We start from the raw sequence: 115343 nt of genomic DNA, 5'->3' as shown, positions 1-115343 counted from the left end.
CACGAATCAAAACGAAACGATTGCGGAGGCGACGTACACACAAACAGCGCCTCAGCAGCCGGTCTTCTCTCAAGCAGAACGCAAGGCCAAATACGCGACTTGGCGAGGACGCATAGGCTTAACGGTCTACCTTATATTGTTACTGATGCCGATTTATTGGCTCATCAATATGTCCTTTAAAACGAACACTGAGATTTTGAGTGGTTTATCGTTTTTCCCGCAGGATTTTACCCTAGAGAATTACGCAAAAATATTTGGTGACGCGACGTGGTACATGGGTTACGTCAACTCCATGATTTACGTATCCATGAATATGGTGATCAGCTTAATTGTCGCACTTCCCGCGGCGTATGCGTTCAGTCGCTACAAGTTTGTCGGTGACAAGCATATGTTTTTCTGGCTGCTGTCTAACCGAATGGCGCCACCAGCAGTGTTTTTGCTACCGTTTTTTCAACTGTATTCCTCCGTAGGCTTATTCGATACGCACATTGCGGTAGCGCTGGCCCACTGTCTTTTCAACGTGCCGTTAGCGGTATGGATCTTAGAAGGCTTTATGAGTGGCGTGCCACGTGAAATTGATGAAACAGCCTACATTGACGGTTACTCATTCCCGAAATTCTTTGTGAAGATTTTTATCCCATTGATTCGTTCAGGGATCGGTGTGACGGCCTTCTTCTGTTTCATGTTTTCGTGGGTTGAACTGTTGCTTGCACGCACACTGACATCCGTAGATGCCAAACCGATCGGCGCGATTATGACCCGAACCGTATCGGCGTCAGGAATGGACTGGGGACTACTGGCTGCTGCGGGGGTGTTAACCATCATCCCTGGCATTTTAGTGGTGTATTTTGTTCGAAATCATGTAGCTAAGGGCTTCGCCCTAGGCCGAGTGTAGGAGAAAAATCATGGCTTGGATGTCTTGGACATTACCCACGGCGGCCTTTTTTGCCGGCATTGCACTGATACTCGTCGCTATGACGACTTGGCAAGTGATCTCCCCTAGCGTCGAACGTCGAGGCTTTCTGCCTCTCGATACCACCCGCGGAGATCGCTTGTTCATAGGCCTGTTAACCAGTGCCTTTATTCACCTAGGTTTTGTGGCATTGAGTGATGTTTCACTCTATGTCGCAACTGCGCTCTGCGTCGTTTGGATGATTATCCTAATGCGCTGGGGCTAGTCAGCGTGAGAGACCAAGGACGATCTAGTACGGAAGCTAACTAACTAAAAATCAACTGTTGAGGTAAAACATGTACAACAATAAAAAGAAGCTCGTTTTAGCTGCCATCCCATTTGCTGTTGCGTTAAATTCCGCATCACTATGGGCTGACCAGTATTCTGATGCGGCACAGAAATGGGTCGACAATGAATTCACAGTTTCAACCCTATCGGAAGCTGAGCAGCTTAAGGAACTCGCGTGGTTTACAAAAGCGGCCGAGCGTTTCCGTGGCATGGAGATCAATGTCGCATCGGAAACACTGACAACGCACAAATACGAGTCCCAAGTATTAGCCAAAGCGTTTGAGGAAATCACCGGTATCAAAGTCAACCATGACTTGATTCAAGAAGGTGATGTGGTTGAAAAACTGCAAACTCAAATGCAATCTGGTCGAAATATTTATGATGCGTACGTCAACGATTCGGATCTTATCGGTACCCATTTCCGCTACGGTAAAGTCGTTCCGATTACCGACATGATGGAAGAAGAGCCTTCTTTGAAATCCCCGACGTTGGATTTAGCGGATTTCATTGGCTTGAACTTCACTTCTGGACCAGACGGTAAGCTTTACCAACTGCCAACGCAGCAGTTCGCAAACCTTTATTGGTTCCGCTATGACTGGTACCAACGCCCTGAGCTGAAAAAGCAATTTAAAGAAATCTATGGCTATGAACTGGGTGTACCGGTTAACTGGTCAGCGTACGAAGACATTGCCGAGTTCTTCACGGTTCATGTTGGCGAGATTGACGGTGAAAAAGTCTATGGCCACATGGATTACGGTAAAAAAGACCCTTCTCTAGGCTGGCGTTTCACGGACGCATGGTTCTCTATGGCGGGTGCGGGTGATAAAGGCTTGCCAAACGGTTTGCCAGTAGACGAATGGGGTATCCGAGTAGAAGGCTGTAACCCTGTCGGCTCCAGTGTGTCCCGAGGCGGTGCAACGAATGGTCCAGCGGCCGTCTATGCGACCACTAAATACGTCGACTGGTTACGTCAATATGCGCCACCAGAAGCACAAGGCATGACATTCTCTGAGGCTGGCCCAGTACCAGCGCAAGGTAATGTGGCTCAGCAAATCTTCTGGTACACCGCATTTACCGCTGATATGACGCAAAAAGGTCTGCCTGTTGTGAATGAAGATGGTACGCCTAAATGGCGTATGGCACCGTCTCCACGTGGCCCATACTGGGAAGAAGGCATGAAGCTTGGCTACCAAGATGTGGGTGCGTGGACATTCATGAACTCAACGCCTGACGACCGCCGTAACGCTGCGTGGTTGTACGCACAGTTCACAACGGCAAAAACCGTTTCTTTGAAGAAAACATTGGTGGGTCTAACGCCAATTCGTGAGTCTGATATTAACTCACCTGAGATGCAAGAAGCCGCGCCTTACCTTGGCGGTCTTGTTGAATTCTACAAAGGCCCTGCACGTGAGCAATGGTCACCAACCGGTATTAACGTACCAGATTACCCAAAACTGGCTCAACTCTGGTGGCAATACATTTCTCAAGCAGCCAGCGGAGAAGCATCGCCACAAGAAGCGCTTGACGGCCTAGCCGCCGCACAAGACAAGGTTCTTAACCGTTTGGAGCGCGCTAACGTTCACGAAAACTGTGGTCCTAAACTAAACGAGCCAAAAGATCCGTCTTACTGGCTTAACCAACCGGGCGCACCAAAAGCCAAGCTTGCCAACGAAAAAGTACAGGGTAAAACCGTCGATTACGACGCCCTACTTCGCTCTTGGGAATAAGCTTTTCTTGATCACCACCTTATAAGTCTTGACCGGCCATTGTGCCGGTCTTTTTTATGCAAAAAAAAGCCGCCCTAATTAAGGCGACTTTCTTATACAAAAACAGTTCAAAATGTGTGATTGCCGATCTCATCATATGTTTTGATGGAAATTAGCTTACCTAAAGTACTCATGCGTATCACTTCTGGTGGGTTATCTGTTGACCAAAAATCACGCCATTCCTCTTTAGAATTCCAGCGTGCAATAGCAAGAAAATGACTTGGCTTGTTATCTTCTTCAAGTAAACAACTGCCATGGGCACCAGGATGTGTTTCACGTACGATTTGTGTTGTAGACTTCCAAGCGTCGCAGAATTCGGCAATGTTTTCTGGGCTAACGTGCCATTCGTATACCACTCGAATCATTTTTATCTTCCTTATTACACAAGCTATAAAAACTAATTTTAAATTTATAATATGACGCTTAAAGACGTGTATGAAAACAAACTATACGTGCTAAAAGAAGCATCAGATTTAATGTAGCTAGGGCAACCCTCATCTCGCCGTAAATGAAAAAGGGAGCATATGCTCCCTTTCTATATGATTTAAAACCGAATTTACAGTAAAACTTTAGAGACTAGAGCGCACACGTCGCACAGCGTCCAGCCAACCGTCGTAAAGAGTCTGTCGGTTGCCGTCGTCCATGTCTGGCGTAAAGCAATGCTCTGACTGCCACAGTTCACTGATTTGCTCTAAAGACTCATAAACACCAATTCTTAGACCCGCTAAATACGCCACACCAAGTGCAGTAGTTTCGGTTACTTTAGGACGCTCAACGGTAATACCCAAAAGGTCACTCAAAAATTGCACCACTAGATCGTTCACGACCATTCCGCCGTCTACTCGCAGGGTATCAAACTCCGCGCCATCTTGTGCCATGGCCCCCACAAGATCCTTTGTTTGATAGCACACAGAGCGTAAGCCAGCACTGATAATATCAGCGGCACTGGTGTCTCGGGTTAATCCAATCATAGCACCGCGCGCATCAGGGTCCCAATAAGGCGCACCTAAACCAGTGAACGCTGGAACTAAATACACCGTATCAGCATTTAAGGCTTGCTGAGCGAGGCTTTGTGTTTCCGATGCATCCGCAAATAGCTTCAACCCATCACGTAGCCATTGAATCGCCGCACCAGCAACAAAGATACTGCCTTCAAGAGCATAAGTGACTTTACCATTGATACGATAACCAACAGTGGTCAGCATTTTATGTTCCGATTTAAGCGCTTGCTCACCGGTATTAAGGATCATGAAACAGCCAGTACCATAGGTACTTTTCACCATTCCCGGTGTAAAGCAAGCTTGACCCACTAAAGCCGCTTGTTGATCACCGGCAATACCGTTCACGGGGATCTCCGCTCCTAACCACTGCTTATCGATGACGCCAAAGTCGTCACTCGAATCCATAACTTGTGGAAAGATCACATCGCCAATGCCTAGCAGTTCAATCAGTTCTTCATCCCATTGTTGCGTATGGATATTGAATGCCATAGTACGAGCCGCATTGGTGGCATCCGTTCTATGCTCACGACCAGAGGTTAAGTGCCACAATAAAAAGCTATCCACCGTACCAAAGGCAATATGACCTTCTTTAGCTCGCTCTTTAACACCCTCAACGTTTTCCAAGATCCAGCGAATCTTGGTGGCAGAAAAATAAGGATCGATTAACAAGCCAGTTTTGGCTTGAACAGTCTCACTGTGGCCTTGATCGACTAAAGATTGGCAGAACTCACTGGTGCGACGATCTTGCCAAACAATCGCGTTATAAACTGGCTTGCCCGTTTCGGTGTCCCATAATATGGTCGTTTCACGCTGATTAGTAATTCCAATGGAGGCTACCGCGTCAGCGGTGATGTCTGTATCCTTAAGAACATCACGACACACACTTAACGTTGATTGCCACAGATCATTGGGGTCATGCTCAACCCAACCATCGTTAGGAAAAATTTGCGGAAATTCTTGTTGTGCCTGACCGATGCGCACACCAGAAGTGTTGAATAGAATAGCGCGACTACTCGTCGTGCCTTGATCAATCGCAAGTAGATACTGGCTCATGGGAACATGTCTCTTTATCTGCGAGCCCATGACCATTTGCATTGGCTTGGTTATGGGCGTTTGTTATTTTTGTTATTCGAACACAAATGTTCAAAATCGAATATTTCTATTAAAACTGTAATTGATCACTTTAGCAAGATGTCATCAAGGAGTTTACGTCACGTATGGGCCAACAAACACGCCAAGATAGAATCGTTCAACTGGTACGCGAAAAAGGTTACACCTCTATCGACGAGCTGGCGGAACAGTTTAAGGTAACACCACAGACGATACGTCGAGATATCAACTCTCTTGCCGATCAAGATTTAATTCGACGTCACCATGGCGGTGCAAGTTACGATTCCTCCACAACAAATGTTGACTACAACACTCGACAAGCGCTTCATCAAGATGCCAAAAAAAGAATCGCCAAACACCTCGCCAAAGAGATCCCAAACGGTGCTTCGTTGTTTATCAATATTGGGACAACCACAGAAGAAGTGGCTAAGGCACTACTCAATCATAGTGCACTTAAAATAATCACCAACAACATCAATGTTGCATCGATCCTGCGTATAAAAGACGACTTCAATGTCATTGTGGCCGGCGGGTCGGTTCGCTCGAGAGACGGCGGTATCATTGGTGAAGCGACGGTCGACTTCATTAATCAATTCCGTGTGGATTACGGCATTATAGGCATTAGTGGCATTGATCAAGAGGATGGGTCGCTGCTTGATTATGACTACCAGGAAGTACGTGTTGCACAAAGTATTATTGCCAATTCACGCAATGTGTTCCTTGCGGCCGACGGCGCAAAGTTTGGTCGTAATGCTATGGTTCGCTTAGGTAATATCACTCAAGTAGACCAACTATTCACCGATACTCAGCCACCAAAGACGATCCTCTCATTGCTTAAAGAACACTCAGTGAAACTAGAAGTGTGTGACTGACCGCCCCTTCAAACTATTGTCAGCGCTAGAAGGCCAATTTCCCTAGCGCTTTATGGCGCAAAAAAGAATAACTTTGATGTTTATTTTCCTATCGTCTGCTTGAAAAACCACCTATACAGGTCTAATATCGAAACTGTATTTTCGTTTTTGAACATATAATTTTCGTTTTTCAAGAGGTAAGCCATGAATCAAACGCATTTCGATCTCTTCGTCGTCGGGGGAGGCATCAACGGCACCGGGATCGCAGCAGATGCTGCCGGGCGCGGTCTTACTGTCGCCCTATGTGAAATGAATGACCTCGCCAATGCGACGTCTTCAGCGAGCAGCAAACTCATTCATGGCGGTCTACGTTACTTGGAACATTACGAATTTCGTTTGGTACGAGAAGCCTTAAGTGAACGCGAGGTTCTGCTTAAAATAGCGCCGCATTTGGTCACCCCTATGCGTTTTCAAATGCCTCACCGACCTCACCTACGACCAGCATGGTTAATTCGCCTAGGTTTATTCCTCTATGACCACCTAGGTAAACGTGAGCAGCTACCTGGCTCTAAGGGCGTTAAATACGATGCTTCAAGCGCCCTAAAATCTGAGATAAGCCAAGGGTTTGAATACTCTGACTGCTGGGTGGATGACGCTAGGCTCGTTATCGCTAATGCACAAAGCGCGCAAGAGAGCGGAGCGTTGATCATGACCCGTACTCGCTGCGAGTCCGCTCATAGAGAAAATGGCAAATGGGTCATTGAAGTCAACAACACAGCCACAGGTGAACGTCAGCAATTTACCGCCAATGCTATTGTTAACGCGGCTGGTCCTTGGGTATCGAGCTTTATTGAGCAAAAGGTACAGCGCAAAGCACCTTATGGCATCCGTATGATTAAAGGCAGTCACATTGTTGTGCCTCGTTTATACGAACAAACCAATTCCTTTATCATGCAAAATGCAGACAAACGGATCGTTTTCGCTATTCCTTATCGTGATAAATACACTTTGATTGGTACGACCGATGAAGAATACAAAGGTGATCCAAAAGACGTTGCCATCAGTGACGAAGAGACACAGTACATTCTAAGTGTTGCCAATCAACACTTTAAAAAGCAACTGGCAAAAGAGGATATCGTCTGGACCTATTCCGGTGTGCGACCGCTGTTGAATGATGAATCTTCCGATGCATCCTCTGTTACTCGGGATTACACTTTGCACGTAGAAGACGACCATGGAAAAGCGCCTTTATTAAGTATTTTTGGTGGCAAGATTACGACGTATCGACAGCTGGCCTTGTCAGCTATGAGCGACCTGAAACAGTACTTCCCATCAATGGGAAAAGAATGGACACACGCCAAACCTCTTCCGGGTGGAGACATGAGTAATGACTACACCGTCATGATCAATAAACTGATGTCAGAATTTCCGTTTCTATCGCCTGAACTGGCCCGTCGATTCACAGGTAGCTATGGAACGCTTTCATACGTCCTGTTAGGGGATAGTCAATCTATTGGAGAATTAGGTACTTGCTTTGGCTCGGATTTATATCAGAAAGAAGTCGACTATCTTGTTGAACATGAATGGGCGGTCACTGCGGAAGATATTTTATGGCGCCGTACTAAACTAGGTTTGGAGCTAGATACACAAGAGGCGCAAGCCCTAAAAGATTATTTAGCCGATAAGCTTAACCGCCCTATCGACACCGAGTTAGTCGCCGCAACCGTTTAACCTGATTCTAACATGCCTCATAAAAGTTCTGCCGCGAGGCGCCGATAAACCCACCTCGCGAGCTAAACTATTTTAAATAGGGTTAGCTTACTTACTGTAATGCGATGGATCATCTTGGTTTGGGCGCGTTTTAAAGCGGCGATGCAGCCACATGTATTGCGCTTTATTTCGACTAATAAGATCTTCAATAATGTGATTTCCACGAATGGCATCGGCCAATTCGCTCTCACCTGGAAAGTCTTCCAGAGGTTCACTGATCTTAATTGAATAGCCTTTGTCGTCTGCGTTACGCTCTACGAAAAAAGGCAACACTTTTGCTTTGCCTAATTTTGCCAACATAGTGCCGCCCGTAATCGTCGCCGCTTCCTGCACCGCAAAAAACGGAATAAATACGGCGCTTGAACGGCCAAAGTCCTGATCGGCGGTATACCAAATCACATCAGGTGCACGCAGACTGCGGACCATTTGACGAACGTCGCGCTTTGGAATCAAAGCCTTATTAGAACGAAGACGACCCTTGACTTGAAGATATTCCATAACAGGGTTGTTGTGTGGTCGATAGACACCAATACCTGGATTAAACTGACCGAAAATACGCGCTCCCATTTCTAGCGGTAAACAATGCACCGCAAACAAGATCACACCTTGTCCATTCTCCAGCGTCCTTTGCACATGCTCTTGCCCGGTGATGTCCATATGACGCTGCACTCGACTATCGGACCACCACCAAGCACTGACCGTGTCAAAAATGGCCTTGCCAGTTTCTTCGAAGTTTCGTTCAAGCAACCGTTGATGCTCTTCTGCTGTCGCATCAGGAAAACACAATTCCAAGTTACGTCTAGCCGTATGAACTCGTCCTTTGGCAAGTTTCATCATCAAACGGCCAATGCCCTTGCCTATACCCATTTGCCAATTCAGTGGCAACATAGACACTAGGCGCCCTAGACCGACTCCCAGCCAAAGTACCCAATGTTTGGGATGAAGCAATGCTTTTGAAAATTGTGCTTGTTCTACCACGACGAAATTCACCAATAAAAAATTCGCAGGTATTCTAACGTAAAATGCATAAGAAATTGAGCATAGTGAAGCTTAAATGTTTTCTTGCTTTAGGACGGCCAATGCCATGGCGGTAAATCCAACATGCCCATGCTTGGGATTTGAGTTTCGCCAAAGTCTTTTTCTAAACGAATCGAGTGGCACAGCTCTGATTGTTCCAAAGCAGCAATCAGACGCGAGGCATGGGACACAACCCAGACTTGGCAGTGATCCGCAGCAAAGCTAATTAAGCGAGCTAAGGCTGGCAATAAATCAGGATGCAAACTCGTTTCCGGTTCATTCAACACCATTAATTCAGGTGGCCTGGGCGTTAATAACGCAGCCACCCACAGTACATACCGCAGCGTTCCATCGGATAACTCTGAAGCGTTTAACGGGCGCAATAAACCATGCTGATAAAACTGCAGCATGAAGCGCCCTTCGTCGGTGCGAACTACTTCAAGTCGCGCCCCCGGAAACGCGTAATCAATAGCCTCATGTAACGCCTCGGCATCGCCTACTTCAAGGATCGTTTGAATCGCCGCTGCCACATCACGCCCATCATGATTGAGCACGGGCGTAAACGTTCCTAGGTGATGCTGGCGTGCAGGTGCTGCCTGATCCGTGCGAAAATGATCGTAAAAGCGCCACTTCCGAATTCGGTCACGCATAAAAAACACTTCAGGGGCTTGTTGCGCATCGGCCGCCAGATCAAACATAGAGTCAAAACTGGATGCATGATACGACACAACTTCCCAACTTCGCCCAGCGCGGCGCTTTATGGCATTGTCCTGTCGATCTACTAATGCGCCTGCTGGTCGATAGTATTCTCCGTGCCAAATCGTCTCACGCATGATGCCGGGATCGAGCTTGAACAGCGTGGGGGTACTAGTGGGCATGGCCACGCCAAATTTGGGCAGCCCAAGCGCCACGGAATAACCGTAGTCTTCAGCTGCAAAGCCTAGCTTAAGCTGACGCTTAGTTTGCCTTGGGCCACCTTGCACCGGCACCTCACCTGAACGCATACGTTTGGTGATTTTCTCAGGCCCAGCCCAAAAAACCGACTCTAATCCACCGTCTTCGGCGAGTGATCGAACCAAACCACCTTCACCCACTTTAGCGAGTAAACGCAATGCTTTATATAAATTAGACTTACCACTGCCATTCTCTCCTGTTACAAGATTCAGACGTCCAAGCGGTATGGTTAAGTTGATAATCGAGCGATAGTTTTCAATGGCAATGGTTTTGATCATGAGGCATCCTTGTCCGTAAATAACGAAAGGCAACAGCCGTTTACAATAACATAAGCACAAAAAAACCTCTGGTTCTTAAAGCTAAACAGCCATGAGAACCAGAGGTTTAAGTGATGCTATCAAAGATATTAAGATCTAATTAAACGACGCTCACCAATCAGCGCTTTGATGATGCAGTAACACATCGCAAGCATCAACAAAGAGAATGGGATCGCGGTTGCGGTCACACCTGCTTGGAGTGCCGACAAACCACCACCAATCAATAGCACGATGGCAATGAGCCCTTCCACAATGGCCCAGAAAATACGTTGTGGACGCGGTGCATCAATTTTACCGCCAGAGGTAATAGTATCCACCACTAACGATCCTGAGTCAGACGACGTCACAAAGAACACCAAAGCCAGTACAATCGCTAAACACGACACCACACCGGAAAATGGGAAGTCATTCAACAAACCAAAGATCGACAACTCTGGACGGTAGCTGTCAATTACGTAGCTTTTAACCAAGCTGCTAGATGGGTCAGAATAGATTTGATCTAACGCCATGCCACCAAAAACGCCCATCCAAATAAAGATGAACAGACTCGGTACCACCAAGACACAGAAAATAAATTCACGCACGGTACGACCACGTGAGACACGCGCAATAAACATTCCGACAAATGGTGACCAGCTGATCCACCACGCCCAGTAGAAGACAGTCCAACCCTGACGGAAGGCATCATCCTCACGACCAATAGGAGCAGACAGCGGAATAAATTCCATAACGTAGGTTGATAAGCCTGACCAAATGCTTTCCAAGCCCACCATAGTCGGTCCAACCAATAGGACGAACAAGAAGAACAGTACGGCCATGATCATATTAAACTCAGACAGTTTCTTTAAACCGCCTTCCAATCCACGCCAGACTGACACCAATGCAACCGCTGTGACGGCCAAGATGACAATGACTTGAGTCATCGTGGTCACTTCTATGCCAAACACAAAATTTAATCCGGCATTTGCCTGCTGTGCGCCCAGTCCTAATGAAGTCGCCAAACCAAACAAGGTGGAAAAGACGGCCAAAATATCAATAATGTCGCCCCACCAACCCCAGACACGGTCGCCAAGGATGGGGAAAAACACAGAGCGAATCGAAAATGGTAGCCCTTTATTATAGGTAAACAATGCCAAGCCTAATGCCATGATCACATACACAGCCCAGCCATGAATGCCCCAATGCAAAAATGTTCCGGCCAATCCCATCGCTGACGCCTCAGCCACCGCATCAGGGTTTAGCTGACCATCCGCACCAAAAGGAGACGTAATGCCTAGCGGCAAGGAAACGTTAGCGTGGTAAACGGGCTCTAGAACGCCAAAAAACAACAGACCCACTCCAATACCAGCGGTAAACAGCAATGCAAACCAAGACAAGTAGCTGTGGTCTGGTTTCGCGTCTTTACCGCCTAATCGGACTTTGCCAAAAGAAGAAAATGCAAGGAACAAACAGAATAGTATGAAAAAATCGACAAGACCAAGAAAGTACCAATCCAGCGTTTCATTTGAAAAAGAGACGATAGATTGGAAAAGTGTCCCAGCTTTTTCAGGAAACACTAACGTAAGAATTATAAAAACTATTGCTGCAAGTGCAGAAATAATAAACACTCGGTTGTGGATATCGAAGCCTAACGGGCCTAATTTTCCGACAATATTATCTTGTCCTACAACATAATCTGTCTTCATATCACTGTGATTATGAGAGTGGGAAGACTTATGCATATCTGTCATAACCCCCTCCGTAGATACGTTAGATTACTTTTAATACGGTCGGTTTTATACCTCATCTGAGATCCTTTTTTCAGTTCGTAGTAGCAGCCATTTTTTAATGCTTTAAACATTGAGACCTTCTCCACCAAGGATTAGAACTCAATAAAAAAAGAAAATGAAATAACCTATTTAGAATTTACCGTTAGTTGCATCATCGACATCAGACAAATCGCTAACGCCCTATTTCTGACACACTAACATGAAAATATCATCCGTCATTATAACCCCTATAAGACTATCTTATATAATTTATGAACATTAAATTAGACCAATGACTGCTGACTACCAACACTGACTCTCCCTAATGATGCTCTTCGCCGATATCTTGCTGCTCTTTTGCTAACTGCATAAAACGCTTGTGGATACGTCGCGTAGCCCACCACACACCAGCGATAACCAAAGGCACTGACAAGCCAACTGCAAGGCTTTTATCAATCGGAGCACCGTTTTCATAAGCCGCTTCAATTAAATATTTGATCAAGCCCACACTGTAATAAGAAATCGCAGCAACCGATAAACCTTCTACCGTATGCTGCATGGCAAGCTGAATTTTTGATCGACGATCCATAGAGGCTAACAAATGCTGATTTTGTGATTGAATCGACATTTCGACGCGAGTCCGCATCATCTCTGAAACACGATCAATACGACGTGACAGATTTTCTAAATGCTCACCTGTCGCCTTACATGTTCGAACGGCAGGCGTTAATCGACGCGTCATAAACTCGGTAATGGTTAAATGCCCTGAAACCTCATCTTCACGCAGTTCGGCTAAGCGCTTTAGAACTAAATCATGATACGCAGCCGTGGCGCTGAAGCGAAAAGTGGTGCAAGCGCGTGCAGACTCAACCCAAGCGGCCATATCAATGATTTTACTCAGCACTTCCTGCTCATCCAAATCATGATGAGCATCCGACAGCTGGTTTGTGAGCTCGGCAAGTTTTTGATCCATTTGCGCTAGATGTTGGTTGTAATGTCGCGCCAAAGGCAAACCTAACAAGGCAATCAATCGATACGACTCTACTTCGATTAAACGCTGCACCATTCGGCCTAACTGACTGTTACTCATTTCACGGTTGTAAACTAAGATGCGCCCAAAACCATCACTGTGAATTCTAAAGGTGGTCCAAACTTGCGCTGCCCCAGCTTGGGGCTGGCTGCCCACTAGACGCATCCCTTCAAAATAAGATTTAACTTCGGCGAGTTCCGGCTCCGGTTTTTGTGTCGTATCCTCAATGGCGACATGGAAAGCTGAGACGACCGTACCACCTAACCTCACAAGCCACTCTTTTGGAAGTCGGCTCACCCCCGTATTGGCAAACGGGTCAGCAAGAAATGGCTGACCTTGATTAATCACGGTATAGGACACGAACTCAAGATGTGTTTCTCGACGAATACGCACATCACCAAAATCGGCTTCCAAGCACACAGAATCATGATTTGGCGGAATTTGATCAAAATAGGCGTACAGCTCACAAAAATGCTCAAAGTCGGCTTGCTTTCGAGACACATCGATCATTACAGCGAGGTAACTAATTCGTGCTGGGCTAGGAATGACATGAAAGGGACGCGAATGCAGTTCAGCGTAAAGCGCATCGCGCTGTTCATGCATAGTCAATCCGTAAGGGTTTGCGGCGGAGTTCACAGTTAAGTCTCTATTTTTGTTATCAGAATGCCTAAATCATTGGCTTTATTGCGTTTCATTGCAACTTAATGGGCTCACTATCAGCTGAAATTTTCTAATAGTTTGATACAGACTATTTGCGTCTTCGTCTTAATAACTTCACCTCCATGTCATATTTACTTGGCACACTGGCCCATCAATATGGAGAATGTTATGACCCTAAACCCGTTTCGCCGCTTTATGACACCGCGGGCACAGTCAATTAACCTTATCAAACTAGAGCAAGAGCATCCTATTCATGAGGTCGATCCTTGTTACTTATCCTTCTCCATCGACATATCACTGATTATTGGCGGACAGTGGTGGGAAGGCAGTAAAAGCTCAAGCCGAGGACTCGGCACTAATCGCGTGCCCCCTTTAGAACTTAACCACCCCAAGCTTAGCCAATACGTTGAGCATCTAAAGCCTGCCTACCTTCGCATTGGTGGCTCTGAAGCCGATACTATCCATTATTTTTGCTGTCAGCAGTTGCCCCACGACAAAGAACCCGAACTCAGCGAGGCCATTTGGAATCGTCTATTAAGCTTTATCAAACAACACGATCTCAAATTTATGTTTACGTTCAAATACGGTGCTTTTGAACGTAATCAGCATGGCAAATGGAATGGGGCAGACAGTGCGGCGCTGCTGCAATACACGCTTGATCACGGTGTCAACATTGATGTCTGCGAATTGGGTAACGAGTTAAACGCTTATTGGGCCTTTCACGGCTTAACTGCTCAACCTAGAGCAAAGCAACTGGTGCTCGATTATCAGCGTTTTATTAATCAGGTCAGACTCATCAATCCAAACAGTCGCATTGCTGGACCAGGCAGTGCTTTTTGGCCTTACTTGGGTGAGACCATTAAATATCTATCGAACATTACGCCTAGGTTTCTGGAACAACTTGAAGGACAACTCGACATAGTCGACTGGCATTACTATCCGTTCCAAAGCCAGCGCTCCCCCGTTAGAACACGTACAGCACGAATTGAAAAGCTGCTCGATCAGCGATCTTTACTGGATTTTGAAGCTTTCTCAAATCAATTAGACGCTTATCGTCAAAAGCATCAACCCCAAGCAGAGCTCTGGACTGGGGAATCAGGCTCAGCTCAATGCGGTGGACAACCTAAGCTCTCGGATCGCTTTGCCTCTTGCTTTTGGTGGGCAGATCAGCTTGGCCGAGGCGCCAAATTGGGTCAAAAAGTCATGATTCGCCAATCCCTTATTGGCGGAGACTACGGCTTAATTCAACGCAAGAGCTTAAAACCTAACCCTGACTTTTGGGTGAGCTGGCTATGGAAACGTTTGATGGGACAACAGGTCTATCAAGTGAGCTGCCAAAATCCTGATTTGATTGTTTATTGCCACGGTGGCCACAAACAAGACCGTATGACCTTGTTGATCATTAACATGACTGGACGTGTTCACCGACTACGCTTCCAGTCTTTTGGCTCGCCAAAGAAACGCTATGAAATCACGGCGGACTCACTCACCAGCAAAAAGGTTTTAATTAATGGTGTTAACCCTCGGTTCCGAAAGGGGAAAGTACGCTTAAAGGACTTCCCCAAACTCCCGAAGCTGGATTTGGTCGCCCCCTACAGCATTAATTTCTGGACCTTCGCCGACTTAGAGAACGAGAAAGAAGCCATCTTTGGTGAAGATGTTTTCTAATTACACACCACCTCCCTTATCAAGGATAACTAAACTGCTTCGACAGGCAGCGGTCTCCTTCCTCACGCAAGTGATCTAAAAAAGCTTGCATGACAGGTGTCGGTTGCTTGCTGCTTGGATACACCGCACACCAGCTACGCTTCAAGGGGAAACCTTTGATCGTTGGCATCACCAAGGTGCCCAACCGCAACTCGGCAATCACATTAGCAAGCGGCAGTAACGCAACGCCTAACCCCGCTAATACGCCATGCTTAATCGATTCATTTGAGCCTAACTCCATAATAGGCTTCAGCTGAAGACGATTATCTTTGCAAAATCCTTCTATAGCCGCGCGAGATCCTGATCCTTTTTCTCGTTGCAAAAAACCTATATCAAAAAACTGCTGCGCAGACATCGTTTGACTCTGAAGGATGGCGTGATCTTGACGCACAACAGGCACCAATAAGTTATCAAAGAAAGGCTGCCGATTAAGCAGTCGAGTGTCCGGCACAATACCGGTAATCGCCATATCGTCTTGGTTTTGCAACAACCGTTCAGTGGCGTTGGTTCGATTGAGTACCGTCAAACGCGCTTCTACTTGCGGATATTTTTCTAAAAAACCTTTCAGTAAATATGGCACAACAATCTCTGCAGAGCTCACCACACACAAACGTAGCTCCCCCCTGAGTTGACCTTCTAATTGATAAAGATCCATTTGTAGCGTTTCTAAATCACTGAAAATTTCTCGCACCACTCGTTCTAGCTGGGCACCTGCAGGGGTGACATAGAGCTGCTTACCGACGTAATCGAACATGGATTGACCAAGTGCCGCTTCTAATTGTTTCATCTGCGCGCTCACCGCAGGTTGTGTTAAACCCAGCTCCTCAGCCGCTCTGGAATAGCTAAGCTTATGAAACACCACCTGAAACACCTGCAATTGACGAAATGTCAGTCTATTTAAAAGCTGACCAAGCGTGTAAACCATATCTTAAGCCTATGAATTATATAATATTTAAATAAAGTATAAGCTATTACTTATGGTATACCAAAAAAATATCAATTATTTATTTTTGTAACTTTAGAATACTGTAAGTCCATGCTTGATTTGAGCGCATGGAGAGAATAATGCTGAAGAAAATATTGATTGCTAACCGTGGAGAGATTGCCGTTCGTATCGTACGCGCATGTGCCGAAATGGGCATTCGCTCGGTGGCAATTTTCACTGAGCCAGATCGCCACGCACTTCACGTAAAGCGTGCTGACGAAGCTTACAGCATGGGTGAAGACCCACTTGCAGGCTACCTTGATGCACGACGTATCGTTAACCTTGCCGTTGAGACAGGCTGTGATGCCATTCATCCAGGCTATGGTTTTTTGTCGGAAAATGCTGAATTTGCTCAAATCTGTCAAGATCGCGGCATCACCTTTATCGGCCCTAAAGCCGAGGTGATCTCGAAGATGGGCGACAAAACCCAAGCCCGTAAGAGCATGATCTCTGCAGGCGTGCCGGTGACGCCAGGTTCTGAAGACAACCTTGCCGACATTGAAGAAGCTATTACGCTGGCGAATAGTATCGGTTACCCGGTAATGCTTAAAGCAACGTCAGGCGGCGGTGGCCGTGGTATTCGTCGCTGTGATAGCGAACAAGAATTGCGTGACCAGTACCCGCGTGTCATCTCGGAAGCGACAAAAGCCTTTGGTTCTGCGGAAGTTTTCCTTGAGAAATGCATCGTTGATCCAAAACACATCGAAGTTCAGATTTTAGCGGACAGTCAAGGGGAAGCGATTCACCTATACGAACGTGATTGTTCGATTCAGCGCCGCAACCAAAAGCTGATTGAGATTGCGCCAAGCCCTCAATTAACACCAGAACAGCGCTCGTACGTGGGTGAGCTAGCTGTCAAAGCCGCCAAAGCAGTGGGCTATGAAAACGCGGGGACCGTGGAGTTTCTGGTAACCGGCAATGACATTTTCTTCATGGAAATGAACACTCGTGTTCAAGTAGAGCACACCATTACCGAACAAATTACCGGTGTTGACATTGTTCGTGAACAGATTCGTGTTGCCTCTGGTTTGCCTTTGAGCTACCGCCAAGAAGACATTTCGTTTCGTGGTTATGCGCTGCAGTTCCGTATCAATGCGGAAGACCCAAAGAACAACTTTTTACCAAGCTTCGGCCGTATTACGCGCTACTACGCACCTGGCGGACCAGGCGTACGAACCGATACCGCCATTTACACAGGTTACACCATTCCACCGTACTTCGACTCCATGTGTCTGAAGTTGGTTGTCTGGGCATTAAGTTGGGAAGATGTATTGGATCGTGGTGCTCGTGCGCTCGCTGACATGCGCTTGCAAGGGGTTAAAACCACTGCCAATTACTACCAAGAAATACTGAAAAACGATGAATTTAGAAGCGGCTTTTTTAATACCAGCTTCGTACCAAATCACCCTGAGCTATTGAATTACTCGGACAAGCGCGCCCCAAGTGAAATTGCCTTGGCAATCGCTGCAGCCATCGCTGCGCACTCAGCGGTCTAAGAAGAGAACAAGGAGAATACCTAATGAGCAAAGTACAGGTTACAGACGTCATCTTAAGGGATGCACACCAGTCTTTGATTGCGACACGCATGCGCACCGAAGATATGCTTCCTATCTGCGACAAGCTTGACGCGGTTGGCTTCTGGTCTCTTGAAGTTTGGGGTGGCGCAACGTTTGACGCATGCGTACGCTTCTTAAAAGAAGACCCATGGGAACGCCTTCGCGAGCTACGCAAAGCGCTGCCTAATACGCGCTTACAAATGCTTTTGCGCGGTCAAAACCTACTGGGGTATCGCCACTACGCTGACGACGTTGTTGAAGCATTTGTTGCCAAAGCCGCTGAAAATGGCATCGACGTATTCCGTGTATTTGATGCTTTGAATGATCTACGCAACCTTGAAACGGCGATCAAAGCGGTCAAGAAAGCAGGCAAGCATGCTCAAGCGACCATCTGTTACACCACCAGTCCAGTGCACACTTTAGAGCTGTTTGTGGAACAAGCGCAAGCGCTAAAAGATATGGGCGCTGACTCCATTGCTATCAAAGACATGGCAGGCTTGCTAACGCCTTACGCGACTTACGATTTAGTGAAAGCGATCAAAGACAATGTGGATTTACCATTGTTTGTACACAGTCATTCTACGGCGGGTCTAGCGCCACTGTGTCAGCTAAAAGCGATCGAAGCCGGTGCCGAGCACATTGATACAGCGATTTCATCGTTTGCATCAGGCACCAGCCACCCAGCAACAGAGTCTCAAGTCGCCGCACTTAAAGGCACTAAATGGGACACGGGCTTAGACCTAGAACTGCTGACAGAAATCGCGGACTACTTCAAAGAAGTGCGTAAAAAATACCACCAATTTGAAAGCGAATTCACGAAAGAAGACGTATCAGTACAGATCAACCAAGTTCCTGGCGGCATGATGTCGAACCTTGCGAATCAGCTGAAAGAGCAGCAAGCATTAGACCGAATCCGTGAAGTGTTCGCAGAAATTCCACGCGTACGCGAGGATTTAGGCTTCCCTCCTCTGGTGACGCCGACGTCACAAATCGTAGGGACTCAAGCGGTTATGAACGTGCTGGCGGGCGAACGCTACAAAACCATCACCAACGAAGTAAAACGCTACTTACAGGGTGGTTACGGTCATCCGCCAGCAGCGGTTAACCCTGAGGTTCGTACCAAAGCGATTGGCTCTGAACTGCCAATAGAGGGCCGACCTGCAGACGCTTTAGGCGCTGAAATGGACCGCCTACGTAAAGACATCGGTGATTTAGCCAAAAGCGAAGAAGATGTGCTGACTTACGCCATGTTCCAGGACATTGGCAAGCAATTCCTAGAACAACGCGCAGCTGGCACTTTAGTTCCTGAAGTACTAGAGCCCATTGCTAACGCTGGAGCGACTAAAGCATCAGCGCCCGTTTCAACGGAATTTAAAATTGATGTGCATGGTGAAACTTACCAAGTTGAAATCACCGGCATTGGCGGCGACTCTTCTGGTAAACGCCATGTTTACTTAACGCTTGATGGTATGCCTGAAGAAGTTCTGTTTGAGTCACTCAACGAATACGACGGTGGCGCAATCACTGGTAGCAAACGTGGCAAAGCAACAGGACCGGGTGACATTACGACCAATATGCCAGGCAACATTGTCGATGTATTAGTCAATGTTGGCGATGATGTTAAAGCTGGCCAATCGGTTTTAATTACTGAAGCCATGAAGATGGAAACTGAAATCCAAGCGCCTATCGCCGGTAAAGTGGCGGGGGTTCATGTAATCAAAGGGGATCGCGTTACACCAGGCGAAACCTTAGTCGAGATAGTTCCGCACTAACTTATAGTGTGTTGTTCTTTACAGGAGGCCTTTGGCCTCCTTTTTTTTGGCAAGTTGTTTGCTTGTTAACTATGCTAAAGCACGCATATAAAACAATATGTGCTACCTGCGTCATGGCGAAGGTTTAGTGGCTATGAGAACATCGGTGGAACTTGATAATGATCAGGCTCGACAGGAGAAATCGAATGAACTGGCGTAAAGGAAGCATAAGCCCATTTTTAACTTACTCTATTATTCTATTTTTTATCTTTGATGGTACAGCACTGGGCTTAAACATATGGCTAACACAACGCATCCAAAGCCAAACCATTGAACTCAACCTTGCTGGCCGCCAACGTATGCTGTCACAAAAAATGGTGAAAGAGTTTCTCTACGCACCACCCAGCGCTACGAACCAGACACAACTCACAACACTGAAAGAAAGCGTTAGTTTATTTGATCGTACATTAAGCGCTTTTCGTAATGGCGGCACGACCATCAACACGGACAATACATTAGTCACCATTGAGTCATTTCAACACCGCCCTTACTACCCTCTTGTTGAACAAGGCTGGAATAATTGGCTGCCGCTTAGGACGCAAGTGCTGAGCTACATCAAAACGCCATCCCCAAGCCTTTATGTCGCTCTCAACCAAGCGTTTGCGGAGCAAAACAATCTCCTGTTAAACAATATGAATGCGCTAGCACTGGCCATAGAGCAACAAGCTCGTTATGAAACAGGAAAGATACGCTTCCTCCAAGCGATTGCACTCTTATTAAGTATGATCAACTTTGTTACTGCGTACTGGCTCTATCGCAACCGTATAAACGCACTAGAACATGAAAAGACATTGATTGAAGCACTTTTGCAAGACATGCCTTCAGCGGTGGCCGTTACCGATGATGACGGCCTTATTGTCCAAGCAAACCGAAAATTTATGACGCTTCTGGCTATAGATTCTGACGCCCTAAACCGACAAAAAATACACGACCTCATCGTTCCTTTAGTCGATCAGTCTAACTTGTATCAGCTATCAAATCTGGCATTTAAACACGCCATCTTGAAAGTGGAGAAATCCAGTGCTTTTGATAATGGTCGACACATGGCTATCTGGCAAATCGAAGATGTTAGCCATGATATGGCTGAACGTGAACATCTTACGAGCCTTGCCTATAAAGATCCTTTAACCAGTCTAGAGAATCGCGTAGCGTTTGAAGACCACCTCAAAGCACTTAATCAAACATCTGGTAATGATGCATTGCATGCCATCATGTTTTTAGATTTAAACAATTTCAAACACGTAAACGATAACTTTGGTCATAACAGAGGCGACATCATTTTGCGTGAGGTTGGACTGCGCCTTAAACAGTTTATCAGCCCTGGTATTAAAATCGCTCGACATGGCGGCGATGAATTCACCATTCTGTTACAGAACATAGAAGACGAAGAGCATGCTATTTGTTGTGCAAAAGAAATCATTGAAGCCCTCAAGACGCCTTATTACGTTGGACTTGAAACACTGCACATCAACGCAAGCATTGGCATCACTTCTTTTAAAGGCCAGCAAGAAGACCCATCGCATCTCATTACAAACGCCGATAGAGCTATGTATCAGGCTAAACTAAAGCCAGATACACCCAACATTCACTGTGCCCCCTTTAATGGTTAAGGCGATAGCCAATACCAGGGGCATTACTAATCAAAGTTGGCGCTGACGGCATTTTTTCGATTTTTTGTCTCAGCTGGGCAATATGTACGCGAATTTTCTCTGTGCTCCCCGTAAACTGGTTGCCCCATACGTCTCGCCCTATCTGGCTGTACGTTAAAACTTTATTAGGTTGTTTTAAGAAGAGTTCGAGTAGCCGAAATTCAATCGGTGTCAGATGGATAGCGTCATCAACACCGTCTAAATAAACGGTTCGCGCATCAAGATTTACGTTTAAGTGCTGAACTTGAAAGGTCGAGGGAGTTGCTTCATTCTCTTGTACTAAACGCCTCAAAGACACGCGAATACGAGCTAACAGCTCCCCTGAACTGAATGGTTTAGCCACATAGTCATCCGCCCCCAAATCCAATGCTGTGATTTTATCAAAATCCGTATCCCTAGCAGAGATGACTATAATCGGAGCTGTCATCTGTGGTTTAAACGCACGAATAAAATCATGACCACTACCATCAGGTAACCCAAGATCTAGCAAACAAAGATCAACCAATAGAGCCCCTGACATGACGGCCGACGCTTGTTCGATAGTATTGGCAAGAGATACTTTAAAGCCTGCTGACTCGCATAATGTTTTCAAAAAACTTTGCATGGACGCATCATCTTCAATTACTAATATGTGCTGCATTACTGCTCCTCCCAACAAATTCGAGCACTGACTTGATTCGACTGTTTCTGAAAAAGAAACTCTCCACCATGCAGCTTCGCAATGGCATCACATATCAAAAATCCCAAGCCGTTACCCGAGTCTGTTTGAGGTGTATTTTGTTCACCCAGTCCATTGATCACCTCAAGGCAGTAAGCCGTTTGAATACGACTAAATTGGATTTTGCATGGCGCGCTCCCATGGCGACTCGCATTATCAATCAAGTTGGCTAATGCAATCTCTAACAACGCACTGTCGCCTTTCACCGAATCCACCCCATAGTCCACCGAAAAACCGTCAATTTGGCTCGCTTTGATACGAACAAAAGCCGAGCTAACTAAATCCACACATGGCAACGTGAGCCAGTCATTGGTTGTTTGCAAATCACGGATACGACTGAGTTCCAACATTTTATCGATCTGATTTTTTAGAATTAAACTTTGTTGATATATATTAGATATTTGCTCTTGCTGCTGCGACTTAGATAACACAATCGAATCTTCCATTAGCAAACTGGACGCCCCCATAACAGTTCCCAGAGGCGTACGAAGATCATGCCCTATCGAGCGAAGTAAATTTGCTCGAATCTCTTCTCGTTCTTTTAAGCGCATAGTGGCTTGCTTTTCAAGTTCAACTATTTGATTGCGTTGAGCAAGTTGTGCGATGAACACCCCCACCGCGAGCATCACACCAAAACTCACAAAATAATCAAAATTATGGACCGCCAAGGTGTAGTATGGATCTACAAACAATACATCCACAAACAGTACGCTGGTCACACTTGCAACTATTGCTTCACTCTTACCGAAACGAAAGCCAATAAACGTTACACAAGCCACTCCCAGCAACATAACATCACTCACTGTTACGTACTGTCGAAGGGGCAACGCCAGCAAAATAATGCCAGCAGGAACCCCCGCTGACACAATATATTGCATCCATGGTTTAGTGAATTTATTCAAAACAAGCTCCCAAAGGTATTGGCGCTACGCACGCCATAAGTAAGGCGTAAAGATAGCAATGACAGTGAAGTACTCTAAGCGCCCCAAAATCATCGTGAACGACAACAACCATGTGGCGACATCCGTAAGCGGCGAAAAGTTATTTCCCAACTCACCAAAACCTGGCCCCAACACATTTAAACACGCAGCAACACCACTCAACGCGCTAAAAAAATCCACGCCAGTTAGCATTAATAACAAAGTAAGCAAGATTGTTGTTAATGCCGCTAAACACATAAAAGCCATCACACTGTGCCGTATCTGTTCATTCACTGGCCGCCCCTGATAGCGCATGGTAAACACAGCACAGGGATGAATCAGTTGCTTTACCTCAAGCAGTATGGCTTTAAATGAAATAATATTTCGCACCACCTTATTGCCACCTGCGGTAGAACCTGCACACCCACCAATATAACCAACAACCAGTAATAAAATAATCGATGCACCCTGCCACTGCGTAAAATCGCCAGCGCCGTACCCCGTACTGGTCATAAACGACAATACGTGAAATGTTGCTTGAGTTAGGGCTTTTAAAACATGTGTTTCATCTGAAAATTGCAGTAGCTGCTGCATTACCAATAACGAAAAGAATAGTGCAAGGAGTAAAAACCAACGACACTCTTCGTCTTTCCAATACAGCGCAAGGCGTTTTCCCGCGACAACTCTATAATGTAACGAGAAACTAATCGCCCCAAGCGCCATAAAAATACAGCTCACCCATAGAATTAAACTGCTTTCAAAATAACCCATACTGGCATCATGGGTTGAAAAACCACCTGTAGAGACAGTTGTTAAACTGTGAGCAATGGCATCATAAACACTCATTCCTGCCAGCCAATAGCTCATTGCACAGGCTACGGTAATCAATAAGTACACATACCAAAGATAATGTGCGGTATTCTTTACTCTTGGCGTCAGCTTTACATCTTTTACGGGGCCAACTGTCTCAGCTTTAAGCAGTCGCATACCACCAATGTTGAGCATTGGCAGTACTGCGACAACAAAAATCACAACTCCCAGTCCTCCCATCCATTGTAGGAACTGACGGTACATTAAAAAACTTTTAGGCATACTATCTAAGCCACTTAAAATAGTTGCGCCTGTCGTCGTTAATGCGCTTATCGACTCAAACACTGCATCCGTCCAGCTTACTTGCGTAATACTATAAATAGGAACAGCGCCAAGTAGACCAACAGATATCCAGGTAAGCACAGCAAACAGAATCGCTTCCTTAGTATTCACGGAAGAGAAGCGATATTTTCGTGCCCCAAACAATACCATTAAAGAGCATACAATGGTTATTAAGGCACTTGTAAGAAACCCCTTAGTCACACCATCTTGAAAGAGGTAATGTGACAACTCCGCAAATATTAGCTGGATGACGCCCATCCACAACATAGGCAGGGAGAGTAAGCGGGACATTAGAATGAAACGAATCATAAAGCCTCATAATACAAAGTAATGAGGCTATTCTAGTAATTGACTTATTAATTAGGTGTAAAGCTTTTAGCCAACCTATTAAGAAACTATAAAGTTTGGCTTACATCACTAATAAACTGACCAGCCTATATGCTTAGTCATGGACTCTAATGCCGCAACACCCGCAGTGGAGTTCCCTACTTTATTCAAGGCTGGCGACCATACGCACACCGAAAAACGATTTGGTACAATCGCGACGATGCCACCTCCGACACCACTTTTCCCAGGAAGTCCGACTTGAAAGGCGAAACTGCCTGCTTCATCGTACATACCACTGGTGGCCATTAACGCATTCACTTGTCGTGCCTCTTGCTCCGAAAGCACCTGTTCATTACTGATGGAACAAAATCCTTTGTTCGCTAAAAAGTTAAACGCTTTCGCCAGATCAACACAGCTCATTCTCAATGCGCAATTAGCAAAATAGCTTTTCAGCACCTCTTCAACTTCATTCTCAAAATTACCGTTAGACTTCATTAAGTGAGCCATCGCCGCATTTCTATGACGAAACTCATACTCTGAGTCTGCAACTTTCAAGTCTGTTTTGAGTTCTGGATTGCCTGATATCCGGCGTACGAACTCACTCATTGCGTAATGTGGCGAAGCAAATCGTGACTGGTTCATGTCACTTATCACAAGCGCCCCAGCATTAATAAATGGGTTACGAGGTACACCGTTTTCATATTCAAGCTGAACCAATGAGTTAAATGGCAAACCTGATGGCTCGCGGCCAACACGCTGCCACATCCCCTCTCCATAATGCTTGATTGCCAATGTTAAACTGAATACTTTAGAAATACTCTGAATGGAAAACGGCACCTCAGCATCGCCGATTTGATAAAGCTCACTTTTATTACTAAAGATGGCTATGCCGAATTGATTAGGGTCGACGCTTGCTAATGCTGGAATGTAGTCAGCCACTTTGCCCTGTCCAACAAGAGGTTTTACATCGTCATAAATCGTGCGCAGTAAGGATTGCATAAAGAGCCTTAGTTCTTGGGGGATTAGTCTTATAATTTTGGCCACAGATTGTGCCAGAACTGCTTCAAAAGCAGAACGAAAAATTATGTCCACCATGACGCAGAATCTTGTTTTCCTAATCAGTTACTATTGTGCAACAGTGTGTTTCATTGCTTTTAAGCAGTCGCTAATATAAATTGATATCCATTCTCAATTAGAACCGAACTATGAGGTTACTGTTGTGTCAAAGCCAACATCGCGTTTATTAAAGGTCATTCGTAAAGAGTACGTTACCGCCAATATGCTCAGGGTTACGCTTGGTGGTAAAGCGCTCGCAGGTTTCCCTGAAGGTCAAGAAGGTGGCTACATTAAGTTTATATTTCCTACTACGGATGGTAGCCGCTTGATGCGGACTTACACTATCCGTCAACAACGCCAACATGAACTTGATGTCGACTTTGCACTGCATGGGGACTCTGGTGTGGCATGTCTCTGGGCATTACATACGCAAACAGGAGACCAGATTCAAGTGGGTGGCCCTGGGCCCAAAAAACGTATTTCAGAATCTGCAGACTGGATGATTTTTGTCGGCGACATGACGTCTTTACCCGCTATCAGCGTTAATTTAGCCAACTTACCTAGCGAGTCTAAAGGCTATGCCATTCTGGAAGTGCAAACCGAGGCTGATATCCAAACACTGCAAAAACCAGACGACATTGAACTCAAATGGATCATAAACCCTAATCCTGGACAAGACAGTCAATCGCTATTAGAACATCTGAAGACACTTAAATGGTTAGATGGCAACGTTGCAATTTGGGCCGCATGCGAATTCAGCTCTATGCGTGCGTTACGTGCGTTCTTTAAAGAACGTAGTGACGTTGAGAAAGGTAATTTATACATCTCAAGTTACTGGAAGCACGGTCTCAACGAAGATCAACACAAAATTGAAAAGCGCGAAGACCTAGATAAAAATGACGCTGTGTAATACAACCGAAACACATAAACCAGAGCACTTTTCCATCTAGTTTAAGTCTAGAAAAAATCAGGAATTGCATAACACTGTGCAAGTAACACTAAGTGGATTGCCAAGCTAGATCGAACTAAATATTCTCAAACGGTTAGATCTTTCTAGGGGGACTACCTGATGAAACTTATTATACGTAAAAAACAGCTTGGCTCATTATCATCCATCTTGGTGTTGTCTTTATTTCAGCCTTCTGCAAGCGCTGATGAGGCGCTCTCTACCTCCACGTCGTCGGGCTATGAAACATACCTTGAAGAGCGTCCGATCGAGGCTTCTGATTATAAGGCCCTACCGTCAGCTTATCGCGTACACAGCCGTCTCACTCGCGATGCATCAGATTCAAGCCATTACGCTTACAAGGCCAATATTAGCCAAGTATTTGATGACTATTACCAGGCTCTGGAAAAATTAGAGGAGCATTATCAAGACAACATTGATGATGTCTTAGATCACTATGAGTCCGAGCTTCGTATGGCTAAATTAGAGCCAAACTATGAATTACACCAAACTTCTGAAGCGAAGCAACGTGCGCGCGCAAACCTTAAATCGCTCAAACAAAAGCACTTCTTAAAACGAGCAGAGCTGGAGAAGAAATTTCATATCAGCTAGATATCCTGCCCTGTAAATTCGTCAACAACACGATTACGGCCATGTTTTTTAGCGACATAAAGCAGCTCATCCACTTTCATGATCAATTCTTCAGCCGTGTAGTCACGCTGCTCTAACATATACACACCAACGCTGACTGTTAACATTCCTGTGTCGCTGTTCGGGTTTTCTATGTTCAAGTTTTGTACTGCTGATAATATTCGATCCGCTAGCGCAACCACTTCTGAGTGCTCAGTTTCTCGGTTTACGATAAAAAACTCTTCTCCTCCAAATCGGTAATGGTTTGAAGGGTTGGGTAATAGTTTATTAACTGTACTAGCGACTTGGCGCAATGCCTGATCCCCTGCTACATGCCCAAACGAATCATTAAATTGCTTGAAATGATCAATATCGTAAAACACTAAGCCAACAGACTCATTGGCCACAGGCCATTGCTTGACTAATGACTCGAGGGCTTCATGCAGCGCCATACGATTATACGTAGACGTTAAATGATCGGTCATCGCTCTACTTTGCCATGCCTCTTTTTCTGTCTCACTCTTATGTCCGCGGCGGTGTTGAATTTCAAGCAAAAGCCACAGCATGATAGCGAGCGCAAATACCGAGATGACCCCCACGTTCATCCAAAACTGGTTCGCCCTAGAATCAATTAGCGCGCGCTCAATTAAATTGGCTTTTAGCTCATCTTGGCTTCTACCCACGTCATCATAACACGTTAAAATTTCAGCCCATATTTGGTATCTAAAAGCACGTTTCGCACCTTTTTCTACGTCATCACGCAGTGTCAAGATATCATCCAACGCAGGTTGAACACATTCGTAACGCTCTAAATAGCGGCCAATATTTAAATAGGCATAAGCAAGATCAAATTGCGCCAATGCTTCTTCGCGAACAAGTGAGTTCTCTTCTGCTGCATCGTTAAGGGTCTCTATCAATGGAAGGACGTTCAAAAGATACTTTTTTGAGCGATCGACCATAGCATGGTCATAAATACCATGGTCACGATTAAACAGTGCGCGTAACGAACCATCAAACCTTACAGTATTCACCAACACCAGAGTAATGACGACCGTAATGGACAATAAACCGACACCTAAAATACTCAGTGTTCTCGAAGGTTTAGTCATCAATGACCTCAATCTTCTTAATCATCCAAACCCAGTCATCGAATAAAGAGATATTGCGAACATCTCTGCCACCTAGATCTGTTTCAATAATTCTAGACGGACCATGCTCTCGGATGGATAAAGGCTTGCTGTCTTCTTTTACCACAAGCATCAAAGGCCGCGAGTCGATGTTTTTCAAGGTCATTTTGTAACCATCAATGGCATCTATGACGACAGTGTTTGCGTTAACGTTTAGATTCTGTTGCAGGAATAAAGAAAGGTCATAACCTTCATAAACGACCTCTTGTCTTCGAAAAGGGCCATACATTTTGTGGGTAAAGTTGCGGTTTTCAATAAGCTCTTGCTGAGAAAAGACGACTACTTTGTTTTGGTATTGCAGGGTCAAAGCTAACGCTGGCTGGCTAACCGCTAGAAGAGCAATACTCAGAAGTGTAATAACAGCGTTCATATCGTTGTAATCCTTAACAGAATTAAAGCAGAAAAAACTTACGCTCTTTCTGCTTTATTCATTCCAAAAAGCATTACAACTTATTCGTACATGCGGATTTAAACGCGTTCAAAAATCGTTGCAATACCTTGCCCCATACCAATACACATGGTCGCTAAACCAAACTGAGCATCACGCGCCTGCATCTGATGCAAAAGTGTCGTCGATATACGTGCTCCTGAACAACCAAGTGGATGACCAAGCGCAATCGCTCCGCCATTTAAGTTGACTTTATCGTCCATCTGGTCAAGAACCTTTAGATCTTTTAACACAGGAATGGATTGCGCCGCAAACGCTTCATTGACTTCGATCAAATCCATGTCGGTAACAGTGAGTCCAGCGCGCTTAAACGCCTTCTTAGTGGCTGGCACTGGACCATACCCCATTATCGCCGGATCACAACCTGCTACCGCCATGCTTCTCACTTTCGCAATCGGCGTAAGACCGAGCTCTTGAGCTTTAGCGGCAGACATCATCAACAATGCTGACGCGCCGTCGGATAAAGCCGAAGACGATCCGGCTGTAACCGTTCCACCTTTGGGCATAAAGACTGTTGGCAAGCTCGCCAAGCCTTCCATTGATGTTTCTGGGCGAATCACCTCATCCACTTCCACTAGCACTTTATTGCCTGCGCCATCATGTCCTTCAATAGGAATGATTTCGTTTGTAAAACGTCCATTCAGTGTTGCCTCATAAGCCTTCTGGTGAGATCGAACGGCAAACTCATCTTGCGCTTCACGACTGATACCATGCATTTTACCTAACATCTCTGCAGTAACGCCCATCATCATAGAAGCTTTCGCCATGTGCTTGGACAACCCCGGATTAACATCTACCCCATGCATCATAGGCACATGCCCCATGTGCTCTACACCACCGACGACAAAAATATCCCCTTGCCCTGTCATGATCGCTTGAGCGGCTGTATGAATGGCAGACATCGAAGAACCACATAAACGGTTTACGGTTTGCGCTGCAGTCGTCACGGGCATACCAGCTAACAGCGCCACAGCACGCGCCATATTAAAACCTTGTTCAAGCGTTTGATTCACACATCCCCAAATTAAGTCCTCAATCTCAGCAGGATTGACCGCAGAGTTACGCGCTAGTAAGGCTTTTACCAACTCAGCTGATAAGTTTTCTGAGCGAACATTACGGAACACACCGTTTTTGGACTTCCCCATCGGAGAGCGAACTGCGTCGACAATAACGACATCGTTTGGATTTAATTTCATGATTAAGCTCCTATCTTCCTATGGGTATTAGTACTGATGGTAATGTTTTTGTTGAGCCGCCATATCTCGCATCGTAGCAGTAGGCTCATACAATTTACCTAGGTGTTGGTACTGATCGGCCAACTCACAGAAAGCCGCTAACCCCATTTCATCCATATAGTGCAGCGCACCGCCTAAATATGGAGGAAAACCAATACCGTATACCAATCCCATGTCCGCTTCGGCGGCAGACGCAACGATGTTATCTTCTAGGCAGCGTGCGGTTTCAATGCACAAAGGAATCATCATACGTGCAATGATATCGCTGTCTTCAAATGCCTTCGTTTCACCACTTAGATCTTGCAATATACTTTCGGCTTCAGCAGATTTAAGCTTTTTCGGTTTACCTTTACGGTCTTGTTCGTATTGATAAAAACCACTACCCGATTTCTGGCCAAAGCGACCTAATGAGAAGAAACGATCAATCGCATTTTCACCGTCATGACCCATACGGTCAGGGAAACCTTCTGCCATAACTTGATCGGCATGGTAAGCCGTATCAATGCCAACCACGTCCAGTAAGTAAGCTGGCCCCATTGGCCAACCAAAGCGTTCCATCACTTTATCAACCGCTTGGTAATCTGCACCATCTCGCAGCAAGGCCGAAAAGCCTGCAAAATATGGGAACAACACACGGTTTACTAAAAAGCCTGGACAGTCATTAACAACAATCGGGGTTTTGCCAAGCGCTTGAGCAAAAGCAACGGTCTTGGCAATCGTGGCATCAGAGGTTTTTTCACCACGAATGACTTCGACTAGCGGCATGCGGTGCACAGGGTTAAAGAAATGCATACCACAGAAATTCTCTGGGCGTTTCAGAGCTTGTGCCAGTAAGTTGATGGAAATCGTTGAGGTATTTGATGCCAAGATTGCATCGTCACGCAGATGAGACTCTGTTTCCGCCAATACTGATTGTTTAATTTTTGGATTTTCGACCACCGCCTCAACCACTAAGTCTACATTCTCCACCTCGCCATAAGTAAGCACTGGCGTAATTTTGCTTAATCCCTGCATGGCCTTATCAGTAGTTAACTTACCGCGCTCGACTTGTTTGCCAAATAACTTACTCGCCTCGTTCATACCCAGTTCAAGAGCATCTTGGCGAATGTCTTTCATTACAATCGGTGTGCCTTTGGAAGCAGACTGATATGCCACCCCACCGCCCATGATACCTGCACCGAGCACCGCCGCGTGCGTCACACGTTCGGTATTTTTAGTGTAACCGGATGCCACTTTTTTAACATGCTGATCATTTAAGAACAAACCAACCAAAGATCGCGCAACGGGTGACTTGGCCATTTTCACAAAGCCTTTGATTTCAGTGTCAACGGCTTTATCAATCGATTGAAAAATGCCTTTTTCGACAGATTTAATCGCTTCCATCGGCGCTGGATAATGCTTTCCGGCTTTGGCACCAACGACGGCACGTACGGTCTCAAAAATCATCATTTTTTCGATTGGCGAAAATTGCATAGGCTGTTGCAGAGCATTACGACGCGCTTGGTAATCTAATTTACCGTCTAGTATCTGTTGCATAAGGTGTTCTGCGGATGCCACAACCTGATCTGCGGCAACGACGGCATCAACCGCTCCTTCTTTCATAGCATCATCACTGCGCTTCTGCTGACCGCCACAAATCCACTCGCAGGCGTTATCCACACCAATCAAGCGAGGTAAACGAACGGTTCCACCCCAACCAGGGTAAATACCCAACTGAGTTTCTGGCAAGCCGACTTTGGCTGAGTCTGCCATCACTCGATAATCACACGCTAGGCAGAGCTCAAAGCCGCCCCCTAATGCAAGCCCATTAATGGCCACTACGGATGGTATGGGTAAGTTTGAAAGCTTGGTGAAGATATAGTGTGTTTGTTTTAGCTTTTGTGTCAGTTGCTCATCATCAAGCTGGAACCAACCCATGAATTCGGTGATATCTGCCCCCACAACAAAGGCGTCTTTAGCACTGCTAATAATTAAACCTCGTGCAGTGCTGCCTTGCTCTAATTGGGTGACTACGTCCGCCAATTCTGCAAGCGCTTGAGCACCGAATTTATTGACAGAACTGTCTTTAAGATCCAACGTCAGGGTCGCAATCCCTGACTCGTTCGTTACCACTCGAAGCGTTTTTCCTTCGAACTTCATACTCGCCTCCACCTTTTATTTTTATGGCCTTAGAGCGCTTTTGCGCACTTGGGCGCAGTCTTAACATTTCATTCATTAAGCTTAGAGAGATGGTATCTTTCCTCAATAACAAAAAAGACTCTGTTTAGTGACATTTTGTACCAAGATTTAAGCGGATTGGGCTAGGATTGATACGTAATATTTTCCAGAACGTAGCGCAAATAAAAACGCCCTAATCAAACATTATCGATTAGGGCGCAAATTTATGGTGGCGAAACCAGTAGGATGTTAAGAGCTTTTTCACTCAAAACTGTTATTTAACTATAGTTAAGTTTTGTAATTCAGCCAGTTTTCATCACTCTTTTTTTAAGAAGCGCTTAAACTGAACCTGCGCTTCGTCAGACAGTAAACGATCCTTAAAAATGCGGCCTTCGCGCATGAGTGCCATTTGGATATCATCTATTGTGCGGCACTTTAGTAAATCTTTAGACAACATCACTGCTTCGGTTGGTAACTTGGTTAACCGTTCAGCATAATTCATGGCTAGATTTAATGCTTCTTTGGGCTCACACAAGTGATTGACCATTCCCAATTGATAAGCCATTTCTGCATTGATCGGTTCACCGAACATCAACATTTCAAATGCTCTCTGATGGCCAACAATACGGGGTAATAAAAAGCTTGAAGCGGCTTCAGGCACTAAGCCCAGCTGAACAAACGGAAACACAAATTGGGTATTCCGAGCAGTAAATACCATGTCACAATGCAACATCATGGTGGCTCCCACACCAACAGCCCAACCTTCCACACAACCAATCAGGGGCTTTTTGTAAGAGGTTAAAGTCTGTAAAAATGACATAATAGAGGCCATTTTCTCTGGAACATGAGCAATTTCAACAAAATCATGAATATCATTACCAGCAGAAAAATCCGGGCCTGTACCAGTAATGACGGTCACTTTAATGGTGTTATCCAACTCCGCTCGATGAAGCGCATCACTTAAGGCTTGATACATATCGACAGTAATGGCGTTTTTCTTTTCTGGACGATTTAACGACAGGATTTGGATGCCATGCTCAACCTGCTCACTGATATGATCCGACATTGCTATCTCCATCTATTATGATGCTGCCGACAAAGTTTAATCACCACCGCACACACTCGCAGCAGTGACCGGATTTCTTAATAGTTTTAAATTGAGTTTAGCCCAAAAAATGCCGTTACTAACAGCCACACAACTAATTTGCTTCGGGATTACGCAAAGCGCGACGCAGAATTTTACCCACATTGGTTTTCGGTAACTCTTGACGTACTTCGTACTGCTTGGGCACTTTATAAGCAGCTAAGTTTTCCCTGCAGAAGCTGTGCATAGCATCCTGATCCAATGTAGCGCCGTCTTTCAGCACTAGAAATGCTTTTACCGCTTCTCCCGTTTTCTCATCGTCAACACCAATCGCTGCTGCCTCTAAGACATCAGGATGCTGCGTGATCACATCTTCTACTTCTGTTGGATAAACGTTAAAACCTGACACGATGATTAAGTCTTTGGCACGATCAACAATCGTCAAATAACCATCCGACTGTTGTGTAGCAACATCGCCTGTGATTAAAAAGCCATCTGGTGTCATCACATCTTGGGTCGCCTGTTCGCGTAACCAATAGCCCCGCATTACTTGTGGGCCTTTTACGCATAACATGCCCGGTTCTCCGCCCTGAACTCTATCTCCATTATCGTCGATAATCTTAACGTCGGTACATTCAACGGCGAGGCCTATCGTACCGATCTGTTCTCGGCCGATAGGGTTAAATGCAACCACTGGCGATGTTTCCGTCAATCCATAGCCTTCGGATACCGTACACCCAGTCACCTCTTTCCAGCGATCAGCCGCAGCATGAGTGAGAGGCATACCACCAGAAGCCGTTAGTTTTAGCGCTGAAAAATCAACCTCTTTAAAGTCGTCCCGATTACATAACCCAGAAAATAAAGTATTTAAACCAATAAAACCGGTAAAGCGCCAGTTCTTGAGCTCTTTCACAAACGCGGGTAAATCCCTCGGATTAGGAATCAAAATCGAATGGGCGCCGTATTCGACTAACGTCATGGCATGAATTAAGAATGCATAGATATGGTAAAGAGGGAGTGGCGCGATGAAGGTTTCTTGCCCCTCTTTAAGCAAATAATCCAGTCGATTTTTCAGCTGGTGCATATTTGCAATAAGATTTGCATGGGTCAGCATGGCTCCCTTTGCGACTCCAGTTGTACCACCGGTGTATTGCAAAACGGCAAGATCCGTTCGCTTCAAATCAGCAATTTCAGGACGATACTTTGCGCCTAACGCTAACGCATCATTCAGACTTATTGCCTGAGACAACGAATAGGCGGGGACCATCTTTTTCACATACTTAACGACTGAGTTGATCAATAAACGTTTAATAGGACTGTGAAAGTCCGCGATTTCAGTCACAATAACGTGTTTAATCGCCGTTTTGGGTAAAATTTTCTCAACGTTAGCAGCCATGTTGGCGAACACGACAACGGCTTTTACACCCGCATCATTAAACTGATGCTCCAGCTCATGTGGAGTATACAGTGGGTTCGTATTTACAACGACCAAGCCTGCTTGCATTGCCCCAAAAACTACTACTGGAAATTGAATAACATTTGGTAGCTGTACAGCGATGCGATCCCCCGGCTTTAGATCGGTATGACGCTGTAAGTAGGTAGTGAAAGCGTCTACTTTTTGTTTCAGCTCATCATAGTGAAGAGTTCGACCAACACTGGTAAAAGCAGGTAAATCTTTAAAGCGTTCACAAGCCTCAGACAGTACATCAACGACCGAGTTAAACCCTTTTGGGTTTAACTGATCAGGAATATAACTACCGGGTTCTTTATCTTGGGGCATGTCTACATCGGTGTTCAGCATAAAGCGTCTCCGTTATTGTCGTTATATGGAGAAGTAAAATATATATACTTTGGGATGCTCATTACTGAGCAAAGTTCATTACGGCACAGGAAATATCTGAGTCAATTTTGTGGCAAGCATAATATCACCATCTGCCCTGATTTTGCCCTGCATAAATGCCTGCATGCCATCAAATTCGCCAGACATAACCTCGTCTAAAGTATCGGTGTCCATCGACAAGGTCACCGTCGCGTCATCATGCTCACCCTGTTCATAGACTGCTGAGCCTTCATCAATGGTGACAAAGTACGGGTCTGCATCATCTAATTCAAACTGAAATATAGCATTTAAGCCAGAAGCGGCGTCACTATCAAAGCGCGTTAACATGGTGTCAAAGATCTCTTTTGCATTACTCATCATTGTCTCCCTATTACTTTTTGGTCATTATTAACGTAAAAAGAACTGCTCTTCTTCCATTGCCATCAAGCTACTTGAACCCGCCAATATCATTTCAGCATGTGCCTTGGTGCGTGGCAGAATACGCTCAAAGTAGAAATTAGCCGTTTGTAGCTTGGCTTTGTAAAATGCTTCTTCATCTGTCCCTTGCGTAAGCTTATCTTGGGCTGTCTTCGCCATACGAGCCCAGAAATACGCTAAAGTAACGTAACCTGAATACATACAATAATCGACTGACGCCGCACCAACCTCATCACGATTTTTCATCGCTTTCATGCCCACTTTCAGTGTTATCTCGCCCCACTCTTTATTCAAAGCCGCCAGAGGTTTTACTAAATGCTTGATGCCCTTATCACTGTCATTCGCTTTACAGAATTTATGAATAATTTTAGTAAACGCTTTAAGCGTATCGCCCTGAGTCATCAGAACTTTACGGCCGAGTAAATCCAGTGCTTGAATACCTGTTGTACCTTCATACAGCATTGCAATACGACAGTCTCGTACGTTTTGCTCCATGCCCCAGTCGGCAATATAGCCATGCCCACCAAATATTTGTAACCCGTGGTTAGCAGATTCAAAACCGGTTTCAGTAAGAAAGGCTTTGGCTATTGGCGTCAATAATGACAACTGCGTCTCGGCTTGATCTTTTTCTTGCTGAGACCCTGCCTTCACGGTATCGACCAGCATTGAGCAGTAATGAATTAACGCACGACCGCCTTCAGAAAACGCCTTTTGCGTCAGTAGCATTCGACGAACATCAGGGTGAACAATGATTGGGTCAGCTGATTTTTCAGGCGCTTTAGGCCCTGTTAAGGAACGCATTTGCAAACGATCTTTAGCGTACGCTAAAGAGTTTTGGTAAGCCCATTCCGCATGCGCTAAACCTTGCAGTGCTGTGCCTAAGCGAGCGGTGTTCATAAAGGTAAACATACAGTTAAGACCTTTATGAGGCGGGCCAATCAAGAAACCTTTAGCATCATCGAAGTTCATTACACAGGTCGCATTGCCATGGATCCCCATCTTATGTTCGATGGAACCACAGCTGACGGTATTACGCGTGCCGATTTCACCAGCATCAGTCACATTAAACTTTGGAACGATGAATAACGAAATGCCTTTGGTACCTGCTGGAGCGTCTGGTAGACGAGCTAGTACGATATGGATGATATTGCCTGCCATATCATGCTCACCAGCTGAGATGAAGATCTTCGTGCCAGACAGGCTGTAACTGCCATCGTCGTTTGGCATTGCTTTGGTTTTAAGCATGCCCAGATCTGTACCACAATGCGGCTCGGTCAAACACATAGTGCCGGTCCACTCACCGGTAACCAGTTTCGTTAGGTAGGCTTGTTTTTGCTCTTCGGTACCGTGCTGCTCAAGCGTGTTCATGGCGCCATGACTTAACCCAGGATACATGCTCCATGCCCAGTTAGCCGTTGAGACAAACTCTGACACCATCATGCCCAGCGACTCAGGCAATCCTTGACCGCCAACTTCAACATCATGAGAGAGTGATGGCCAGCCGCTTTCTACGTATTGCTGATACGCCTCTTTAAATCCATCTGGAGTGGTTACTTCGCCATTCTCAAATCGGCATCCTTGTTGATCACCAATTTGGTTCAGAGGGGCTAGCACGCGCTCTGAGAACTTCGCCCCTTCTTCGATAATGGCATTGACCATATCAGGTGTTGCTTCCTCTGCACCCGCTAGCGCGGCGTAATGCTGATGAATCCCCAATACTTCGTCAGTGATAAATTTCAGATCACGCAATGGCGCTTTGTAGTCAGGCATGGTACTCACCTCAATATTATTTTTATAAAAAAAGATTGTTTAACAACATGCCCTTAAGCGTTGTCGAAAAGCGTTCTTCTCTCAATAACATATCAAAGCAAGTTAAATAACAAAAACGCGCCAGTGACATTCTATGCCATGCCACGTGCCAGAAAAATAAAGCCTTAAAAACGTCTTAGAAGAGGATTTTATGAAGCACATTTAAATGTTTTTCATAACCATCAGTTATCGAAAAAATACATTCAAATCTTGAGGTTAGCACCTCATCGGTTGCTCTTCTCTGCATTTCTGTTTGGGTCATATTGATCTGTTCAAATTGATCATCAACACGAATAATACCTTTGAAGCGCCAAAAGTTAGAGGCTTCAGATAAATACGCCAAAAACTGTTCAAACCGCTCAGACGTGATAAACCAATTCGAATCTGCAACCCAACCAATACTGGCCATATCCAGATCTCGTTTTTGATAACACATTACTCCAGCACTAGGTTGGCTAGTAACGACATCGTGGTCGTGGTCGTGGTCGTGGTCGTGGTCGTGGTCGTGGTCGTGGTCGTGGTCGTGGTCGTGGTCGTGGTCGTGGTGACTATGCTGCTGCGCCCTAGCCACATCCAACCATGATTGATCAAAACGACCATGCTCGCTCAAGGCAATGACTGACTTGGCGGGTTCAAATTGCTTAGCAAACTGTAAAAAACGTAACTCATCATCGCTGCTGTACAGATCGGCTTTACTGGCAATAAGTATGTCTGCATCATCAATCTGATCAAAAAAGGCTGGCTGCCCCAAATAACGTGGATCAGACAAATTGCGCACATCCATTAAGCAAATCGTCCCACAAACCTCTAAGACACCATAATAAGGCTTGGAACAGAGCTGCTCTACAATTTGATGAGGATGACCAATACCGGTTGGTTCAATCAATATGCGGTCAGGTTTAGCCGTTTTAATTAGCTCATTCAGCCCCACACTGAATGCGGCGGACGAAACACAGCATAAACATCCACCAGGGACTTGTTTGATGGCAATATCGCCGACTTTAAGCAACTCACCATCGATGCCTACTTCACCAAATTCGTTGACTAACACGGCCCAACGTTCTCCCTCAGGCACTTGTTCTAACAACTGTTTAATCAAGGTCGTTTTACCTGACCCAAGAAAGCCAGTGATGACGTTTACCTTGATACCTTTGTATTGCATAGTAAAACCTTAAACTGTAGTAAGAAAATGGAACGGGGCATCTCGAAAGAGGTTATTTGGGACGAACAGAGTCTGTAATGTTGTCTTCATTTACTTCGGTGACGTTGCTAAGTGCTTCAATCTGACTTTTCGCATCATCGACAATGGTATCGTATATTTTCAGAACCTTTGGATCAAAACCTGGCGTGTCTTCTGCCTTCATTTTAACAAACAGCATTTGATTCAAAAGATTATTTAAAACGTGATGCGTAGACGCTACCATCGCACGATAGATTTTTAATTTTTCGCTGTTTAACTGATTCGTTTTACTACGACGAACCAAGTCAATGACGAAAAACACCATGAAAATCAATGCAGGAATGATCAGCTCATCTATTTCAAGGTGCTCTAACTCATTAAGCCAAAAGATCAATTTTTCAAATAATTCCACGTCTAACAGAACGGTGAGTAAAAAAACGACACCCGCAAGGATTGCTCCTAATACGGTATATTTATACTGTTTCATAATGTGCCTTTGCCAAACTAATCAATTAATAACTGACGCAGCTCTCTCTCTGTCTCAGGACGTATAACGCGAGCCACTTCTTTACCTCTGCGAACTAAAATAAGAGTTGGCCATAGCTTCACCTGAAACTGACGCCCTAAGCGCTTACCTTTGCCATCTAACACTTTGACATGGGCAACATCTGTAAAGTCATTCATAACTGGCTCTAGAACCTTTTGAGCACGTTTACAGTGACCACACCAAGGCGTACCAAACTCAAGCAGAACGTCTTCCTCAATCGCTTCTAATTCCGACAGTTCAATCATTTCATCACTGTGAGTTGCGTTAAAGCCCATTACAATATTCATAATGCGTTACCTATGGCTAATTAAGCAGTTATAACACTAAGATGGCTGTATTCAGTTTAATACAAAGTACAAAAATTTTGCGGCACTAGAAACAAAAAAGCCACGCATATGCGTGGCTTTTTGAGATTACGAAGCGAACTATTACGCTACGAACTCACCATGTGGGTCCATAACGAATTTCTTCGCAGCGCCGCCATCAAAGTCAGCGTAACCTTGAGGAGCTTGATCAAGAGAGATCATTTGTACGTTTACAGCGTCAGCAATCTTAACTTTATCGAAAAGAATCGCTTGCATTAGGGCACGGTGGTACTTCATTACTGGACACTGACCAGTGTGAAGAGAGTGAGACTTAGCCCAACCCAAACCGAAGCGCATGCTTAGTGCACCTACTTTCGCTTCTTCGTCTTCTGCACCTGGATCATCAGTCACGTAAAGACCAGGGATACCAATTTGGCCACCCGCACGAGTGATTGTCATTGCAGAGTTAAGTACTGTCGCTGGTGCTTCTTTACCAGCGTTACAGCCACAACCGTGTGCTTCAAAACCTACACAGTCAACAAATGCATCCACTTCACGCTCACCTAGAATGACTTCTAGTTTGTCTTCCATGTCGCCTTCTTCACGTAGGTCGATTGTTTCACAACCAAAGCTACGTGCTTGAGCTAGACGATCTTCGATCATGTCACCAACGATGACACACGCTGCACCTAGAAGCTGAGCAGAAACCGCTGCTGCTAGACCTACTGGGCCTGCACCTGCGATGTATACAGTAGAACCTGGGCCAACACCTGCTGTTACACAGCCGTGGAAACCAGTAGGGAAGATATCAGACAATAGTGTAAGGTCTTGGATCTTCTCTTTTGCTTGGTCAGCATCAGGGAATTTCAATAGGTTGAAGTCTGCGTAAGGAACCATTACGTAGTCAGACTGACCGCCGACCCAGCCGCCCATATCTACGTAACCGTAAGCAGCACCAGCGCGGTCGCCGTTTACATTAAGACAGATACCAGTCATGCCAGCTTTACAGTTGCGGCAACGACCACAAGCGATGTTAAATGGTACAGATACGATGTCACCTACGTTTAGGAATTCAACATCGCCACCTTTTTCAAGGACAATACCCGTGATTTCGTGGCCAAGAACCAAACCTTCTTGAGCAGTAGTACGACCACGAACCATGTGCTGGTCACTACCACAAATGTTAGTTGTAAGAACTTTCAGGATAACACCGTGGTTACATTTACGATCACCAAGCGCTAGCTCTGGGAAAGGGATAGACTCTACAGCGACTTTGCCTGGGCCTTTGTATACGACGCCACGGTTAGACGGTTGAGACATAAAGTACTCCTTAACTGAATGTGGTTATTATTCTATGAATTGCACCAGAGAAAGTAGCCCTATGACCGAAAAAACAGATGCCGAATACCGCCGTTAAGCTGCGCATTTACGACATCTGTATCTTTTTTAACCACTTTCGTCCCGATAGACTAGCTAAAACTCTTACTGATCGCCACTAATTCGGCTTCCAACAGCAGAGTTTTGCCCACGGTACTTAGCATTATCACGTTTATTGTAGGGACGATCTGCTGGGCCAGACATGGTTTCAAAATTGATCGCACCAATGGTCATACCAGGTCGCAACGCAATAGGTAATTTACCACCATTGAGGAATTCTAGAACGATACCACCACTCCAGCCTGGATCAATCCGGTGCGCAGTAACATGAACCATTAGCCCTAATCGCGCCAAAGAAGAACGGCCATCTAACCAACCTACTAAGTGATCAGGTAAAGTGACCGATTCCATTGTCACTCCCAACGCCAACTCACCAGGATGAATAAAGAAAGGTTTGTCTGCATCGACAATAATTTCTTCACTCATTACCGACTCAATCGCGGCATTTAAATCTGCTTTTGGGCCACTTAGATCTAAGAAAGGCGCAGGATGCCCTTGAAATACTCGAAATGAGTTTCCTAGGCGCAAATCACAAGATACACCACTAATAACACTGTTATCAGGGCGGGGCTCAATGGAAATGACACCATCGTCTAGTGCTTGGATAATGTCACGGTCACACAATCGCATGGTTTACCTCAATCATCACTCATGCCAATTGTCGGCATTGAGAACTGTTCAGAACGGGCCGCAAGAGTAGCACCAACCTTGCGCGCAATCGACTGATAAATCATCGCAGTATCAGAATCAGGCTCACTCAACACTGTAGGCTTACCGGCATCAGCCAGCTTGCGAATCGACAAGCTTAGCGGCAATTTCCCCAGCTCTTCTACGCCGTATTCTGCCGCCAACGCTTTACCACCTTCTTCGCCAAAAATTGCTTCTGCATGGCCACAGTTTGAACAAATGTGTGTCGACATATTTTCAACAACACCCAGTACAGGGATATTCACCTTGTTAAACATCTCGATACCACGACGAGCATCCAGCAAAGCAATATCCTGCGGTGTCGTCACCACAACAGAGCCAGCAACAGGCACTTTTTGCGACAGCGTTAGCTGAATATCACCCGTACCCGGTGGCATATCCACGAACAAGTAGTCTAAATTGTCCCACTCAGTTTGCGTTAGAATTTGCATCAACGCGCCCGTTGCCATAGGACCACGCCATGCCATGGGTGTTTCGCTGGTCGTCAGAAACGCCATCGACATGACTTGAAGGCCATGCGCCATGGGCGGTACAAAAAACTTTTCATCGCGCACACCTGGACGGGTATCACCCGCAAAGCCTAACAACAGGCCTTGACTCGGGCCGTAAATGTCCGCATCTAAAATTCCGACTTTTGCGCCTTCACGGGCCATCGCCAATGCTAGGTTTACCGTGGTCGTTGATTTACCAACCCCCCCTTTTCCTGACGCAACGGCAATAATGTTCTTAACACCTTTCATGCTCGCGGCAGCGCCTTGCGTAGACGCAGCTTTTACATCTTGCTGAAGCACCAAGGTCACACTTTGCTCCAACGCCTCTTCAATACGCTGCTGCAACGCATCGCGTTCCGTTTGTGCAGGGTAAGGTAACGTAGCAATAACCGCCAAACCGGATGCATTTTCTTCCACTTGCCAAACATCGCCATAAGGCTTGTTCGTGTTAAGGTCGACTAACGCTGACAGTTGCGCTAACACCTGAGGTGATACAGACATGTTTTCTCCTAGGAATAGACTTTTAAGCGTCTACTTATTCATATGTTCTTTCTATGAAGCCGATTGTGGGGGCAAAATGCGGAAAAGCAAGCCTGATGCTTGCACGTTAAGCACGTCCACTTATAATGTCGCGCTTATATTAGTACATACAATTCGCTCCGTTTAACTTTCAACGACACGGAGCGTCGTTTATTCGCTTACACTTTATTTCCAGCAGGCTTATTCATAATGGCTCAATCGCAACGAAAAATTCTAGTTACCAGTGCCCTTCCCTATGCCAACGGCTCTATTCACTTGGGTCATATGCTGGAGCACATTCAAACTGACATTTGGGTTCGCTTCCAAAAGCTTCGCGGCAATCTATGTACGGCCGTCTGTGCCGACGATGCACACGGCACTGCGATTATGATCAAGGCCGATCAAAATGGCATCACGCCCGAAGAGTTGATTGAAGGCGTGCGCCAAGAACACATGGCCGATTTTAAAGATTTCGGCATTGGCTATGACAATTATTACTCGACTCACTCTCCAGAAAATCGTGAGTTCTCTGAAGCCATCTATAAAGCATGTCGCGATAATGGCAAAATTTCTGTGCGCTCAATTACTCAAGCGTATGACCCAGAAAAAGAAATGTTCTTAGCGGATCGTTTTATTAAAGGCACCTGCCCTAAATGTAAGGCCGAAGATCAGTACGGCGATAACTGTGAAGTCTGTTCTGCAACGTACACGCCGATGGAAATGATCAACCCGCGTTCGGTTTACTCTGGTGCAACACCGGTTGAAAAAGAATCTGAGCATTATTTTTTCAAACTGCCTGAGTACCAAGCCTTCTTACAAAAATGGACGCGCAGCGGCACACTCCAAGACCAAGTCGCGAACAAACTAGCTGAATGGCTGGATTCTGAGCTGCACGAATGGGACATTAGCCGTGACGCACCTTACTTCGGTTTTGAAATTCCTGATGCACCGGGTAAATACTTCTACGTCTGGCTAGATGCGCCGATTGGTTACATGGCGAGCTTCAAAAATCTTTGTGATCGTACTGAAGGCTTAGAATTTGGCGACTACTGGAACAAAGATTCTGACGCAGAGCTATATCACTTCATCGGCAAAGACATCATTAACTTCCACGCTTTGTTCTGGCCTGCAATGTTAGATTGCGCGGGTTACCGAACTCCAACCGCAGTCAATGCGCATGGCTATGTCACCGTTGATGGTGAGAAAATGTCTAAGTCACGTGGCACATTTATCAAAGCACGTACTTACCTGAACCACTTAGACCCTCAGTACCTACGCTATTACTTTGCTGCCAAGCTAAACTCTCGTGTTGACGATATCGATCTTAGCCTTGGAGATTTTGTACAACGTGTGAACTCTGATGTGGTTGGCAAAGTCGTAAACATTGCCAGCCGTACGGCCAGCTTTATTAACAAGAAGTTTGATGGCCAACTGCAAGCAGCGCCAGCACAAGAAGCCATGATTCAAGAGTTCATCGATGCGGGTGATCTGATCGCTGATCTTTACGAAACGCGTGAATACGGTAAGGCAATGCGTGAAATCATGCGTCTTGCAGACATAGCTAACACCTACATTGCTGATGAAGAGCCTTGGGTAAAAGCGAAAAGCGAAGACACTTTGCCTCAGGTTCAAGAGATCTGTACTGTGTCACTCAATCTATTCGCTATTTTAGCCACCTACCTGAAACCGGTTATGCCAGACATGGTGGCAGATGCCGAAGGTTTCTTAAACAAAGAACTGACATGGGACAATCGTGTCGAGCTTCTTTTCGGCAAAACTGTAAACAAATTCAAAGCTTTGATGCCACGTATTGAAGCGGCACAAATTGATGCAATGATCGAAGAAGGCAAAGAAGAAGCGGCCAAAGAAACACCAGCCGCTGAATCTACGCCAGCTGAAGAAACTGAGCTAAGCAAAGAACCGATCGCAGCAGAAATTAATTTCGATGATTTCGCTAAAGTAGACATGCGTATTGCGAAAATCGCCAAAGCCGAACACGTTGAGAAAGCCAACAAGCTTTTGAAATTGACGTTAGACCTTGGTGGTGAAACGCGCACAGTGTTCTCCGGCATTAAGTCCGCCTACAAACCAGAAGACCTAGAAGGCAAGCTAACGATCATGGTGGCTAACTTAGCACCACGTAAAATGAAATTCGGCTTATCAGAAGGTATGGTTTTAGCAGCAGGACCTGGCGGCGAAGAGATCTATTTGCTTGAACCGCATGATGGAGCTAAGCCCGGCCAACGCGTCATGTAAGCGGCTTGATCATTCAGCACTGATAACACCGCTTACTCACCTGTGGGCGGTGTTATCACGTTAAGTGATTAAAAAAATTTATACTTGCTGAGTGCTATTCATATTCTAAAATAAACTAAATTAGGCAGCGCTTTAGTCTTGTTAGTTATAAGCAGCTTGGTATAGTTATGCTCAGCCGAACTATTTTTAGACGGCTGCTCTTTTTATCCATAAACACCCACTGTATTTATTGGACGCGAGATGACCGAATATCTCTTAATACTCGTCAGTACCATACTGGTAAACAACTTTGTATTGGTACAATTCCTTGGCCTCTGCCCCTTTATGGGCGTTTCTAGTAAGCTAGAAACCTCTATTGGCATGGCCATGGCGACAACGTTCGTGCTGACGCTATCGAGCTTATGCAGTTACCTTACGTTCGAATTTATTCTTGAGCCTTTTGGTCTCGAATATTTGAAAACAATTTCTTTCATTCTGGTAATAGCCGTCGTGGTGCAATTCACAGAAATGGTCGTACACAAAACCAGCCCGCTACTTTATCGCGTACTCGGTATTTTTCTGCCTTTGATTACGACCAACTGTGCTGTATTGGGTGTCGCGCTGCAAAACACCTCGAAACAGAATGGCTTTGTTGAATCGATCCTTTATGGCTTCGGGGCAGCGGTTGGTTTCTCATTTGTATTGGTGCTGTTTTCTGCCATGCGTGAGCGTATTAACGTGGCTGATGTGCCCGTTGTCTTTAAAGGCTCTGCCATCGGTATGATTACCGCAGGCCTAATGGCACTGGCATTTATGGGCTTCACTGGTCTGGTACAAATCTAGGAGCCGCTTATGTTTACTGTATTACTCGCCATCGGCATTCTAGTTGCACTTGCTCTCGTGTTTGGTGCAATCCTTGGCTATGCCAACGTTCGTTTCCATGTGGAAGGGGACCCGATTGTTGACCAAATCGACGCCATTTTGCCACAAACTCAGTGCGGCCAATGTGGTCATCCTGGTTGCCGCCCTTATGCGGAAGCCATCTCTAATGGCGAAGCCATCAACCGTTGCCCTCCGGGTGGCCAAGCGACGGTTCAGGCGTTAGCTGATCTTCTCGATGTGGAAGCAATACCGTTAGATGGCGGTGAAGCAGAAGAGCCTATTAAGAAAGTAGCTGTTATTCGTGAAGACGAATGTATTGGCTGCACAAAATGTATTCAGGCGTGTCCTGTGGACGCTATTCTGGGCGCGGCAAAACAAATGCACACCGTTATTTCAGATGAATGTACGGGCTGTGACCTATGTGTCGAGCCTTGTCCTGTAGATTGTATTGATATGGTTGAAGTTGGCGTGACATCACGTACTTGGTCGTGGGAAAAACCACAAGGTGTGGGCATCGCACCTGCACAAATCATTGCCTCAGATCGTCAAACGGAGGTTACTCACTAATGGCTAAGCAGTCTAATCCTCCCGTATATGCATTTCATGGTGGCATTCATCCACCAGAAAATAAAGCGCAATCACTGGCATTGCCGTTAGGCAAACCAAGCTTGCCAAGTGAGCTTGTTCTGCCTCTTGGTCAACACATCGGTCAAGCATCACGCCCGTTAATCAATGTTGGCGATCGCGTTCAAAAAGGCCAAGCGATTGCCATTAATAATGGCTTCTTATCGAGCTTTCTACACGCCCCTACTTCAGGTCAAATCAGTGCGATTGAATCTCGACCTGTCGCCCATCCATCTGGGCTAAGCGACATGTGTATCATTCTGACGCCAGACCAAGCGGATGAGTGGATTGAGCTGGAGCCTCTTGAAAACTGGCGTGACATTAGCAAAACCGATGTACTTACCTTTTTAGCAGAGAAAGGCATCATCGGCATGGGCGGTGCTGGCTTTCCAACTCAAGTTAAGCTGCAAGGTGCGCACAAGCACCCATTAACCCACTTCATTATTAACGCCGCTGAGTGTGAACCCTACATTACCGCGGACGACATGCTGATCCGTGAGAAAACGCTTGAGCTGATACTTGGCATTGAGATTTTGCAACATTTGGTCGAAGCCAAACATGTTGTTATCGGTATTGAGGACAACAAGCCAACGGCCATTGCCGCCTTAGAAAAGCTTTTAAAAGAGCGCCAAAGCTCTATTCAAGTCGCGGTTGTACCGACCAAATATCCTTCTGGTGGCGAAAAGCAACTGATCCAATTACTGACTGAAAAAGAAGTACCGAGTGGACAATACCCTGCCGACATCGGCATTTTGTGTCAAAACGTTGGCACCTGTGTGGCCGTTTATGAAGCCATTAAACATGGTCGCCCTCTCATTACTCGTTTCACAACGCTCACAGGCGATGCGCTTAAAGCACCGCAAAACGTAGAAGTCTTGCTTGGCACACCGATCAGCCATTTGCTTGACTACGCGGACTTACAAGATAAAAAACTCACTCGCCTTGTCATGGGGGGGCCGATGATGGGCTTTACTCTAGACAGCAGTGACGTTCCTGTTGTCAAAACCACCAACTGCGTTTTGGCGGCAACCAAAAAAGAGCTACCTCAGCCAGCCCCTGAGCAAGCGTGCATCCGATGCGGCATGTGTGAACAAGCGTGTCCAGCTAGCCTGTTGCCACAACAGCTGCTGTGGTTTGCGAAAAGCCAAGAACATGAAAAAGCAGAACACTACAATCTGTTCGACTGTATTGAATGCGGTGCTTGTTCCTACGTCTGCCCTAGCAGCATTCCGTTGGTTCAGTACTACCGTCACAGCAAATCGGAAATCCGTGAAGCACGCGAAGCCGCTGTGAAGTCAGACATTGCGAAGCAACGCTTTGAGGCACGTAAAGCGCGTCAAGAAGCCGAAGCAGCTGAAAAAGAAGCCAAGCGTTTGGCTCGTCAGAGTGCCTCTGCTGCAAAACCTGCCGCGAAAAAGCCTGCTAAGCCAGCGCCAGAAACACCAACGCCTGCTGCGCCCGCGGTAGACGAAGCAGCTAAAAAAGCGAAGATAGATTTAGCCATTACCAAAGCGAAACTGAAAAAATTAGAAAAGGCGTTACTTGAAGCACAAGAAAAAGAGCACATGGAAGAAATCAGTGCACTGCAAACTCAAGTAGACGAAACCAAAAAAGACATTAGTGAACTGGAAACGAAAGTTGCTAGCGCTCCTGCTGCACCGACTAAAAAAGCCACGGCTCCTGTAATGAGTGATGAGGCTAAAAAAGCCAAAGTTGATGTCGCTCTCGCCAGCACCAAATTGAAAAAGGCAGAGAAGCAACTTGCAGAAGATCCAGATAACGCCGAACTTAAAGCCAAAGTTTCAGGCTTTTCAGCAGATCTAAAAATCGCCCAAGAAGCCTTTGAAAAACTAGGCGGTAACGACACAAAACCTGCAACAGTGGCGAAACCTGTGCTTAGCGATGAGGCAAAGAAAGCCAAAGTCGATGTCGCGCTTGCGAGCACTAAACTGAAGAAAGTCCAAAAGCAGCTTGCAGAGGATGCCGATAACGAAGAGCTAAAAACCAAAGCGGCCGATTTCGAGAAAGCCTTAAAAGAAGCTGAAGCTCGTTTATCATCACTCGATAACAATCCGGTACCTGAAACACCACCGGCTAAAAAGCCAGCCATGTCAGATGACTACAAAAAAGCTAAAGTGGATGTTGCGTTGGCCAGCACCAAACTTAAAAAGATTCAAAAGCAATTAGCAGAAGACCCGCAAAACAGTGAGCTTCAAGGTAAAGCGGTTGAATTTGAAAAAACACTCAAAGACGCCGAGGCGCAACTGGCCGCATTGGATGTGCCTGTGACAGCCGAACCTGCCAAAAGCAAAGCTCAAGCCACAGACGAAGATGCGACTCGTAAGCTTAAAATTGACGCAGCGATCGCCAAAGCGTCGCTCAAAAAAGCGGAAAAAGCGCTCTTAAAAGCCAAAGAACTGAACTCTGAAGACACCTCAAGTCTTGAGCAACAAGTTGAAAAAGCCAAAGCTCATGCTGATGAGCTGGAGCAAGCCCTTCAGAATGGCACTGCGAGCGCACAACCCGAAGCCCAAGCAAACGAGCAAAGCGCTGAGTTCAAAGAACGCCTGAAGAAACAAAAAGTGGCCGCGGCACTCGCCAAAGCACAGGTTAATAAACTAAAGCGACTGCTGGCAGCAGACCCTGAGGTTGAATCATTGCAACAGGAGTTAGCGGCTGCTGAAAAAACACAGCAAGACGAAGAAGCTAAACTCGAACAATTAACTAACACGCAAGAGAATCGCTAAATGTCATTATTGCGTATTACATCGCCCCATACTCACCGAGCAGGCCGTCGCACATCTTGGGTCATGCAAATGGTGATATTGGCTACCGTACCGGGCTTAATCACACAGACGTATCTATTTGGCTACGGTACTTTGATTAACCTTGTTATTGCCTGCTTGACGGCATTGCTCAGCGAAGCCTTTATTTTGAAACTGCGCAATCGCCCAATCGGCTTCTCTCTAAGTGATTGCAGTGCGTTATTAACCGCTGTCCTCTTAGCTCTGGCACTTCCGCCTACCGTACCTTGGTGGTTAACCGTGACTGCGGTGTCATTCTCGGTGATATTCGCGAAACAAGTTTACGGTGGTTTGGGCAACAACCCATTCAATCCAGCCATGGTGGGCTACGCGATTTGTCTGGTCTCCTTCCCTGTTCCGATGACACAGTGGATTGGCGCTTCTGAGATTATTCAAGCTGGCGCTGTACCAAGCTTTAGTGATAGCTTAGCGGCTATTTTTGGTAGTTTACCAACCATTGATTCATACACGATGGCAACGCCTCTGGACGCTTTTAAGCATAAAGATGGCCTGATGAGCTCCGAAGCCTACGCCTCTATTGCCGGCTTGCAATCTGCGAACCTAGTGAGCTGGATGTACGTCAACTTAGCCTACTTAGCCGGCGGCTTGCTATTGATCTGGCTACGTATTATTACTTGGCACACGCCCGTTGCAATGATCGCTGGACTGGGCTTGATGGCCAATGTTTTCTATGGACTCGATCCCGACAATGCGGCCTCGACGATTTTCCATCTAACGTCTGGTGCCGTGATGCTTGGCGCTTTCTTTATCGCCACAGACCCTGTTAGCTCTTGCACCAGTAACCGCGGTAAATTGGTATACGGTTTAGGCATCGGTATCTTGATTTATGTGATTCGCACATGGGGCGGCTACCCAGACGGTGTTGCGTTTGCAGTATTGTTGATGAACTTTGCGGCACCACTGATCGATTACTTTACTCAACCACGTACTTACGGTCATAAAAAAGCCAAAAAAGGCCTAACGATTGGAGGTGAAAAATAATGAACATCTTTACCTCAATTCGCCAAAACAGTGTTGGCTTAGGTCTTTTTGCGGTATTAACGGCAGGTCTGATTGCATTAACACATCAGCTAACCGAGCACACGATTGAAGATAATATCGTTCAAGCACAACTGTCTGCGTTTAATGAAATTTTGCCTGCAGACCGCTACGACAATAACCTTGCCGAAGCACAAGTGCTATTACCTGCTGATCCGTTATTAGGTTCATCTGAACCGGTGCCAGCCTTCATTGCTCGTAAAGATGGACAAGTGACCGCCATTATCTTTGAAACGATCGCACCTGGTGGTTACAACGGGAACTTAGATCTCTTGGTCGCGATCGACCGAAATGGCGTCGTTACGGGATCACGTGTGATCAGCCATAAAGAAACACCAGGACTGGGCGACAAAGTGGATTTACAGAAGTCTCAATGGATCTTATCCTTCGCTGGAAAATCCCTTGAGAACACACCTTTGAAGCAGTGGAATGTCAAAAAAGACGGTGGTACGTTCGACCAGTTTACCGGCGCAACCATCACTCCACGCGCTGTTGTGCGCGCGGTTAAGAATACATTACTTTATTTTAACGAGAACCAAGACGCGCTGTTGTCGCGTTAGGATTTGCTATGAGCGCTCAAGACACACTTGCACCTGATACACCCGTGGAAAATCCCGCGCCAGCGGGGCCTGATTATCAAGAAATCTTGTATAACGGCCTCTGGAAAAACAACCCAGCCCTAGTCCAATTACTTGGTTTATGTCCGCTTTTGGCAGTGACCAGTACGGTTGTTAACGCCATCGGCCTTGGCTTAGCGACTATTGTGGTGTTACTGGGTTCAAACATTGCCGTTTCATTGATCCGTAACTACGTCTCTGAAGCGGTTCGTTTACCTGCCTTCGTGATGATCATTGCCTCGTTTACCACTTGTATTGAGCTAATCATGCAGGCTTATACCTACGAGCTGTACCAAATTCTTGGCATTTTTATTCCTTTGATCGTGACTAACTGTGCCATTCTTGGTCGTGCCGATGCATTTGCGAGCCGTAACCCAGTATTACCTTCCGCGGTAGATGGCTTAATGATGGGGCTTGGCTTTATGTTTGTGTTGGTTGTCTTAGGCGGTATGCGTGAGCTAATCGGCCAAGCGACCTTATTTAGCGATATGCACTTATTGTTTGGTGACATAGCATTAGGTTGGAAGATTACGTTTTTCAGCGATTACCCAAATGTTCTATTCGCCATCTTGCCGCCAGGTGCCTTTATCGGCCTAGGTCTTCTAATCGCCATAAAGAACTACTATGACGAGAAAGAAAAACAACGCGTTGCTAAGGCACAAGAAGGCCAAGAAAAAGTCTCTCGTCGCGTACGTGTTACCGATTAGTCAGGTCTAGGAGGGGATTGTGAACAAAGCTAAGCGACATGAGATTTTTACACGATTACGTGCCGAAAATCCCAATCCAGTGACTGAACTTGAATACAACTCCCCTTTTGAACTATTGATAGCCGTGTTGTTGTCTGCTCAAGCGACGGATGTGAGTGTTAATAAAGCCACACGCAAACTTTTCCCTGTCGCGAATACGCCAGAGAGCATGTACGCACTGGGCGTTGATGGCCTTAAGCAATACATTAAAACCATTGGTTTGTTTAATGCCAAAGCAGAGAATGCAATCAAGACCTGTCAAATGTTGATTGAGAAACATAACAGTGAGGTACCACAAACTCGTGCTGAGTTAGAAGCGTTACCCGGCGTCGGCCGCAAAACCGCTAACGTCGTGCTGAATACGGCCTTTCGCCAAGTCGCCATGGCTGTAGATACACATATTTTTCGTGTTTCAAATCGCACTAAAATTGCACCCGGTAAAAACGTATTAGAAGTGGAAGACAAACTGATTCGCTTTTTACCAAAAGAATTTCTACTCGATGCTCATCACTGGCTCATTTTACATGGGCGTTATATCTGCACCGCAAGAAAGCCAAAGTGTGATGCCTGCATCATTGAAGACCTCTGCGAATTTAAAGAGAAAACGTCTTCCTAGGCTCAAATCAAGTGGATCTAAAATTTCGCTGTGATACCCGCTAGAAACCACTATAATGTCGCGTGATGTAATTTCTGACTCTAACGGATAATGCTGTGACTAAACACTCCTCACCTTATGTTCGCTGCTTCTGGACAGGCACGCTTTACCTTACCAACGGTAAGAGCACTGCCATTCACTGTACGCACATCTCACATAACTTAGTGGAAGTAGAATCCCCATTTGGCCTGATGGGCTCAAAAAAAGTAAAACTAGAGCTGAATGCGATACACGAAGGTAAGCAAGCAACCATCAAAGCGATCTGCATCCCCTCAGCAGATATTTTAAACGAGCACGATAAACACTATATTCAAATGCAGTTTCACTCCATTGCAGAGAAAGAGCGCGCCTTTATCGACACATTTGTAAAAGCACACAGCTAAAAAAGGCGCCGAGGCGCCTTTATAAGTTCGTATACCTTGCTTTAAACTGCGACCATCACGTCTTCAAACAACTTCAACATACGTTCGCCATCCACTTCCATGCAAACTTGAGTCATCGGGACACCATCCCAATGTGGTTCTGGATATTCCATGCCTTGTGGTGCAAAGATGGTCTGCCCTAACGCAATACCTTCACACGCTACACGAATGGCACCCAACTCAATACCAAAGATGCTTGGGTCTAATAGATAGGCAATGGTTGATGCATCATGGAAATAGCAGCCTTCCACACCAAAACGGTCACTGTAAAACTTAATATAAAATTGAGCGCAGTCGTAAAGGAAATTACCCTGCTCTGGGTTCTGGGCTTTGATTCGCTCTAGAATAGTATTGTCTAGCAATACTTGATGAGTCACATCCAGTCCCACCATGGTCACTTGCCAAGGTGCGCCAAACACTTTATCCGCTGCATGAGGGTCGTTGATGATGTTCGCTTCTGCCACAGGTGACACGTTGCCATACTCAACCGCCGTGCCGCCCATCAATACCACTTCATCAACTAAGTTAGCGATCTCTGGATCCAGCTCTAGCGCTTTAGCAAGGTTACCTAACGGCGCTAAGGCAACAATTGTGACTTCACCAGGGTACTTACGCACCTGCTCAACAATAAACTCGGCGGCTGTTTGATCCGAAGCTGTTTTCGTTGGTGCCGGATAATCAATGTTACCAAAGCCATCAGCACCGTGAACAAAGTCAGGGAACGGACGCGGTGCGATGACTGAAGGAATAGAGACACCACCGACAACCGGCACGTCCACACCAGCAATCTCGGTGAGTATCAGGGCATTTTTTGTCGCAATATCGACAGGGACGTTGCCATAAGTGGTTGTTAGACCCAGCACATCAAGCTCTTTTGCTTGAAAAGCAAAAAATATGGCCATTGCATCATCAATGCCAGGGTCCGTATCAATAATAATTTTACGTGTCATAGGTTCACTCTTATGTGTTCTGGTTCTAATTATGTTGAGCTAAAAAGTCGTTTACTTCATTCATCGTGGGAATGGAGGGTGCCGCTCCCATACGCGTCACACAAATGGCTGAGGCGGCACATGCTTTCGTCATCGCTTGTTTCATTGGTGTCCCTTGGCTTAACTCCGCCAAGCAGAAGCCTATAAACGTATCTCCTGCCGCAGTAGTATCTTTTGCTGACACCACAAAAGCAGGTACTTGAATGTCTTCTTGCGCCGAGAAATAACGCACGCCCTCTTTGCCCAGCGTCATCATGACCGCGATATCTGGGTAATCCTTAGGCAGTTTCTCAGCCGCCGCTTCAATCGTATCCACTTGAGCTAAGTCCATGGCCTCAACTTCATTAACGATTAACAGGTCAAGATAAGGTAATACCTTACGCGTCAATTCAGCGTCCATCGGTGCAGGATTAAACACCACCTTAGCGCCTGCCTCTTGAGCTGCTTGCAGCGCCTCCGCTACGAGATTGGTCTCATTTTGCAACAACACCCAATCGCCTTGCTGTAGATTGTCGAGCACACTCTTTATTTGGCGACTTGTCAGCGTATGGTTGGCCCCCGCATGCAGGATGATAGCGTTCTCAGCTTCACCTGTAAGCTGAATGATCGCATGACCTGTGGTTTCTTCTACCTTAGCGATCCATTCTGTATCAACACCATAGCTTTGTAGCTGCTCAATAATGTGAGTATCACTGTGGCAAATCGCTCCGACATGTTTAACCTTCGCGCCCGCTTTGGCGAGAGCAACCGATTGATTAGCGCCCTTACCTCCCAGTAATTGCTGATAACTGGACGAGCCCATGGTTTCACCTGGACGAACAAAATGGTCAACCTGATAGAGATGGTCAACATTTATTGAGCCGACATTAAATACGGTCATACAACACCTACATGAATTTAATTTTTTAACCAAACGGTCAATCAAAACATTTTTTCACTGCGATTAAAATAGCTGACTTTATGGCATAAAAAAACGCCCATCTTTTACAAGGTGGGCGTTTTTATTATCTGATGACTAGCACAGCGCTAATCACGCAATAGATTATTACTTACGGTCTAGGAATGTACGACCTTTTTGCGCTGCAATACGCATGCGCAAAGCATTTAGCTTGATAAAGCCCGCTGCATCTTTTTGATCGTAGGCACCTGCATCGTCTTCGAACGTAGCAATGGTGCTGTCGAATAGGCTGTATGGAGATTCACGACCTTCAACAATCACGTTACCTTTATACAGTTTCAAACGCACGGTACCCGTTACGAATTCTTGAGAAGCGTCAATCAGTGCTTGCAGCATACGACGCTCTTCAGACCACCAGAAGCCGTTGTAAATCACTTTCGCGTATTTCGGCATGATCTCATCTTTTAGGTGAGCCGCTTCACGGTCTAGCGTGATAGATTCCATCGCACGGTGTGCTTTCAGAAGGATGGTACCACCTGGTGTTTCGTAACAACCACGCGACTTCATACCTACGAAACGGTTTTCAACTAGGTCGTCACGACCGATACCGTTCGCGCCACCAACCTTGTTTAGTGTTTCAAGGATCGTCGCTGGAGACATTGCTTCACCGTTGATAGAAACTGCATCACCTTTTTCAAAGCCAAGCTCGATGATCGTTGCTTCATCTGGTGCTTGCTCTGGCGATACAGACCAACGCCACATATCTTCTTCAGCACCTACCCATGGATCTTCTAGTAAATCACCTTCGTATGAGATGTGCAGAAGGTTAGCATCCATTGAGTATGGTGATTTCTTCTTAGCATTAGAGAAATCTACTGGGATATCATGCTCTTTACAGTAAGCCATAAGCGTTTCACGAGACGTTAGGTCCCATTCACGCCATGGTGCAATCACTTGAACGCCTGGCTTAAGCGCGTAAGCACCTAGCTCGAAACGTACTTGGTCGTTGCCTTTACCTGTTGCGCCGTGAGAAATCGCATCCGCACCTGTTTCGTTAGCAATTTCAATCAAACGCTTAGCGATAAGTGGACGAGCGATAGACGTACCTAGAAGATACTCACCTTCGTATACTGTGTTCGCACGGAACATTGGGAATACGAAATCACGTACGAATTCTTCGCGAAGGTCTTCGATGTAGATTTCTTTAACGCCCAACGCTTGAGCTTTCGCGCGAGCTGGCTCTACTTCTTCGCCCTGACCCAAGTCAGCGGTAAAAGTTACCACTTCACACTGATACTCTTCTTGAAGCCACTTCACGATTACTGAAGTGTCTAGGCCGCCAGAGTAGGCTAGCACTACCTTCTTCACGTCAGACATTATATTCCTTCTCCTCAACGAGACTCAGCACAGCCTCTGAAACGGACTGCGCGCAGTTAAAATAAAATAGGCGGTAAGTGTAAAATTTCGCCCCTTGCTTAGCAAGAGGCGTTCCTGAAAATAGAAAGGATAGTTGCGCTAAACCCTAGTCTTTATGGGCTTGGTTCTGATAGTGACTGCGCATTATTGCTTGAACGCTCTAAACGAATGGTCACACGACGGTTTCGCTCACGTCCATCGTTCTTACGGTTATCCGCCGCGGGGTAGCGCTCACCATGATAACGGGACACAATTTTTTCAGGTGCGATGCCTTTTTTAAGTAGATACTCGGTCACCCTTTCTGCACGCTCTTTAGACAATTCGCGATTGTCTCGGCGCGAACCAATAATGTCGGTATGACCATCTATATAGATGTATTCAATGGTGGGGTCTGCATCGACATATAACGCGACCAAATCCAGTCGACGCTTAATTCGATCCGTTAACTCTACGCCGTTCGTTGGGAATAACGCGGCGGTACGTGCGATTTGCTCAAAATTAACTGGCAATAAGCTAGCCATGCAGCGCCGAAATTCATCGTAGGCAGGGTTAAAATTAATGTTGCTAAGTGCCACTTCAACACTTTCACGTCCATTCTCCCAAGCAGAACCTGTTACAACAGGGTGACGACCTCGATCAAGAGACGTCAACATTTGCTCGGCGACTTTACCACCCACTTCAACGGTCAATCCATAGCCTGGATAAGGCATGATCTCCAGCGTCTCAGGCGATATTCCCGGTATCCAACTTGGCGCTTGAGAAATAATATACACTTGTCCTGGCCCAATTTTTTCATTTTGCGGATGCAAAACAAACTTCATTGGTTCGCCAGCTTCTTTTATAAACTCACCAATTCCAAAGTGTGGAATGGGGTGAGCCAAAGTACATTCAAAAATATCACCGGACAGGGACCATCTTGACTCTTCTATATCAGATTCATATCGAGTCAACGCATGACTGTTCATAGCCGCTAAAGCGCTGGCCAATAAAAGCATGGTTTTGATTAAAGGTTTCACTATCACGGTTAAGAGTTCTCGTTCTAGACTTAGCATGTATGTTATCATCTTCCGCCAACTACTCATTAATTTTCTGAGCATACGGCAGAATTAAGGATTCTCTTTTGTCTAATCACGAAATCAAAGATCGATTCCGCGGCTTCCTACCTATTGTTATCGACGTCGAAACGGCTGGCTTTAATGCAAAAACAGACGCCCTCCTAGAATTGGCTGCCAGCATCCTGAGAATGGATGAAAATGGCGAGCTTTATATCTATGAAACCATGTCATTTCACATTAAACCCTTTGAAGGCGCTAACCTTGAAAAAGAGGCTTTAGAATTCACTGGGATCGATCCTTTTGCCCCTGATCGTGATGATCTTGCTGAAAAAGAAGCGTTAAGCCAAATGTTCTCAAATGTTCGAAAAGAACTGAAATCGACAGGTTGTAAACGTGCGATTCTAGTGGGACATAATTCTGCTTTTGATCATGGCTTCTTAAATGCGGCCATTGACCGCAACGAGATCAAGCGTAACCCATTTCACCCCTTCTCAAGCTTTGATACTGCGTCACTTTCTGGTTTAGCCTTTGGCCAAACCGTTTTGGCCAAAGCATGTCAAGTAGCAGGCATTGAATTCAGTAACTCTGAAGCCCACTCTGCTGCCTATGACACAGAAAAAACTGCAGAGCTTTTCTGTGAGATCGTCAATCGCTGGAAACGATTAGGAGGCTGGAGCCTTGTCGCTGACAGTGAAGGAGATACGATGGAGTCGTTATTCGGTGCAGCTAACTAGCCCGTACACTACTCACCATAGACGTTCAAATACCGGCCCTAAAGCCAGTGTTTGAACAGAATCTTGCGTGTCATGGCGGTACAGAGCCGTATTTTTCAACCAGTTGATGCTGAGCCATCTACATTAAGATAGAACTTTCGTATGACGGGTAAGCGAATTGCATTATTAATCTTTGGGTGGATGTCTCTCATTACAGGCATTGTTGGAATCTTTTTACCCTTGCTTCCAACCACGCCCTTAGTGTTACTTGCTGCGTGGTGCTTCTCAAAGTCATCTGAGCGCTTCCATGAATGGCTACTCAACCACAAATATTTTGGTCCGATTGTCTCGGACTGGCAATCAGACCAAGGAATCCCTAAAAAAGCCCGTAATCGAGCACTCATTTTTATGTGGGCAGGTATGACCCTATCAATGTTCATTGTCTGGCGATTCTGGGCCACCATTGGTCTATGTGTCATAGGTTTAGCTGTCAGCATTCACTTATTGCGCATGCCATTACGCAAAGAGACACCTCCACAATGACGTCAAACAGCCTATAATTGTTTGGCTATCTGAGTATTGTTCGACAATTCATCATTGCTTGCTAAATATTAGACTTACGATCAGATACGCATGCCAGTAGAATCGTTCAGATAGGCTAGCCCTATACACAAGTCAATCAGTAAGGAGTACTCATGACTAACTTGTTTACCTTCATGAAACCATGGCAGAAGAAGACCTTAATCATCTCAACGGCCACATTGGTTGTCTTGTGTAGCACTTGGGCCTTAATTCCATCGATCACAAAATGGGCCGCTAACAAATACCTATCCCAACATGACGCCAACCTAACTGCGGCTGAAATCAATCCCGACCTTTTCCCTATTGGACTGTCTCTTAGCGATGTTGCGATCACGGTTAAAGAGCAACAAACTTTATCCCTTAAGCACTTGAGCATAGGCTTAGACTTTTGGCCATTGTTTACTGGCGCTTTCAATGTAAACCATATCTCCATAGACGGTTTTTCCATGGATGTAGACCAAGTTGAAAATGGTTGGGTTATAGCGGGTATTCCTACAGCCTCGAACGACGCAAGTACACCAGTAGAAGAGCCAGAAAATAACCAAGACTCTGAAGACAACCCTATTGCGCCAACATTTTTTATCCGTAACGCATCTATCAATGATACCTCTATTCGTCTAAACACCTTGGCGGGTGATGATCGTTTTGCCATTACCAGCCTTAGCATTAGTGAGGTGTCACACGATATGTTTAATTGGCGCGGGGTATTTAATTTAGAAGCAACGATTAACGATGGTATCGCTAATATTGAAGGCGACATCTCCGCAGATAAAGAACAAGTAGACGCCAGCATTGATATTGGCAACATTCAATTATCCAGTTCTGATATCAATCACTTTTTACCTCAAAATATTGGCCTATTTTCCGCTTCTGACGTCAGTCTAGAAGGCCAAACTAACGCTACTTATTATTTTAACAACGCACCAAAACTATCTTTTACGTCACCTCTGGTCACGTTAGATACTAAGCAGTTTAGCTTCTCTGACAAGGATCAGAAGGCCTCATGGGCAACTCTTGAAACCAATTTATCCGACGTTTCACTTGAAATGCAAAGCGCATCAGAGCTTAAACTTGCAGCGAATACTGGAATTACATTTACTGGCTTAGCGTTATCGTCTGGCGAACAGTCTCTACAAGCCGATAATGTAGCGTTCTCAAATGATTTGGTGGCGACTAAAAAGGGAAACACTTTAAACATTGAAAAAGGTGACTCCCAACTTACACTGACAAAAGCGAGTGCTAAAAGCGGTGATAATCAAATCAATGTGGCGCAAGCATCTGCCAATCTTTCCAGCTTACTTGCGAAACTGTCGCTACCTGAAGCTACTGGGGATATCGCGGGAACAATCGACCTCAGTACAAACAACCTTTCTGGACAATTAGCAGACAACGGCAAAGCTAATTTAAAGGCATTCCAACTGTCAGCGCCTGTTAAAGTAAGTTTAGCTAAAGACAGTAAAACCGCTGCACTGCAAACCTTTAACCTTTCTATGGATGACGCTGCATTCGAACAAAATGATTTAAAAGCTCAACTGGCCTCCTTTGGCATCGAATTAGCGAACATGGCATTAAGCCAATCAGAAAAAGGCATTAGCATAAAAAGTGACCGTTCCGATCTCGACCTTAAACAAGCTACCGTTACAAGCAAGGACATCACGGGCTCTCTAGGCTCACTCGCTGTTAATTTGAATAACACCTCGGTCCAACAATCTGATGAAAGCTTAAATGTCATCAGTGACGCGGCTATTACTTCACAGACGTTAAATGCGACGCTTCGCAACTTACCTAACGCGCAGCCCGAAACGACCCTTAAATACGATACCTTTGGCTTTAAAAACCAAGTTTCGTGGCAGCAATCTGCCGACAAAAGTGCTCTAAATGCGAAACAAAATTCACTGAATGTGGCCAATCTTTCAGTGGATCAAAACAACACAATGAAAAGCTTGCTGGACAATATAGAGATCAATAATGATGGCGTAACCGTTTCGTTAAATCAGGGTCAAATGACGGATCTGAAAGCCAATAATAGCCAAGTAGCCTTAGGCAAGCTTAGCGCTAAGCTTCCTGACGGTGGCACTTTGCTTAGCTGGAAAGACATTCAAGTCAGCAGTTCACAAATCGATTTTGACAAGAATGGCCCAGTGGCTATGCTCGAATCGATCACCGTCAACAATTTCGTCGCATCGGAACCAAAGCAAGACTCAGGCTTACCACCACTTGGCAAGTTTGAAAAATTATCAGTTAATAACGTAGACTTTCGAACGCAAGGTGTTCAGGTCGACAGTGTAAAAATTGACAAGTTAATTGCAGGTATCGCCCTTTCAGAATCTCGCGGTGTCGCAAACTTGATACTACCAAGCTCGATGCAGCCAGCCAAAGATGAAACAGCAAACATCGACAGCAAGCCTGTTGAGGCCGAAGCAACGAACAGCAAAAATAGCACAGAAGCCGAAACGCCCTTTTATGTGGTTATCAACACTATAGAGGTATCGGCTGACTCACAGTTTAGCTTCTCTGATCAGGGCATCACACCTGCCTTAAGTCGTGTGTTAGATATTGAACAACTCACCGTAAAAAATCTAAATACGCGCTCAAAAGGTGAAAAGGCGCATATTTTATTAAAGGCTAAGAATGGTAATTACGCGACAATAGAAAGTGATGTGTCCATTGTGCCAACCGCTGAGCGCCTCACAATGACCGCCAAAGCAAAAATACGAGAAATTGAACTCCCCCCTGTCTCCCCCTATGTTGCGAACGCTTTAGGTTACCGAATTAATTCAGGTCAGTTAAATATGGACCTAGACTTAAAAGCGACCGAAGGTGAACTGGATGGTAATACACACATTGTGTTACGCCAATTTGACTTAGGTGGTCAAAAAAGCAGTAACGCCGTACTCAAGGTAGGCGTGATTCCATTGAACTTAGCCGTGGACACCTTAAAGAATCGTGATGACAACATTATCTTAGACTTACCAATGCGTGGTGACATTTCCAATCCAAGTTTCCAGTGGCAAAACTTTTTCCTTTTACCCATACGACAAGGACTGTATAAGGCCTCTAGTTCCTATTTAATGCAAACTTTTGTTCCATATGCCAACGTAATCACCCTAGTGCAATTTGCTGGTGAGCAAGCGCTTAGATTACGTGTCGAGCCCTTAAAGTTTGAGCATGGAGACAGTGATATTAACGAGTCACAACAAGCATTTTTAGATCAATTAGCCACACTCATGAAAGATCGAAATGGAGCACAACTAAGAGCCTGTGGGTTTGGCGTACCAAAGGACTTGGACGAAGAGACACCACCTGAGACTTTAGACAACGATGATCAGCAAGCACTGTTGAAGCTTGCCAATAAACGAGCCGAGAGCCTAAAAGCTTATTTAGTAGACGCGGATATTAAGTCGTCTCGAATTTTTCTTTGCTCGCCAGACATCGATTCCAGTAAAAAAGGTCAACCTCGAGTAGAACTCAATTTTTAGTGAACAATGAGCAAGCTCTGTACAAATTTGTACAGAGCTCGACAATAACAAGCAACCATCAAAGAACTGATCAAAATCAATTTACCTTGTGGTCAAGAAGCGTAGTCTAGAGTCAAAGAGAACAAACAAGGAGACTTAAAATGCCAATTGAAAACCACAGCTTAGTAAACGAGTTACCAGAGTTTAAAGAACAGATCCACGAGCTAAAATTGAATGATGCGCACTTCCGTCGTTTGTTTGAAGAGTACCATTTCTTAACTCATGAAATTGAAAACATTGAAAAGGAAATTGTGCTTGCTAGCACACTGGAAGAAGAAGAGTTTAAAAAGCGCCGTTTACTGCTCAAAGATACTTTAGCGGATATGTTACGTAAGGCTAAAGACGGGCAGATCACTGAAGCCTAATGTTTAACTAGCTCGATCATTGAAAAGGCCTGCTTTAAACGCAGGCCTTTTTATTGTCTACAGTGTCACATGCGTCGAATTTTGGTCTAACGCCGATTCAATGTGACTGACATATATTAAAAACTGAGGCCTGTATAACCCTCCCTCTAACGCGCCACAGACTCGATTAACGCTATCACTGTCTAATCCATCAAAGGGTTCATCTAAAATTAAGATAGGCGCTTTCCTAAGTAGAATTCTGGCTAAACATAAACGTCGTGCTTGCCCACCAGAAACATCCCGTCCTTGCCCACCGAGTAAAGTATCTAATCCACTAGGTAAAGCTTCTACCCAACCTTTCAACCCTAGCAATTGTAGTACATCGAACAGTTCAGCCTCCGTCGCATCAGGCTTTCCCAGTAGTAAATTAGCTCGTAGACTCTGTTGAAAAATAACAGACTGCTGGGGCAGATAGGCCACTTTCTCTCGCCAACATGAGTTATCGAATAGCGAAACAGTTGCGCTATTAAGCATCACCTCACCACGGTAATTTAAATCACCAGCCAAGGCCGCTAACGTCGTACTTTTACCAGCACCGCTGGCGCCAACGACTTTAATCTGTGCATTACCACTTATCGTAAAATTCACGCTTGGTAAGGCTGAAGATGCAACATCATTATGGCTACCTGCAAAGTTTCGAACAATCAATGACTCGATAGAAGGCAATGACTTAGACTTATCCGCTGCCTCCAATGCACTGCGCTGCAATTGATTTAAGCGCTTCAGGCCGACTTTAGATTGGCCTTGCGCGAGAAATGCGCTGGCAATAGGTTGCATCAGCTCATTTACTCCCAATGTCGCCAATACTAAGGCAACCAACCAAGTCGCTGATATGGTAGGTGTGATAACAAGGCTTTCATTTTCAACGCTAAGACACATGGCAAACATAACGCCAATCAACAAAAATGTTGTCGTTTGCCCTAGCAACTTAATAAGTGATGTTACACCTTGTAGCCGACCTTGAAGCTTGCGCTGTTTTTCATCCAGTAGCGTTAATCGCTCACTGTAATGTTGCCAATGGCCACGGATGGTCAAGGTAATCAACGCTGAAAACACCGACATAAAACGGCTACGACGGTGCACAGACAACGCCTGCATTCTGTAAACTGATGACATCGCTAAACGGTTCGCAAACCAAGGTAGACAAAGCAACTGCATAGCACTATAAATGATAATTGGCCACACTAGGGATGCTTCGACCCACGCGCCTAAAGCCAGCAGAGCAACACAACCCAACAAACCATAACCCCATGGCATAACCACAGCCAATGGCCACTTTATGATCTGATCCAAATCGCCAACTAAGCGCTGTAACAAGTCGCCTTTCGTTTGGCGGTGAACCTGATTTAACGGTGTATTAACACGCTGATCCCAAACCCATAATCGCAAACTACGTAGTAGACCTAATAAATGATCGTGAGAGAATACTTGTTCACCGTATCGACCAGCAGTTCGAAGGATAGCCATTAGGCGCACCAAAGCGCCCGGTGTGAAATAGTTAAACGTTAATGCGGTGCCCATTGCACTGGCGAGCCCAGCCGCTGATAAGAACCAACCGGAAACACCCAATAGAGCCACTGCGGCCAAACTGCCGACAATACCAATCAGCAGGGCGACTAATAAACCAAACGGGTTATCCAGTAATAACGATTTAAACGTAAGTAATTGGGGATTACGCTTCGACATACACTCCATCCTCCTTCATCAGCCATTTTTGGTCAGCCCAACTAACAGGATGCGTATCGTGACTAATAATTAAAACGGTTTTACCAAAGCTGACTTCATCCAACGTATTCAGCACTTGCTCTGCCGTATCTGAATCCAAGCCAGAACATGGCTCATCCAGCAGCCACACATCGGCTTGACTGAGCAGAGCCCGAGCAATGGATAAGCGCTGCATTTGCCCACCAGATAGCCCAGTACCCGCTTCATGAATTGGCGTATCCCAACCAAAACGCAAACCACCGACAAAGTCCCAGCACTGTGCTTTGATTAGTGCGTTACGCAGGTCTGCATCATGACACTTCCCAAGACCAAGCTCTAGGTTTTGACGAATCGTACCTTGTATCCATTCAGGCGTTTGTGGCAACCACGCTAAGCGGCGTCGCCATTCATCAAGCATTGATGAACTTAACAACTGACCTTTGATCAAAAGTCGCCCATCAAATTTCTGATCAAAGCCTAATAAGATTGACATTAGACTGGACTTTCCTGCACCCGACGCCCCTCTCAACCAGACACGTTCACCTTGTGAAATGGACGCAGATAAATCAGCAAGCCGCACTCGGCCAGAGGTAGACCAACTGACGTTCTCGAATTCAATCAGCGCACCATTTCCCTTTTTATCAGGCAGCTTGGAAGACGATGTAGCCATAAAGTCAGACGGTTCAGCAGCAAAAATTTCTTGTAGATCGGTCGCGGCCGCTTCTGCCTTTTGCTTAGCATGATAGTCACTGCCTAGCTGGCGTAACGGTAAGTAGAACTCTGGTGCCAGCAGCAACAGATAAAAGGCGGCAAATAAACTTACTGGCGCAATGCCCACTTGCCAAGGCAATTGCTCTAATAACCCCAACCCCAAATACAGGGCGACCATGGCAATGGCCACCGACGAGAACAACTCCAAGGTACCCGTTGAAAGGAAGGCCAAACGAAGAACCCCCATAGTTGTTTTTTGGTACTCACTCGCGGTCAAAGACAAACGTTCGCGAGCACGATCGGTTTGACCTAACCGTTTAAGCTCGGCCATTCCTTGGTTTAAATCCATAAACTGATTCGACAACAATGATAGTACTGTAAACTGCTTACGATTCGCATTGGCGGCTTTATGCCCAACCATCACCATAAAAAAAACGACCAGCGGTGCGGTCAAAGCAAAAATGAAAAAGGCGATCCAAGAAACAGGAATGACGGCAATTAAAATTGTCAATGGTATGAAAAGCACCAGAAAAACTTGTGGCACATAACGACTGAAATAATCGTCAAGTGCATCAATCTGCTCATATACTCTGGTAGAAAGGCCGGCATCTTCATCGATCTGTAAACGATTCGGACCAAGATGCGTAAGATGTTCCACCACACGTTTTCGTAAGGAAAAACGAATGGTTCGGCTTGCGGTGGCACAAATTTGCTCGCGCACATACTGCAAAACCGTTTTGAAAAGAAAGGCAGCACCTGCTAGCAAAGCAGCATTGAGGGGAAAACTCCCCTCAAGCACCAGTTCAGCGAATACCTTTGCCAGCCCTAAAGCTTGTATAACAATGGAAAAAGCGATTAAGACACCTAACCATTTCACCATTTGAAAGCGCTTTCTTTGCTGCTGTTGCAGATCAAATAGAAATTGCTGCTCTGATGACTTAACCCGTGTTCGCATGTTTAAACCTTACTAAAAGGCAATGTACCCTTTTATTAAAAACTTATTGTGAGTCCTCAGGAGACTCGCCATCGTAGCCATAAAACTCTAACCAAACCGCATTAATAATGCCGAATGAACATGCTAATAGCACGCCTAATACCCATGCAAAATACCACATAGTGACTCCTTATAGCGGGGCAGGTTACCCTGCCCCGCTTCAATCTTAGTAAAGTGAATGCGAGTTTTTAGCGATGTGCTCTTTAGTCAATCGACCAAACATCACAAAGTAACTCCATACGGTGTAGGACAATACAATCGGTACAAAAATACACGCCACGACAAACATGATCATCAGCGTCGTTTCACTTGATGTAGCATCCCACATAGTCAAACTCATACTCGGGAATGTCGAAGACGGCATTAAGAATGGGAACATTGAACCGCCCGCTGTCATAATAATGCCAGCGATACCTAATGAAGACAGAAGGAAAGCTAAGCCACCACGTCCAGCGGCCCCCATTATGCCGGCTAACAACATACCACCTAGACCGATCACAGGAGCCAAGATCAACCATGGCACAGCACTGTAATTCGCTAGCCACGCACCACTTTGTAGCTCTGCTGTTTTCATCAGAGGTGTCATAACTGAATTGCCATCGAATTCACTAGTAATCACGTAGCCATCAATACCAAATGCTAACCAAATGCCCGCCAGACCGAATAACACAGCGGTCAAAGCGCCGGTAATAAACGTTGACTTACGAACTCTTTCGTACAGATGGCCGTCTGTCTTCATAAGTAACCATGCGCCACCTTGTGTTGCCAACATAAGCAAACTCACCAAACCACACAAGATTGCAAATGGGTTCAGTAAAGCAAAGAAAGAACCTGTGTACGACACTCGAAGATATTCATCAAACTGGAACGGCACACCTTGCAACAGATTACCAAACGCCACACCGAAAATAATAGGCGGCACAGCTGAACCAAAGCCGATGCACCAATCCCAGTTTTTACGCCACTTAGTGCCTTCTAACTTAGAGCGGTAATCGAACCCGATCGGACGAAAGAACAACGCAGCCAGCGTCAAGATCATCGCCATATAAAAGCCTGAGAACGATGTGGCATAAACCACAGGCCAAGCCGCGAATAACGCACCGCCCGCCGTGATAAACCACACTTGGTTACCATCCCAATGAGGCGCAATGGAATTGATCATGATACGGCGTTCAGAATCGTCTTTGGTTATAACGTTCAACAAGCTACCGACACCCATATCAAAGCCGTCAGTAATCGCGAAGCCGATTAGCAGAACCCCCACTAACACCCACCAGATGACTTTTAAAAATTCGTAATCCATCTTACACCTCCCGCGCTTTAAGCTGGTCTGTTTCTTTTTCTAGCGCATAACGGCCAGTATGTAGACTCGATGGGCCCTGTTTCGCAAAACGAATCATTAGATACATTTCAGCGATCAAGAACACAGTATAAAGTGCTGTCATCAATCCCATTGAGAGCCAAATTTGACCCGTTGTAAGATCAGACACCGCCACATGAACAGGAAGAATTTCACCAATCGCCCATGGCTGACGACCATACTCTGCAACAAACCATCCGGTCTCCACGCCAATCCAAGGCAGTGGTAACGACAACATGACCAGCTTTAAGAAGGTACGGCTCTGGCCGATGCGACGACGAGCATTTTGATAAAATGCCACCGCAAACACCAAGAGCATCAACACGCCCGATGCCACCATTAGACGGAACGCGAAAAATAAAGGCGCAACTTTCGGGATTGAATAATCAACCGCCATTTGTAGCTGCTCTTCGGTAACATTATTAATGTCGTCTGCAAAAGCCGTCACGAGTAATCCATAACCCAAATCATCTTTCACTTTATCAAAGTTTTCTTTTACTAACGGATCTTCGTTTCCTTGACGCAGTTGCGCTAATAACTGATTGGCGTATATACCATTGATGATACGCTGACGGTGGTACTCTTTAAGTTCTTTAAGACCAATGACCTCTTCGTCTAAAGAGCGTGTAGCAATCAAGCCCATAAGACCTGGAATCTGAAGTGCATATTCAGTGACTTCTAATTCTTGGTTAGGAAAACCAATAACAGTAAATGGTGCAGGCGCTTCATGTGTTTCCCACTCAGCTTCAACGGCAGCCAGTTTCACACGTTGAACCTCACCCAACTCGTAACCTGATTCATCACCTAATAGAATGACGCTCAAGGTTGCAGCTAGGCCAAATGCTGATGCAATCGCAAAAGAGCGACGTGCAAACGCTAGATCACGGTTTTTAAGTAGGTAGTAACTCGATATAACTAAAACGAAGATCGCACCGGTCACGTAGCCTGCAGAAACCGTGTGTACGAATTTTACTTGAGCGACGGGATTCATCAGTAGCGCGCCAAAATCTACCAACTCCATACGCATTGTCTGATAATTGAATTCTGAACCAACTGGATTTTGCATCCAACCGTTGGCAATCAAAATCCACAGCGCCGATAAGTTTGAACCTAAAGCTACCAGCCAAGTCACCATCAAGTGCTTCACTTTGCTTAGACGATCCCAACCGAAGAAGAACAAACCAACCAAGGTTGATTCAAGGAAAAAGGCCATTAAGCCTTCAATCGCCAATGGCGCACCGAAGATATCGCCGACATAGTGCGAGAAGTACGACCAGTTAGTCCCGAATTGGAACTCCATCGTCAAACCGGTAGTCACACCTAGAGCAAAGTTGATACCAAACAATTTACCCCAAAAGCGCACCATATCTTTGTAAACCTGTTTGCCAGTAATGACATACACAGATTCCATAATTGCGAGTAAAAAAGAGAGGCCGAGGGTCAGAGGTACAAACAAAAAGTGGTACATAGCCGTTAGCGCAAACTGTAATCGCGAGAGCTCTACAACTGCTTCATTAATCATGATCTTAACCCATGTCTAACGTAATAGAACGGCGGCTTTTTTTCCTAGGCACTGTCCATGCTCTTATTTTGTTCGGTCGCCAACAAATGCCAATCATTCACAATATGTATGGTTGGCATACACGTGAATTATCGATTAGCGCTGCTTATGGGTCATTGCGATAGATCAATAAATGATACTAATAGCTTCACTCATATTAAACTTACACAATCCTTACTTTAATCAAAGATCGCTTATCGCCTTTCAACACAAAGCTGTATAACGCCCATAATGCATCGCACGGGCATATTAGATTCTCTTTATACAACAGAGTCAACGCAAAAAGTAATAAGCTTATATCTATTTCGAATTTACAGTTATTTCATATAACCTACGGCAATGAATACGCTAATCCCACTTTTGCTGACGTTGATTTTTAAGCTGTCCGCGCTGTTTTTTGCCATCCATACGCTTACGTTGTGAGCTTCTAGTGGGTTTGGTTGGTCGACGCACTTTGGCGGGGGTTTTGACTTGGTCGATTAATTCTAATAAACGCGCTAGAGCATCTTCTCGGTTGGCTTCTTGAGTACGAAATTGCTGAGCTTTAATTACCAGAACGCCATCTTTCGAAATTCGGCTGTCTTTCATTGCCAATAGAGGCTCTTTTATCCGGTCAGGCAAAGATGAGCTGACAATATCAAAGCGTAAATGGATAGCACTGGACACTTTGTTAACGTTTTGTCCTCCCGCCCCTTGTGCTCGAATGGCGGTCATTTCTATTTCATGATCCGGAATTTCAATCGTATTGGATATTGTTAAAGGCATACATTGACTCGTGCTGGTTAATCATTCGCAACAATTGTAACAGGACATGTCGATTGCATATTGCTACTTCGCATCTTTTGACAAGTTCGTTACAATCAGCCCCCTTTTGATTAAAAACTGGAGTCATCAGTGACACTATTCCGTCCGTGTATCGACCTACACCAAGGCAAAGTGAAACAAATTGTAGGCGGTAGCTTGAATGATACTGGCGCTAAAGAGAACTTTATTAGCGAATACGATGCCGCGTATTACGCTAATCTTTATCGTGAACACCAAATTAAAGGTGGTCATGTGATTGCGCTGGGTAAAGACAAACTGAATAAGCTAGAAGCGCTAAGCGCCTTACGCGCCTACCCTAATGGTTTACAGTATGGCGGCGGTGTTACTGTACGAAACGCGGCGGAGTATCTCAAAGCTGGTGCGTCTCATGTGATCGTGACATCTTACCTATTTGAAGATGGGGAATTCTCATGGGATCGTTTAGATCAAATCAAACGTGAAACAGGGACTGAACGCTTGGTTCTAGATTTAAGTTGTCGTCGTGTTGATAACAGTTGGTTTATCGCCACGGATCGCTGGCAGACCATTACTTCAACGGAAGTGAACCTTGAAAACCTTATTGAATTAGCGAATCACTGTGATGAGTTCCTGATTCATGCAGCAGACGTCGAAGGGCTTCAAGCTGGTATTGACGAAGATCTCGTCACACTACTCGGTCAAGGCTGCCCTATTGACGTCACCTACGCTGGCGGCGCACGCTCTCTTGAAGACCTCAAACGTGTACATGCATTATCGAAGGGTGAAGTCGATCTCACCATTGGTAGCGCATTGGATATATTTGGTGGAAAAGGCATTACACTGGACGATTGCATCCAGTGGAATTCGCAACAATAAGCCATCTTCGCAAAAGTCGAGGAAACTTTACGCTTACCTCGACTTGTTAGGCCTCTCGTCACTCGACATCACTCCCCCATTACCGCATACTTGTTAACTATAACTATCCCCATTTTCATCACTAGGAATCATTTCAACCATGAGGATCTTACGTACAGGTTTTGTACTTCTTCCGCTTTTGTTAGCCGCGTGTTCCTTACCGACAAAACCCACCTCCTCTGCCTCATTACCTAGCGAACCGGATACCATTGACAGTTCGCAAAACGTTAACGATGCAGAAGATGTAACCGAGCCGGTTGTCACGAAAGCACTTGAGACGACCCAGTTATCAAAAGAGGAATTGCTGGCCAAATATAAGTCATTACAGACATTAGCCATGCAAAACATCCAAGAACTGGAAACGCGTCTTGGTCATCCATTGAATGAAACAAGCCTTTCTATTCCTTCAACGGATGATGTAGCGATGCTAAAAAGTAAAGTCGCTGAGCTATCGTCTTATACGAATAATCTGACTAGTCAGATTGTCGAGCTTGATAAACGTGTTGAACAACGCCGTGAGTCACCAAGTAAAGGTGATTTACTGCAAGTTCACTTGTCTAATCTTGAAGTAACAGAACCGACTTCATTCAATGCCCAGCCTCTTGTTGGCAACTGGATTCGAGGAGAATCCAGGGTGGTTCGTTTAAAGGAAAATTTCCTAATGGAAAACTCAACATCTGAGCCTTTAAATATGACCTTTACGGAGACTTATCAGATTATTATTAATGATAAATTGATCGGTACATTTGGTCCAAATCGCAGTATATATGAGCTAGAGTTCGATGCTCCAACCGTTGATAATAACGGTAAAATTGTTGGCAGCCTGAAAATTCGCATCCCGCAATAAAACGATCTAGAAGACCGCTACTCTTGGCGGTCTTCTATTTTGTTTCTAGCTTTATCCAACTTAACTGGGACCATCACAGATAATGATTTAGGAATCATTTCAACGTGAAGCTCATCCGCCTCTCGATTTTCACCGTCTAATACATATGAAATCGTTTCGTCAGACGTCAACACCACTCGATAAGCCGTATCATGATGAATTCCTTCGTAATCGTGATCTTCCAGTCGACTGGTCAATCCATGCCCTACCAACTCTAACAAGTTGAGTATCTGTGGTCGATCTGGTGATAGCCATGTTAAGTCCATGACACCATCGGTAATATCAGGCGCACCACGACCTTGTGCTAGTAAAGTAGTAATCGGCGCGGCATTGGCAATGGTCAAACTGGGGGTATCCACCGTTATCACTGGTTGATCATCCAACTGTAGCTGATATTTTGTACTTTTATTATCTCCCACCGCTTCAGACAGGCCTTGCAGATACGCAAACTGCCCGCTGCTGTTCTTTTTTTCTCGGTCGGCTTTTTCAATCATTTGTTGCTCGAAACCAACCCCACACAGCATGAGCATCACCTCGTCGTTACAACGAGCCGTATCAATTCGGCTTTCAATGCCTTCAATTATCGCTAAGCAAGCTGTATTAACTGGGTTTAATTTGACCCCAACACCACATAACGCGTAACTAAGCGCATTAGCGGTACCCAATGGAATGATCCCGAGCTTTACAGGAGTATTCACCAATTCTTGCGCGACTTCGGCCACAGTGCCATCTCCGCCACAAGCGATGACTAAATCAGGTTTATTCACTACGGCTTTCTGTGCCCAGTAACTGCCGTTGTGCTCTTTTGAAGTGGTTCGAATGGTTAGGTCATAGTACGGAGAAAGAAGTTCGAGAATTTGATCTTTACTCTCCTGCCATTGACGCGTACCAGCAACAGGATTGGCAATCAACCAAGCACTGTTACGAACCACTAGCTGCTTCTGGTGGTGCATCTTAGTAATGACATGGAGTTGGCGTTTGTTCAAATGAGCACTTGGACGGATGCCTTTAATGTGTTTAATGATAGCCGCTGGGGTTTTATCGGGATGTTGACTTAATAAATAAGCCACTAACATGAAAACGGAGCGACCTCGACCTAATGCACAATGCACAACCACACTGCGGCCGTCCTTTCGGTGCGTATGAATCCAGTTAAGCGCTCGCTTTACCTGAATTTCAGTAGGGACTGAGTGATCAAGAATGGGCACATTTAAATAATCAATGTCTTCCCCTAATAACGTCCAATTCAATGAATCGAATTCCGCTGTTACGTCAAGCACCGCGCAAATATCATTACTTTTTAAAAAGTGAATATCGGAAGGAAATAAGCGACGGGCGAGGAATAGACCAGGCTCAATTTCTTGAATCGCAGGCACTTTATCTTGGCTTCGAGCAATAGCATTGTATAACTGTGTTGCCCACAAAAATGGCCATAATGTCCATCGTATGGCCATAGGTATCGTACCGTTTGCACGCTTTCGAAATATCGTTGGCTTGTTCAAAATGTACGCTAAGCTTACGACAAAAAACGACAACGCTGCCCATACCCATGCGCTACGAAAGTACAAATCTGCTGTCGTAGCACTTAACACGACAAAACCGAGCGCCAACAACAAATAGACATTTGTTTGTAACAACATATTTATTCTCCCTACCCACATAAACCTAAATGCTTGTTTATCACGCTTTTTTTGATGCTCCCTTAAGTTACATTAACGGTTACGCCTTAATAGGTAAATCTATGCAGAAGATATGCCCATTTTTATCCTTGAGATTGCACACTTAGAAAGCGTTAAAAACACTAAAAATACATTTGTACTGGTCAAACACTGTGCTAATCTCGAATTTGTTGGCTGTTTGTTACTGCACTATCTATAACCATAGCCAATTGCTCACGGGAAAAGCGACTTTTTGCATTCTAGTGGCTTTTCTTTATTTTGTACGTTGGTGCTTTTGCGCCTGGAGTTATCTTAATGGATGCATCGATCTCAATGTTTGATCTAGGATGGCAAACCTACTTCCAACAGCAATTGTCATTGGATGACCTTGAAACACATAACATTGCACGTGTTTGCCAAGTGGAACCCTCGCAATACAAATTGCTGTCCGAATGTGGACTGCTTACCTTGACCAAACAATCACACCAACCAGAAATGACCATTGGTGACTGGGTTGTTGTAAACAAGGAAAACCACTTTGTTCGCAAGCTCGACCGCAGCGCCCTGTTCAATCAAGGCGAACATTTAATCGCCTCTAACGTCGACACTGTATTAATCGTCAGTGCCTTAGACGACACGTTTAATTTGGATTTAATTAAGCGCTATTACGACTTAGTTCATGATGCCGAAGCAGATGCCATTGTGGTACTTACCAAAGCAGATTTGTGTGACTCTGTTGATGAAAAGCGCGACCTGGTTCAACGATTGAATCCACTTCTCATGATTGAAACCGTCAATACAAAATCAGCAGAGCCATTAGACGCTCTGAAAGGTTTTTTCAAGCCAGGTAAAACGATTGCGATTTTAGGCGCGCCTGGCGCAGGTAAATCACGTCTAGTCCGAAGCCTAGTTGATCTTGATGAGCCTGAAACTCAGTTTTCTGAGCCGCAAGAATCGCTCTTCAGACTGCCGAATGGTGCGGTATTACTTGACTCGCCAGCACTACGTGAATTGCAAGCCAATGCGGCAATGAGTGCAGAGTCTGATTTTGAACTGGTAGCTAAGATCGCTGAGAAGTGCCGCTTTAATGATTGCACTCATACGAATGAGCCTGGCTGCGCGATATTGCAAGCGGTCGAGCAAGGCAACTTAGAAGAGTATCGAGTAAAGGCTTATAAGCGCGCCACGTTCTCCTACACAGATGAAGTAACGACTAAGCAGAAAACTCAGCGTCATGCTCACTCTGACGCCCGAGCTAGAAAGCATAGCCTAGCGGACTAAAGTAAACTCAGATTCACTGTGGCTGCTTACCATAAAAAAACCGGCTTCATTTCGAAGCCGGTTTTTTTTGATTCTAAAGCTGTTACTACAAAAGATCTTTCGCGTCCATCATCTCTGTCCAAGAAGCGATTGCTTTATTGAACTCCGCTCGCTCATCTTTTGGAATAGCTTGCATCGTTGGGATTTTAGCCCGCATTGGGTTAACCGGGCGTTTATTTACATGCAGTTCATAATGTAAATGTGGTCCAGTAACTCGCCCTGTCGAGCCAGATAAAGCGATGACTTGTCCGCGCTTAACACGTTGCCCTTTACGCACTAATATCTTACTCAAATGTAAAAAACGCGTGCTGTATTTACCGATATTGTCTATGTCGATATAACGACCCGCATAACGATGATTTGCTGTTCGAGTCACTATGCCATCTCCAGTCGCTAACACCTTAGTACCACTTGGTGTCGCTAAATCAGTACCATTATGAGGCGACGCGCGCCCTGTTACTGGATGCTTACGATTCGGGTTAAAGCCAGAGCTGATCCGGTACTTCACTGCTGTTGGCCAACGTCGTAAGGCTGACGTTAGACTATTGCCCTCTTCATCATAAAAACGTCCGTCAGAGCTATTTAAGAAGGCTTGATAATATTGACCACGAACCTTGATACGAACGGCTTCAACCTGCTCACTACCAACTTCTTCACCGTCAACGTCACCTTGCTTCAGCACCACATCAAACGGATCACCTGCACGAATATCTCGACGAAAATCTAAGCGATTTTTGAGCAAATCACTGATGATCATAATGTTAGCATCAGAGAGGCCGGCACGTTTAGCGGACACATAAAACGTACCTTCAACATTGCCATGCTTGGCAAACTGACTCCAAGTGATTGGCTTGCGCTCTTCCTTGTAAACAAAGCCACCATTTTCATGTTTTACATAAGCAATGGTTCGGCTCGGGTCGATACGACGGGAGATTCGAACTAACTGATCTTGATCATTTGTCTGAAACCGTAAGCGGTCCCCTACTTGAAGGGGCTCTAATACCAAATATTCTTGATCCGCTTCTAAAACATCGTAAAGCGTACCAATGGTAAATCCATAGCGCTGAAAAATCCCTTCTAGCGTGTCTCCAGACTTGATTATATGTTCTACAAGACGCGGTTTAGGAAGTGACTGAGTCACTTGATCTACAACGGTCTGATCTTCATTCTGACGTACACCAATAGACTCAGGCGGAGCCAAAGAATCTAAGGATGGCGGCGGCGGAGCATTCGGCGTTTGTGTTTTTATCGGCGCTAACGAGATGCGACTATTAGGTAAGGCATCATAATTTTCAGCGCGTTGGTCATCCTCGACCATGGCCTCATAAATCATCAAAAGCAAGACAAAGACTGATACCAAGACCAGTGCCCATAAGCGAGGGCCACTTGGCAGCCAGCGGGGTTTCCTTTTCGGTTGAACCATAGAGAGTAAACTTCTTTCCGTGGCAGCTCTCTGCTGCCGTCTTAATATATAAAATGCCTAAAAATACAGGCATTCTATCAGTAGTTGTTAAAGGTCTGTGACATCTTGCCTGAGTCTAAAAAAAAATGACAGTCTCTGGCGTAATACAATCTTACGAAAACCTATCTATTACAGTATCTTGATACACAGTCAGTAAGTTAAATAGGCGCCTCCTTACCTCAATCTTCTTCTACAGCAGACCATAAGAACGGAGTAAGGCTAGAAAAATCACGATATAACATCATCATTTATGCAACAAAAGTCAGCTGACTGTCTGAAACAGACATGTCATAACCTGTTTATTTACGTTAAATTGGGCACAGGTCGTTTCCATCGGTTTAAGGCATTGAAGGCATTATGAACAAAAGTGGTACACAGCAATTACATTACACGAATGAACTAGGTCAACATCAAATAGATTTAGTCGAAGAAGTACCGATTGCCATCAGCGTCAATGACCTAAATTATGCCGTCATCTTAATAACGCCCGTCGATATTGAAGCCTTTGTCATTGGTTTTGCGCATTCAGAAGGTTTAATCGAACATACCAATGAAATCTTAGACATCGACATCGAAACAGATAGCGGTCAACAAGAAGGTGTACCCACCCACATAACGGCCAACCTGAAACTGACAGGACGAGCGCAGCACCGCTCATCAAGCATTATGCGTCAACGCAAAGGCGCTAGTGGCTGTGGTTTGTGTGGCATCGAAGCCATAGAACAAAGCTTTCCATGTTTAGCGCCTCTCAGCCCTGCCCCCACATTAACTGACGAGCAGTGGAATACCGCAAAAGAGCAGTTCTCAAACCATCAGCTTGTGGGCGGGATTTCAGGCGCGATTCACGGAGCCATGCTAATGGACCCGCAAGGCACGTTTTTATACTTTGCGGAAGATATCGGGCGCCACAATGCACTAGATAAGCTCATCGGAAAAGCGCTCAGCACGTCCAGTAACTTAAAAGGCTGCCATATTTTAATGAGCAGTCGCTGCAGTACTGAATTAATTCTAAAAGCAGTACGAGGCCAAGTTGCCAGCCTAGGTCACCTTGCCTCACCCAGCACTCTAGCCGTCGCCCAAGCAAAGCAATACGGCTTACATTTGATACACATCCCCAGACGCGCTGCGCCACGTCATTACAATTAAAAGCGACATAGCTGAATGTGCAGATCAACCATGCTCTACGACTTATGTCTCTGAGAATTTAACATAGACTTCACACGGTTACGTCCAGCGTTTTTGGCATCGTATAGAGCGGTATCCGCTTGTTTAATCGCCATGTCAATATCAGCCATATCGATGTCATTCTCTACGCAGCCAACACCAATCGAAACCGTAATGCGCTTTACCTTAGGCATGACAGTATTGGCTACATGTTCACACAACGATTCAGCGATACTTACAGCACTCTCACCGCTTGTATTCGGTAAGAAAATCAAGAACTCTTCACCTCCTACTCGACATACCATATCGCTGTCTTCGATGAAGTTTTGCATTGTCTTTGCCAACTCTTGGATAACCAAGTCTCCAGTGTCATGCCCGTAGCAATCATTCACTAACTTAAAGTGGTCAATATCCAAAGCTAATACTGAAAACTGTAGATGCTTTGCTTCAAAGTCATCTAATAGGCGCTGCATACCTCGGCGGTTATGGAGCTGCGTCAGTGGGTCTGTATGACTGTCAACATCGAGCTTATGGATCTTATCATTCAGTAATCCAATAGCATTTAGAACCGCTATTTTCAGCTGGGATGCCTCAAAGTACCAAGAACGTACCGAGACAATCTGCCGTTGCATGTCTACATCGTTTACATTCGCAGCACTGCGCGCTAACTGGCGAAGTGGTTTCGAAATTAGGTAAGCCAGCACCCAAATAACAATAAACGTAAGAAGCGCAATCGGTAAACTCGCCCATAATACGTTCAGCATTTGGTCATTAAGAGACTTCATTACTTTATCTTTAGGGCGCTGGACGACAACGCCCCAGTTTGCAGAAGGAACGGATGCATATCCAGCTACCATCTCGATACCTAAAGAGTTGATGGTTTCTTGACTGCCTTCCGCACTCCCCAACGCTTGCTTAATTAGAGGCAGTTGCGAGACATTTTCGCCAATTCGATTTGGATCGACATGAAACAATAATTCACCAAATTGATCGACAACATAGAGATAGGTTTGATCCGTGAAAAAGTGATCTTTCATTAAGCGAGATAACGAACCATTTTTATTAAGATAGATCGTGCCAGATATATAGCCTAAATAATGACCATGTTCACCCCAAATAGGGTGAGAGATACTAATCAGCGTATTGCCACTAACTGAATGGAAGGGGTTTGTAATGAGGGGTTTACGTTCGTAATAGGACTGGCGTGTATTCTCAGGCAACACAAAACCTTTCTGAAGAATCCCCTCTGGGTAGGTCGCAACGACTTCCGCTTCATTATTAACAATAATGGCTGAGTTAAAGACTTCGGATTGCTCTACAAGACGGTATATTTCTTCCTCAGGCTTGCCCGAGAAATGAAAATTACCCGCTAGCAACTCTGCACTAAAGGCCACTGAGTCTTGAGCAGACGTTAGTAGCATTTCTGCCGATTCGGCTACTTTTGCAGCATAGCGTTGATTCGCTTCTAGCGTATTATCGATAAGCAGTTTGCGCTGAACGTTATAAATAGCCTGATAACTATTACCAAAGGTGACCAGAACACACCCTATCGTTAATAGTAAAATTAGACGACGCAAGTCCGCGCGAAAAATATACCGAAAAACCTGCATCTAGCATCCGCCACATTATTTTCATAACTAAATTTTATAGAACAAAAACTGCTCTGGGTTGATAAAGCTCAATATACTGACTAGGAAATCGTTTTTCTACTGAAATAAGGTATGAGAACAGCTCGTCAGATAATACTTTCAATCGCTGCTGTATTAGCAGGTTTCTATATCTAAATAACCTTTAGTCTGCATCTCCATCATTCGGCTAAATGTACGCTGAAATTCAAATAACAAGATGCCATTGGTATACAGCTTATCTAACGGAACGTCGGCTTGAAACACCATGTTAATACGCTGGTCGTAACACTCATCAATTAAGCTGATAAACCGTCTCACTGCATCATCGTTTAAGCCATGGACTACTTCTCGCTCACCTGTAAAGCCAGATCCCATTGCACCATCTTCTGTCCCTCTGGCTTTAATATGCTCATAAGGAGTACTGCTGAGCTCTGGAATGCCGGATACAGCGATACGGTCATACTTTTGAGCTAAAGCAATGTAGTCATGCGCTGAACGCGGACTCTCGCATAAATCTTTAAAATCACACCATAGAGCGCATGTATTTTCAGCCAACACTGGCATTTTACGATAATTAATCGTTATTTCACTTCCTTGCTGTTCCGACATCAAAAATAGATCAGCCATCAATAGATTAAAGCGTTCCTTATCAGTGAAATAAATTGCCTGATCAATAGGAAGCCTAAACCGATGGTCAACATTTCCTGTCAAATGAAAGCTATGTAGATGTCGTTCAAGAGTTTCAATGGCTGGCGCAAAGCGGTCTTTTTGCAGTTGGTTTTGAAACAAGTCACCTACCGCTATATTAGACGTCGCCACGAGACTGCACCCCTCTTTGAATAGGGCTTGTATAAAGTTCCCCAGCAACATGGCATCGGCAATATCTGAGACAAAGAACTCATCAAAACAGATAACTTTTACTTCTTTCGCCATGCGAGCAGCAATTTGATCAAGCGGGTTGGAAACCCCAAAAGTCGTATTAAGCTCTCGATGTAACGCGGTCATAAAATGATGGAAATGTTGGCGCTTTGCCATACCTGTTGGCAAAGACTGAAAAAACAGGTTCATCAACATCGTTTTACCACGACCGACATTTCCCCATAGGTACACGCCTAAATGTCCATCAGAAATGTCTGCTTGACCGGTTAACTGATTCCACAATTGATCGAGAGCATTTAAGGCGTCTGCTTGAGAAGGGTCATCTGAGATTTTAGCTTGCTCAACAAGTTCGTGATACAAACCGCTGGGGGGAGTAAAGGGCTGATCATTCATGCATAGATTCTTTTGTGCGGAGAGAGCGACATTTGCGCCGTCTAATTTTCACTTTTAGGTGCAAGGCTTTCGATTAATGTCTCACCAATCTTATCAAGTGGCGCAACCGCATCAGCAGCACCAAGCTCAATGGCAGCACGTGGCATACCAAATACCACACAAGTACTTTCATCTTGGGCAACCGTGAAGCCTCCAGAGTCTTGTATCTTCTTAAGCCCTTGAGCGCCATCTTTTCCCATGCCAGTCAATAAAGTCGCCATGGCAAACTTACCTATTTCTGAAGCAACGGAATCAAAAAGAACATCAACAGAGGGTTTATGGCCACTTACTTTCTCTCCATCAAACACTTCTGTATAAAGTTCATTGCCTTTTCGTTTCACACGCATGTGGTATCCTCCAGGCGCCAAATAAGCATAACCAGGGCGGACCAACTCACCACCTTGAGCCTCGATAACGGTAAAACCCGTATTGCGAGTCAAACGGTCAGCATAGGTAGTCGTAAAACCTGCAGGCATATGCTGAGTCATCACCACAGCAAAATGACTCGCTGGCAATTGTTGTAGCACATGCGCAATGGCTTCAGTTCCGCCTGTCGATGCGCCAATGGCAATGACTCGATTAGTCCGAGACGCTAATTGAGCAGGTGCTTTGGGAGGTTTAGTAGCATGACCAACATGGCTTTTTGCAGCCATTTTAACTTTATTAATGACCGTACCAGAATAACGCTGGAACACAGCAATATCATCGACAATCGGCTTGGCTATGTAATCTACCGCCCCCAGTTCAAGCGCCCTCAACGTAATGTCGGCTTTCGAGCGGGTTAGTGTTGATATCATGATGACAGGCGTCGGCCTGACTTTCATTAACACTTCTAAAAAGCGAATGCCGTCCACCTCAGGCATTTCCACATCAAGAGTGATCACATCAGGTTGCAATTTATTAACGAGCGCTTTAGCCTCAAACGCATCTGCTGCCGCACCCACCACCACGATACCAGGATCAGAATTTAATATTTCAGTTAGCAGTCTTCGAATAATATCCGAATCATCGACCACTAATACTCGAATTGGAAGATGTTGCATGGATATCCCTTATTTAGAAAAGATCGATATCGCCAGAGTCAACCTGACTTTCAACCACTGCTTTTTGATAGCGCTGCTCGTTATCAATCAGTTCATCATCGTAATGATTTTTAAGCTTTCTCATCATCGCCTTTCCCGTTACGGGAAAGAAATTAACGCGCCTTGGGTAGATATCTAAAAGATCGGAAGCATCGACTGGGATACCTTCGTTTTGCAAATAGCCTTGAATAAACTCCGCATTATTCTGACCTACATTACTGTATACCATGCCCTTAATAACAGAGCCACCACCAAAGATTTTCGCTCTAAACCGGTCTCTTCGACCACCAATCTTCACTAAATGGTTAATCAGCATCTCCATGGCATAGACTCCATAACGGCCTGTGGCTGATAATAAGTCGTTTGGATCGCCTTCAGGCAATAGAAAATGGTTCATGCCTCCCACCCGAGAAATTGGGTCATATAGACAAACGGCAACACATGAGCCCAATAAGGTCGTAATCATCATATCATTGTCTGTCGCGAAGTATTCGCCAGGGAGAACCTTCATCGCATCGATATCAAACTGACGATCAAAGTAATGTTTTGTTGCCAAGTGCTCCTGCGCGGCATCTCTTAACGCCATAAAACCTCCTTCACACCTTTCTATATGCGGTTCGACCGACCGGTGTCATCAAATGCCCCAAATGATTGAAGTTTTCTGAATGACCTGCAATATACAACCCGCCAGGTCGCAGCTTCTCAAGCAGCTTCTCAAGAATCCGTACCTGTGTCTCTTTATCAAAATAAATCATAACGTTTCTACAGAAAATAACGTCCATTCCTGATTTGACAGGGTAATTGCTATCCAACAAGTTTACTTGTTTAAATTCGATTAAATTTCGTAACTCAGGGACAACACGAGCCATACCGGTATTGGGGCCTTTACCACGCAGAAAAAAATTCTTCTTATTGGCAATCGCTTCTATTTTGTCAATGGAATAAACGCCATTGCTGGCTTTATTTAAAACACTACTATCGATATCCGATGCCACTATTTTTATCGGAGCATCAAAGCGACCTAGCGACTTCACAACCGTCATCGCAATCGAATACGGCTCTTCACCTGTGCTCGACGCAGCGCACCAAATCTTTTCGCACTGCTCTCCTGATTGGATAAATTCATGCAATAGCTCGAAGTGATGCGGCTCGCGAAAAAAAGACGTTAGATTCGTCGTAAGAGCATTAATAAAACTCTCTTGCTCTGCAGGATGACTTTCTAAGTAGCTTAAATACTGCTTAACCGAATTTAAGCCTAACTTACGAACTCTAGGGGCCAAACGACTGTAAACTAGAGAGACTTTACTGTCGGCAAGGTTAATACCAGCAAACGCACGCAGCTCAGAGCGAACTTTTTTAAAATCTGCATCGGTGTAAGCAAATTCGCGATCCATAGAGAAAACCTTTACTAAGAATAGGAAGTTAATGCCCTTATGAATTGACAGCATCAAAGCTAGAACAAAACGAGTGCCATCCGCTGAAGCGCCTTCCATACATGCGGCACCACTAAACACACCACAGTCTAGAAGGATTGCCTAGAGGGCTGTTATACCGCCCTCCAAACAAACTATTAATTAAAACTCTTCCCAGCCGTCATCATCTTCTACTGTTGGCTTAGGCAATGGTTTACTTTTAACGGGCGCTTTAGCCGGTGCTGTTTTCTTAGGTGAAGGGATCGACTTTCTTGGCGCGGCAATCTCAGCACGCTTAGCAGGTGAAGCCAAAGCCGAACGACGCTGAGGTACGGAGCCAGAGTCATCAATAATAAATTGACTCATGTTAGACGCTAGTTGATCCGCTTGGCTCAACAGACTTTCCGATGCGGCCGCCGCTTCTTCTACTAACGCCGCATTTTGCTGAGTCATTTCATCCATTTGAGACACCGCTTTACCAATCTCATCAAGGCCCGAAGACTGCTCAACAGAGGCGGAAGAGATTTCTGACATGATGTTGCTCACTTTCTTAATCGCCGACACAATTTCTTTCATGGTATCGCCAGATTTGTTGACCAGCTCATTACCTGTAGAAATTTTCGCACCCGATTCCGAAATCAAACCTTTAATGTCTTTCGCTGCATTCGCGGAACGTTGTGCTAGCGTTCGAACTTCTGACGCCACCACAGCAAAACCTCGCCCCTGCTCGCCAGCGCGAGCGGCCTCAACAGCTGCGTTCAAGGCCAAAATATTGGTTTGGAAAGCGATGCCATCAATCATGCCGATGATATCGGAGATCTTTTGCGACGACTCATTAATAGAAGCCATCGTCACAACAACCTGATCAATTAACTCGCCACCTTCCATGGCAACTGTTTCGGCATTACTTGCTAGCCCCGTTGCTTCTTTAGCATTATTGGAGTTCTGACGTACCGTGCTGGTTATTTGCTCCATACTTGAAGCGGTCTCTTCAAGATTGGCGGCTTGCTGCTCAGTACGACGAGACAAGTCTGTGTTGCCATTAGAGATTTCACGCGCGCCAGTGTAGACTGCATCAGAAGCATCCTTAATCTGAGCAATAATGTCGGTCATAGACATCAGTAGCCCGTTCACACCTTGGCACAATCCCAATAAAGAACCGGTCTTGCCATCAAGCGGTACGCGCTTGGTAAGATCATTTGAAACAGCGGCTTCAATGGCATCATTCACTTCTTCTACCGCCAACTGTAGCTGCTGTTCAGCCTCAACTTGAGCAGTAATATCCGTCGCGTATTTCACTACTTTATAAATATTGCCTAATGCATCACGAATAGGGCTGTAGTTCGCTTGAATCCAGATAACATAGTTATCTTTACGCACTCGTGGAAAACGGCCAACAAAGTGTTCACCATTGTTTAACTTACGCCAAAAGTCTCGATATTCTTCAGATTGGCGATACTCGGTATCCACAAACATACTGTGATGTTTGCCAACTACTTCATCAAGCGAGTAACCCAATGCGGATAGGAAGTTACTGTTGGCCGTCAATATTTTGCCATCAAGATCAAAAGAGATGACCGCCTGCGCATTAGAAATGGCTTCAAGTTGGCTAGCAAAATCTGCAGACTCATTTTTCTTTTCCGTAATGTCGGAAGCGAACTTAACCACTTTAAACGGTTTACCCTCCGCATCAAGAATAGGGTTATAACTTGCTTCAATCCAGATACGTTTACCTTGCTTGGTGATACGACAAAACTCACCAGATTGAAATTCACCACGCCCTAAATTAGTCCAAAAGTCTCGGTATTCATGACTGTGTCGATAGGCGTCATCAACAAAAAGACTATGATGCTTACCCACAACTTCATCAAGGGAATAGCCTAAGGCATCCAAAAAGTTATCGTTAGCAAAAAGAATGTTACCTTTAAGATCAAACTCAATAACCGCTTGTGATTTTGATAGCGCTTCAAGCTGTCCTCTTAAATTGGTCAACTCTGCCTGAGAAGCAATGACTTGCCCCTCTTCTAATGGTTTTGCAAATAAGCCTTTAAACATAATATTCAGCCTTCCTACCCATATTTGTTGTCACCTAAGTTGCAGCTTTATCTGCCTTAGGCAAAAAGCACCAAGTGGTAAAGTTGTTACCTAACTAGGCCGTTTCAAAAATCCCTAACTCATCACTTGAGATAAGCGCCTCAATATCCACAATAATCACCATGTGATCTTCCAAGGCGGCAAGCCCATGCAGATACTGACTGTCAAACGCCACACCAAACTCTGGTGCAGGTCTGATGTCGTCTTCTTCTAAATTCATTACATCGGAGACACCATCCACCACAATCCCGACAATACGCTCGTGAATGTTTAGCATAATGACGATCGTCCACTCGTTATACGTTGCTTCACCGATGCCAAATTTAATACGTAAATCAATAATTGGAACAATGTCACCACGTAAATTAATAACGCCTTTAATAAAGCTCGGCGCGTTGGCAATTTTAGTCGTGGTCTCATAACCGCGAATTTCTTTGACGGTCATAATATCCAAAGCATAGGTTTCATCACCTAAGACAAAGGTTAAAAATTCACGAGTTGGCATAGAAGAAACATTACCCTGCTGCTCTGACGGCATATGATGCGCCTCCTGAATCTGAACTGATAAATTGAGTCAAAGAATCGACATCAAGAATAAGCGCCACACCGCCATCTCCCATAATTGTTGCGCCGGCGACGCCTTCAACACGGCGATAATGGCGTTCTAAGCTTTTTATAACGACTTGCTGTTGACCAACAAGTGTGTCAACCACCAAACCGAAGCGGCTCTTAGCCGTTTCAACGAGTACCACAATACTTTGCGTTAAATCGAGTGAGTTAATACTTTCTGCTCGACCGCCGAGCCGTTTGCCAATATCAACCAAGGGCCAATACTCTTCACGAGCCCATAAAATCTTGCTGCCTTTGATCACTCGTATCTGGTCGTTCATGGGTTGAATGCTTTCGACAATATTCACCAATGGAACGACAAAGATCTGCTCTTCAGCTTGAACACACATACCATCTAAGATCGCCAGTGTAAGAGGCAAACTGATTACAAACTCAGTACCTATTCCTTGCGACGAAGTGATTTCAACACGCCCGCCGAGAGACTCAATGTTTCTGCGCACAACATCCATGCCGACACCACGGCCAGAGATATCCGTGACTTCAGCCGCTGTAGAGAAGCCTGGAGCAAAAATAAGTTGCCAAACCGCTTCATCGGTTAACGGATCAGGTAAATCAATCCCCTTCTCTTCCGCTTTGGCAACGATTCTTTCTCGATTCAAGCCAGCCCCGTCATCCAAAATAGAGATAACGATTTCTCCCCCTTTTTGAACGGCAGACAGCCTAACAGTGCCTTTTTCAGACTTGCCACTAGCGGCTCGAATCTCAGGACTTTCTATACCATGGTCAACACTGTTGCGTATTAAGTGAGTCAGTGGATCAGAGATTTTTTCAACTAAGTTCTTATCTATCTCAGTGCTCGCACCTTCAATAACAAGCTCAATCTGCTTCTCCATTTTGACCGACAAATCACGCACTAAGCGAGGGAAGCGGTTAAATACGAAGGAGATGGGCAACATACGAACTGACATGACGGCTTCTTGGATTTCTCGAGTATTGCGCTCTAACTCAGCCAATGCCGTCATCATTTTTTCAGCCATCGCTTCATGCACGTCTTGGCCAATAAGATTGAGCATTGATTGAGTGATCACCAATTCACCTACTAAATTCACCAATTTATCAATTTTGACGGTTTCAACTCGAATGCTGGTGGCTTCTGTGCTTTTCGCTTCAGGCGCATTTTTAGTGGGTGTTTTAGACTTTGTTGCAAACTTCGAAGGCTTCTGAACAGAATTAGCCGCTTGCGCGTTGCCATCACCGTTGGAATAAATCCCATAGCCATTGGCGTCATCAACTTTGTCTTGCGCTTGACGGGCTTTCATCTTCTCATCAAAGAAACCGTAGCCTTCATCTGATGACTGAGTATTCTTAGATTCTGCCGAGTCATTACGTAAAGGTTGATCCGCTTCGTCTGTAGTCATGTCTACATTAAGCGCATCATCATCTTGTTCAAAAAAACCAAAACCTTCTATTTCTTCATCGCTCTGACTTACTTCAGATTCTGTATCTTCATCAAAAAAACTAAAACCTTGATCGTCCTCTGATTCTGACGAGATATTCTCATCAAAGAAGCCAAAACCGTCTTCTTCGCCCTCAGTTGAACTCAGCTGAGTTAAGGGTTCATCATCAAAAAAGCCAAAACCTTGATCTTCATCTGGCTCTGTAACAGTGTCTTCGAAAAAGCCAAAACCTTCTTCCGCTTCTGTCTCAGAGTTCGAGCCATCATTCGAAGGTGCTTCAGTGGCGTTACCGACCGGTAAATCATTCGCTACGTTGGCCAGTTCATTCTCTAAACGCTGTTTGCTAACTTCTACCGTATCCCAATCTATCTCTTCATCATTACGGTAGTTGTTGAGAATATCTTTAAGTACATCTACCGTTTCGAGTAAGACTGTAATCAGTTCATTTGTTAATTCCAGCTCTTCATTTCGAGCTAGATCCAACATATTCTCCATGACATGAGTTAACCCTGTCATGGCGGTAAAGCCAAAAATTGCACTGCCGCCTTTTATAGAATGAGCGGCACGGAATACACTGTTAAGCTCCTCAATATCTGGAGCAACCACATCATAATCCAGCAACAATGTTTCCATTGTTTCTAAGTGCTCTTGTGCCTCTTCAAAAAAGGCATCATTAAACTGACTTAAGTTATCCATCTTACTCTCCGAGTAGACCGTTCCCGGTTCATTTCGTTAGCGCAAAACCTTCGATACAACTTCTAGCAGTTTTTTCGGATCAAATGGTTTTACCATCCATCCCGTCGCACCAGCAGCTTTACCTTTTTGTTTCATTGCATCGCTTGCCTCTGTTGTTAGCACAATCAGTGGCGTGCGAGAGTAAGCAGGCATTGCTCGTAATGACTTAATCAAAGTAACGCCATCCATATTTGGCATGTTTTGGTCTGTTAATACAAAATCGAATCGCTCAGCCTTGCAAAAGTTCAACGCCTCTTGGCCGTCTTTTGCTGCTTTGACCGAGTACCCTGCCCCTTTTAAAGTCATTTCAACCATTTGACGAACAGATGGTGAATCATCAACGATCAGCAGTTTCTTGCTCATAAAGCCCTCTAATATTTCAAACTAACATGTGTAGTGTTTATTTCTTGATCGTAGAAAAACGTTTTGCACAAAGAGGTGATCAATTTGATTCCACGTCCATATGCCGCTGTGTCATCAGCTGTTTCAATATTTTCTACTTTATAACCTGCACCGCTATCACCTAAAGAGATAAATAAAGTGTGTTCAATTTCATCCCACTTAACCTCTATCATTACTTTATCTGAGGGTGACACGTTGGCTTTTTTTTGTTCTCTCATTGAGAGATAGGTAATAAAATCTTCTTCTTTTAAATTTGACGGTATATTAAAAATACCGTGATCCACTGCGTTTACCAATAGCTCTGTTACAACAGTAAACACTTTTTGACAAAACTCTTTATTAAAACCGTAGGTGCTCAACAAATCTGACAAACTAAACGCGAACTTTTCGTTATTTAAAGAACTACCGCGTAATTCAAACGAAAAATCAAAACTGCCTGGTATCTGTAAGTCTTCAGGTTCCTCTTCCCTTAGCTCTTCTTGTATAAGTTCTAGATCTAACACCGCAAGGGTCATATCGTCGTGGTCGCTACTTTCGCCTTCAAACAGCTCATATCCGTGCATCAACGATAATAAACCATGAGAGTCATCTAGGTTTTTAGCAATGATGTCATAACCTTCACTAAATGGGATATTACGACCATCGATGACTTTGTTTTCGATTAACCCATCACTGAACAAGGCTATTTTTTTAATGTCGCTTAATTCAAAAGACTCCATTTTCGTACTAATTAAATCTTCTGGCAAAATACCGATAGCAACGTTTTTCGACGTAACTTTAGTTAACTCACCTGCTTTATCAAACATTAATGCCGCAGGCATCCCACCGTTCCAAACCTTCAAGCTATTATCTTTTGGCGAAATTTCAAGCAAAATAGCGGCAACAAAGCGGTTCTGAGGAATCGACTGATTATGCTTTGAACTCAACTCCCTCAAGATCGCACCCAATGACAATCCTTTGCTTACCATGGCCGCAAATGTTGACACCATAGGATAGATCGTCAGTGCAGCGGCCATACCGTGCCCAGTCGCATCGGCTAACATCACGATCAAGCTACCATTGGGCGCTTTAGCCGAAAGCAACATATCACCACAAAAGCGGCCAGAAGATCGAATAGCAACGTCTAATCCAGCAATCTTAGTTGTGTGAACTTTAAGTATGTGATTGTAGACGTAATGCGCCAACGCCTCTTCTTGCTCTTTTTCATGCGCAATTCTTTGATACATTTCATTTGCTTCGAACAGCGCTTTTTCCGTCGCATAGCTTCTAATAAAACTGCTGACTCGACTTGCTAGCAAGATTGGATGAACGGGTTTATTAATAAAATCACGCACACCCAAATCAAAAAACTCTGAAACACGATTTTGCTCATAGTCCCCTGTCATAATAAGAATAGGAACAAGAGGATGAGTCTCTCTCAGTGTTGCCACTAAAGAGGTAGAATCGCCATCAGGTAAATGCACATCAAGCAAAAACAAACAAATGTCATGCTTTGGAATAAGTGCTTCTGCCTCGGCAATATTTGCAGCAACAATAGAGTTAATGCCTTGTACTGTTAGAGACTTCGAAACAATTAATCGAGTACTGATATCATCTTCTAAAATTAGAACACAGTTTTCAGATGGCATTTAGTCGACCTATTCAAACTCAAACAAAGTATTGAAATTCGCCATTTCAAGAATGTCTTTAGCCGTGCCAGAAGCATTGCGAATATACCCTTTACCACCGACACCACTCAGCTTTCTACGAAGTAACACCATCATTCCTAATGCAGAAGAATCAACATAAGAAACTCTCGAAAAATCTAATACGATTTGATTTGTATCATTCAAAGCTTTTTCATAAGCTTCTGTGAACCATTTATGAGTACTAAAATCGAATCGCTCTGGAATGCTGATTACCGCTGATTGAGACATAGCGTTTCCTAAATAAATTAAAATAAATCGATATCGCCACTGGCCACATCTTGCTGCGAAACGGGGTTGTGACGTTCTTTACTTCGAAGCTTGATCATTTCTAGTTTGTCTTTCAGTACATGTTCAAGATCTTCAAAAGAAGAGTGTTTGATACTTTCTAGATGCTCGGTAATAAACCTTAATGTATCAATGGTGTACTCAACATTCTGACGGTTAATATCATCAAACTGGAGACCACGCGTCGCCGAGAAAATCGCCTCATCAATACTAGTAGCTAACCCATCCAACTCACTCGTAACCAATGAATCACTGCTCGCTTTTTCTACAATATGCTCAAGCACTTGCTGCATGGTACGTTTGGACTCCATGATATAAGTCACATCATGTGCCGCTAATTTCTCCATTGATCGAGTTAATTCAGTTACCTGATTTTGGATCTTTTGCAATTGCCCTTGTATTGCGACACTAAACCCTGCTGATCGATTAGATAGACTTCGAACTTCATCAGCGACCACCGCAAAACCGCGACCCGCTTCACCTGCTCGCGCCGCTTCAATGGCCGCATTCAAGGCAAGTAGATTGGTTTGTTCCGCGATGTCATCAATGTCTTTAAGCGCCTTAGTGACAACAGGCATTTCTTCATGAATTTCACTGACTTTACTTAACAAATCCATCGATTCAGCAGACATTTCAACGGTAGTATTAATAAAGCGATCTAAAGTCTCAGCTGTTTGATCAGCAAACTCTTGCATCACTTCACTATGGCTACGAGATCCATCATGACCATCATTAATCAATGAACGAATACACTCCGCTTGTTGACCAATTAGGCGATGAGTATCGTCAAATGAACTGCTTAATACATCGATGGCGCTTCGCTGAGTCGTCAGCACATTTTCAAGATCATCATTACAGATGTCTAATAGCGGTATTAATTCATCGTGGAATAACTTGTGCGCTTCCGTGTGATCGGCAGCAGATACGGTAGTATGAACATCCAAATCGGAGTCAGGTACTTGAGCAGTATTAGGACGGGCTAAAAAAACGAGCAAGCATCCAGACAAAAATAGGACAAAGAGCGCGGGCCAAAAGAAACCAGATAAAGCTAAACTGATCGCGACAGCGACAGCAAAAATATGTGTCAAAGACAACTTCAGCATAAAACAATCCTTATTGATCATTCATAGTTGCTAGGGGCTTCGCGCTGTTAGCAATCATGTAATCAAGCCAAATGCACCCTTCTAAACAAGAGTGATTATAAGCCATTCCTAATTCATTTCACCTATGACTAACGAATCATTACAATTTGTAAGCCCTTATTTTCTTTGCACTTTCTATTAGAGCTTACAAATATTACACACTGATTAACATCCTTAAACAATAGTAATCCTACTATTGTTGGGGTCATAATCCCTTATTTAGTACTGCCATGAAAAAACTTCACACCACTTGCATTTAATAAGCACATACTAATAAACAGATATAGTGACTGATTCATGCAACATACAGCGCATACAACTTATCTGATCCTTGCAACTATAAACTCATAATAAAGAAACCTAAATAATAGCTTAGTCTAAATTATCGTTTTTTAGCTTAAAAAAGTGGATTATAAATTTTCCCTTACATAATCGGGTCAAAAAACAACCTAAAAATAACTACATTGGCTTTAACTATTACAAACACATATCGGCTTCTTACATACAATCTTGATAATCCATTAATTTATTTTTAGATGACTGTCCGGAAATTATCAAGCCACTCAACCATGAGTGGTGCACTTATTATCTGAATTTGCGAGCCCATAAACCGGCATTTCAACTGATCGCTTTGGCTCAGAGAGCTTAAGCCTTTCGTGCATCACAGAATTTCCAATTTGATGCATTCAAAATTGACCAAAGCTACGCTCTAAATATGCCCCCCCCTCAAGCCGCGTGTTCGGCGGTGAAGAGCGTAAGCAGCATTAGAGCCGCTAACAAAAATTTCTAAGCCGCCTGCTCGGCGGTGAAGTTAAACTCTCACGGCGTCTACTACGTCACCGATTTCTAAGCCGCCTGCTCGGCGGCAAACAATGGATCGGTACAGGTCGAATTGCTATTGATTTTCTAAGCCGCGTGCTCGGCGGCGAACTAAACAAAGCCGTTCAATTCGCGTCAGCGTAATTTCTAAGCCGCCTGTTCGGCGGTAAAGTGACTGTTGCATACTACTACGACCCACAAAATTTTCTAAGCCGCCTGTTCGGCGGTGAAGGAAGCCATCGTCGGTAAATACATTTCTCTACATTTCTAAGCCGCCTGTTCGGCGGTGAAGAGCATATCAGCCATGTTTGAACGGCTCTCACCTTTCTAAGCCGCCTGTTCGGCGGTGAAGCAGATGGCGGCGGTTTCGTTAATTTGTTTGGTTTTCTAAGCCGCCTGTTCGGCGGTGAAGGCCAATGCTGGCCGGTGTATCGGTTATCGCTATTTCTAAGCCGCCTGTTCGGCGGCGAACATAAAGCTACAGAAAAAGAAAAACAGGATTGATTTCTAAGCCGCGTGCTCGGCGGCGAACTTGTTGCCGTCTGTGTTGTCCTGCTTGCGCTGTTTCTAAGCCGCGTGCTCGGCGGCGAACTCATTGGTGATACCTGATACAGCCACTTCATTTTTCTAAGCCGCGTGCTCGGCGGCGAACAAATGGAACAACACTTAATACCGCAGACTGGGTTTCTAAGCCGCGTGCTCGGCGGCGAACGGGCTATCGTAGCTTTGGTGAATTTGGTGATTTTTCTAAGCCGCGTGCTCGGCGGCGAACTTCAGAGCGCAATCAACACAGCTAAATCAACTTTTCTAAGCCGCGTGCTCGGCGGCGAACGGTGCCTTTATGTATGTAATTTACACTCAATTTTTCTAAGCCGCGTGCTCGGCGGCGAACGGGGTGCCAGTATGCTAAAAGATGCGGGGACATTTCTAAGCCGCGTGCTCGGCGGCGAACGGCATGGCAGGCGCTGTGGTGTCTGGGTTGCTTTTCTAAGCCGCGTGCTCGGCGGCGAACCAGGTCAGACTGCTGCGACTATCGTTGTTGAGTTTCTAAGCCGCGTGCTCGGCGGCGAACTTTCAGCTCAATATCAAACGTGTTGCGTGCGATTTCTAAGCCGCGTGCTCGGCGGCGAACAAGAGTTGTCGCCCATGGTATACGATGAGAATTTTCTAAGCCGCGTGCTCGGCGGCGAACTGAACAGCGTTTTAACTAATGTACTTACACAGTTTCTAAGCCGCGTGCTCGGCGGCGAACCAGGTGGAGGCAACCTTCTAACGGGGGTATTTTTTCTAAGCCGCGTGCTCGGCGGCGAACAGCCTGCTGGCTAATAATCTGTGAATTTGTAGTTTCTAAGCCGCGTACTCGGCGGCGAACTCAGCTAACCTAGGCAGGCTGAATGCCGAAATTTTCTAAGCCGCGTGCTCGGCGGCGAACATTGATAATTTAGGCGGGTACATTGTCAGCAATTTCTAAGCCGCGTGCTCGGCGGCGAACCCTTTGATTCCGTCGGTAACATGGTGCCAACATTTCTAAGCCGCGTGCTCGGCGGCGAACAGCGCAATGAATACTTTGGGCGAGCGCTCCGATTTCTAAGCCGCGTGCTCGGCGGCGAACATGCTGGCGTACCACGCCACCCTGCTACACTTGTTTCTAAGCCGCGTGCTCGGCGGCGAACACGAATCAATTTTTATGCCGTTAACTCGGTAGTTTCTAAGCCGCGTGCTCGGCGGCGAACCGAGCCAGTATTTGTTTTTTGACTCATCAAGCTTTCTAAGCCGCGTGCTCGGCGGCGAACGCTCAACAGCACCTTGAATTAATTGCGCGTCGTTTCTAAGCCGCGTGCTCGGCGGCGAACAATCGGGGTGTTTGGTATCCACTGATTGCGCATTTCTAAGCCGCGTGCTCGGCGGCGAACCTCGCACAGTCTATCGATATCACAACTGAATCATTTCTAAGCCGCGTGCTCGGCGGCGAACTGATATTAAATACGTATAACCGTCTTTTGATGTTTCTAAGCCGCGTGCTCGGCGGCGAACTCAACGGTAGCGGTGGTTATTCGCTACAGAGCTTTCTAAGCCGCGTGCTCGGCGGCGAACTACAAATGCCTTACACATCGCTGTCATTCAGCTTTCTAAGCCGCGTGCTCGGCGGCGAACCCACTGAGTAGCCAAGTTGTTATACTGGTACATTTCTAAGCCGCGTGCTCGGCGGCGAACATTAGGTTCCCCCAGTGAATTTGAATTGAACATTTCTAAGCCGCGTGCTCGGCGGCGAACATGATTCAGATTGATATTGATACGGCTCAATTTTTCTAAGCCGCGTGCTCGGCGGCGAACTGGTCTGAAAATCCAGCGCACGCACGACGTTCTTTCTAAGCCGCGTGCTCGGCGGCGAACCGGCGTTATGTTGTTAGGCTTTATTTTGATGATTTCTAAGCCGCGTGCTCGGCGGCGAACTGCGGCCGTTATTACTGGCTTATCTCTAGCGTTTTCTAAGCCGCGTGCTCGGCGGCGAACAAAGACTACCATCAATTCTTTCTATGTAGTCCTTTCTAAGCCGCGTGCTCGGCGGCGAACGGCAGAAGCGCAAAAGCCAGAAAACGTAAACGTTTCTAAGCCGCGTGCTCGGCGGCGAACTTAGCTTTCTATCTCTAAGCTCTTCTTGCGTTTTTCTAAGCCGCGTGCTCGGCGGCGAACGACCACGATTTGGGGAGCGTGCAACGCCAAGCTTTCTAAGCCGCGTGCTCGGCGGCGAACGAAGCGGTGCGCATTAGTGAGACAGCGATAGATTTCTAAGCCGCGTGCTCGGCGGCGAACCTAGAAGCCCCCGCATTTTCACCAACAGTCACTTTCTAAGCCGCGTGCTCGGCGGCGAACGTATTAACATGAATTACGGACGTATTAAAAACTTTCTAAGCCGCGTGCTCGGCGGCGAACACGCCAGCGTGTGATATGCGCGAGGTTTTTGATTTCTAAGCCGCGTGCTCGGCGGCGAACCTTGCCTCATGCGCAAGACGACGCCGAATCATTTTCTAAGCCGCGTGCTCGGCGGCGAACGCGGTGTTTGTGTCGCCTAAGGTGGCTGGTAATTTCTAAGCCGCGTGCTCGGCGGCGAACCCTGATTTGGAACTTGGCAATGCGCGCGCAGATTTCTAAGCCGCGTGCTCGGCGGCGAACTTTGAGGAATTTCTTTAGTAACACTAATAACTTTTCTAAGCCGCGTGCTCGGCGGCGAACGTTGGATTGACGCATACAGTTAAAACGAAAGATTTCTAAGCCGCGTGCTCGGCGGCGAACCTCAGCGCTGAACTTGTCGCGTAACTCATAGATTTCTAAGCCGCGTGCTCGGCGGCGAACGATCATTTATGATGTCTTTAAGTTCGCCTTGTTTTCTAAGCCGCGTGCTCGGCGGCGAACCCCGGCTTCATAAACACGGCTTCTGTTGTAAATTTCTAAGCCGCGTGCTCGGCGGCGAACTCAGTGCTACAAAAAGCGGCAAATGAAGAGCTTTTCTAAGCCGCGTGCTCGGCGGCGAACGTGACGGAACCCATTACCCAGCCCGTTCAGACGTTTCTAAGCCGCGTGCTCGGCGGCGAACTACGGCTTGGAATATCCACATAAGCACCTGCTTTTCTAAGCCGCGTGCTCGGCGGCGAACAGCGTAAGCGGCATTGGAGCCGCTTACAAATATTTCTAAGCCGCGTGCTCGGCGGCGAACCTAACGTTTACGAAAACTTTTGTGGAACTAGATTTCTAAGCCGCGTGCTCGGCGGCGAACTCTGATGATGCGCGGCGCGCTTTGTCCAGATCTTTCTAAGCCGCGTGCTCGGCGGCGAACAGTCGTCACGATCGGTTGTGCCGTAGAACACATTTCTAAGCCGCGTGCTCGGCGGCGAACACCGAAGCAGTGGAGCGGCTACGTATCGGGACTTTCTAAGCCGCGTGCTCGGCGGCGAACCATAATGGAACGCTAATAATTTTTCAGGACTTTTTCTAAGCCGCGTGCTCGGCGGCGAACCTCAAGTGGTTTTAGACGATCCTTTATCGGATTTTCTAAGCCGCGTGCTCGGCGGCGAACGCCCCTATGTGTTGCCAACGGGCGGGACTGTGTTTCTAAGCCGCGTGCTCGGCGGCGAACTATAGTTTATTCGCAAAAAAATAAGTTACAACATGCAGTTAGGTCAAAATAAGCGTTTTTACCTATGTTTTTTCTGCATATTGTAACTTGCTGTTTTTAAAAGATATTTTTAAAGAGCTTTTTTCGTTGGTTAAAACTTAGGTAAAACACCTTCTGCACTGAGTCCGTAGGTATTGAACATGGCGCTATTGTTCGATGGTACGGCCTCATTTCGAATGATGCTCATACAAAACTCATTGTCGCTGTGTAGGCTTTTCATTCTGATAAAGGGTAGCTCTTTATCTTCTTTTGCCATGTTATAACCTTTAAAAAATTCTGCCGCTTGCTCCAATGTTTCGTTGTGGCGTTGCATGCGGCGTTTAATGTGCTTGTCAGGCGAGCCTGATTTACGACGACGATTAAACGACTCGTAGCCAAGCACGTCACTTGGAACGTCGGCGATGCTTTTCATGTGTACATAGTCTTCAAGACGATTTAGCCATTTCCCAAGATTCAAACGCTCAAGGTCGTTTTTATCATTCGCAAACAGTCTAAGCTTGTTGCCAACAAAACCGAGCGTTTCATTTCCACTTGTTTGATATTTGGGAAAGCTCACTGCAATAGGCACTTGCTGTTTGTCGTCTTGAATTTCGACGAGAGCAAGGTGCACTTGCATCATGAGCTTGGACCACAAAAAGTGAACGCCAATGTCGTCACTGGGTAGCAAGGTTATATCTATGTAGTGTTTCATAAACTGTTCCTACCTTAACTCTCACCTTCGCCAAAAACGCCACCACGAATAACCATAGCAACAACAAAATGCTTATCATCTTCAGAGACGTTTCCATCATTCAGCCATTTCAATAGAAGCGTTTTAAAATCATTTTTACTAGAGCGATAAGCTTCACCTCGTTGTGTCACCGACCCATATGCCTCAACAGCAATTGGGGCTATGGCTTCTGGATACCAATCATCAATAGTTCTTAAAGCATTGCCAATTTTTTCACAATGCATCGCGGCTTTACCATTTAAATTAAATAAATGGCGGCTTTTTTCTCCTTTAGGAGAATTCAAAACCATCTCTTGCGAGGGCCAGATTCTCTGCCCTTCACCGAGTCTCACATAAGCATTCATACTCAATAATGTATTTTCATTCCCAGCAAGCCCTGCTTTAATTAACTGAGCTAAGACATTAATCGAAGCATCATCCGCAGTGGTATCATTTAACGGGAAGTTATAAGCGTTAAACTCTAATGGCGTACTCAAGCTTGAATGCTTGACGATAATTTTTATATCTTGCGCACCAACACGGTTGCGCCATAAAAAACGCCCATTGGCGATGTTGTAAGCATAACGTTTGGCAAGTGCCTCAATGTTAGAGTTCGTATAGTCAGCAATTTTTTCACGAAACTTCCGTTCAAACTCAGCTTTATTACAAACAGAGGGTAAATCAAGTCCACCAACTACACGTAAGCTGAAACTGACTTTTAATGTATCATGTTCATGTGCTAACGTTGCGTCATCACCCCATGCTAGGTTGGCTTCTGCTACTTGTTTTTGAAGCTCTTCTTCGTTATCTAAAACCTCTTGTTTGAAATTACTTTTCACCGCACGATTTCTACGCTCAAAAAGCTCAATTGCCTGCCATTGAGTATCATCTTTTATTTTCTCCCAGTTGCCTGAATACATAAGTGCGTCAGAGGGTTCTAGTTTACGGTCAAAAGCTAATACACTTGGTAAAGTTAAATTTGTCATAGGTATTTTCCTTAAAATAAGTTTAGGGCGTCGTGAAAGTTGAGGGTTTGAGGTTGCTCTGTTTCAGGTATGTGTTGGTCAGTGGCTTCGCCAATTACCGCATTACTATGCTGTTTACATACATACCATTGTTCTCTGTGTTCATAACGCCAAATGGCGTTATTGATAGCATTAAGGTTATGAACGCCTTTCCATTCCCCAATTGAATGAACTGCCTCAACAAAACGGGATGGCGTTATCTCGTCGCGGGTATTTAGTACGACTCCTGCATCATATAGTTCACTAATAGCCTTATATCCCGTCATCAGTGGCACTAAATAACCCGAATTGGGCTTAGCAACATACTCCCAATTTGCTGATGTGTTTTCGTCAGGCTCGCTCTGATCTACACTGAGCTGTGGAACGGCTTTATATTTTAACGCTGCGAAGTCTAACCATGCGTCTAATAATTGGGGCTCATCTGAAGCACTCTTATTTGCTTTGTGGCGGTCTAACAATGATTTATAGTGATTTTCTAAATAATCACTTTGGTCTAATAGAACAAAACCAGGTATGGTTAAGCGTTTAATTTTTCTCAACATGTCAACATGCTGTTGCTGGGTGCTAGCAGATAAAAATTTGGCTTGTTTAATATTTAAAATCATACCTCCTGCTAAGCGCATTCGATAACACAACGTTAATACTTCATGTTCTAATTCTTTAAGTTGTTGTGTTGCTAAAGTAAGTGATTTATCCAACTCAATTACTAAGCTCACAGTCAAATTCATTTTTCCTTCTTCGATGATCGGCGGTGATGCATTCTTGTGCTTAGCCAATACGGGCGGATTTTTACTTTGTAAAAATTCGAAATCAGCATATTGCTTTGGTTGATAAACCTTATTCTCATAGGTATGAGATATTACTGCACACCCCGTTAACTCAATTTCGTTTTCTCCTTCATAGAAATTAGACAATTTTCTATTTAATGCGTGAGTAAAGCCTAAAAAGTGCGTTATTGCAGGAAAGCCCCATGTCAGTCCAGCAATAGAATTGGCATTCTGAATATCAATATGACTCAATACTAAATATTGGCTCATAGCACTATCTCCTGTGTTGCGACCATTTCTCGTAGGTCAAACAAAAAACAATCGCCCCATAGAGCTGCTTGAATGGACGTTAGCTTGAACTTACCTTTTTGTGAAAGTTGCTGATTCAGCCAACGTCCATAACTTTGACTGAGTGTTTTTTGCCATGCATTATCTATTTTTAATGCCTTTGCAACCTCATCTTGTCGCCAAGGTTCAAATGCAAGTTGATGCTCATCTGGCAACTTACTACTAAGCGTCCAACCTTTAATTGCCTCATTAACGTTAATTGTTTCCACGTAATTAAAAAATTGACTGCTGATGGCACGCAACTTATTCATTACCGCCGCATTACGTTTGGGTTCGCTAATACTGAGTGATTTATTTTTTATCAACAGTAAGTAGTTTCTTAGGTCATTGATTTCTTGTTTTAATTCAAATGCCAAGGTCTTATCAAATATAGAAGTTCGATTAATATAAGATGGTATATGAGACTTCCATTGTGGCGGTATAGTAGGAAGCAATGCAATTTTTCCTCCACGCTTACCATTAAGTGAGGAAGCATTCGAGTGATTTGACCCCGTTACGTGTAAACTGGCTTTATTAGGATAAATACAAGTTACTATGGCTGAATACTTTTTATTACTTTTTTGCTTACGTGCATTTTCTTGCTCTTCATCCCAGTATTTTTTATGTTCAAGATGAAGTGCATGCACTAAGGAGGAAGAAGTAAGAGGCATCAATAAATGATATTGCCTATCCTGGATTGGAAAATAGATTTGTTTTGAAAGGAAGTAGCTTTGTTTTTGCGAACTATCATATGACTGTTTTAATTGATCACACCATTCATCAATAAAATCAGCATCGTCTGTTATTTTTTCAAATAATGCATTCTCTTCTCTTTTTAAACAATCAAGTACACTGGTACCATTTACCGACAATTTTAAAACATCAGCAATCGGTAACGATGCCGCGTTTGAAGAAGCCGTATCAATTTCTACATTTATTAGTTGGTTTGTGGTTAAGTAGCGGTCATTTTTTTCAACTGTAGTATCAAGAACACTTGAACTCTTACTGCTCGAATGAGTTAACTTCCCTACATGAGTAGCAAAGCTAATATCACTCGCTTTACTAGCCCATCGATTTAACCAAGCTACCGCTTCATGTTCATTAGAATTAGCGATAATAAACTCTTGATATTCTTTCTTTAAATCAAATAGCTGTTGATCGACAACATCGTCATCCACCAAAGCGATCAAACTTTGATATTTATTTTTCTGAAACTCAAATGGAGGCTGCTCCTTAGACTTTTTAGATTTTTCAATATCTTTTATAGCGCCCTTCTCTTGACTAATATTTTTTACAACAACCAGCATACGCTCAATTATCGCGCCGTTGGTAACCACACCTTGTTTGTTTTTTGATGGTTTAGCTTTTAAAAATTGTTCCTCTTTATTATCACGACGCGTAGTCACATACGCGATAATTTCGTCAGCTAATGCTTGCGACATTTCATCGTCATTCATTATTGTATTCATCCTTCTTTAAAATTTTATATACACCAAGCATTGGATGGCATTGCCATTGTTCAGCAGAGTCTTCATCAATTTTTCTCAGTGATAAGTGGGTAAATTTTTCCAATACTCGCTCTTCACTATCGCTCAGAGCTTTAATAAGCTTCTCTACTTCATCCTTTAAATTAAACTCTCCCCAAACTACATTTCGTAATCCGGTAACTAACTGTTCAGCCCGCATGGCTATGTCGGTCGTATTTTCAAATTGGCGTGGGAAGGCATTAGACGTTTTCTTTTTCCAAACGGCTTTACCTGTTCGGGTAAATGTGAGCTTAAAGTCATCGTTGGCAGTAGATTGCCTAAAGGGTTGTAACCGTTGCAATTCACCACACCATGTTACCTCGTTATTCCACCACTGAGCAGCATGATTTGATTGATTGGCGCTGCCAACTAATCGTAATTTTTGCGAAAAATGTTCAAGCTCATTGAAACGTTTAAATTTAGGTGCCTCCCCAACTTTTGAATTTTCTAACTGTGGAAATTCCTCTAAGTTTTTAATTCTTAAGATGGCATTTATTTCATCAAGCTCGCCTTCTTCAATTAACTTACTTAAATCAGAATCGGAATAATATAATGGCTTGTTGAATAGGTTATTTGTTTCAAATCCTGGCTTTTCAAAACAAGGATTTTTACCTTTTAGGCCTTTAAAATTTTTAGATAAGATATGAATATTTTCACAAAAAGGAACTTGCTGACGATGACGCTGAACTCGACCAGCCAGCTGAATAATCGAGCGAATAGAACTTGGTTCAACAATTGCCCAATCATAATCATGATCTCGTCCAACTTCTGCAACGGCAGTTGCGAGTACTACAAAAATATGATTTTTCTCAACATGATTTTCTACGAGATTTTTAATGCCACTTTGCTCTAACCATTTAGCTTCATCATGCCGTGACAACGCTTCATCTAATTGATTTTCTATCTTTGAGCGTTGCAATAGCGGAAACTGGCTATGGTATATACAATAATGAATTAAAGTATCTTCAGGTGCACTCTGCACGAACAAAGATTTAGTCACCTGTATTAAAGGATCGATATTTGCCATGCGCACTAAACCTATCGTTACTTTTTTTCCAGCAACAGTTGTCGCATGTTGTAGATGAAGTGTCTCTATAGACTGCCTTATCACCGTAGCCATCCACTTAGTTGGCGTATAGTCTGAATGGGGTGTAATCGAGATAAGCTTTGCTTTTCGCAATGGGCTTGTTTTGTTTTTCAGTTTTTTAATACGCTCGCGTACAAAACCATTATGTATTTCTTCATATGAAGTGGAGTCTGCAATTAATGCTGATTTTGGCTTTTTAAATTCATCAAACCATGCACAACATACTTGATCCATTTCCCCATACTCACCATTGACTTGTGTATAATGCTTTCTACCTGCTTGATAAGCTAAATATAATGAACTAGCTAAAGCAGGTGAAATAGTAGCCGTAGATAATAATACGCGGCTGCCTAGCATACCTGCCCAGTTAACTAAGCGACATAAAGCAGGTAAATCTTCAAGACCAAAGTCATCAGGCTCATCAAGCACTAAATCCGAGGTTAATAATCGTAACATAGGAGCAATTTGACGCCCGCCACGAATTCCTTCATTAGCTGGCATTAAATAGTCTATGGTGCTTACTAAAACAGGTGCTTGTATCAACTTCAAGATTTTTGGATCATGCTTGAACCATTCAGCACAGCTTCCTTCATAATAAGGCAAATCTTCTATTAAAAAAATTTCATCTTTCAATAAAGACTCAGCCGATTCACTGCCCATTTTTTGTTGCTCTGTTTCTTCTGGCGAGTGTGATTGTTGATGAAGATCTTTAACAGCTTGAGAACCAATTAATACAGCAAGTTCATCATACTTAAGGTCTAGATCCTTTTTTAAAGCATCCCCTGTTTGTAATGTTAAAGTCCTAAGCCCTAATGCAACACTAAAACGGCATGTTTCCTCATCAGCTAAACCGTACATAATACGGGCATTGGCTCGGGTTTTGCCTTTACCAGTTGATGCCATGCAAACGCCAAAAAAACCATGCTTTTTGGTGTCGTCCTTAACAGATAGGGCTAAGTTGTAAGCGCTATCTTGCCAACCATAATTTTCATGATAATCACGAGGAACTTTGTCAGTGAAAGCTCGATTAGGTTTTAATGATGGTAATTCGTTTCTTAATTTAGGTAACGCCATAGCAATATCACATGCATTAATTCCAACGGCAATATTGTGCTCATCAAGCTTTTGCTTCAGATATTTATTGCCATTTTCGTCCTTATCTGTATTGGCATAAGCTTTATAATTTCTATCTTGCCATTCTGGCGTTGTTTCTTTTTTTGATGAGTAATAATGATCAGATAGCATAATAGATAAACGAGCTAAATGCGCTGTAAAATGCTGATCAAACCAATCTTGAAAAAACATACGCTCACAATGCAATATTTTTTTAGCGACAAGACTAGATTGTGTTTGCCAATGAGCACTTTTTAACGGTGTTCCGTAAGGAAAAAACCAGTTATTTTCAATGACACTTTTCTGCCAATCATCGTTTAAGCATTGCGGTGAATTCCAACACGCTTCAAAAACATTTAGCCATTCACTCATATTCTCAAATGTTGGTGGATTATCTGCGTTTTTTGGGTATTGCGGTAATTTATGATGGGATACAATCAACCAAGCCACTAGCTTTGCAACAGGTGGAAATATTTTAAAAGGGTTAATTGGATTTAAATCAATGCCATCTCTTAGTGATGCAAGATTTGCCATCATTTTATCTTCAGCAGAGTTATCAATATTGGCAAGATCTTCTAACCAATCCTTATCACCCCTTCCGTCTACAAAAGCCTGAAAAATTCGTAGTGAGACCCACTCATGGCGATACGGTTCAAAAGCTTTACCAGTAAATTCTGGTCTTAACTTTCCTTGGAATAATGCTATAGCCTTACCAACATCATGAAATAAGCCTGCTAAATGAGATAAAAGCGATATAACCTTTGTATTGAGGAAAAAATGCTCATCAGCATTCAACGATTTAGTCGTTGTATTAACTGGCACTATGCCTTGCTCATTAAACTTATTTTTATTCCCCACAACCCAAAGCAATTCGCTTCTAGCACGGGTTCTTATCCAGTGGCAACTCACTGCGGTGTTTTTGCTGGCGGTTTTACGCAGCATTTTTTTGACGGTGAGTAGCCCGTCCTCGGTAATCAGGGTTTGCCATGTGTTATCGCCAATGCGATTAGCAAAGGCATCTAAAACTCGACGTGTCTTTTTGAGAGAGTTTTTTTCGCATTGGCTGACAAAGGTCACCATCATAGTTCGGTATCCTCGTCGTTTTGTCGCTCTAAAGAACGACCTACAAGTGCCTCTTGTTCTTCGAGGTCATTTTGCTGAATTGATGAACCACCAAGATTTAATGCCATGTTTTTAACGGTATCAAACATAAAATCTAAGGCTTTATGATCGGTGAATTTTTGTAGGATCTGCTGGCGAAATTCTTGCTCTGTGGCGTTTTCTTTGGCACAAACAAATGCCCAAGGCAAGACAATGGCGTCTTTTATCAAGTCAGCCACATCAAATACCAAGGCCCCACGACGCGTTTTGCCATGCATAACGGCAAAACCATGAGGAATGCCGAGCACCCATAAACAGCAAGCGGCTAAACCGTAGGCAAGATAGTTACCATGATTTAGAAAGTCGTTGGCTTTATCACTCGAGTCATGCTGACGTTTAAAATCCTCAATACGCACAGCATTAGCGGCGTACTTGTAAAGGGATTTGGTCAATTGAGCTTCGGTAAGCAATAAATCGGATTGTTTCGTCGCGGCATCGGTTCGGTTATGAAAGGTCTCGAAAGACGATTGTAATACCGCATCTTGCAGGGCGAAGCCTTCGCCTTTTAAGTCTTTTGTCCAAATACGTTCAAGGTAATCAAGGCGCGCTTTTTGGAAGGTCTTTGCTGCATCAAGACGCTTGTCGTCATCAAACCAAAATTGCAGCCAACCATGAAGGTATTCGGTAGGTCGATATTCGCTTTGTGGAGTAAACCATTCGACTTCGCAAGCCATGTACAGAGGCGTACCGCCGCCGCCACAAAACCCAACTAACACGCCAGCTTGAGCAAGCATACGCATGGCGGCTTGCGTGATAGATGTACCATTACCAAGTAGAAGCACGGTTGTGTTTGCTATCGGGATATTAAAGTACTGGTTTTCCCCTGACTTTTTATTAGAGAGCGCTTCCGTGAGATACAAGACTCGACCATCTTTTTGCATCACGCGACAGTATTCTAGGTAGTACATATTGGCACGCTTGGAGTGCAATATGGTTTTCATGTCTGTTGGTGAAAACTGCTCCATCACTCAATTCCCTTAGTTGTTTCCCTTCACTGTATCCGGTTTCTCTGCGCCTACAACCCTGTAAATTTGCACACGTTAACTGACTTAACAGGTGTTTGCTCTAGGGCAAACTATTCAGTCATACAGCCACGGTTTTATGTCTGCGTAGTTAACACATATCAGTTGCTGGGCCTGTGGGTTGGCGTCGAGCATTTTGGTTTTGACCTGTAGGTCGTCGAGGGTATATTTCACGAGCGCGGCACGGGTGGGGAGGACAAGTTGGCCGTTGGTCATGCCGTAGTCGTGTTCGATGATGGCTTTTTGTTGACTGTTTAAACGCGAATCTGGGGCAAGCAGGATATCGACAAAGGTAGTCCAATAAACATCGTCTGTCTGGGTATAGTTGGCAGGTTTGCCATCGTATTCGACATTTTGAAAGCGACTTAGTACAAAATCTAAGAAGGTGTCACGCACTTCGCAGTAGGCTCGTACATGCCAGCGATTTGAGGCTTTAACGAATGTATGTGGATAAATCAAACGACCTTGTGGGTTACTGCTGGATATTGAAAGGTATTCGCAATCTACGGCAGTTTTTTGTTCGATCGCGGTGCATAAAGGTAAAATAATGGAGGAAGAAGCAAAACGATCTGGAGGAGAAATACGAGTAATGTAACCATTTTTGTCAACGGGCATAGTGGCACGATTGGGAAATAGCCCTAATTGACGCCAGTCAAAATATTCATCTATCGCACCACGAATGTAGTGCGGTTGCAAAGCGCCTTGAACATGATGAGCCTTATCTTTGGCGTCATAGATCAGCACATTACCCGTTTCATCTTGGTAAGCTTTGAGCCATTTTCCAGCAGTTTGGCGCGTTACATTGAACACGTCCATTATCGGCGCGGCATTAATACGCCCTTCCCAATGTAACAATAGTTCAATCAACCAATTTGGATGCGGAGTTCCCCACTGTCTTACGTCCATGTATATCTGCCTGTTGCTTGAGTTCTAACGAAATACGATCGCTTTTCTGCTAGAGAAGGTCAATTAAAACTGTCAGTTTTATGTCAACTACCTGCTCTTTGCTAACCCTTCTAACTTTGACTGTTCACAATTCACGCACTGTAAGCCATGTATTCATCATCCGTCACACCCCATAGCGCTCAATCTTTTTGATCAATCCTTGGCGTGATAAACCTAGCATTTTCGCGGCTTGAGTTTTGTTGCCAGCCGACTGTTTAAGCGCATGTTGGATTAAGCGGATTTCAAGCTTTTGCACTTGAACGTCTAACGATTCCTCTAGCGTAATGTCCTCACGGCTAATAGGTAAGCTTGTGTTGTGTGATGATTCGATTGACGTGGCGGGTGCGTCAAAATTCAAGAGGTTGATTTCTTCCAGTGTTATCTGCCCTGCAACACAAATAGCGGCGACGCTTTCAAGGGTGTTTTTCAGCTCTCGTACGTTGCCGGGCCACGATCGGTTTCTAAACCACTGCAGTGCGTCGGACGACAAAGCCAACGAGCGAGCGTGCTTGCGCTCCAAGTCGCTGATAAAGGTTTGCAGTAAAATAGGAATATCTTGTGGGCGTTTGTCTAACGCCTGCGTTTCAATCCCAACACCTTTAATGCGGTAATATAAGTCTTCTCGAAAGGCATTTTGACTGACTAACTCGACTAGGTCTGCGTTGGTTGCGGACACGATACGCACGTCAATGCTCTGCAATGTTCGGCCACCCACGGCATAGAAAGTGCCTTCCTGCAGCACACGTAATAACTTCACTTGCATGGGCGCTGGCATCTCACCAATCTCATCAAGGAACAAGGTCCCTTTGTCCGCTAACGTTAACAGCCCTTGCTTGTCTTTCTCCGCGCCAGTAAACGCACCTTTCACATGACCAAACAGTTCACTTTCCAGCAGCTCAGCCGGTATCGCGCCACAATGCACGGAGATAAAAGGCCCTTGCGCACGCGTACTTAAATCGTGCAGCGCCCTAGAAATCACCTCCTTGCCTGTCCCCGAAGGCCCTGTTACTAAGACGCGCACGTCGGTCGGCGCGATACGCTCAATCAGCGCACGAATCTTTTGAGCATTATCGGATAAACCAATATACACCTCCGCACCATGCTTTGGTGCGGTGTTTTGCAAGCGCTGCAGCTCTCGCTCTAAACGTGTTTTCGCTAACGCACGACGCACCACAACGGCCAACATATCGGGGTCAACAGGCTTGGCGATAAAGTCCCAAGCGCCTTGAGCGATCGCTTGTAGCGACAACTCTCGCTCAGCATGCCCTGTGATGATGATGATCGGACAGCCCTCAAATTCAGGCATTGCCAACAATGTTTTTTGCGGATCAAAGTGCGGTGGCAACGATAAATCCAGCAGCACTAAATCAGGCCTTCCATGAATCTGTTTTGCTTCTAATGCCTCTGAGACAGAACCGACACTTTTAACCCTGAAGCCTTGCTGGGATAACCAGCTACCCGCTAATTCACGAAAAGCAGGCTCATCATCCACTAATAAAATATAACTTTTATCAGACATCTATGGGTTCTCCTGAGGGTTGATGTACAGCATTGAGTGGCAAGCTAAATTCAAATGTCACCGGCCAACCACAGTCATTTCGATGGGCAATTTGCCCTGAATGGGCGTCTAAAATTCGTCTAACAATGGCCAACCCCAAACCACTGCCTCCGCTTCGTTTGGTAACAAAGGGGCGAAACAATTCACCACCGTGAAGCGATGCCTCCAACGCTGGGCCATTATTATGAATTCGACAAATGAATGATTGAGCATCGGTTTGAGCTTCAATACAGATCGAGCCATCTGTTTGATTGCGTACATACGCCAAAGCGTTGTCGATTAAATTGATAAACACTTGCTGTAAACGATGGGGATCGGCCTGCACCGTTACGTCATCTGCCAGTTGCAACGTCATTAAAACGTTTTCCGTATTAAGGGATGCAATCACGCTGTTGACCAACGGCTTGATTGAAACCGGTTGGTATTGCAGAGTTATCTTCCCAGAGTAGACCAGCATGTCACTTACCAGTCGATCGGCTCGCGTCAGTTGCTCTTGGATGTGTCGTCGAGTGTCCGCAGGCGCATTGTAGGAAGCCATGGAAATAATGTTCAAAGGATTACGAAGCTCATGCGCCATGGCCGCAGACAAGCTGCCCAATTCAACTAAATGCTGTTCATCAAGACGCTTACGCTCTGTTTCAGCTAACGCTAACGAGCGCTCTAAGGCGGCGCAACTGGTGGCAAATAACGAGCCAAACACCTCCAACGTTAAGCGCATACCGGGACTTAAGTCATCGCTGTTTTCACTGTGTGAAAACCAGCCGGACTCGGCTTTATCAAGTACTAGATAGTGGCCATCAGACTTGGCATGACCGGATAAACAGATACTAACTGGCAAACGCAATTGCTGCAGTAATAATGACTCCCCCTCTGTCACCAAGTCATGCCAAGATTTCGCCTGACCCAACTGACGACTCCAGTGTTCCAGTATCTGTTCATTGAGTACGGCGCCAGGAAACACCATCCGCTCGGACAATTGTCGTACCCATGGATAGACCACAGCCGCAATTAAGAGCACCACAAGAGAATACAACCAGAGCTGCCAGATCGGTACGTTGGTTAACGCAACCAGCCCGATGCGCCCAGAAAAAGTCCCCAAGACCGCAATCACACACAGGACGACCAGCATCATGACCAACACCAGCAGCGCTCGGTTAGCAAAGCGGTTCACCGCCAATATTTGATAGCGCACAACCCCGTAAACCAACAACAGCAAGTAACTGGGTAACAGCAACATTGGATACGGAAAAACGTTAATCCCCAAAGAAGGGAAAATAAAACTGGTGGCCAATAGTAAGCCCCATGCGCCTACCCCAAACATAGCGAGAATGGAGCGACGCTTATTCCCCGAATGCTGCTGCCACCCTAAAAGTAATACCCCGTGACCCGCGATACCCACCAACACCGTGTAACCTAAATTTATCGCGCCAAGTTGGTTAAAGATGAAAAATGGTCGCCCATCAATCAACGGAGTTGTATCCCCTGCCCCTACCCAAACGCTGTAAATCATCACCATCACACTGGTCAGATAGACACATGGCATATATCGAGAAAGAGCGTTTAACCAAGGGCGCTGAGCTGGGCCCTCATTGACAAAAAGCACCGCAAAATGCAGAAAGAAGGTCGGCATAAGAGGGTTAGCCAGTAACAGAAACATACCTATTGCATGCTGTTCATGAAAGAGCGCTAAGTGCCCAAAACACCACAGCGCCATCATCACAGCAAAGCCTGCTAAAGCCATTAAATCGCGCTGCTTATCGGCGCGCCATATCAACCAGCCTGCTACCAATACACCACATACACTGGTTACCCAGATAGAAAGCTCAAACACTGTCGACAACATCAAAACGTAAACCTCGTTTACACCTAAACCCCAACCTTAATCGTAAACATAGTTTACACTCTCTTCAAATGGTATTTTTTATACTTTAAATTCAACAACTTAAAACATATAACCACTTTGGCACATAGGTTGCTTTAACCAATTAAACATGACTTATCTCATAATCATAACGAAAAACGAGGCTACACCTATGGAACTTCAAACTTTACTGATCGATGGCATGGTACTTATCAGCATTATCTTGTTGGCCATTACACCTCTTGCCGTTAGGCGCTGGCAAGGCAGGCATTTAAAACAATCGATGCCATAAACGTGAATGCCACTCTATTCAGATTATATATTTCAACTTAAGACGGTCACCCTTCACGGTTTTTAAACGGATTCTCTTATGGAACTCGATACAGCGTTACTTTCTCGCCTACAATTTGCGTTTACGGTGAGCTTTCACATCATCTTCCCAAGCATCACTATTGGCTTAGCCACTTTGATTGCCATCTGGGAAGGTCTATGGCTTAAAACCCATGATCCACGCTACTTACAACTGGCCAAATTTTGGATCAAGCCATTTGCCATTACCTTTGGTATGGGGGTGGTGTCAGGAATCGTCCTGTCGTATGAGTTTGGCACCAACTTCTCGAAATTTTCCGATATTGTCGGCCCTGTATTAGGCCCCTTAATGGCCTATGAAGTATTGACTGCGTTTTTCTTAGAGGCGGGCTTTTTAGGTGTCATGCTGTTTGGCTGGCAGCGTGTCGGACGAAAACTGCACTTTTTCGCAACGGTCACAGTCGCCGTGGGGACTTGGATATCGGCCTTTTGGATCATCGTTGCAAACTCTTGGATGCAAACACCGCAAGGCTACACCATCGTAGACGGGCAGTTTCATGTCGCCAGTTGGTTTGAGGTGATTTTCAATCCATCAATGCCTTATCGCTTAAGCCATATGCTGTTGGCCTCTTTGATAACGGCGACCTTTGTCGTCGCAGGTGTGTGTGCTTATTACTTGCTTAAAAAACAACATGTGGCGTTCGCTAAAAAAGGACTGTCGATGACCATGTGGATTGCCTTAATCCTGACACCTCTGCAAGCTTACATTGGTGATCACCACGGCCTGAACGTTAAACAGTATCAACCCACGAAGTTGGCAGCAATGGAAGGTATCTGGCCCGCTGAAGAAGAGCGCGTCCCTCTGTTGTTGTTCGCTATGCCCAATTTGGAAACGGAATCCAATGACTTCGAACTGGGCATTCCCAGTTTGGGAAGTTTGATTCTTACCCACAGTTTTGACGGTGCTGTTCAAGGGCTAAAAGCGGTCCCGCCGGAAGACCGCCCCAATGTGCCATTGGTTTTCTGGTCCTTTAGGGTGATGGTTGGGCTTGGGGTCGGCATGATTGCGCTGGCATTCATTGCCCTATGGCTGAGAAAGCGCGGCACCCTGTTTGAAAACAAAGCTTTCCTAGCCGCTCTCGCCCTGTTTACGCCATCTGGTGTCATTTCGGTATTGGCGGGCTGGTATGTGGTCGAAGTAGGTCGTCAACCATGGCTGGTTTACAACTTAGTACGCACCAGCGATGTGGTCTCACCGCTTCCTGCTGAACGCGTGCTCTTCACGCTGATTGGGTTTGTTGTGATTTACACTTTGCTTCTGGGCGTTTATCTATACTTCATGCGCAAACTGATTAAGAAAGGGCCGCCAAGTATGGCGCATTTAGAACAGCAACTCATCGGTATGAAAGCACCTGGCTACGCGTTAGCGTGGGTAAAGAACTTAAAACATGAAGAAGGAGAAAAATAATGGACTTAATCTTGTTTTATTTTCTAATCCTAGGGTTTGCGGTATTGATGTACGTACTGCTCGATGGCTTTGATCTGGGCGTTGGGATTTTATATCCATGGTTTGATCGAGAAGGCGAACGCGATCATTTAATGCGATCGATTTCTCATGTGTGGGATGGCAATGAAACTTGGCTGGTGTTTGGCGGGGTTGTCCTGTTTGCCGCTTTTCCAGCGGCCTATGCGGGCATTCTTTCCACCTTTTACTTACCCATTATTTTGATGCTGTTTGCTTTAATATTTCGTGGCGTCGCCTTTGAGTATCGCTTTAAAGCGCACCGTTCTCGCCCATATTGGGATTTGGCGTTCAGCGCTGGCTCAGCGATCGCAGCGTTTTGCCAAGGATTGATTCTGGGCTCGATCGTCCAAGGTGTCAACGCGGATCAAATATCCGAAGCCAGTTGGTATTGGTTGTCTCCTTTTGCCATTTTAACCGGCTTTAGCGTGATGGCAGGTTATGCGTTACTGGGCGCCAGTTATCTTTATATGAAAAGTCGGTCTCGCATACAGCAACACGCGGCTCATCTGGCGAAACGCTTATTAGTCATTGTGATGCTGGCCATGTTGACCGTCAGCCTATGGACGGTTTTATCATCCGACGACATTCGTACTCGATGGTTTGATGGGTTGAACTTTTTGTACCTCAGCCCGCTACCTATTGTTTCATGCCTGCTTGCCTTTTTGGCTTGGCGCGGCTTTAACAATAACGCCCATGAAGTACGTCCGTTTTGGTTTGTTGCTGGTATTTTTGCACTGGGATTTGCAGGGCTAGTCGTCAGCTTATTTCCTTACCTAATACCCAATCAACTGACCATTTGGGATGCCGCTGCGCCCGATTCTAGTTTGAAATTCTTGCTGGTAGGCATTCTGGTTTTCATACCCCTTATTTTGGCTTATACGTTTTGGGGCTATCGTGTATTTGCCGGTAAGGTGGAAGACTATCAGGAGGGCTATTAATGAAACTCAAGTCTTGGCAGTGGTTCGCACTGCTCTATCTAATCGGCATCATCAGTGTGAGTGCATTGGCGTATGCCATGCGGCTGATTATTAATACAGCAGCGTAGTATCAAAAACGAGCTTGAGTTGTCATCCAAGCTCGTTTTCTTATTGGCCTCAAAAGAAATGGGACACTCTTTAAAACGATGCGAGAGAACTTTTACACGCTCACCTGAGACACGGTACACTAGCGATTCTATTTGAACTTATGAGCACCATTATGAAAGCTTTTTTCGTTGTTTTATTGACCATCATTATCAGTGGTTGTGCGACGCTGTCACAATTATCCACTTACACTGTATCTAATGCTGAACTGGAAAGCGTGCTCGACAGCCAGCTTGGAAAACTACAGAAGCAGTCAGAATTAGCTGGCATTCCTTTAGAGCTAGCGGTTGACGATATGACCGTGGATATCGGCCCGGATGGACGAGATGTTGTGCGTTTAGGTGCTTTAGCAACAGCCAGCATCAATGTATTTGGCTTTAAATACCCAGCCAAATTAAGCCTTGAAATGGAAGGCGCGCCTTACTATGACAGCGAAAAGAAAGCCATCTTTGTACGCTCGTTGTCTTTATTAGATAGCACCATTGATGCCGCCGGTTATAAGGGTAATTTAGCCCCTGTCAGTAAAGAAGTGATGATGCTGATTAATGGTTACCTAGCGTCTAACCCTGTTTACACATTAGACACGACAAACAACACGATTCGCTTGCTATCCAGTGTTCCATTAGATCTTTCAATTCAACAAGGTAAGCTAGCACTTAAACCTAAGCAGTAATCATCGTTTAAATGGATTTCAACTAGATCTTTGCTTGATGCAGCCAGCAGTAGATTCAAGCCTACTGCTGGTCGTAAACGCAGAATATGAAGTAACGCAGACAAAAATCAGACATAAAAAAGCCGAACACTGGGTTCGGCTTTTTTAAATTTTGGTAGGGCTAGGCAGATTCGAACTGCCGACCTCATCCATGTCAAGGATGCGCTCTAACCAACTGAGCTATAGTCCTAAAGTGGTGCTTATTATACGCAGAGAGCTTTCCAGATCAAGTGTTTAAACAAATTTTTTAAACACTTGTTTTCGCTCACTATTTACTCATCCTCAAGCGCCACGAGTAACTCGTGCCCAATGACTTCATCGATTAAATGATAAGGTACTTTGTACTGTTTTTCGCGAAACTTGACGACTACGTGCTCCAAGCACATCTTCAAGATAACGCAGTTTACAATTACCCCATTGTCGATCACACGAATGATATTTCTGGTATGTAGAGTCAACGCCATGTCTGATTCCTTAACTTATTCACCAACGTCTTTCAGTTTCTTCTGCAAGATACGTATTTGATCTCGGTAACCCGCTGCCAATTCAAACTGTAAGTTTTCTGACGCTGTCATCATCTCTTTTTGCAGCTCTATCATGGCTTTGCGCACTTCGGCTACGTCGTCCATCGTTTCGATTTCGTAGTCTTTTACTTTTTCTGCAACCTTACGAGTCTGCTTCGATTTGTTGCGACTGCCAGCGCCTGGGTTGTAGGCGCCTTCTAAAATGTCTTCAACCGATTTGGTAATACCTGTCGGAGTAATGCCATGCTCTTCGTTAAAGGCTTCTTGCTTAGCTCGACGACGAATGGTTTCGTCCATGGCACGTTGCATGGAGCCTGTTATGCGATCAGCATACAGTATCGCTTTACCTTTCACGTTACGGGCCGCACGACCAATGGTCTGGATGAGAGAGCGATCTGATCTTAAGAAGCCTTCTTTATCAGCGTCTAAAATCGCGACTAGGCTTACTTCCGGTATATCCAAACCTTCTCGCAGCAAGTTAATCCCAACCAGCACATCAAATTCACCCAGACGCAAATCTCGGATAATTTCAACGCGTTCGACAGTGTCGATGTCAGAGTGAAGATAACGCACACGAATACCGTGCTCATGCAGGTAGTCCGTTAAATCTTCTGCCATACGTTTTGTCAGTGTGGTGACGAGAACCCTCTCACCGGTTGGCAATCGTTTATTAATTTCAGACAACAAATCGTCGACTTGAGTCGTCACTGGACGAACTTCAATTTCCGGGTCAATCAGACCCGTCGGGCGGACAATCTGCTCAACGACCCAGTCTTGATGCTGCTCTTCATATTTACCCGGCGTTGCAGAGACAAAAATTGTCTGAGGCTTAATCTGTTCCCATTCTTCGAATTTCATCGGGCGATTGTCCAGTGCCGAAGGCAACCGAAAACCATATTCCACCAAATTTTCTTTGCGCGATCGGTCGCCTTTATACATCGCACCAATCTGCGGAACGGTCACATGAGATTCATCGATAATAAGCAATGCATTGTCAGGCAGGTAATCAAACAATGTAGGCGGTGGTGAGCCTTCTGGGCGACCAGATAAATAACGAGAGTAGTTTTCAACACCGGAGCAATAACCTAGCTCCTGCATCATTTCCAAATCGTAGTTCGTTCGCTGCTCTAAGCGCTGTAATTCAACCAATTTATTGAGCGATTTTAATTGCTCTAGGCGAACGTCCAGCTCTTTTTTGATTTTTTCAATTGCTTCGACGATGGTTTCACGAGGTGTGACGTAATGTGTTTTTGGGTAAATGGTGACACGCGGAACTTTACGAATCGTGCGATTGGTCAACGGATCAAATATCGCAAGGTTATCCACTTCGTCGTCAAACAACTCAATTCGAATCGCTTCGTCTTCGGAGTCAGCAGGAAAAACATCAATCACATCGCCACGTACACGGAAATTACCACGTTCAAAAACCATGTCATTACGCGTGTATTGTAATTCGGCTAAGCGACGCAATACGGAACGCTGGTCAATGTGATCGCCTCGATCCATGTGTAACATCATTTTCAAATAAGACTGCGGGTCGCCCAAGCCATAAATAGCGGACACAGTGGCGACAATAATAACGTCTTCGCGTTCTAATAAGGCTTTGGTCGCCGACAAACGCATTTGCTCGATGTGTTCATTTACCGAAGCGTCTTTTTCAATAAAAGTATCCGATGCGGCAACGTAGGCTTCCGGTTGGTAGTAGTCGTAATAGGAAACAAAGTATTCTACGGCATTGTTAGGAAAAAACTCTTTGAACTCACCATACAGTTGCGCCGCGAGCGTTTTGTTGTGAGCCATGACAATCGTCGGTCTTTTGACCTGCGAAATCACATTGGCCACGGTAAAAGTCTTACCTGAACCCGTCACCCCTAGTAACGTTTGATGAGCAAGCCCCGCATCAATGCCTTGCACCAATTTTTTGATGGCCCCAGGCTGATCACCAGCCGGCTGATATTGTGAAACTACTTGAAACTCTTGCGACACGTTTATGCCCTACCCTTTACATCAGCTAGACCTTAAAGACTAACAAATTTAGTGGTCTGAGTCCCAACAAGAACTTGGCATTAGAAAGAAAGTGTATAAAACCCCTTTGCACTAGTCTGAATCGCTCTATGTTCGACATTGCTAATATAACAAACAATATATAATATATAGGAATAACCTTATAACCTTAACAGAGGTAAGCAAAATGTCTGCTCAACCACACACTCAAGCATTCTTTGATGAAGCCACCTTTACGGTTTCTTATGTTGTCACTGACACATCGTCAAACCACTGCGTCATCATCGATTCCGTTTTAGATTATGACCACGCATCCGGTCGCACAAAAACCGACTCAGCTGATAATATTATTGAATACATTAAAAGCCGTGATTTAACCGTAAGCTGGATCCTTGAAACTCACGTCCATGCAGATCATTTATCTGCCGCACCGTATTTAAAGCAAGCGTTGGGCGGAAAAATTGTGATCGGCAACAACATCACGATCGTGCAAAATACATTTGGTACGCTATTGAATGTAGAGCCTCAATTTGCACGAGATGGCTCTCAGTTTGATCATCTTGTTGAAGAAGGCGACACGCTTGAGTTTGGCCATTCGACCGTGGAAGTGCTGCATACTCCCGGCCACACTCCAGCGTGTGTTACTTATGTTATTGGTGATGCAGCCTTTGTCGGCGACACTCTATTCATGCCCGATTACGGCACCGCTCGCTGCGATTTTCCTGGAGGGGATGCAGCCACTTTATATCGTTCTATTCAGAAAATTTTTGCTCTGCCTGAATCCACTCGCCTATTCATGTGTCACGACTATAAAGCTCCAGGACGGGAAGACTACCAATGGGAAACCAGTGTCGCGGAGCAAAAA

Annotated in this window: 92 protein-coding genes, 1 tRNA gene and 1 CRISPR repeat array (1 of these 94 only partly in view); of the genes, 32 read left to right on the top strand and 61 right to left on the bottom strand. The window is 45.0% G+C overall.

The window, feature by feature from the left end; all coding sequences use genetic code 11:
* The first annotated feature begins 145 nt into the window (after nucleotides 1-145).
* The 3 genes from AYW76_RS08305 (at nucleotide 146) to AYW76_RS08295 (ending at nucleotide 2967) form a co-directional block, all read left to right on the top strand.
* A complete protein-coding gene (locus tag AYW76_RS08305; RefSeq protein ID WP_197467788.1) occupies nucleotides 146-895 on the top strand; it encodes a carbohydrate ABC transporter permease in 750 nt (249 codons plus the stop codon).
* Nucleotides 896-905: 10 nt separating this feature from the next.
* Nucleotides 906-1178, top strand: coding sequence for a DUF2160 domain-containing protein (locus AYW76_RS08300; protein WP_067218390.1), 273 nt, complete (start codon nucleotides 906-908; stop codon nucleotides 1176-1178).
* Between the two features lie 70 nt (nucleotides 1179-1248).
* Nucleotides 1249-2967 (top strand): ABC transporter substrate-binding protein, encoded by a 1719-nt coding sequence (locus tag AYW76_RS08295; RefSeq protein WP_067036694.1) that lies wholly within the window; start codon nucleotides 1249-1251, stop codon nucleotides 2965-2967.
* A 107-nt stretch (nucleotides 2968-3074) separates the two neighbouring features.
* Here AYW76_RS08295 and AYW76_RS08290 read toward each other — a convergent pair whose 3' ends face one another.
* Together AYW76_RS08290 and glpK are read right to left on the bottom strand one after the other, a co-directional pair.
* Entirely contained in the window at nucleotides 3075-3371 is a 297-nt protein-coding gene (locus AYW76_RS08290; RefSeq protein ID WP_067036691.1) for an antibiotic biosynthesis monooxygenase family protein, read from the bottom strand.
* 204 nt (nucleotides 3372-3575) lie between these two features.
* On the bottom strand, nucleotides 3576-5060 hold the full coding sequence (glpK, locus tag AYW76_RS08285) for a glycerol kinase GlpK (RefSeq protein ID WP_067218386.1): 1485 nt from the start codon (nucleotides 5058-5060) through the stop codon (nucleotides 3576-3578).
* Between the two features lie 164 nt (nucleotides 5061-5224).
* Between glpK and AYW76_RS08280 the strand changes: the two genes are divergently transcribed.
* Both AYW76_RS08280 and glpD read left to right on the top strand, forming a co-directional pair.
* Nucleotides 5225-5989, top strand: a complete 765-nt coding sequence (locus tag AYW76_RS08280; protein WP_067218382.1) for a DeoR/GlpR family transcriptional regulator — start codon at nucleotides 5225-5227, stop codon at nucleotides 5987-5989.
* 183 nt (nucleotides 5990-6172) lie between these two features.
* Nucleotides 6173-7699 carry a glycerol-3-phosphate dehydrogenase gene (gene glpD / locus AYW76_RS08275; RefSeq protein WP_067218378.1) on the top strand — a complete coding sequence of 509 codons (1527 nt, stop codon included), beginning with the start codon at nucleotides 6173-6175 and terminating at the stop codon, nucleotides 7697-7699.
* An 87-nt stretch (nucleotides 7700-7786) separates the two neighbouring features.
* Here glpD and AYW76_RS08270 read toward each other — a convergent pair whose 3' ends face one another.
* From AYW76_RS08270 to AYW76_RS08255, 4 genes are all read right to left on the bottom strand, one after another.
* Nucleotides 7787-8716 carry an LpxL/LpxP family Kdo(2)-lipid IV(A) lauroyl/palmitoleoyl acyltransferase gene (locus AYW76_RS08270; RefSeq protein ID WP_067218375.1) on the bottom strand — a complete coding sequence of 310 codons (930 nt, stop codon included), beginning with the start codon at nucleotides 8714-8716 and terminating at the stop codon, nucleotides 7787-7789.
* A gap of 89 nt (nucleotides 8717-8805) precedes the next feature.
* Nucleotides 8806-9987 (bottom strand): AAA family ATPase, encoded by a 1182-nt coding sequence (locus AYW76_RS08265; protein WP_067218371.1) that lies wholly within the window; start codon nucleotides 9985-9987, stop codon nucleotides 8806-8808.
* A 128-nt stretch (nucleotides 9988-10115) separates the two neighbouring features.
* The gene (locus tag AYW76_RS08260; RefSeq protein ID WP_067218367.1) at nucleotides 10116-11756 is read right to left on the bottom strand and encodes a BCCT family transporter; all 1641 of its coding nucleotides are present in this window, start codon (nucleotides 11754-11756) and stop codon (nucleotides 10116-10118) included.
* A 340-nt stretch (nucleotides 11757-12096) separates the two neighbouring features.
* Complete coding sequence (locus AYW76_RS08255) at nucleotides 12097-13440, bottom strand: DUF3422 family protein (RefSeq protein ID WP_231872572.1); 1344 nt, start codon at nucleotides 13438-13440, stop codon at nucleotides 12097-12099.
* 192 nt (nucleotides 13441-13632) lie between these two features.
* On the opposite strand from AYW76_RS08255, the gene AYW76_RS08250 reads away from it, so the two are divergent.
* Nucleotides 13633-15132 carry a glycosyl hydrolase family 79 N-terminal domain-containing protein gene (locus AYW76_RS08250; RefSeq protein WP_082866160.1) on the top strand — a complete coding sequence of 500 codons (1500 nt, stop codon included), beginning with the start codon at nucleotides 13633-13635 and terminating at the stop codon, nucleotides 15130-15132.
* A 19-nt stretch (nucleotides 15133-15151) separates the two neighbouring features.
* Here AYW76_RS08250 and AYW76_RS08245 read toward each other — a convergent pair whose 3' ends face one another.
* Nucleotides 15152-16096, bottom strand: a complete 945-nt coding sequence (locus AYW76_RS08245) for a LysR family transcriptional regulator (protein WP_067218357.1) — start codon at nucleotides 16094-16096, stop codon at nucleotides 15152-15154.
* A gap of 140 nt (nucleotides 16097-16236) precedes the next feature.
* Between AYW76_RS08245 and AYW76_RS08240 the strand changes: the two genes are divergently transcribed.
* From AYW76_RS08240 to AYW76_RS08230, 3 genes are all read left to right on the top strand, one after another.
* Nucleotides 16237-17652 carry an acetyl-CoA carboxylase biotin carboxylase subunit gene (locus tag AYW76_RS08240; protein WP_067218354.1) on the top strand — a complete coding sequence of 472 codons (1416 nt, stop codon included), beginning with the start codon at nucleotides 16237-16239 and terminating at the stop codon, nucleotides 17650-17652.
* Nucleotides 17653-17675: 23 nt separating this feature from the next.
* The gene (oadA, locus tag AYW76_RS08235) at nucleotides 17676-19484 is read left to right on the top strand and encodes a sodium-extruding oxaloacetate decarboxylase subunit alpha (protein WP_067218350.1); all 1809 of its coding nucleotides are present in this window, start codon (nucleotides 17676-17678) and stop codon (nucleotides 19482-19484) included.
* Nucleotides 19485-19669: 185 nt separating this feature from the next.
* Entirely contained in the window at nucleotides 19670-21133 is a 1464-nt protein-coding gene (locus AYW76_RS08230; protein WP_067218347.1) for a diguanylate cyclase domain-containing protein, read from the top strand.
* Here AYW76_RS08230 and AYW76_RS08225 read toward each other — a convergent pair.
* From AYW76_RS08225 to glsB, 4 genes are all read right to left on the bottom strand, one after another.
* Entirely contained in the window at nucleotides 21123-21812 is a 690-nt protein-coding gene (locus tag AYW76_RS08225; RefSeq protein WP_067218343.1) for a response regulator, read from the bottom strand. The genes AYW76_RS08230 and AYW76_RS08225 overlap by 11 nt on opposite strands.
* Entirely contained in the window at nucleotides 21812-22792 is a 981-nt protein-coding gene (locus tag AYW76_RS08220) for a sensor histidine kinase (protein ID WP_156489045.1), read from the bottom strand. Before AYW76_RS08220 ends, AYW76_RS08225 begins: the two co-directional genes overlap by 1 nt.
* Before the next feature lie 24 nt (nucleotides 22793-22816).
* Nucleotides 22817-24271, bottom strand: a complete 1455-nt coding sequence (locus AYW76_RS08215; protein WP_067218338.1) for a TrkH family potassium uptake protein — start codon at nucleotides 24269-24271, stop codon at nucleotides 22817-22819.
* A 108-nt stretch (nucleotides 24272-24379) separates the two neighbouring features.
* Nucleotides 24380-25288, bottom strand: coding sequence for a glutaminase B (gene glsB / locus AYW76_RS08210; protein WP_067218424.1), 909 nt, complete (start codon nucleotides 25286-25288; stop codon nucleotides 24380-24382).
* Between the two features lie 220 nt (nucleotides 25289-25508).
* On the opposite strand from glsB, the gene AYW76_RS08205 reads away from it, so the two are divergent.
* Nucleotides 25509-26255 (top strand): siderophore-interacting protein, encoded by a 747-nt coding sequence (locus AYW76_RS08205; protein ID WP_067218336.1) that lies wholly within the window; start codon nucleotides 25509-25511, stop codon nucleotides 26253-26255.
* Nucleotides 26256-26414: 159 nt separating this feature from the next.
* Complete coding sequence (locus AYW76_RS08200) at nucleotides 26415-26903, top strand: hypothetical protein (protein ID WP_067218333.1); 489 nt, start codon at nucleotides 26415-26417, stop codon at nucleotides 26901-26903.
* Here AYW76_RS08200 and AYW76_RS08195 read toward each other — a convergent pair.
* From AYW76_RS08195 to apbC, 14 genes are all read right to left on the bottom strand, one after another.
* Entirely contained in the window at nucleotides 26900-28030 is a 1131-nt protein-coding gene (locus tag AYW76_RS08195) for a GGDEF domain-containing protein (RefSeq protein WP_067218331.1), read from the bottom strand. The two genes, AYW76_RS08200 and AYW76_RS08195, sit on opposite strands and share 4 nt — an antisense overlap.
* Complete coding sequence (locus AYW76_RS08190; protein ID WP_067218328.1) at nucleotides 28023-28478, bottom strand: hypothetical protein; 456 nt, start codon at nucleotides 28476-28478, stop codon at nucleotides 28023-28025. Before AYW76_RS08190 ends, AYW76_RS08195 begins: the two co-directional genes overlap by 8 nt.
* Before the next feature lie 98 nt (nucleotides 28479-28576).
* Entirely contained in the window at nucleotides 28577-29752 is a 1176-nt protein-coding gene (gene fadA / locus AYW76_RS08185; RefSeq protein WP_067218325.1) for an acetyl-CoA C-acyltransferase FadA, read from the bottom strand.
* 27 nt (nucleotides 29753-29779) lie between these two features.
* Nucleotides 29780-31930: a fatty acid oxidation complex subunit alpha FadB gene (gene fadB / locus AYW76_RS08180; protein WP_067218323.1), complete on the bottom strand. Its 2151-nt coding sequence runs from the start codon at nucleotides 31928-31930 to the stop codon at nucleotides 29780-29782.
* Between the two features lie 334 nt (nucleotides 31931-32264).
* Nucleotides 32265-33014: an enoyl-CoA hydratase-related protein gene (locus AYW76_RS08175; protein ID WP_067218320.1), complete on the bottom strand. Its 750-nt coding sequence runs from the start codon at nucleotides 33012-33014 to the stop codon at nucleotides 32265-32267.
* 133 nt (nucleotides 33015-33147) lie between these two features.
* The gene (locus AYW76_RS08170; RefSeq protein WP_269448096.1) at nucleotides 33148-34833 is read right to left on the bottom strand and encodes an AMP-binding protein; all 1686 of its coding nucleotides are present in this window, start codon (nucleotides 34831-34833) and stop codon (nucleotides 33148-33150) included.
* A gap of 78 nt (nucleotides 34834-34911) precedes the next feature.
* Entirely contained in the window at nucleotides 34912-35229 is a 318-nt protein-coding gene (locus tag AYW76_RS08165; protein WP_067218317.1) for an SCP2 sterol-binding domain-containing protein, read from the bottom strand.
* Between the two features lie 30 nt (nucleotides 35230-35259).
* The gene (locus AYW76_RS08160; RefSeq protein WP_067218314.1) at nucleotides 35260-37059 is read right to left on the bottom strand and encodes an acyl-CoA dehydrogenase C-terminal domain-containing protein; all 1800 of its coding nucleotides are present in this window, start codon (nucleotides 37057-37059) and stop codon (nucleotides 35260-35262) included.
* A 175-nt stretch (nucleotides 37060-37234) separates the two neighbouring features.
* The gene (locus tag AYW76_RS08155) at nucleotides 37235-38260 is read right to left on the bottom strand and encodes a CobW family GTP-binding protein (protein WP_067218310.1); all 1026 of its coding nucleotides are present in this window, start codon (nucleotides 38258-38260) and stop codon (nucleotides 37235-37237) included.
* A 52-nt stretch (nucleotides 38261-38312) separates the two neighbouring features.
* Entirely contained in the window at nucleotides 38313-38765 is a 453-nt protein-coding gene (locus AYW76_RS08150) for a hypothetical protein (protein ID WP_067218306.1), read from the bottom strand.
* 17 nt (nucleotides 38766-38782) lie between these two features.
* Nucleotides 38783-39112: a thioredoxin family protein gene (locus AYW76_RS08145; protein WP_156489044.1), complete on the bottom strand. Its 330-nt coding sequence runs from the start codon at nucleotides 39110-39112 to the stop codon at nucleotides 38783-38785.
* A gap of 141 nt (nucleotides 39113-39253) precedes the next feature.
* Complete coding sequence (gene fdhA, locus AYW76_RS08140) at nucleotides 39254-40450, bottom strand: formaldehyde dehydrogenase, glutathione-independent (protein WP_067036609.1); 1197 nt, start codon at nucleotides 40448-40450, stop codon at nucleotides 39254-39256.
* A 162-nt stretch (nucleotides 40451-40612) separates the two neighbouring features.
* Nucleotides 40613-41197 carry a dCTP deaminase gene (gene dcd / locus AYW76_RS08135; RefSeq protein WP_067036606.1) on the bottom strand — a complete coding sequence of 195 codons (585 nt, stop codon included), beginning with the start codon at nucleotides 41195-41197 and terminating at the stop codon, nucleotides 40613-40615.
* Between the two features lie 8 nt (nucleotides 41198-41205).
* Nucleotides 41206-42267 (bottom strand): iron-sulfur cluster carrier protein ApbC, encoded by a 1062-nt coding sequence (apbC, locus tag AYW76_RS08130; RefSeq protein ID WP_067036603.1) that lies wholly within the window; start codon nucleotides 42265-42267, stop codon nucleotides 41206-41208.
* Nucleotides 42268-42495: 228 nt separating this feature from the next.
* On the opposite strand from apbC, the gene metG reads away from it, so the two are divergent.
* From metG to AYW76_RS08085, 9 genes are all read left to right on the top strand, one after another.
* Complete coding sequence (gene metG / locus AYW76_RS08125) at nucleotides 42496-44541, top strand: methionine--tRNA ligase (protein WP_067218303.1); 2046 nt, start codon at nucleotides 42496-42498, stop codon at nucleotides 44539-44541.
* A 240-nt stretch (nucleotides 44542-44781) separates the two neighbouring features.
* The gene (rsxA, locus tag AYW76_RS08120; protein ID WP_055463267.1) at nucleotides 44782-45363 is read left to right on the top strand and encodes an electron transport complex subunit RsxA; all 582 of its coding nucleotides are present in this window, start codon (nucleotides 44782-44784) and stop codon (nucleotides 45361-45363) included.
* A gap of 9 nt (nucleotides 45364-45372) precedes the next feature.
* The gene (gene rsxB, locus AYW76_RS08115; protein WP_067036598.1) at nucleotides 45373-45969 is read left to right on the top strand and encodes an electron transport complex subunit RsxB; all 597 of its coding nucleotides are present in this window, start codon (nucleotides 45373-45375) and stop codon (nucleotides 45967-45969) included.
* Nucleotides 45969-48773, top strand: coding sequence for an electron transport complex subunit RsxC (gene rsxC, locus AYW76_RS08110; RefSeq protein ID WP_067218300.1), 2805 nt, complete (start codon nucleotides 45969-45971; stop codon nucleotides 48771-48773). The genes rsxB and rsxC overlap by 1 nt, the downstream gene beginning before the upstream one ends.
* Nucleotides 48774-49832: an electron transport complex subunit RsxD gene (gene rsxD, locus AYW76_RS08105; protein WP_067218298.1), complete on the top strand. Its 1059-nt coding sequence runs from the start codon at nucleotides 48774-48776 to the stop codon at nucleotides 49830-49832.
* Entirely contained in the window at nucleotides 49832-50449 is a 618-nt protein-coding gene (gene rsxG, locus AYW76_RS08100) for an electron transport complex subunit RsxG (RefSeq protein WP_067218295.1), read from the top strand. Before rsxD ends, rsxG begins: the two co-directional genes overlap by 1 nt.
* 8 nt (nucleotides 50450-50457) lie before the next feature.
* Nucleotides 50458-51213: an electron transport complex subunit E gene (locus AYW76_RS08095; protein ID WP_082866158.1), complete on the top strand. Its 756-nt coding sequence runs from the start codon at nucleotides 50458-50460 to the stop codon at nucleotides 51211-51213.
* Between the two features lie 19 nt (nucleotides 51214-51232).
* Nucleotides 51233-51868, top strand: a complete 636-nt coding sequence (nth, locus tag AYW76_RS08090; RefSeq protein WP_067036586.1) for an endonuclease III — start codon at nucleotides 51233-51235, stop codon at nucleotides 51866-51868.
* Nucleotides 51869-51963: 95 nt separating this feature from the next.
* On the top strand, nucleotides 51964-52290 hold the full coding sequence (locus tag AYW76_RS08085; RefSeq protein ID WP_067218292.1) for a hypothetical protein: 327 nt from the start codon (nucleotides 51964-51966) through the stop codon (nucleotides 52288-52290).
* 41 nt (nucleotides 52291-52331) lie between these two features.
* Here AYW76_RS08085 and AYW76_RS08080 read toward each other — a convergent pair whose 3' ends face one another.
* The 4 genes from AYW76_RS08080 to AYW76_RS08065 all read right to left on the bottom strand — a co-directional run bounded on the left by AYW76_RS08080 (nucleotide 52332) and on the right by AYW76_RS08065 (nucleotide 56684).
* Nucleotides 52332-53279, bottom strand: coding sequence for a nucleoside hydrolase (locus tag AYW76_RS08080; protein ID WP_067218288.1), 948 nt, complete (start codon nucleotides 53277-53279; stop codon nucleotides 52332-52334).
* 25 nt (nucleotides 53280-53304) lie between these two features.
* The gene (locus tag AYW76_RS08075; protein ID WP_067218285.1) at nucleotides 53305-54198 is read right to left on the bottom strand and encodes a ribokinase; all 894 of its coding nucleotides are present in this window, start codon (nucleotides 54196-54198) and stop codon (nucleotides 53305-53307) included.
* Between the two features lie 165 nt (nucleotides 54199-54363).
* Entirely contained in the window at nucleotides 54364-55593 is a 1230-nt protein-coding gene (locus AYW76_RS08070; protein WP_067036576.1) for an argininosuccinate synthase, read from the bottom strand.
* A 152-nt stretch (nucleotides 55594-55745) separates the two neighbouring features.
* Nucleotides 55746-56684 carry a flagellar protein MotY gene (locus AYW76_RS08065; protein WP_231872571.1) on the bottom strand — a complete coding sequence of 313 codons (939 nt, stop codon included), beginning with the start codon at nucleotides 56682-56684 and terminating at the stop codon, nucleotides 55746-55748.
* Between the two features lie 68 nt (nucleotides 56685-56752).
* Between AYW76_RS08065 and rnt the strand changes: the two genes are divergently transcribed.
* The 4 genes from rnt (at nucleotide 56753) to AYW76_RS08045 (ending at nucleotide 61865) form a co-directional block, all read left to right on the top strand.
* Entirely contained in the window at nucleotides 56753-57421 is a 669-nt protein-coding gene (gene rnt / locus AYW76_RS08060; protein WP_067036573.1) for a ribonuclease T, read from the top strand.
* A 141-nt stretch (nucleotides 57422-57562) separates the two neighbouring features.
* A complete protein-coding gene (locus AYW76_RS08055) occupies nucleotides 57563-57943 on the top strand; it encodes a YbaN family protein (protein ID WP_067036572.1) in 381 nt (126 codons plus the stop codon).
* Between the two features lie 152 nt (nucleotides 57944-58095).
* Nucleotides 58096-61461 carry a DUF748 domain-containing protein gene (locus tag AYW76_RS08050; protein WP_067218282.1) on the top strand — a complete coding sequence of 1122 codons (3366 nt, stop codon included), beginning with the start codon at nucleotides 58096-58098 and terminating at the stop codon, nucleotides 61459-61461.
* A 140-nt stretch (nucleotides 61462-61601) separates the two neighbouring features.
* Nucleotides 61602-61865: a YdcH family protein gene (locus tag AYW76_RS08045; protein WP_067036566.1), complete on the top strand. Its 264-nt coding sequence runs from the start codon at nucleotides 61602-61604 to the stop codon at nucleotides 61863-61865.
* Nucleotides 61866-61922: 57 nt separating this feature from the next.
* Here AYW76_RS08045 and AYW76_RS08040 read toward each other — a convergent pair whose 3' ends face one another.
* From AYW76_RS08040 to arfB, 6 genes are all read right to left on the bottom strand, one after another.
* Nucleotides 61923-63590 carry an amino acid ABC transporter ATP-binding/permease protein gene (locus AYW76_RS08040; RefSeq protein ID WP_067218279.1) on the bottom strand — a complete coding sequence of 556 codons (1668 nt, stop codon included), beginning with the start codon at nucleotides 63588-63590 and terminating at the stop codon, nucleotides 61923-61925.
* Nucleotides 63577-65274: a thiol reductant ABC exporter subunit CydD gene (gene cydD, locus AYW76_RS08035; RefSeq protein WP_067036563.1), complete on the bottom strand. Its 1698-nt coding sequence runs from the start codon at nucleotides 65272-65274 to the stop codon at nucleotides 63577-63579. Before cydD ends, AYW76_RS08040 begins: the two co-directional genes overlap by 14 nt.
* A gap of 43 nt (nucleotides 65275-65317) precedes the next feature.
* The gene (gene cydX, locus AYW76_RS08030; protein ID WP_067036560.1) at nucleotides 65318-65434 is read right to left on the bottom strand and encodes a cytochrome bd-I oxidase subunit CydX; all 117 of its coding nucleotides are present in this window, start codon (nucleotides 65432-65434) and stop codon (nucleotides 65318-65320) included.
* A gap of 45 nt (nucleotides 65435-65479) precedes the next feature.
* Nucleotides 65480-66616, bottom strand: a complete 1137-nt coding sequence (cydB, locus tag AYW76_RS08025) for a cytochrome d ubiquinol oxidase subunit II (RefSeq protein ID WP_067036557.1) — start codon at nucleotides 66614-66616, stop codon at nucleotides 65480-65482.
* A 1-nt stretch (nucleotide 66617) separates the two neighbouring features.
* Nucleotides 66618-68195: a cytochrome ubiquinol oxidase subunit I gene (locus AYW76_RS08020; RefSeq protein ID WP_067218276.1), complete on the bottom strand. Its 1578-nt coding sequence runs from the start codon at nucleotides 68193-68195 to the stop codon at nucleotides 66618-66620.
* Between the two features lie 387 nt (nucleotides 68196-68582).
* Nucleotides 68583-68999: an alternative ribosome rescue aminoacyl-tRNA hydrolase ArfB gene (arfB, locus tag AYW76_RS08015; RefSeq protein ID WP_067218273.1), complete on the bottom strand. Its 417-nt coding sequence runs from the start codon at nucleotides 68997-68999 to the stop codon at nucleotides 68583-68585.
* Nucleotides 69000-69128: 129 nt separating this feature from the next.
* Between arfB and hisA the strand changes: the two genes are divergently transcribed.
* Nucleotides 69129-69893: a phosphoribosylformimino-5-aminoimidazole carboxamide ribotide isomerase gene (gene hisA / locus AYW76_RS08010; protein WP_067218269.1), complete on the top strand. Its 765-nt coding sequence runs from the start codon at nucleotides 69129-69131 to the stop codon at nucleotides 69891-69893.
* A 139-nt stretch (nucleotides 69894-70032) separates the two neighbouring features.
* Complete coding sequence (locus AYW76_RS08005) at nucleotides 70033-70779, top strand: hypothetical protein (RefSeq protein WP_067036544.1); 747 nt, start codon at nucleotides 70033-70035, stop codon at nucleotides 70777-70779.
* A gap of 17 nt (nucleotides 70780-70796) precedes the next feature.
* Here the strand turns inward: AYW76_RS08005 and AYW76_RS08000 are convergent, their stop codons facing one another.
* Nucleotides 70797-72458, bottom strand: a complete 1662-nt coding sequence (locus tag AYW76_RS08000; RefSeq protein ID WP_067218265.1) for a diacylglycerol kinase family protein — start codon at nucleotides 72456-72458, stop codon at nucleotides 70797-70799.
* Nucleotides 72459-72791: 333 nt separating this feature from the next.
* Between AYW76_RS08000 and rsgA the strand changes: the two genes are divergently transcribed.
* Nucleotides 72792-73757 carry a GTPase RsgA gene (gene rsgA, locus AYW76_RS07995; protein WP_067218262.1) on the top strand — a complete coding sequence of 322 codons (966 nt, stop codon included), beginning with the start codon at nucleotides 72792-72794 and terminating at the stop codon, nucleotides 73755-73757.
* Between the two features lie 85 nt (nucleotides 73758-73842).
* Here the strand turns inward: rsgA and AYW76_RS07990 are convergent, their stop codons facing one another.
* The gene (locus AYW76_RS07990) at nucleotides 73843-75219 is read right to left on the bottom strand and encodes a peptidoglycan DD-metalloendopeptidase family protein (protein WP_067218259.1); all 1377 of its coding nucleotides are present in this window, start codon (nucleotides 75217-75219) and stop codon (nucleotides 73843-73845) included.
* A gap of 396 nt (nucleotides 75220-75615) precedes the next feature.
* Between AYW76_RS07990 and AYW76_RS07985 the strand changes: the two genes are divergently transcribed.
* Entirely contained in the window at nucleotides 75616-76404 is a 789-nt protein-coding gene (locus AYW76_RS07985) for a formate dehydrogenase accessory sulfurtransferase FdhD (protein WP_067218255.1), read from the top strand.
* A gap of 35 nt (nucleotides 76405-76439) precedes the next feature.
* On the opposite strand, the gene AYW76_RS07980 is transcribed toward AYW76_RS07985, so the two are convergent.
* The 21 genes from AYW76_RS07980 to AYW76_RS07880 all read right to left on the bottom strand — a co-directional run bounded on the left by AYW76_RS07980 (nucleotide 76440) and on the right by AYW76_RS07880 (nucleotide 108304).
* Nucleotides 76440-78032, bottom strand: a complete 1593-nt coding sequence (locus tag AYW76_RS07980) for a sensor domain-containing diguanylate cyclase (RefSeq protein ID WP_067218252.1) — start codon at nucleotides 78030-78032, stop codon at nucleotides 76440-76442.
* Between the two features lie 153 nt (nucleotides 78033-78185).
* Nucleotides 78186-79322 (bottom strand): cell division protein ZapE, encoded by a 1137-nt coding sequence (zapE, locus tag AYW76_RS07975; protein WP_067218249.1) that lies wholly within the window; start codon nucleotides 79320-79322, stop codon nucleotides 78186-78188.
* Between the two features lie 41 nt (nucleotides 79323-79363).
* Complete coding sequence (locus tag AYW76_RS07970) at nucleotides 79364-80404, bottom strand: protein-glutamate methylesterase/protein-glutamine glutaminase (protein ID WP_067218245.1); 1041 nt, start codon at nucleotides 80402-80404, stop codon at nucleotides 79364-79366.
* A 13-nt stretch (nucleotides 80405-80417) separates the two neighbouring features.
* Nucleotides 80418-81029, bottom strand: a complete 612-nt coding sequence (gene cheD / locus AYW76_RS07965; RefSeq protein ID WP_067218241.1) for a chemoreceptor glutamine deamidase CheD — start codon at nucleotides 81027-81029, stop codon at nucleotides 80418-80420.
* A gap of 10 nt (nucleotides 81030-81039) precedes the next feature.
* Nucleotides 81040-81936 carry a CheR family methyltransferase gene (locus AYW76_RS07960; RefSeq protein WP_231872570.1) on the bottom strand — a complete coding sequence of 299 codons (897 nt, stop codon included), beginning with the start codon at nucleotides 81934-81936 and terminating at the stop codon, nucleotides 81040-81042.
* A gap of 81 nt (nucleotides 81937-82017) precedes the next feature.
* Nucleotides 82018-83910, bottom strand: coding sequence for a methyl-accepting chemotaxis protein (locus tag AYW76_RS07955; RefSeq protein WP_067218238.1), 1893 nt, complete (start codon nucleotides 83908-83910; stop codon nucleotides 82018-82020).
* Nucleotides 83911-84004: 94 nt separating this feature from the next.
* Nucleotides 84005-84487, bottom strand: coding sequence for a chemotaxis protein CheW (locus AYW76_RS07950; RefSeq protein WP_067036515.1), 483 nt, complete (start codon nucleotides 84485-84487; stop codon nucleotides 84005-84007).
* A complete protein-coding gene (locus AYW76_RS07945) occupies nucleotides 84465-86672 on the bottom strand; it encodes a chemotaxis protein CheA (RefSeq protein WP_067218234.1) in 2208 nt (735 codons plus the stop codon). The genes AYW76_RS07950 and AYW76_RS07945 overlap by 23 nt, the downstream gene beginning before the upstream one ends.
* Before the next feature lie 36 nt (nucleotides 86673-86708).
* Entirely contained in the window at nucleotides 86709-87074 is a 366-nt protein-coding gene (locus tag AYW76_RS07940; RefSeq protein ID WP_067036509.1) for a response regulator, read from the bottom strand.
* A gap of 8 nt (nucleotides 87075-87082) precedes the next feature.
* A complete protein-coding gene (locus tag AYW76_RS07935; protein ID WP_067218232.1) occupies nucleotides 87083-88741 on the bottom strand; it encodes an ATP-binding SpoIIE family protein phosphatase in 1659 nt (552 codons plus the stop codon).
* A gap of 9 nt (nucleotides 88742-88750) precedes the next feature.
* Nucleotides 88751-89029, bottom strand: a complete 279-nt coding sequence (locus AYW76_RS07930) for an STAS domain-containing protein (RefSeq protein WP_067218229.1) — start codon at nucleotides 89027-89029, stop codon at nucleotides 88751-88753.
* A 17-nt stretch (nucleotides 89030-89046) separates the two neighbouring features.
* A complete protein-coding gene (locus tag AYW76_RS19650; RefSeq protein WP_231872574.1) occupies nucleotides 89047-89703 on the bottom strand; it encodes a methyl-accepting chemotaxis protein in 657 nt (218 codons plus the stop codon).
* Nucleotides 89704-91011: 1308 nt separating this feature from the next.
* A CRISPR array of direct repeats spans nucleotides 91012-95182; the repeat unit is 28 nt; unit sequence TTTCTAAGCCGCGTGCTCGGCGGCGAAC.
* 130 nt (nucleotides 95183-95312) lie between these two features.
* Nucleotides 95313-95912 (bottom strand): type I-F CRISPR-associated endoribonuclease Cas6/Csy4, encoded by a 600-nt coding sequence (gene cas6f, locus AYW76_RS07920; RefSeq protein ID WP_067218223.1) that lies wholly within the window; start codon nucleotides 95910-95912, stop codon nucleotides 95313-95315.
* A gap of 14 nt (nucleotides 95913-95926) precedes the next feature.
* Nucleotides 95927-96916 carry a type I-F CRISPR-associated protein Csy3 gene (gene csy3, locus AYW76_RS07915; protein ID WP_067218220.1) on the bottom strand — a complete coding sequence of 330 codons (990 nt, stop codon included), beginning with the start codon at nucleotides 96914-96916 and terminating at the stop codon, nucleotides 95927-95929.
* Between the two features lie 11 nt (nucleotides 96917-96927).
* The gene (csy2, locus tag AYW76_RS07910) at nucleotides 96928-97992 is read right to left on the bottom strand and encodes a type I-F CRISPR-associated protein Csy2 (RefSeq protein WP_067218216.1); all 1065 of its coding nucleotides are present in this window, start codon (nucleotides 97990-97992) and stop codon (nucleotides 96928-96930) included.
* The gene (csy1, locus tag AYW76_RS07905) at nucleotides 97989-99506 is read right to left on the bottom strand and encodes a type I-F CRISPR-associated protein Csy1 (protein ID WP_067218213.1); all 1518 of its coding nucleotides are present in this window, start codon (nucleotides 99504-99506) and stop codon (nucleotides 97989-97991) included. The genes csy2 and csy1 overlap by 4 nt, the downstream gene beginning before the upstream one ends.
* Nucleotides 99499-102858 carry a type I-F CRISPR-associated helicase Cas3f gene (cas3f, locus tag AYW76_RS07900; protein ID WP_067218209.1) on the bottom strand — a complete coding sequence of 1120 codons (3360 nt, stop codon included), beginning with the start codon at nucleotides 102856-102858 and terminating at the stop codon, nucleotides 99499-99501. The genes csy1 and cas3f overlap by 8 nt, the downstream gene beginning before the upstream one ends.
* Nucleotides 102855-103901: a type I-F CRISPR-associated endonuclease Cas1f gene (cas1f, locus tag AYW76_RS07895; RefSeq protein ID WP_067218206.1), complete on the bottom strand. Its 1047-nt coding sequence runs from the start codon at nucleotides 103899-103901 to the stop codon at nucleotides 102855-102857. The genes cas3f and cas1f overlap by 4 nt, the downstream gene beginning before the upstream one ends.
* 114 nt (nucleotides 103902-104015) lie before the next feature.
* On the bottom strand, nucleotides 104016-104864 hold the full coding sequence (locus AYW76_RS07890) for a WYL domain-containing protein (RefSeq protein ID WP_067218202.1): 849 nt from the start codon (nucleotides 104862-104864) through the stop codon (nucleotides 104016-104018).
* Nucleotides 104865-105027: 163 nt separating this feature from the next.
* Nucleotides 105028-106422: a sigma-54-dependent transcriptional regulator gene (locus AYW76_RS07885; RefSeq protein ID WP_067218199.1), complete on the bottom strand. Its 1395-nt coding sequence runs from the start codon at nucleotides 106420-106422 to the stop codon at nucleotides 105028-105030.
* Entirely contained in the window at nucleotides 106415-108304 is a 1890-nt protein-coding gene (locus AYW76_RS07880; protein ID WP_067218196.1) for a sensor histidine kinase, read from the bottom strand. The genes AYW76_RS07885 and AYW76_RS07880 overlap by 8 nt, the downstream gene beginning before the upstream one ends.
* 388 nt (nucleotides 108305-108692) lie before the next feature.
* Here AYW76_RS07880 and AYW76_RS07875 point away from each other — a divergent pair, with 388 nt between their 5' ends.
* The 3 genes from AYW76_RS07875 (at nucleotide 108693) to AYW76_RS07865 (ending at nucleotide 111911) form a co-directional block, all read left to right on the top strand.
* Nucleotides 108693-110099, top strand: a complete 1407-nt coding sequence (locus AYW76_RS07875; protein ID WP_067218192.1) for a cytochrome ubiquinol oxidase subunit I — start codon at nucleotides 108693-108695, stop codon at nucleotides 110097-110099.
* On the top strand, nucleotides 110099-111094 hold the full coding sequence (cydB, locus tag AYW76_RS07870) for a cytochrome d ubiquinol oxidase subunit II (RefSeq protein ID WP_067218188.1): 996 nt from the start codon (nucleotides 110099-110101) through the stop codon (nucleotides 111092-111094). Before AYW76_RS07875 ends, cydB (AYW76_RS07870) begins: the two co-directional genes overlap by 1 nt.
* A gap of 259 nt (nucleotides 111095-111353) precedes the next feature.
* Nucleotides 111354-111911 (top strand): DUF1439 domain-containing protein, encoded by a 558-nt coding sequence (locus tag AYW76_RS07865; protein WP_067218186.1) that lies wholly within the window; start codon nucleotides 111354-111356, stop codon nucleotides 111909-111911.
* 152 nt (nucleotides 111912-112063) lie between these two features.
* On the opposite strand, the gene AYW76_RS07860 is transcribed toward AYW76_RS07865, so the two are convergent.
* From AYW76_RS07860 to uvrB, 3 genes are all read right to left on the bottom strand, one after another.
* Nucleotides 112064-112140 (bottom strand) — tRNA-Val (locus tag AYW76_RS07860).
* Nucleotides 112141-112222: 82 nt separating this feature from the next.
* Nucleotides 112223-112414 (bottom strand): hypothetical protein, encoded by a 192-nt coding sequence (locus tag AYW76_RS07855; RefSeq protein ID WP_067036447.1) that lies wholly within the window; start codon nucleotides 112412-112414, stop codon nucleotides 112223-112225.
* 15 nt (nucleotides 112415-112429) lie between these two features.
* Nucleotides 112430-114460: an excinuclease ABC subunit UvrB gene (gene uvrB / locus AYW76_RS07850; protein ID WP_067218183.1), complete on the bottom strand. Its 2031-nt coding sequence runs from the start codon at nucleotides 114458-114460 to the stop codon at nucleotides 112430-112432.
* 205 nt (nucleotides 114461-114665) lie between these two features.
* On the opposite strand from uvrB, the gene AYW76_RS07845 reads away from it, so the two are divergent.
* Nucleotides 114666-115343: the 5' portion of an MBL fold metallo-hydrolase gene (locus tag AYW76_RS07845; RefSeq protein WP_067218180.1), read on the top strand. Its footprint extends 192 nt past the window's final position; only the first 678 of its 870 coding nucleotides appear in the window; it begins with the start codon at nucleotides 114666-114668; the stop codon falls past the right edge of the window.

It is taken from the genome of Marinomonas gallaica (assembly GCF_001639745.1).
In the GTDB taxonomy this organism is placed as follows: domain Bacteria; phylum Pseudomonadota; class Gammaproteobacteria; order Pseudomonadales; family Marinomonadaceae; genus Marinomonas; species Marinomonas gallaica.
Note: the sequence above shows the minus strand (reverse complement) of the source record. Positions and strands in the feature narration are given on the sequence as shown.

Coding starts and splice junctions, on each gene's coding strand:
- AYW76_RS08305 (WP_197467788.1), top strand. CDS start 146: ATGCCGATTTATTGGCTCATCAATATGTCCTTTAAAACGAACACTGAG.
- AYW76_RS08300 (WP_067218390.1), top strand. CDS start 906: ATGGCTTGGATGTCTTGGACATTACCCACGGCGGCCTTTTTTGCCGGC.
- AYW76_RS08295 (WP_067036694.1), top strand. CDS start 1,249: ATGTACAACAATAAAAAGAAGCTCGTTTTAGCTGCCATCCCATTTGCT.
- AYW76_RS08290 (WP_067036691.1), bottom strand. CDS start 3,371: ATGATTCGAGTGGTATACGAATGGCACGTTAGCCCAGAAAACATTGCC.
- glpK (WP_067218386.1), bottom strand. CDS start 5,060: ATGAGCCAGTATCTACTTGCGATTGATCAAGGCACGACGAGTAGTCGC.
- AYW76_RS08280 (WP_067218382.1), top strand. CDS start 5,225: ATGGGCCAACAAACACGCCAAGATAGAATCGTTCAACTGGTACGCGAA.
- glpD (WP_067218378.1), top strand. CDS start 6,173: ATGAATCAAACGCATTTCGATCTCTTCGTCGTCGGGGGAGGCATCAAC.
- AYW76_RS08265 (WP_067218371.1), bottom strand. CDS start 9,987: ATGATCAAAACCATTGCCATTGAAAACTATCGCTCGATTATCAACTTA.
- AYW76_RS08260 (WP_067218367.1), bottom strand. CDS start 11,756: ATGACAGATATGCATAAGTCTTCCCACTCTCATAATCACAGTGATATG.
- AYW76_RS08250 (WP_082866160.1), top strand. CDS start 13,633: ATGACCCTAAACCCGTTTCGCCGCTTTATGACACCGCGGGCACAGTCA.
- AYW76_RS08245 (WP_067218357.1), bottom strand. CDS start 16,096: ATGGTTTACACGCTTGGTCAGCTTTTAAATAGACTGACATTTCGTCAA.
- AYW76_RS08240 (WP_067218354.1), top strand. CDS start 16,237: ATGCTGAAGAAAATATTGATTGCTAACCGTGGAGAGATTGCCGTTCGT.
- oadA (WP_067218350.1), top strand. CDS start 17,676: ATGAGCAAAGTACAGGTTACAGACGTCATCTTAAGGGATGCACACCAG.
- AYW76_RS08230 (WP_067218347.1), top strand. CDS start 19,670: ATGAACTGGCGTAAAGGAAGCATAAGCCCATTTTTAACTTACTCTATT.
- AYW76_RS08225 (WP_067218343.1), bottom strand. CDS start 21,812: ATGCAGCACATATTAGTAATTGAAGATGATGCGTCCATGCAAAGTTTT.
- AYW76_RS08215 (WP_067218338.1), bottom strand. CDS start 24,271: ATGATTCGTTTCATTCTAATGTCCCGCTTACTCTCCCTGCCTATGTTG.
- glsB (WP_067218424.1), bottom strand. CDS start 25,288: ATGCAATCCTTACTGCGCACGATTTATGACGATGTAAAACCTCTTGTT.
- AYW76_RS08200 (WP_067218333.1), top strand. CDS start 26,415: ATGAAACTTATTATACGTAAAAAACAGCTTGGCTCATTATCATCCATC.
- AYW76_RS08195 (WP_067218331.1), bottom strand. CDS start 28,030: ATGACTAAACCTTCGAGAACACTGAGTATTTTAGGTGTCGGTTTATTG.
- AYW76_RS08190 (WP_067218328.1), bottom strand. CDS start 28,478: ATGAACGCTGTTATTACACTTCTGAGTATTGCTCTTCTAGCGGTTAGC.
- fadA (WP_067218325.1), bottom strand. CDS start 29,752: ATGAAATTAAATCCAAACGATGTCGTTATTGTCGACGCAGTTCGCTCT.
- fadB (WP_067218323.1), bottom strand. CDS start 31,930: ATGAAGTTCGAAGGAAAAACGCTTCGAGTGGTAACGAACGAGTCAGGG.
- AYW76_RS08175 (WP_067218320.1), bottom strand. CDS start 33,014: ATGTCGGATCATATCAGTGAGCAGGTTGAGCATGGCATCCAAATCCTG.
- AYW76_RS08170 (WP_269448096.1), bottom strand. CDS start 34,833: ATGCTGAACACCGATGTAGACATGCCCCAAGATAAAGAACCCGGTAGT.
- AYW76_RS08165 (WP_067218317.1), bottom strand. CDS start 35,229: ATGAGTAATGCAAAAGAGATCTTTGACACCATGTTAACGCGCTTTGAT.
- AYW76_RS08160 (WP_067218314.1), bottom strand. CDS start 37,059: ATGCCTGACTACAAAGCGCCATTGCGTGATCTGAAATTTATCACTGAC.
- AYW76_RS08155 (WP_067218310.1), bottom strand. CDS start 38,260: ATGCAATACAAAGGTATCAAGGTAAACGTCATCACTGGCTTTCTTGGG.
- AYW76_RS08150 (WP_067218306.1), bottom strand. CDS start 38,765: ATGAAACAGTATAAATATACCGTATTAGGAGCAATCCTTGCGGGTGTC.
- AYW76_RS08145 (WP_156489044.1), bottom strand. CDS start 39,112: ATGAATATTGTAATGGGCTTTAACGCAACTCACAGTGATGAAATGATT.
- fdhA (WP_067036609.1), bottom strand. CDS start 40,450: ATGTCTCAACCGTCTAACCGTGGCGTCGTATACAAAGGCCCAGGCAAA.
- dcd (WP_067036606.1), bottom strand. CDS start 41,197: ATGCGATTGTGTGACCGTGACATTATCCAAGCACTAGACGATGGTGTC.
- apbC (WP_067036603.1), bottom strand. CDS start 42,267: ATGTCTGTATCACCTCAGGTGTTAGCGCAACTGTCAGCGTTAGTCGAC.
- metG (WP_067218303.1), top strand. CDS start 42,496: ATGGCTCAATCGCAACGAAAAATTCTAGTTACCAGTGCCCTTCCCTAT.
- rsxA (WP_055463267.1), top strand. CDS start 44,782: ATGACCGAATATCTCTTAATACTCGTCAGTACCATACTGGTAAACAAC.
- rsxB (WP_067036598.1), top strand. CDS start 45,373: ATGTTTACTGTATTACTCGCCATCGGCATTCTAGTTGCACTTGCTCTC.
- rsxC (WP_067218300.1), top strand. CDS start 45,969: ATGGCTAAGCAGTCTAATCCTCCCGTATATGCATTTCATGGTGGCATT.
- rsxD (WP_067218298.1), top strand. CDS start 48,774: ATGTCATTATTGCGTATTACATCGCCCCATACTCACCGAGCAGGCCGT.
- rsxG (WP_067218295.1), top strand. CDS start 49,832: ATGAACATCTTTACCTCAATTCGCCAAAACAGTGTTGGCTTAGGTCTT.
- AYW76_RS08095 (WP_082866158.1), top strand. CDS start 50,458: ATGAGCGCTCAAGACACACTTGCACCTGATACACCCGTGGAAAATCCC.
- AYW76_RS08080 (WP_067218288.1), bottom strand. CDS start 53,279: ATGACACGTAAAATTATTATTGATACGGACCCTGGCATTGATGATGCA.
- AYW76_RS08075 (WP_067218285.1), bottom strand. CDS start 54,198: ATGACCGTATTTAATGTCGGCTCAATAAATGTTGACCATCTCTATCAG.
- AYW76_RS08070 (WP_067036576.1), bottom strand. CDS start 55,593: ATGTCTGACGTGAAGAAGGTAGTGCTAGCCTACTCTGGCGGCCTAGAC.
- AYW76_RS08065 (WP_231872571.1), bottom strand. CDS start 56,684: ATGCTAAGTCTAGAACGAGAACTCTTAACCGTGATAGTGAAACCTTTA.
- AYW76_RS08055 (WP_067036572.1), top strand. CDS start 57,563: ATGACGGGTAAGCGAATTGCATTATTAATCTTTGGGTGGATGTCTCTC.
- AYW76_RS08050 (WP_067218282.1), top strand. CDS start 58,096: ATGACTAACTTGTTTACCTTCATGAAACCATGGCAGAAGAAGACCTTA.
- AYW76_RS08045 (WP_067036566.1), top strand. CDS start 61,602: ATGCCAATTGAAAACCACAGCTTAGTAAACGAGTTACCAGAGTTTAAA.
- AYW76_RS08040 (WP_067218279.1), bottom strand. CDS start 63,590: ATGTCGAAGCGTAATCCCCAATTACTTACGTTTAAATCGTTATTACTG.
- cydD (WP_067036563.1), bottom strand. CDS start 65,274: ATGCGAACACGGGTTAAGTCATCAGAGCAGCAATTTCTATTTGATCTG.
- cydX (WP_067036560.1), bottom strand. CDS start 65,434: ATGTGGTATTTTGCATGGGTATTAGGCGTGCTATTAGCATGTTCATTC.
- cydB (WP_067036557.1), bottom strand. CDS start 66,616: ATGGATTACGAATTTTTAAAAGTCATCTGGTGGGTGTTAGTGGGGGTT.
- AYW76_RS08020 (WP_067218276.1), bottom strand. CDS start 68,195: ATGATTAATGAAGCAGTTGTAGAGCTCTCGCGATTACAGTTTGCGCTA.
- arfB (WP_067218273.1), bottom strand. CDS start 68,999: ATGCCTTTAACAATATCCAATACGATTGAAATTCCGGATCATGAAATA.
- AYW76_RS08005 (WP_067036544.1), top strand. CDS start 70,033: ATGAGGATCTTACGTACAGGTTTTGTACTTCTTCCGCTTTTGTTAGCC.
- AYW76_RS08000 (WP_067218265.1), bottom strand. CDS start 72,458: ATGTTGTTACAAACAAATGTCTATTTGTTGTTGGCGCTCGGTTTTGTC.
- rsgA (WP_067218262.1), top strand. CDS start 72,792: ATGGATGCATCGATCTCAATGTTTGATCTAGGATGGCAAACCTACTTC.
- AYW76_RS07990 (WP_067218259.1), bottom strand. CDS start 75,219: ATGGTTCAACCGAAAAGGAAACCCCGCTGGCTGCCAAGTGGCCCTCGC.
- AYW76_RS07985 (WP_067218255.1), top strand. CDS start 75,616: ATGAACAAAAGTGGTACACAGCAATTACATTACACGAATGAACTAGGT.
- AYW76_RS07980 (WP_067218252.1), bottom strand. CDS start 78,032: ATGCAGGTTTTTCGGTATATTTTTCGCGCGGACTTGCGTCGTCTAATT.
- zapE (WP_067218249.1), bottom strand. CDS start 79,322: ATGAATGATCAGCCCTTTACTCCCCCCAGCGGTTTGTATCACGAACTT.
- AYW76_RS07970 (WP_067218245.1), bottom strand. CDS start 80,404: ATGCAACATCTTCCAATTCGAGTATTAGTGGTCGATGATTCGGATATT.
- cheD (WP_067218241.1), bottom strand. CDS start 81,029: ATGGCGTTAAGAGATGCCGCGCAGGAGCACTTGGCAACAAAACATTAC.
- AYW76_RS07960 (WP_231872570.1), bottom strand. CDS start 81,936: ATGGAAGGCGCTTCAGCGGATGGCACTCGTTTTGTTCTAGCTTTGATG.
- AYW76_RS07955 (WP_067218238.1), bottom strand. CDS start 83,910: ATGTTTAAAGGCTTATTTGCAAAACCATTAGAAGAGGGGCAAGTCATT.
- AYW76_RS07950 (WP_067036515.1), bottom strand. CDS start 84,487: ATGCCGTCAGAGCAGCAGGGTAATGTTTCTTCTATGCCAACTCGTGAA.
- AYW76_RS07945 (WP_067218234.1), bottom strand. CDS start 86,672: ATGGATAACTTAAGTCAGTTTAATGATGCCTTTTTTGAAGAGGCACAA.
- AYW76_RS07940 (WP_067036509.1), bottom strand. CDS start 87,074: ATGAGCAAGAAACTGCTGATCGTTGATGATTCACCATCTGTTCGTCAA.
- AYW76_RS07935 (WP_067218232.1), bottom strand. CDS start 88,741: ATGCCATCTGAAAACTGTGTTCTAATTTTAGAAGATGATATCAGTACT.
- AYW76_RS07930 (WP_067218229.1), bottom strand. CDS start 89,029: ATGTCTCAATCAGCGGTAATCAGCATTCCAGAGCGATTCGATTTTAGT.
- AYW76_RS19650 (WP_231872574.1), bottom strand. CDS start 89,703: ATGGATTTGTTAAGTAAAGTCAGTGAAATTCATGAAGAAATGCCTGTT.
- cas6f (WP_067218223.1), bottom strand. CDS start 95,912: ATGAAACACTACATAGATATAACCTTGCTACCCAGTGACGACATTGGC.
- csy3 (WP_067218220.1), bottom strand. CDS start 96,916: ATGACAAATTTAACTTTACCAAGTGTATTAGCTTTTGACCGTAAACTA.
- csy2 (WP_067218216.1), bottom strand. CDS start 97,992: ATGAGCCAATATTTAGTATTGAGTCATATTGATATTCAGAATGCCAAT.
- csy1 (WP_067218213.1), bottom strand. CDS start 99,506: ATGAATGACGATGAAATGTCGCAAGCATTAGCTGACGAAATTATCGCG.
- cas3f (WP_067218209.1), bottom strand. CDS start 102,858: ATGATGGTGACCTTTGTCAGCCAATGCGAAAAAAACTCTCTCAAAAAG.
- cas1f (WP_067218206.1), bottom strand. CDS start 103,901: ATGGAGCAGTTTTCACCAACAGACATGAAAACCATATTGCACTCCAAG.
- AYW76_RS07890 (WP_067218202.1), bottom strand. CDS start 104,864: ATGGACGTAAGACAGTGGGGAACTCCGCATCCAAATTGGTTGATTGAA.
- AYW76_RS07885 (WP_067218199.1), bottom strand. CDS start 106,422: ATGTCTGATAAAAGTTATATTTTATTAGTGGATGATGAGCCTGCTTTT.
- AYW76_RS07880 (WP_067218196.1), bottom strand. CDS start 108,304: ATGTTGTCGACAGTGTTTGAGCTTTCTATCTGGGTAACCAGTGTATGT.
- AYW76_RS07875 (WP_067218192.1), top strand. CDS start 108,693: ATGGAACTCGATACAGCGTTACTTTCTCGCCTACAATTTGCGTTTACG.
- cydB (WP_067218188.1), top strand. CDS start 110,099: ATGGACTTAATCTTGTTTTATTTTCTAATCCTAGGGTTTGCGGTATTG.
- AYW76_RS07865 (WP_067218186.1), top strand. CDS start 111,354: ATGAAAGCTTTTTTCGTTGTTTTATTGACCATCATTATCAGTGGTTGT.
- AYW76_RS07855 (WP_067036447.1), bottom strand. CDS start 112,414: ATGGCGTTGACTCTACATACCAGAAATATCATTCGTGTGATCGACAAT.